This window comes from Noviherbaspirillum sp. FW303-A3, from assembly GCF_058788695.1.
Genome location: NZ_JBYTAZ010000001.1, coordinates 1,244,279 through 1,359,621, shown reverse-complemented (window position 1 = coordinate 1,359,621; position 115,343 = coordinate 1,244,279). Strand labels below are relative to the sequence as shown.

General features: G+C 61.0%; 101 protein-coding genes and 2 tRNA genes (2 of these 103 running past the window's edge). 64 read left to right on the top strand and 39 right to left on the bottom strand.

The features are described from left to right. The 5 genes from AC3WOY_RS06630 to maiA form a co-directional block, all read left to right on the top strand. Positions 1-464: the end of an ABC transporter permease subunit gene (locus AC3WOY_RS06630; protein WP_492421974.1), read on the top strand. It extends 757 nt beyond the left edge of the window; only the last 464 of its 1,221 coding nucleotides appear in the window; its start codon lies off the left edge, out of view; its stop codon occupies positions 462-464. A 9-nt stretch (positions 465-473) separates the two neighbouring features. Further along, the gene (locus AC3WOY_RS06625) at positions 474-1,244 is read left to right on the top strand and encodes an ABC transporter ATP-binding protein (RefSeq protein WP_492421972.1); all 771 of its coding nucleotides are present in this window, start codon (positions 474-476) and stop codon (positions 1,242-1,244) included. Next, positions 1,244-1,969, top strand: coding sequence for an ABC transporter ATP-binding protein (locus tag AC3WOY_RS06620; protein WP_492421970.1), 726 nt, complete (start codon positions 1,244-1,246; stop codon positions 1,967-1,969). The genes AC3WOY_RS06625 and AC3WOY_RS06620 overlap by 1 nt, the downstream gene beginning before the upstream one ends. A 134-nt stretch (positions 1,970-2,103) precedes the next feature. Then, complete coding sequence (locus tag AC3WOY_RS06615) at positions 2,104-2,799, top strand: fumarylacetoacetate hydrolase family protein (protein WP_492421968.1); 696 nt, start codon at positions 2,104-2,106, stop codon at positions 2,797-2,799. Between the two features lie 27 nt (positions 2,800-2,826). Beyond that, on the top strand, positions 2,827-3,483 hold the full coding sequence (gene maiA, locus AC3WOY_RS06610) for a maleylacetoacetate isomerase (protein WP_492421966.1): 657 nt from the start codon (positions 2,827-2,829) through the stop codon (positions 3,481-3,483). Positions 3,484-3,530: 47 nt separating this feature from the next. Here maiA and AC3WOY_RS06605 read toward each other — a convergent pair whose 3' ends face one another. The 5 genes from AC3WOY_RS06605 to AC3WOY_RS06585 all read right to left on the bottom strand — a co-directional run bounded on the left by AC3WOY_RS06605 (position 3,531) and on the right by AC3WOY_RS06585 (position 6,058). Beyond that, positions 3,531-4,382 carry a fumarylacetoacetate hydrolase family protein gene (locus AC3WOY_RS06605; protein ID WP_492421964.1) on the bottom strand — a complete coding sequence of 284 codons (852 nt, stop codon included), beginning with the start codon at positions 4,380-4,382 and terminating at the stop codon, positions 3,531-3,533. Between the two features lie 90 nt (positions 4,383-4,472). Next, a complete protein-coding gene (locus AC3WOY_RS06600) occupies positions 4,473-4,775 on the bottom strand; it encodes a hypothetical protein (RefSeq protein ID WP_492421962.1) in 303 nt (100 codons plus the stop codon). 443 nt (positions 4,776-5,218) lie between these two features. Continuing rightward, entirely contained in the window at positions 5,219-5,392 is a 174-nt protein-coding gene (locus AC3WOY_RS06595; RefSeq protein ID WP_492421960.1) for a hypothetical protein, read from the bottom strand. Between the two features lie 105 nt (positions 5,393-5,497). Next, positions 5,498-5,869, bottom strand: a complete 372-nt coding sequence (locus tag AC3WOY_RS06590; RefSeq protein ID WP_492421958.1) for a hypothetical protein — start codon at positions 5,867-5,869, stop codon at positions 5,498-5,500. A gap of 114 nt (positions 5,870-5,983) precedes the next feature. Then, a tRNA-Arg gene (locus tag AC3WOY_RS06585) sits at positions 5,984-6,058 on the bottom strand. Positions 6,059-6,210: 152 nt separating this feature from the next. Between AC3WOY_RS06585 and AC3WOY_RS06580 the strand changes: the two genes are divergently transcribed. Continuing rightward, the gene (locus tag AC3WOY_RS06580) at positions 6,211-8,112 is read left to right on the top strand and encodes an ATP-binding cassette domain-containing protein (protein WP_492421956.1); all 1,902 of its coding nucleotides are present in this window, start codon (positions 6,211-6,213) and stop codon (positions 8,110-8,112) included. Positions 8,113-8,119: 7 nt separating this feature from the next. Here the strand turns inward: AC3WOY_RS06580 and AC3WOY_RS06575 are convergent, their stop codons facing one another. Together AC3WOY_RS06575 and murJ are read right to left on the bottom strand one after the other, a co-directional pair. Further along, on the bottom strand, positions 8,120-8,959 hold the full coding sequence (locus AC3WOY_RS06575; protein WP_492421954.1) for a SirB1 family protein: 840 nt from the start codon (positions 8,957-8,959) through the stop codon (positions 8,120-8,122). 84 nt (positions 8,960-9,043) lie between these two features. Continuing rightward, positions 9,044-10,594, bottom strand: a complete 1,551-nt coding sequence (murJ, locus tag AC3WOY_RS06570; protein WP_492421952.1) for a murein biosynthesis integral membrane protein MurJ — start codon at positions 10,592-10,594, stop codon at positions 9,044-9,046. Positions 10,595-10,810: 216 nt separating this feature from the next. Here murJ and rpsT point away from each other — a divergent pair, with 216 nt between their 5' ends. Beyond that, the gene (rpsT, locus tag AC3WOY_RS06565; protein ID WP_420476642.1) at positions 10,811-11,077 is read left to right on the top strand and encodes a 30S ribosomal protein S20; all 267 of its coding nucleotides are present in this window, start codon (positions 10,811-10,813) and stop codon (positions 11,075-11,077) included. A 106-nt stretch (positions 11,078-11,183) separates the two neighbouring features. Here rpsT and AC3WOY_RS06560 read toward each other — a convergent pair whose 3' ends face one another. Next, a complete protein-coding gene (locus AC3WOY_RS06560) occupies positions 11,184-11,627 on the bottom strand; it encodes a DUF192 domain-containing protein (protein WP_492421950.1) in 444 nt (147 codons plus the stop codon). Between the two features lie 85 nt (positions 11,628-11,712). Further along, on the bottom strand, positions 11,713-11,904 hold the full coding sequence (locus tag AC3WOY_RS06555; RefSeq protein WP_492421948.1) for a hypothetical protein: 192 nt from the start codon (positions 11,902-11,904) through the stop codon (positions 11,713-11,715). Between the two features lie 217 nt (positions 11,905-12,121). Between AC3WOY_RS06555 and AC3WOY_RS06550 the strand changes: the two genes are divergently transcribed. Both AC3WOY_RS06550 and AC3WOY_RS06545 read left to right on the top strand, forming a co-directional pair. After that, positions 12,122-13,303, top strand: a complete 1,182-nt coding sequence (locus tag AC3WOY_RS06550; protein ID WP_492421946.1) for a tetratricopeptide repeat protein — start codon at positions 12,122-12,124, stop codon at positions 13,301-13,303. Next, complete coding sequence (locus AC3WOY_RS06545; protein ID WP_492421944.1) at positions 13,300-14,427, top strand: HupE/UreJ family protein; 1,128 nt, start codon at positions 13,300-13,302, stop codon at positions 14,425-14,427. Before AC3WOY_RS06550 ends, AC3WOY_RS06545 begins: the two co-directional genes overlap by 4 nt. On the opposite strand, the gene AC3WOY_RS06540 is transcribed toward AC3WOY_RS06545, so the two are convergent. Then, on the bottom strand, positions 14,424-14,981 hold the full coding sequence (locus AC3WOY_RS06540; RefSeq protein WP_492421942.1) for a pseudouridine synthase: 558 nt from the start codon (positions 14,979-14,981) through the stop codon (positions 14,424-14,426). The genes AC3WOY_RS06545 and AC3WOY_RS06540 overlap by 4 nt on opposite strands. A gap of 319 nt (positions 14,982-15,300) precedes the next feature. On the opposite strand from AC3WOY_RS06540, the gene icd reads away from it, so the two are divergent. Beyond that, positions 15,301-16,554, top strand: a complete 1,254-nt coding sequence (gene icd / locus AC3WOY_RS06535; protein WP_492421940.1) for an NADP-dependent isocitrate dehydrogenase — start codon at positions 15,301-15,303, stop codon at positions 16,552-16,554. A gap of 61 nt (positions 16,555-16,615) precedes the next feature. Here icd and AC3WOY_RS06530 read toward each other — a convergent pair whose 3' ends face one another. From AC3WOY_RS06530 to cspE, 3 genes are all read right to left on the bottom strand, one after another. Continuing rightward, positions 16,616-17,248, bottom strand: a complete 633-nt coding sequence (locus AC3WOY_RS06530; RefSeq protein ID WP_492421938.1) for a response regulator transcription factor — start codon at positions 17,246-17,248, stop codon at positions 16,616-16,618. A gap of 5 nt (positions 17,249-17,253) precedes the next feature. Next, the gene (locus AC3WOY_RS06525; RefSeq protein WP_492421936.1) at positions 17,254-18,609 is read right to left on the bottom strand and encodes a cache domain-containing protein; all 1,356 of its coding nucleotides are present in this window, start codon (positions 18,607-18,609) and stop codon (positions 17,254-17,256) included. Between the two features lie 178 nt (positions 18,610-18,787). Continuing rightward, positions 18,788-18,991: a transcription antiterminator/RNA stability regulator CspE gene (cspE, locus tag AC3WOY_RS06520; protein WP_088710311.1), complete on the bottom strand. Its 204-nt coding sequence runs from the start codon at positions 18,989-18,991 to the stop codon at positions 18,788-18,790. A gap of 338 nt (positions 18,992-19,329) precedes the next feature. Here cspE and clpS point away from each other — a divergent pair, with 338 nt between their 5' ends. Both clpS and clpA read left to right on the top strand, forming a co-directional pair. Continuing rightward, entirely contained in the window at positions 19,330-19,638 is a 309-nt protein-coding gene (gene clpS, locus AC3WOY_RS06515) for an ATP-dependent Clp protease adapter ClpS (RefSeq protein ID WP_088710310.1), read from the top strand. Then, positions 19,635-21,935: an ATP-dependent Clp protease ATP-binding subunit ClpA gene (clpA, locus tag AC3WOY_RS06510; RefSeq protein WP_492421933.1), complete on the top strand. Its 2,301-nt coding sequence runs from the start codon at positions 19,635-19,637 to the stop codon at positions 21,933-21,935. The genes clpS and clpA overlap by 4 nt, the downstream gene beginning before the upstream one ends. Positions 21,936-21,991: 56 nt before the next feature. Here the strand turns inward: clpA and AC3WOY_RS06505 are convergent, their stop codons facing one another. The 4 genes from AC3WOY_RS06505 to aat form a co-directional block, all read right to left on the bottom strand. Next, positions 21,992-23,035, bottom strand: coding sequence for an aldo/keto reductase (locus AC3WOY_RS06505; RefSeq protein WP_492421931.1), 1,044 nt, complete (start codon positions 23,033-23,035; stop codon positions 21,992-21,994). A gap of 50 nt (positions 23,036-23,085) precedes the next feature. Continuing rightward, positions 23,086-24,129, bottom strand: a complete 1,044-nt coding sequence (locus AC3WOY_RS06500) for a quinone-dependent dihydroorotate dehydrogenase (protein ID WP_492421929.1) — start codon at positions 24,127-24,129, stop codon at positions 23,086-23,088. A gap of 69 nt (positions 24,130-24,198) precedes the next feature. Beyond that, positions 24,199-24,933 carry an arginyltransferase gene (locus AC3WOY_RS06495; protein WP_492421927.1) on the bottom strand — a complete coding sequence of 245 codons (735 nt, stop codon included), beginning with the start codon at positions 24,931-24,933 and terminating at the stop codon, positions 24,199-24,201. A gap of 76 nt (positions 24,934-25,009) precedes the next feature. Next, on the bottom strand, positions 25,010-25,732 hold the full coding sequence (gene aat / locus AC3WOY_RS06490) for a leucyl/phenylalanyl-tRNA--protein transferase (protein ID WP_492421925.1): 723 nt from the start codon (positions 25,730-25,732) through the stop codon (positions 25,010-25,012). A gap of 185 nt (positions 25,733-25,917) precedes the next feature. On the opposite strand from aat, the gene AC3WOY_RS06485 reads away from it, so the two are divergent. From AC3WOY_RS06485 to AC3WOY_RS06370, 24 genes are all read left to right on the top strand, one after another. Next, positions 25,918-27,120, top strand: a complete 1,203-nt coding sequence (locus AC3WOY_RS06485; protein WP_492421923.1) for an ammonium transporter — start codon at positions 25,918-25,920, stop codon at positions 27,118-27,120. A gap of 193 nt (positions 27,121-27,313) precedes the next feature. Continuing rightward, positions 27,314-27,592, top strand: coding sequence for a hypothetical protein (locus AC3WOY_RS06480; protein WP_492421921.1), 279 nt, complete (start codon positions 27,314-27,316; stop codon positions 27,590-27,592). A gap of 424 nt (positions 27,593-28,016) precedes the next feature. Further along, positions 28,017-29,444 carry a tyrosinase family protein gene (locus AC3WOY_RS06475; RefSeq protein ID WP_492421919.1) on the top strand — a complete coding sequence of 476 codons (1,428 nt, stop codon included), beginning with the start codon at positions 28,017-28,019 and terminating at the stop codon, positions 29,442-29,444. Positions 29,445-29,591: 147 nt separating this feature from the next. Next, complete coding sequence (locus tag AC3WOY_RS06470; RefSeq protein WP_492421917.1) at positions 29,592-31,802, top strand: polysaccharide biosynthesis tyrosine autokinase; 2,211 nt, start codon at positions 29,592-29,594, stop codon at positions 31,800-31,802. Between the two features lie 43 nt (positions 31,803-31,845). Further along, positions 31,846-33,294 carry an oligosaccharide flippase family protein gene (locus AC3WOY_RS06465; RefSeq protein WP_492421915.1) on the top strand — a complete coding sequence of 483 codons (1,449 nt, stop codon included), beginning with the start codon at positions 31,846-31,848 and terminating at the stop codon, positions 33,292-33,294. After that, entirely contained in the window at positions 33,291-34,922 is a 1,632-nt protein-coding gene (locus AC3WOY_RS06460) for an asparagine synthase-related protein (protein ID WP_492421913.1), read from the top strand. Before AC3WOY_RS06465 ends, AC3WOY_RS06460 begins: the two co-directional genes overlap by 4 nt. Before the next feature lie 8 nt (positions 34,923-34,930). Next, positions 34,931-35,557, top strand: a complete 627-nt coding sequence (locus AC3WOY_RS06455) for a GNAT family N-acetyltransferase (RefSeq protein WP_492421911.1) — start codon at positions 34,931-34,933, stop codon at positions 35,555-35,557. Between the two features lie 3 nt (positions 35,558-35,560). Beyond that, on the top strand, positions 35,561-36,547 hold the full coding sequence (locus AC3WOY_RS06450; RefSeq protein ID WP_492421909.1) for a GNAT family N-acetyltransferase: 987 nt from the start codon (positions 35,561-35,563) through the stop codon (positions 36,545-36,547). 47 nt (positions 36,548-36,594) lie between these two features. Then, a complete protein-coding gene (locus AC3WOY_RS06445; protein ID WP_492421907.1) occupies positions 36,595-37,584 on the top strand; it encodes a GNAT family N-acetyltransferase in 990 nt (329 codons plus the stop codon). A gap of 44 nt (positions 37,585-37,628) precedes the next feature. Continuing rightward, positions 37,629-39,017 (top strand): polysaccharide deacetylase family protein, encoded by a 1,389-nt coding sequence (locus tag AC3WOY_RS06440; protein WP_492421905.1) that lies wholly within the window; start codon positions 37,629-37,631, stop codon positions 39,015-39,017. A gap of 172 nt (positions 39,018-39,189) precedes the next feature. Next, positions 39,190-40,311, top strand: a complete 1,122-nt coding sequence (locus tag AC3WOY_RS06435; RefSeq protein ID WP_492421903.1) for a hypothetical protein — start codon at positions 39,190-39,192, stop codon at positions 40,309-40,311. Next, positions 40,232-41,341: a glycosyltransferase family 4 protein gene (locus tag AC3WOY_RS06430; protein ID WP_492421901.1), complete on the top strand. Its 1,110-nt coding sequence runs from the start codon at positions 40,232-40,234 to the stop codon at positions 41,339-41,341. The genes AC3WOY_RS06435 and AC3WOY_RS06430 overlap by 80 nt, the downstream gene beginning before the upstream one ends. A gap of 47 nt (positions 41,342-41,388) precedes the next feature. Continuing rightward, a complete protein-coding gene (locus tag AC3WOY_RS06425; protein WP_492421899.1) occupies positions 41,389-42,882 on the top strand; it encodes a hypothetical protein in 1,494 nt (497 codons plus the stop codon). A 216-nt stretch (positions 42,883-43,098) separates the two neighbouring features. Then, a complete protein-coding gene (locus tag AC3WOY_RS06420; protein WP_492421897.1) occupies positions 43,099-44,466 on the top strand; it encodes a UDP-glucose dehydrogenase family protein in 1,368 nt (455 codons plus the stop codon). Continuing rightward, positions 44,463-45,476 (top strand): glycosyltransferase family 2 protein, encoded by a 1,014-nt coding sequence (locus AC3WOY_RS06415; protein ID WP_492421895.1) that lies wholly within the window; start codon positions 44,463-44,465, stop codon positions 45,474-45,476. The genes AC3WOY_RS06420 and AC3WOY_RS06415 overlap by 4 nt, the downstream gene beginning before the upstream one ends. A 307-nt stretch (positions 45,477-45,783) precedes the next feature. Then, a complete protein-coding gene (locus tag AC3WOY_RS06410; protein ID WP_492421893.1) occupies positions 45,784-47,706 on the top strand; it encodes a polysaccharide biosynthesis protein in 1,923 nt (640 codons plus the stop codon). Between the two features lie 59 nt (positions 47,707-47,765). Beyond that, positions 47,766-49,142 carry a nucleotide sugar dehydrogenase gene (locus AC3WOY_RS06405; RefSeq protein WP_492421891.1) on the top strand — a complete coding sequence of 459 codons (1,377 nt, stop codon included), beginning with the start codon at positions 47,766-47,768 and terminating at the stop codon, positions 49,140-49,142. Between the two features lie 31 nt (positions 49,143-49,173). Next, positions 49,174-50,223, top strand: coding sequence for a Gfo/Idh/MocA family protein (locus AC3WOY_RS06400; RefSeq protein ID WP_492421889.1), 1,050 nt, complete (start codon positions 49,174-49,176; stop codon positions 50,221-50,223). A gap of 1 nt (position 50,224) precedes the next feature. Next, positions 50,225-50,845: an acyltransferase gene (locus tag AC3WOY_RS06395; protein WP_492421887.1), complete on the top strand. Its 621-nt coding sequence runs from the start codon at positions 50,225-50,227 to the stop codon at positions 50,843-50,845. 3 nt (positions 50,846-50,848) lie between these two features. Beyond that, positions 50,849-51,952: a DegT/DnrJ/EryC1/StrS family aminotransferase gene (locus tag AC3WOY_RS06390; RefSeq protein WP_492421885.1), complete on the top strand. Its 1,104-nt coding sequence runs from the start codon at positions 50,849-50,851 to the stop codon at positions 51,950-51,952. Then, a complete protein-coding gene (locus AC3WOY_RS06385) occupies positions 51,949-52,719 on the top strand; it encodes a class I SAM-dependent methyltransferase (protein ID WP_492421883.1) in 771 nt (256 codons plus the stop codon). The genes AC3WOY_RS06390 and AC3WOY_RS06385 overlap by 4 nt, the downstream gene beginning before the upstream one ends. 3 nt (positions 52,720-52,722) lie before the next feature. Next, the gene (locus AC3WOY_RS06380) at positions 52,723-53,874 is read left to right on the top strand and encodes a DegT/DnrJ/EryC1/StrS family aminotransferase (protein WP_492421881.1); all 1,152 of its coding nucleotides are present in this window, start codon (positions 52,723-52,725) and stop codon (positions 53,872-53,874) included. Then, a complete protein-coding gene (locus AC3WOY_RS06375) occupies positions 53,874-54,491 on the top strand; it encodes a sugar transferase (protein WP_492421879.1) in 618 nt (205 codons plus the stop codon). Before AC3WOY_RS06380 ends, AC3WOY_RS06375 begins: the two co-directional genes overlap by 1 nt. A 523-nt stretch (positions 54,492-55,014) precedes the next feature. After that, the gene (locus AC3WOY_RS06370; protein ID WP_492421877.1) at positions 55,015-56,391 is read left to right on the top strand and encodes a choice-of-anchor Q domain-containing protein; all 1,377 of its coding nucleotides are present in this window, start codon (positions 55,015-55,017) and stop codon (positions 56,389-56,391) included. Between the two features lie 158 nt (positions 56,392-56,549). On the opposite strand, the gene AC3WOY_RS06365 is transcribed toward AC3WOY_RS06370, so the two are convergent. Beyond that, positions 56,550-57,125, bottom strand: coding sequence for an NUDIX hydrolase (locus tag AC3WOY_RS06365; protein WP_492429213.1), 576 nt, complete (start codon positions 57,123-57,125; stop codon positions 56,550-56,552). A gap of 159 nt (positions 57,126-57,284) precedes the next feature. Between AC3WOY_RS06365 and AC3WOY_RS06360 the strand changes: the two genes are divergently transcribed. From AC3WOY_RS06360 to AC3WOY_RS06305, 12 genes are all read left to right on the top strand, one after another. Continuing rightward, positions 57,285-57,361: transfer RNA gene (locus AC3WOY_RS06360), tRNA-Met, on the top strand. A gap of 154 nt (positions 57,362-57,515) precedes the next feature. Beyond that, positions 57,516-58,454: an SMC-Scp complex subunit ScpB gene (gene scpB, locus AC3WOY_RS06355; protein ID WP_492421875.1), complete on the top strand. Its 939-nt coding sequence runs from the start codon at positions 57,516-57,518 to the stop codon at positions 58,452-58,454. Then, positions 58,432-59,982, top strand: coding sequence for a 23S rRNA pseudouridine(2605) synthase RluB (gene rluB, locus AC3WOY_RS06350; protein WP_492429211.1), 1,551 nt, complete (start codon positions 58,432-58,434; stop codon positions 59,980-59,982). The genes scpB and rluB overlap by 23 nt, the downstream gene beginning before the upstream one ends. 263 nt (positions 59,983-60,245) lie before the next feature. Then, positions 60,246-60,731: a ribosome maturation factor RimP gene (gene rimP / locus AC3WOY_RS06345; protein WP_492421873.1), complete on the top strand. Its 486-nt coding sequence runs from the start codon at positions 60,246-60,248 to the stop codon at positions 60,729-60,731. Beyond that, positions 60,728-62,287 carry a transcription termination factor NusA gene (gene nusA / locus AC3WOY_RS06340; protein WP_492421871.1) on the top strand — a complete coding sequence of 520 codons (1,560 nt, stop codon included), beginning with the start codon at positions 60,728-60,730 and terminating at the stop codon, positions 62,285-62,287. The genes rimP and nusA overlap by 4 nt, the downstream gene beginning before the upstream one ends. A 50-nt stretch (positions 62,288-62,337) precedes the next feature. Next, the gene (infB, locus tag AC3WOY_RS06335; RefSeq protein WP_492421869.1) at positions 62,338-65,163 is read left to right on the top strand and encodes a translation initiation factor IF-2; all 2,826 of its coding nucleotides are present in this window, start codon (positions 62,338-62,340) and stop codon (positions 65,161-65,163) included. Between the two features lie 123 nt (positions 65,164-65,286). After that, positions 65,287-65,673 carry a 30S ribosome-binding factor RbfA gene (rbfA, locus tag AC3WOY_RS06330; protein WP_492421867.1) on the top strand — a complete coding sequence of 129 codons (387 nt, stop codon included), beginning with the start codon at positions 65,287-65,289 and terminating at the stop codon, positions 65,671-65,673. A 40-nt stretch (positions 65,674-65,713) separates the two neighbouring features. Continuing rightward, positions 65,714-66,652, top strand: a complete 939-nt coding sequence (truB, locus tag AC3WOY_RS06325) for a tRNA pseudouridine(55) synthase TruB (RefSeq protein WP_492421865.1) — start codon at positions 65,714-65,716, stop codon at positions 66,650-66,652. A 117-nt stretch (positions 66,653-66,769) separates the two neighbouring features. Further along, positions 66,770-68,605, top strand: a complete 1,836-nt coding sequence (gene typA, locus AC3WOY_RS06320; RefSeq protein ID WP_492421863.1) for a translational GTPase TypA — start codon at positions 66,770-66,772, stop codon at positions 68,603-68,605. Between the two features lie 85 nt (positions 68,606-68,690). After that, positions 68,691-69,602, top strand: coding sequence for a DMT family transporter (locus AC3WOY_RS06315; protein ID WP_492421861.1), 912 nt, complete (start codon positions 68,691-68,693; stop codon positions 69,600-69,602). A gap of 40 nt (positions 69,603-69,642) precedes the next feature. Then, positions 69,643-70,653: a tRNA dihydrouridine(20/20a) synthase DusA gene (dusA, locus tag AC3WOY_RS06310; protein ID WP_492421859.1), complete on the top strand. Its 1,011-nt coding sequence runs from the start codon at positions 69,643-69,645 to the stop codon at positions 70,651-70,653. A gap of 114 nt (positions 70,654-70,767) precedes the next feature. Then, on the top strand, positions 70,768-71,634 hold the full coding sequence (locus AC3WOY_RS06305; protein ID WP_492421857.1) for an SDR family oxidoreductase: 867 nt from the start codon (positions 70,768-70,770) through the stop codon (positions 71,632-71,634). Here the strand turns inward: AC3WOY_RS06305 and AC3WOY_RS06300 are convergent, their stop codons facing one another. Continuing rightward, entirely contained in the window at positions 71,635-72,585 is a 951-nt protein-coding gene (locus tag AC3WOY_RS06300; RefSeq protein WP_492421855.1) for a sigma-54 interaction domain-containing protein, read from the bottom strand. It abuts the gene before it with no gap. 435 nt (positions 72,586-73,020) lie between these two features. Beyond that, a complete protein-coding gene (locus AC3WOY_RS06295) occupies positions 73,021-73,446 on the bottom strand; it encodes a hypothetical protein (protein WP_492421853.1) in 426 nt (141 codons plus the stop codon). A gap of 357 nt (positions 73,447-73,803) precedes the next feature. On the opposite strand from AC3WOY_RS06295, the gene AC3WOY_RS06290 reads away from it, so the two are divergent. Then, a complete protein-coding gene (locus tag AC3WOY_RS06290; RefSeq protein WP_492421851.1) occupies positions 73,804-75,207 on the top strand; it encodes a sigma-54-dependent transcriptional regulator in 1,404 nt (467 codons plus the stop codon). Positions 75,208-75,225: 18 nt separating this feature from the next. Here AC3WOY_RS06290 and AC3WOY_RS06285 read toward each other — a convergent pair whose 3' ends face one another. Further along, a complete protein-coding gene (locus tag AC3WOY_RS06285) occupies positions 75,226-77,934 on the bottom strand; it encodes a hybrid sensor histidine kinase/response regulator (protein WP_492421849.1) in 2,709 nt (902 codons plus the stop codon). 303 nt (positions 77,935-78,237) lie between these two features. After that, positions 78,238-79,143 carry a UTP--glucose-1-phosphate uridylyltransferase GalU gene (galU, locus tag AC3WOY_RS06280; RefSeq protein WP_492421847.1) on the bottom strand — a complete coding sequence of 302 codons (906 nt, stop codon included), beginning with the start codon at positions 79,141-79,143 and terminating at the stop codon, positions 78,238-78,240. Positions 79,144-79,545: 402 nt separating this feature from the next. Here galU and AC3WOY_RS06275 point away from each other — a divergent pair, with 402 nt between their 5' ends. From AC3WOY_RS06275 to AC3WOY_RS06255, 5 genes are all read left to right on the top strand, one after another. Next, the gene (locus AC3WOY_RS06275; RefSeq protein WP_492421845.1) at positions 79,546-82,143 is read left to right on the top strand and encodes an FAD-dependent oxidoreductase; all 2,598 of its coding nucleotides are present in this window, start codon (positions 79,546-79,548) and stop codon (positions 82,141-82,143) included. A gap of 68 nt (positions 82,144-82,211) precedes the next feature. Next, positions 82,212-82,763 carry a PRC-barrel domain-containing protein gene (locus AC3WOY_RS06270; RefSeq protein ID WP_492421843.1) on the top strand — a complete coding sequence of 184 codons (552 nt, stop codon included), beginning with the start codon at positions 82,212-82,214 and terminating at the stop codon, positions 82,761-82,763. Positions 82,764-82,773: 10 nt separating this feature from the next. Then, on the top strand, positions 82,774-83,136 hold the full coding sequence (locus tag AC3WOY_RS06265; RefSeq protein ID WP_492421841.1) for a PRC-barrel domain-containing protein: 363 nt from the start codon (positions 82,774-82,776) through the stop codon (positions 83,134-83,136). A 29-nt stretch (positions 83,137-83,165) separates the two neighbouring features. Further along, the gene (locus tag AC3WOY_RS06260; RefSeq protein WP_492421839.1) at positions 83,166-83,657 is read left to right on the top strand and encodes a DUF421 domain-containing protein; all 492 of its coding nucleotides are present in this window, start codon (positions 83,166-83,168) and stop codon (positions 83,655-83,657) included. Positions 83,658-83,777: 120 nt separating this feature from the next. Continuing rightward, positions 83,778-85,742 (top strand): lamin tail domain-containing protein, encoded by a 1,965-nt coding sequence (locus AC3WOY_RS06255; protein ID WP_492421837.1) that lies wholly within the window; start codon positions 83,778-83,780, stop codon positions 85,740-85,742. Here the strand turns inward: AC3WOY_RS06255 and AC3WOY_RS06250 are convergent, their stop codons facing one another. From AC3WOY_RS06250 to AC3WOY_RS06225, 6 genes are all read right to left on the bottom strand, one after another. Further along, the gene (locus tag AC3WOY_RS06250; RefSeq protein WP_492421835.1) at positions 85,743-86,378 is read right to left on the bottom strand and encodes a Ku protein; all 636 of its coding nucleotides are present in this window, start codon (positions 86,376-86,378) and stop codon (positions 85,743-85,745) included. It lies immediately after the preceding gene. Positions 86,379-86,493: 115 nt separating this feature from the next. Continuing rightward, positions 86,494-87,081: a hemerythrin domain-containing protein gene (locus tag AC3WOY_RS06245; protein WP_492421833.1), complete on the bottom strand. Its 588-nt coding sequence runs from the start codon at positions 87,079-87,081 to the stop codon at positions 86,494-86,496. A 248-nt stretch (positions 87,082-87,329) separates the two neighbouring features. Continuing rightward, positions 87,330-88,436, bottom strand: coding sequence for a lipopolysaccharide heptosyltransferase II (gene waaF / locus AC3WOY_RS06240; RefSeq protein WP_492421831.1), 1,107 nt, complete (start codon positions 88,434-88,436; stop codon positions 87,330-87,332). Continuing rightward, the gene (locus AC3WOY_RS06235; RefSeq protein WP_492421829.1) at positions 88,433-89,026 is read right to left on the bottom strand and encodes a D-glycero-alpha-D-manno-heptose-1,7-bisphosphate 7-phosphatase; all 594 of its coding nucleotides are present in this window, start codon (positions 89,024-89,026) and stop codon (positions 88,433-88,435) included. Before AC3WOY_RS06235 ends, waaF begins: the two co-directional genes overlap by 4 nt. Before the next feature lie 24 nt (positions 89,027-89,050). Beyond that, entirely contained in the window at positions 89,051-89,815 is a 765-nt protein-coding gene (locus AC3WOY_RS06230; protein ID WP_492421827.1) for an SDR family oxidoreductase, read from the bottom strand. A 120-nt stretch (positions 89,816-89,935) separates the two neighbouring features. Next, positions 89,936-91,222, bottom strand: coding sequence for a glycosyltransferase family 4 protein (locus AC3WOY_RS06225; protein ID WP_492421825.1), 1,287 nt, complete (start codon positions 91,220-91,222; stop codon positions 89,936-89,938). 364 nt (positions 91,223-91,586) lie between these two features. Here AC3WOY_RS06225 and AC3WOY_RS06220 point away from each other — a divergent pair, with 364 nt between their 5' ends. The 6 genes from AC3WOY_RS06220 to fghA all read left to right on the top strand — a co-directional run bounded on the left by AC3WOY_RS06220 (position 91,587) and on the right by fghA (position 96,286). Further along, the gene (locus AC3WOY_RS06220; protein ID WP_492421823.1) at positions 91,587-92,087 is read left to right on the top strand and encodes an outer membrane lipoprotein; all 501 of its coding nucleotides are present in this window, start codon (positions 91,587-91,589) and stop codon (positions 92,085-92,087) included. An 80-nt stretch (positions 92,088-92,167) separates the two neighbouring features. Continuing rightward, positions 92,168-92,977, top strand: a complete 810-nt coding sequence (locus AC3WOY_RS06215; protein WP_492421821.1) for a mechanosensitive ion channel family protein — start codon at positions 92,168-92,170, stop codon at positions 92,975-92,977. 165 nt (positions 92,978-93,142) lie between these two features. Further along, positions 93,143-93,964: a hypothetical protein gene (locus tag AC3WOY_RS06210; protein ID WP_492421819.1), complete on the top strand. Its 822-nt coding sequence runs from the start codon at positions 93,143-93,145 to the stop codon at positions 93,962-93,964. Between the two features lie 8 nt (positions 93,965-93,972). Further along, complete coding sequence (locus AC3WOY_RS06205) at positions 93,973-94,275, top strand: PRC-barrel domain-containing protein (protein ID WP_492421817.1); 303 nt, start codon at positions 93,973-93,975, stop codon at positions 94,273-94,275. A gap of 50 nt (positions 94,276-94,325) precedes the next feature. After that, on the top strand, positions 94,326-95,435 hold the full coding sequence (locus AC3WOY_RS06200) for an S-(hydroxymethyl)glutathione dehydrogenase/class III alcohol dehydrogenase (RefSeq protein WP_492421815.1): 1,110 nt from the start codon (positions 94,326-94,328) through the stop codon (positions 95,433-95,435). Then, on the top strand, positions 95,432-96,286 hold the full coding sequence (gene fghA, locus AC3WOY_RS06195) for an S-formylglutathione hydrolase (protein ID WP_492421813.1): 855 nt from the start codon (positions 95,432-95,434) through the stop codon (positions 96,284-96,286). The genes AC3WOY_RS06200 and fghA overlap by 4 nt, the downstream gene beginning before the upstream one ends. Before the next feature lie 238 nt (positions 96,287-96,524). Here fghA and AC3WOY_RS06190 read toward each other — a convergent pair whose 3' ends face one another. From AC3WOY_RS06190 to AC3WOY_RS06140, 11 genes are all read right to left on the bottom strand, one after another. Next, on the bottom strand, positions 96,525-96,827 hold the full coding sequence (locus AC3WOY_RS06190; RefSeq protein ID WP_492421811.1) for a hypothetical protein: 303 nt from the start codon (positions 96,825-96,827) through the stop codon (positions 96,525-96,527). 233 nt (positions 96,828-97,060) lie between these two features. Beyond that, the gene (gene rpoD / locus AC3WOY_RS06185; RefSeq protein ID WP_492421809.1) at positions 97,061-99,565 is read right to left on the bottom strand and encodes an RNA polymerase sigma factor RpoD; all 2,505 of its coding nucleotides are present in this window, start codon (positions 99,563-99,565) and stop codon (positions 97,061-97,063) included. Positions 99,566-99,913: 348 nt separating this feature from the next. After that, entirely contained in the window at positions 99,914-101,350 is a 1,437-nt protein-coding gene (locus tag AC3WOY_RS06180; protein WP_492421807.1) for an aldehyde dehydrogenase (NADP(+)), read from the bottom strand. A 22-nt stretch (positions 101,351-101,372) separates the two neighbouring features. Further along, complete coding sequence (gudD, locus tag AC3WOY_RS06175; protein WP_492421805.1) at positions 101,373-102,713, bottom strand: glucarate dehydratase; 1,341 nt, start codon at positions 102,711-102,713, stop codon at positions 101,373-101,375. Between the two features lie 64 nt (positions 102,714-102,777). After that, positions 102,778-103,740 (bottom strand): Bug family tripartite tricarboxylate transporter substrate binding protein, encoded by a 963-nt coding sequence (locus AC3WOY_RS06170; protein WP_492421803.1) that lies wholly within the window; start codon positions 103,738-103,740, stop codon positions 102,778-102,780. 28 nt (positions 103,741-103,768) lie between these two features. Beyond that, the gene (gene kdgD / locus AC3WOY_RS06165; RefSeq protein WP_492421801.1) at positions 103,769-104,680 is read right to left on the bottom strand and encodes a 5-dehydro-4-deoxyglucarate dehydratase; all 912 of its coding nucleotides are present in this window, start codon (positions 104,678-104,680) and stop codon (positions 103,769-103,771) included. Positions 104,681-104,830: 150 nt separating this feature from the next. Further along, on the bottom strand, positions 104,831-105,898 hold the full coding sequence (locus AC3WOY_RS06160) for a LacI family DNA-binding transcriptional regulator (RefSeq protein WP_492421799.1): 1,068 nt from the start codon (positions 105,896-105,898) through the stop codon (positions 104,831-104,833). A 45-nt stretch (positions 105,899-105,943) separates the two neighbouring features. Further along, a complete protein-coding gene (locus tag AC3WOY_RS06155; protein WP_492421797.1) occupies positions 105,944-106,441 on the bottom strand; it encodes a hypothetical protein in 498 nt (165 codons plus the stop codon). 24 nt (positions 106,442-106,465) lie between these two features. Further along, positions 106,466-107,413 (bottom strand): glycosyltransferase family 4 protein, encoded by a 948-nt coding sequence (locus tag AC3WOY_RS06150; protein ID WP_492421795.1) that lies wholly within the window; start codon positions 107,411-107,413, stop codon positions 106,466-106,468. Between the two features lie 252 nt (positions 107,414-107,665). Then, on the bottom strand, positions 107,666-108,784 hold the full coding sequence (locus AC3WOY_RS06145) for a glycosyltransferase family 2 protein (protein ID WP_492421793.1): 1,119 nt from the start codon (positions 108,782-108,784) through the stop codon (positions 107,666-107,668). A gap of 100 nt (positions 108,785-108,884) precedes the next feature. Then, entirely contained in the window at positions 108,885-110,684 is a 1,800-nt protein-coding gene (locus AC3WOY_RS06140) for an ABCB family ABC transporter ATP-binding protein/permease (protein WP_492421791.1), read from the bottom strand. A 394-nt stretch (positions 110,685-111,078) separates the two neighbouring features. On the opposite strand from AC3WOY_RS06140, the gene AC3WOY_RS06135 reads away from it, so the two are divergent. From AC3WOY_RS06135 to AC3WOY_RS06120, 4 genes are all read left to right on the top strand, one after another. Then, entirely contained in the window at positions 111,079-112,146 is a 1,068-nt protein-coding gene (locus AC3WOY_RS06135; RefSeq protein WP_492421789.1) for an Hsp20 family protein, read from the top strand. Positions 112,147-112,213: 67 nt separating this feature from the next. Beyond that, complete coding sequence (locus AC3WOY_RS06130) at positions 112,214-113,479, top strand: cation:proton antiporter (protein WP_492429209.1); 1,266 nt, start codon at positions 112,214-112,216, stop codon at positions 113,477-113,479. Between the two features lie 10 nt (positions 113,480-113,489). Further along, the gene (locus AC3WOY_RS06125) at positions 113,490-113,768 is read left to right on the top strand and encodes a PQ-loop domain-containing transporter (protein ID WP_492421787.1); all 279 of its coding nucleotides are present in this window, start codon (positions 113,490-113,492) and stop codon (positions 113,766-113,768) included. A 191-nt stretch (positions 113,769-113,959) separates the two neighbouring features. After that, a protein-coding gene (locus tag AC3WOY_RS06120; protein ID WP_492421785.1) for a carbamoyltransferase family protein crosses the window boundary here: on the top strand, positions 113,960-115,343 show its 5' portion. 335 nt of this gene lie beyond the right edge of the window; only the first 1,384 of its 1,719 coding nucleotides appear in the window; the start codon lies at positions 113,960-113,962; its stop codon lies beyond the right edge, outside the window.

Sequence of the window (115,343 nt, the reverse complement as noted above, 5' to 3'; positions counted from 1 at the left end):
AAGACGAAATCGCTGCCAAGGCAATGGGCATCAACACCCGCAACATCAAGCTGCTCGCCTTCGCCATGGGCGCCTCCTTCGGCGGCATTTCCGGCGCAATGTTCGCTTCCTTCCAAGGCTTCATCTCGCCGGAATCGTTCTCGCTGATGGAATCGATCGCCGTGCTCGCGATGGTGGTGCTCGGCGGCATCGGCCACATTCCGGGTGTCGTGCTGGGTGGCGTCATTCTCGCTGCGCTGCCGGAAGTCCTGCGCCACGTCGTTGAACCGCTGCAGCGCAAGCTGTTCGGTGCCGTGCTGATCGACGCAGAAGTCCTGCGCCAGCTGCTGTACGGCCTGGCCATGGTCGTGATCATGCTGTACCGCCCGGCCGGACTGTGGCCGTCGCCGCAGCACGAAGACCGCATGGACGCCAATGCCAAGAAGCGTCACGACGAAAAAGAACCGGCGGCGCTGGCTGCATAAGGAACTTTCATGAGCGAACAAACCATTCTGAATATCGCAGGTGTCAACAAGCGCTTCGGCGGCCTGCAGGCGCTGTCGGACGTCAACGTCAAGATCATGCGCGGCCAGATTTACGGCCTGATCGGTCCGAACGGTGCCGGCAAGACAACGTTCTTCAATGTGATCACCGGCCTGTACCAACCGGACACCGGCAGCTTCGAACTGGCGGGCAAGCCGTATTCGCCGTCCGCGCCGCACGAAGTGGCCAAGGCCGGTATCGCGCGTACCTTCCAGAACATCCGCCTGTTTGGCGAGATGTCCGCCCTGGAAAACGTGATGGTCGGCCGTCACGTGCGTACCAAGCAGGGCGTGCTGGGCGCCGTGCTGCATCACAAGGCCGCACGCGAGGAGGAAGCATCGATCCGCCGTCGCGCCATGGAGCTGCTGGATTTCGTCGGCATTGCGCAATTCGCAAACCGCACCTCCAGGCATCTCTCCTACGGCGACCAGCGTCGCCTGGAGATTGCACGCGCACTGGCAACTGAACCGCAACTGCTGGCACTGGACGAACCGGCCGCCGGCATGAACGCGACCGAGAAGCTCGCGCTGCGCGAACTGCTGGTCAAGATCAAGGCGGAAGGCAAGACGATCCTGCTGATCGAACACGATGTGAAACTGGTGATGGGACTCTGCGACCGCCTCACGGTTCTGGACTACGGCAAACCGATTGCGGAAGGCGCACCGGCCGAGGTGCAAAAGAACCCGGCTGTGATCGAGGCATACTTGGGAGGGTCTCACTAATGAGCGAAAACATTCTGAAGATCAGCGGCCTGAAGATCGCCTACGGCGGCATCCAGGCAGTCAAGGGCGTCGATCTTGAAGTCAACAAGGGCGAGCTCGTCACGCTGATCGGCGCCAATGGCGCAGGCAAGACCACGACGCTCAAGGCCATCACCAACACGCTGCCGGGCTGCAAGGTCGAAGGACAGATCCATTACTCCGGCAGCCAGATCCAGGGCACCAAGTCGTTCGAACTGGTGAAGAACAAGCTGGCGATGGTGCCGGAAGGCCGCGGCGTGTTCACCCGCATGACCATCCTGGAAAACCTGATGATGGGCGCCTACATCCGCAACGACAAGGATGGCATCCAGGCCGACATCGACAAGTGGTTCGGCGTGTTCCCACGCCTGAAGGAACGTTCCGCACAGCTCGCCGGCACGCTGTCGGGCGGTGAGCAGCAGATGCTGGCGATGGCACGCGCATTGATGAGCCATCCGAAGCTGTTGCTGCTGGATGAGCCGTCGATGGGCCTGTCGCCGATCATGGTCGAGAAGATCTTCGAAGTGGTGCGCAACGTGTCGGCCCAGGGCGTGACCATCCTGCTCGTCGAGCAGAATGCGAAGCTGGCACTGCAGGCGGCGCACCGCGGCTACGTGATGGACTCCGGCCTCATCACCATGACCGGCAACGCCAAGGACATGCTCGACGATCCGAAGGTGCGCGAGGCTTACCTCGGCGAAGGCTGATGTAAAGCATCGCATCCGCGTCATCGAAACCGCCTTGCTCGATTGTTCGACAAGGCGGTTTTTCTTTGCGCCTGCCAGCTCCCGGCGCGCGTGTTTTAGCGATGGCATAATCAGGAAATAACAAGGAGCCCATCATGCAATTTGTCATTCCCCAACCAACTGTTGCTGCCGTTCCCGTTGCCGGCAGCGATGCCGTTTTTCCGGTCCATCGTATCTACTGCGTCGGGCGTAATTATGTCGAGCATGCAAAGGAAATGGGCGGTACCGGAAGGGAGGCGCCGTTCTTCTTCATGAAGCCTGCCGACGCCGTACTTCCGATTCCGCACGGTTCGGTCGGTGAGATGCCCTATCCGCCGATGACCGGCGACCTGCACCATGAAATCGAACTGGTTGTCGCCATCGGCAAGGGCGGCAAGAATATCGCGGCAGCGGACGCATTGCAGCACATCTGGGGTTATGCAGTCGGCCTCGACATGACGCGCCGCGACCTTCAGGGTGAAGCGAAGAAGCTGGGACGCCCGTGGTGTACCGGCAAGGGTTTCGATTTCTCCGCGCCCATCGCGCCGATCCATCCCGTTTCCGAAACCGGGCATTTCACAAAGGGCGAAATCCGCCTGGACGTGAACGGCGCAGGCCGCCAGAAGAGCGACGTCGAAAAACTGATCTGGAACGTGGCCGAGACGATCGAGCACCTGTCGAAGTTCTACGCGCTGCGTCCCGGCGACCTCATCTTCACCGGCACGCCGGAAGGCGTCGCGGCGGTGAAGCAGGGCGACCTCCTCGAAGGCGCGATTGCAGGCCTGGGCGAACTGAAGGTCAGGATCGTTTAAGTCATATAACAGGCCAGGAGCAATGGCATGAAACTGTACAGCTACTTCCGCAGTTCCGCGTCCTACCGCGTGCGTATTGCCCTGAACCTGAAGGGACTGCCTTATGAGGTGGTCCCTGTCCACCTGCTGCGCAACGGCGGTGAACAGTTCAGCCCGGAGTACCGGAAACTGAATCCGGACGCGCTGGTACCGGCGCTGGTGGACGAAGTCGACGGCGAGGAGAGGGCGCTCACACAATCGCTTGCCATCATCGAGTATCTCGACGAGACGCATCCGTCGCCGCCGCTGCTGCCGCAAGACCCGCTCGACCGCGCGCATGTGCGTGGCATCGCACTCTCGATCGCCTGCGACATCCATCCGATCAACAATCTCCGCGTGCTGCGCTACCTCGTCCGTAACCTGAAGGTCAGCGAGGACGACAAGAACGCGTGGTACAGGCACTGGTGCGAGCAGGGACTGGCGGCACTGGAAGCGACACTGTCGCGCGACAGTCGCACCGGCCGGTTCTGCTACGGCGACATGCCGACGCTCGCGGATTGTTGCCTTGTCCCGCAGATTGCCAATGCCCAGCGATTGAATTGCGACCTGTCCGCAATGCCGACCGTCATGCGGATCAATGACGCCTGCCTCGCCCTGGAGACGTTTGCGAAGGCGGCGCCGGCGAACCAGCCAGACGCCGAGTAGCTTTCATGGAAAGGACGGCAATGCCCGATGCATGCCGCCCTTGAAGATCATCCCGCCTTGTATGCAATCACGGCCTGGCGCTGCTCGCCGAGGCCATCGATTCCCAGCACAAGTTCATCGCCGCGCTTCAGGAACAGCTGCGGCTTCATGCCCATGCCAACGCCGGGCGGTGTGCCGGTGGTGATGATGTCGCCGGGCATGAGGGTCATGAAGCGGCTGACGTAGCTGACAATCTTCGCGACAGAAAAAATCATGGTCCGTGTATTGCCCGACTGGACGCGCTTGCCGTTCAGGTCGAGCCAGAGTTCCAGTCGTTGCGGATTCGGCACTTCATCGCGCGTCACCAGCCACGGGCCGACGGGGCCGAAGGTATCGCAGCCCTTGCCCTTGTCCCATTGCGATCCGCGCTCCAGCTGGTACTCGCGTTCGGAGACGTCGTTCACGATGCAATAGCCTGCAACATGGGAAAGCGCGTCTTTCTCGCTGACCGAGCGCGCGACGGTCCCGATCACGACACCGAGCTCGACTTCCCAGTCGGTCTTCTTCGAGCCTTTGGGCAGCATGATGTCATCGTTGGGGCCGGACAGGCACGAGGTCGCCTTCATGAACACGATCGGCTCCTTCGGGATCGGCATGCCGGCCTCTGCCGCATGGTCGGAGTAGTTCAAGCCGATACCGATGAACTTCCCCACCCCGCTCACGGGAACACCGCGCCGCGGATTGCCGCGTACGAGGGGCAGTGATTCAGGTTTGATCTTCGCGATCCGGGCCAGCGCCTTGTCGGAAAGCTGCTCGGCCCCGATGTCATCCACCACGCCGGACAGATCGCGCAGCCTGCCCTGTTCGTCGATCAATCCGGGTTTTTCCTTGCCGATGCGGCCGTAGCGCGCCAGTTTCATGCAATCTCCTTGATGGTTTCCGTAGGGAATGGTTTGGAGTTTGCAATATAGGGGCTGCGCGCATGCTTGTCCATGTCGCAGTGAGGCCCCTTACAAGCCTGTGTCGCTGATGCGCTTGGCTTCGGAGAGTTCGTCAAACAGGTGAGCCCGGGCTTCTTTCGTGCAGTCGCTGAATTGCGGATCCTGCATGCGGCGGCATCGCGCAATCGTTGCCCGGAAGACGGCATGAGCCTCTCTTTCCAACGCACGGTATTGTGCGTGCGAGGATGCATCCCTGATCACCTGCATCGTCTCCACATAGGTGTCGCCGGTCCGTTCGACCTGGGCAAGTATGCTGGAAAGGCAAATCGTCCCGAAGGCAAGCGATGCCAGCATTTTCCATAAGCGAATCACGCGATCTCCTCCTGGAGGCGGGAACGGTTATCGGGGGAATCGGGTGCAAAGGAAGGGGCAATGGTCAGCGGAATCGGCCATCACGAACGGCATTCTGGAGCATCGTACTCGCGGGCGCCGGTCTCAGTGTGGACGAGGCGTTGTTACAGCACCAGGAATACCGGCGACACGCCATGCCGGCATGGCGCCTTCCATCGACATGATCACGAACGGGATTTTCATCTTTGACCTCCTTCTGAAAAGCAGACTGGTGACCGCTTTCCAGATCGTTAGGTTGACCCCGGCGCGCAAAGTTTCGGGCTGCGGCTATCCGTTGCCCCGTACACTGCATTGCGTGCCTTGAATTTCGTCAATATGAAAAAACTTATGAAAATCATGTACATGCACTGCATTCGGGACACTTGTCCACAGAGTTGGCCACAGTTTATGTGAGTAACACTGCCCTAACGTGGGTCAGGCGGGATGATGAGCTTGCCGAGCAGGTTGAGACGCTTGGATACTTCGGATACGCCTTCAGGGAAATCCGCCTGCTCGGTTGTCTCCGCAGGCGAGGATTCGATGGGTTCCTCAAGGGATAGGGCAGGGGAGCCTTGCTTCTGGTTTGGTGTCGTCGGCATGTGTAACTCTGTTGAAAGTGAACAGAGTCATATTACTGCCGAGGGGGGCTCATGCCTTGAGCTTGGTCATTGGCTACCAAGAGGCACTGCGGGTTGTAACGAGGTTTAACGACTCCAGACGGTGCCAGTCCAGCCTGGCCCGCCAACTTGCGACTCGGCAGCGTTTCCGGAGCGGAGCCGCTGCCGCGGGCCGTGGCCGTGTGGAGACCGTCGAAAACCCGGGCCGGATTGTATGTGCATGTTGAACGAGGGCGCCGGGGCAATATAGACCGGTGGCGCTGCATACACCTGCGGGACGGTGTACACCGGTGCGGGTGCGGGAACCGCATAGTAAGCGGGAGGCGTGGAGTAGTAAGTGACCGGCCCATGGCTGTATTCCGTCGCGGTTACACGGTATCCCGGTTGCGATTCATACGTCGCGCAACCCGTCAGCAGCATGGCGAGTGTGAGGGCGGATGGTGCAAGCAGTCTGGTCATGATTCGGATTCTCCCACTCCTGATTATAGGAAGCCTGCAGTACCAGCGAGCGAAAGTTACCCGTGGTTACACTTTCATCAGGGGGGAAGGGCGCGGGGGCGAAAGAAGGGGAATTGGTCCCGCCGACAGGAATCGAACCTGTATCTAGCGCTTAGGAGGCACTCGTTCTATCCATTGAACTACGGCGAGACGCTTGACCGGCTGCATGGCAGCCAAGGCAGGATTATAGCCGAGACGGACGCGCCAAATGATCTTTCCGTTATCGCGAGTCGGTACAATGCATGCTTCTTCTCTCATTTCGGCTGTCCGGACCTTCGTCGGCGCCGTCAACGACCTTATCTATGGCAGTCATTTCCCTTACCAATGCCCAGCTCGCTTTTGGGCATGTCGCCCTGCTTGACCATGCAGAATTTTCCCTTGAAGCCAGCGAGCGCGTCGGCCTGATCGGCCGCAACGGCACCGGCAAGTCCTCCCTCCTGAAAATCATCTCCGGTACATCGAAGCTCGATGACGGCCTGCTCGTCATGCAGCAGGGACTCAAGATTGCCTATGTCGAGCAGGAGCCTGCGTTCGAGGAGGGAGCGAGCGTGTTCGACGCCGTCGCGGCGGGGATGGGCGGCACACAACAGCTTCTCGACGAGTACAACGACCTGACGGCCCGGCTCGGCGGCCATGAAGACGACGCACTGATGGAACGGATGCACGCACTGCAGGCGAAACTCGATGCCGCCGACGCGTGGAACCTCGGCAACCGTGTGGAAACCATTCTCGCGCGGCTGAATCTCGACAAGGATGCTGTGATCGGCACACTGTCCGGCGGCACGCAGAAGCGCGTCGCACTTGCGCGTGCACTGGTCGGTGCGCCGGACGTCCTGCTGCTCGACGAGCCGACCAATCACCTCGATTTCAATTCCATCATCTGGCTGGAAGCCTTGCTGCGCGAATACAAGGGCAGCATCCTGTTCATCACGCACGACCGATCCTTCCTCGACAACGTCGCGACCCGCATCGTGGAACTCGATCGCGGCCGGCTGCTCTCCTTCCCCGGGAATTTCAGCACCTACCAGGCGCGCAAGGCCGAGCTGCTGGAAATCGAGGCAGTCGAGAACGCCAAGTTCGACAAGTTCCTCGCGCAGGAGGAGGTGTGGATTCGCAAGGGCGTCGAAGCGCGGCGCACCCGCAACGAGGGGCGCGTGCGCCGTCTCGAGGAATTGCGCGTCAAGCGCAGTGTCCGCCGGGATCAGCAGGGGCAGGTGAGGCTGGATGTGTCGGAGGGAGAACGCTCCGGGAAGATCGTCGCCGAGCTGACCGATATCCATAAAAGTTACGGCGACAAGACCATCGTGCGCGACTTCAGCGCCACCATCCTTCGCGGCGACAAGGTTGGCCTGATCGGCCCGAACGGCGCCGGCAAGACGACGCTGCTCAAGCTGATCCTCGGCGAGGAGGCCCCCGATGCGGGCACGGTGCGGCAGGGAGCGCGGCTGCAGGTTGCCTATTTCGACCAGATGCGCACGCAATTGAACGAAGAGGCCAGCCTCGCGGACACCATTTCGCCGGGCAGCGACTGGGTTGAAATCAATGGCCAACGCAAGCATGTGATGAGCTATCTCGGCGATTTCCTCTTCGCGCCGGAACGCGCGCGCTCGCCGGTCAAGTCGCTCTCCGGCGGCGAGCGCAACAGGCTGCTCCTCGCGCGCCTGTTCGCCCGTCCGGCCAATGCCCTCGTGCTGGACGAACCGACCAACGACCTCGACATCGACACGCTCGAACTGCTCGAAGAATTGCTGGAGGACTACAGCGGGACGGTGTTCCTTGTCAGTCACGACCGCATGTTCCTCGACAACGTGGTCACGCAAGTCATCGTCGCCGAAGGCGATGGCCTGTGGCGCGAATATGTCGGCGGCTATACCGACTGGGAGCGTGTGCGCGCAGCAAGCCAGCAGGGCGTACCGGCAAAGCAGGCGGCCAAACCGGACAGCAAGCCTGCCGACAAGCCCGCCGCGCAGAAATCAAAGAAACTGAGCTACAAGGAGCAGCGCGAACTGGAAACGCTGCCGGGCCTGATCGCCGCCCTCGAGGTAGAGCAGAAAACCATATCGGAGCAGCTTGCCGATCCGGAACTGTACCGCCAGCGGCCGGACGAGGTGCAAAAGCTCAACGCGCGCTTTGCCGAAATCGACGAGCTGCTGATGGAAAACCTCGAAAAATGGGAAGCGATCGAAGCGAAGGCGAAAGGCTGAGCCGGTTTCAGTTCATGCGGCGGCAGGCTTCGCGCAGTTCGGGAAGCTTGCCGCGCAGTACGTCCGCATCCGGCGCATAGGGGCGCTCTTCGAGGTAGGCCTCAAGGTCGGCCAGCGCCGCCTGCGGGCATTCCAGGTTCGCATAGGCGAGACCGCGGTCGCGCCGTTCGGTAATCTCGTCGGGAAGCAGGATGAGCAGGCGCTGCTGCACACCCAGCACCCGTTGCCAGCGCATGTGCTCGACGAACAGGGCTTTCAGGTTGCGCAGCATGCGCACGAGGATTTCCCGCGGATGCGCGGCATGCAGGTAGTAGGACAGCGGAATCGCGCCCGGATAACTGTGTTGCTCGAAGTAGGGTTCGAGCCGCTCCTCGAGTTCTTCTCGCGACAGGCTCACGCCATTGAACGGGTCCAGCACGATATCGCCCGACTGGATCGACAGCTTCATCAGGAAATGGCCGGGGAAGGAAATACCCTTCACATCCAGTCCGATCTGTTGCGCCAGCTCCATGTACAGGACAGCGAGCGAAATCGGAATGCCGCGCCGTGTGGTGATAACGCGGTGCAGGTAGCTGTTGTCCGGGTCGTAATAGTCGTTCACGTTCCCGGCGAAGCCGAGTTCGCGATAGAAAAAGTGATTGAGCATGCGCAGCTTCTGCACGCTGGAGGCATCGGGGGCGAGGCGTCGCTGGAGCCTTGCCGCCAGCATGTCAACTTCCGCTTGCGTGGCCGCCAGGTCGAGTTGCGGATCGACGTCCTGTGCGATGGCGAGCGCCGCTTCGAAGAGTGGAATGGATTCGTCCTCCTGCACGAGCGACGCGAAGTAATCGAGGGATTTGATCACCATACAATGACCATCATAAACCATGCCGCAGCCAATAAAAGGGCGGCACGGCAAAGCAGGGGATAAATTTGGCCGCCGGGAACTTCCTCAGGCCTCGACCCGCTTGAAGTCGCGGAAGCGGAATCCCATCGCAATCAGGGCGCCGAAATAGGTGATTCCGCAGGCAAACATGACAAGTGTCAGCGCGCCGACCCGTTGGAGCGGCCGGTCCTGCATGGCGATCCAGTCGAAATGTCCCGCCGTCCAGAGCGCGACGCCGGCAAGCAGGAATAGCGCCCCGGTCAGTTTCACCAGGAAAAGCCCCCATCCGGGGAGGGCTTCATAGATGCCCTTGCGGCGCAGGCCCCAGTACAGGAAAGCGGCATTCAGGCAGGCGCCGACGCCCACCGACAGTGCCAGCCCTGCATGGGCGATCCAGGGGACGAACAGCAGGTTCATCAATTGCGTCGCGATCAGCACGCCGATGCCGATCTTGACCGGTGTGCGGATGTCCTGCTTGGCGTAGAAGCCGGGAGCCAGGATCTTGACGACAATCAGGCCGATCAGGCCCACACCGTAAGCGATCAGCGCGCGCCCGGTCATGGTGACCGCCTGCGGGTCGAACTTGCCGTAATGAAAGAGCGTGGTAGTGAGTGGCACGGACAAGGTCAGCAGCCCGACCGCCGAAGGCAGGGCGAGCAGGAAGGTCAGCCGCAGGCCCCAGTCGAGCAGGGAGGCGTATTCGGTGTGGTTGCCTTCGGAGTGCGCCTTGGCCAGGCTGGGTAGAAGAATGGTGCCCAGAGCGACGCCCAGCAAGGCGGTCGGGAATTCCATCAGGCGATCGGCATAGGAGAGCCACGAAACGCTGCCGTTTTCCAGCCGGGAGGCAATATTGGTGTTGATGATGACGCTGATCTGCGCGACCGACACGGCGAGGATGGCGGGTACCATCTGCTTCAGGACGCGACGGACGCCGGCGTCGGACAGCGCGGCCTTCACATTGATGCCCACGCGCGGCAGCATGCCGATCTTGCGCAGTGCCGGAACCTGGATCGCAACCTGCAGGACGCCGCCCACCACGACCGCCAGTGCCAGCGCATAGACCGGCTGCTCCATGTGCGGCGCAACCAGCAGCGATGCCGCGATGAAGGAGAGGTTGAGCAGGACCGGTGTGAATGCCGGAACCCGGAACTGGCGCCAGGTATTCAGGATGCCGCCGGCTAGCGCGACGAAGGCCATGAACCCGATGTACGGAAACATGATGCGCGTCATGACGACCGAGGACGCAAACGCCTCCGGGTCGGATTTCAGGCCGGTGGCGATGAAATAGACGATAATCGGTGCCCCAGCGATACCGAGCAGGCAGGTCAGGACCAGCGCCCAGACCAGTACGGTCGCCACATGGTCGGCGAGGTCCTTGGTGGCGGCCTCTCCCTTCTGGTTCTTGTATTCCGCAAGGATCGGCACGAACGCCTGCGAAAATGCCCCCTCGGCGAACAGCCGGCGCAACAGGTTGGGGATGCGAAAGGCGACGAAAAAGGCGTCGGTGTAGGCGGAGGCGCCGAAGGCGCGGGCAATCAGCAGCTCGCGCAGCAGCCCGGTTATCCGCGACAGCATGGTCATGCCGGAGACGGTTGCCAGCGTTTTGTGGAGTTTCATGGGCCGCAATTATAGCCGCTCGCCATCCCGCAGCCGGGCGACATCGGCGCTCCTTTGCGCCGGCGCAGTGAGGGCAGGGCGGGCATTTCGGGCAAAAATGCGCCAAACCGCTGAATCCATTGCCCATTTCCCAAAAAGGACGTTATAATCCTCAGCTTTACAGAATTTCGTATCGCATCCCGCGAACGCAGCCCGATTTCGAATTAGGAAATATACATGGCAAATACCGCACAGGCGCGCAAGCGTGCTCGTCAAGCAGTCAAGCAAAACGCTCACAACTCCAGCCAGCGTTCCACGCTGCGCACGGCGATCAAGGCCGTCCGCAAGGCGATCGGTGCAGGCGACAAGGCAGCAGCCGCGCAAGTATTCCAGGCTTCCGTTTCGACGATCGACCGTATCGCCGACAAGAAGATCATCCACAAGAACAAGGCAGCTCGCCACAAGAGCCGCCTGGCCGCTGCCCTGAAGGCACTCGCAGCCTAAGTTCGAGTGTGGCCGCCGCGTCAGGCGCGGTGGCAGCAAGGAACAAAAAAACCCGCGAAGCTTCGGCTTCGCGGGTTTTTGTCGTTTCTGCGGTTTTGCAGTCGCCTTAGCGCGGCAAGCCCTCGATGGTCGCGCCCGGCTTGATGTTCTTCTGCCGGAACCACCCCAGGTTCATTTCCAGCGCGTAGTGGACCGGCTTCTTCGCGCAATGCGAGGTCGTCGTCTGCGGCTGCATGTCTTCAATGTTGATAATCTTTCCATGCTCGTCGAGGAAGGCGACGGACAAGGGAATGAGTGTGTTCTTCATCCACATGCACACGGAGGCCGGTGCGTGAAACAGAAAGACCATGCCTTCGTTCGCTCCCATCTTCTCCCGGTGCATCAAGCCTTGCTGCCTCTCGGCGTCGGTGGTGGCAACCTCGGCCCGGATCACATGCATGCCTGCAGTCAGTGAAACAACGGGAAACTTCATGGGCTGCTGGGCGGCGGCAAGCGGACTGGCGATTGCCAGCAGCATGGCGATCGACGAAATCAGGGGGCGAACGGTCATGGGTGTGTTGAAAAGCTATTGAAGGGGAGAGCATAAAACAAGAAAGGCAGGACGCGCCTGCCTTTCTTGCAATACATTGCGCCGGTTATTTGGCGGCAGCAGCCTTCTTGGCCTTCTTGGCTTTCTTCATCTTCTTGGCCTTGGGGGCCGGGGCATCAGCAGAAGCAGCCGGAGCGGCGGCCGGTGTTGCCGGCGTAGCCGGAGCAGCAGCGTGGCTGGCAGCGAAGGAGGCGGAGGCGAACAAACCAGCAACGAGAGCAGCAATCAGTTTCTTCATTTTTTATCCTTCATGTTCGATGTTGTAGAAAACCATGATTCTTGCGAATCAATGTGTTTAACGATCCACTTCGGGAATGGTTGACAGGCGAGTTCGAAAGGGATGTCTGCCCAGTTCCGAGGAGGGCGGGGCGCAAAAATTGCCGAGCCGTCAATGGAGTTGTTATGATCCAGACTTTTGCGCGGCCCCAAGCCGGCAATTGCTACCCCGGACCTCCATGAATCCACGCTTTTTCGCAGCGCTACTGGCGCTGTCGTCCTGGACGACGCTCGCCGATGCCGTCCCTTATCTGCCCAAATCGGACGCGCAAGTACTGGAACGGCTGCCATTCAAGCCCAATGATCCGGTCGCGCGTGAACTCTCGCAACTTCGCGCGGCCCTGCGCCGCGACCCGCGCAACCTCGAGGCTGCGGTAGCCCTCGCCAATCGATACTACGGGATGGTGGGCGAAGAGGGGGATCCGCGCTATCTCGGCTACGCGCAGGCTGCGTTGGCGCCTTGGTGGGACTTGCCGGCGCCGCCGGTCTCCGTGCAAGTGCTGCGGGCCAGCATCCGCCAGTTCCGCCATGACTTTGCGGGAGCGGTCGATGACCTCGGCCAGGCGCTGGAGCGCGACCCGCGCAACGTTCGTGCGCTCGCTTTGCGCGCGATCATCCACATCGTCCAGGCTCGCTATCCGCAGGCGCGCATCGACTGCCAGGCACTGCGCCGGGTCGGTAGTCCGCTGGTCGGCTTTGGCTGCGAGTCGATGGTGGACGGCTTGACCGGCAAGGCAGTGCCGGCCTATGCGGCGTTGAGTGCGGCTGTGGCAAGGAGCGTCGATATTGCGCCGCAAGACATGCTGTGGCTTCAGATTCGCCTTGCCGAGCTGGCGCAACGCCAGGGACGTGACGACCTGGCGGAATCCCACTTCCGGCAGGCGATGGAGCTGGGCATCCCCGATACCTTCCTGCTCGCTGCGTATTCCGACCTCTTGCTCGACAAGAAACGGTATGCGGAAGTCGTCACGCTTCTCAAGGACAAGGCCCGCTCCGACGTGCTGTTGCTGCGTCTTGTATTTGCCGAGCGGGCACTCGGCTTGCCGACCGCAAAGGAGCGCGAGACAGCCCTCGCGGCCCGTTACGCGGCGTCGCAACTGCGCGGTGAAACCGTCCACCAGCAGGAAGAGGCGCGATTCGAGCTCGAGATCAGGAACAATGTGAAGAAGGCGCTGGCGCTTGCCCAGGAAAACTGGAAAGTGCAGCGCGAGCCGAGGGATGCCCGGATCTATCTTGAGGCAGCCCTTGCCGCGAAAGATGCCGCAGCGGCGCAACCGGTGCTGCAATGGCTGGAGGAAAGCGGAATTGAAGATGCGTATCTGGGCGATCTGGGGCGCCAGCTGAAGGGAATGCGCAAATGATCGCGCGCCTGCTCCTGCAGATCGCATTCTTGTTGCTTGCCTTGCCCGCACAGGCGCACAAGCCGAGCGACAGTTACCTTGTGCTTTCAGTGGATGGCGCTGCGGTCAGTGGGCAATGGGACATCGCCCTGCGCGACCTGGATTTTGCCATCGGCCTTGATGCCAATGGTGACGCCGAGATCACCTGGGGAGAAGTGCGGGCCAGGCATGCCGACATTGCAGCCTATGCCTTGCCGCGGCTGGCCATTTCTGCAGCCGGAAAGCCATGCCCGGCGAGGGTGACCGGACATCTGATCGACGACCATACCGACGGTGCGTACGCAGTCCTTCGCTTCCATGCGGACTGCAGCGAAGCATCCGGCAACCTGCAGGTGCGCTACGGATTGTTTTTCGATCTCGACCCGCAGCACAAGGGACTGCTGCGCCTGGAATACCAGGGAAGCTCCAGCACCGCCATCTTCAGCCCGGAGAAGGCTGCCCAGGATTTCAGCCTCACCGCGCCGAGCAAATGGGCGCAGTTTGCAGACTACCTGCAAGAGGGTATCTGGCATATCTGGATCGGTTTCGACCACATCCTTTTCCTGCTGGCCCTGCTGCTGCCTGCGGTTGTGCTGCGCGCCCGCTACGGCTGGCAGGCAGTGGATGCCTTCCGCCCGGCGTTCTGGAACGTGTTCAAGATCGTCACGTCATTTACCGTCGCCCACTCGATTACCTTGTCGCTGGCGACGCTCGGCCTCATCAGCCTGCCGTCACGGCTGGTTGAATCGGTCATCGCCGCTTCGGTTGTCATCGCCGCGCTGAACAATGTCTTCCCGATCTTCAGCGAGCGCCGGTGGGCGATGGCGTTTGCATTTGGACTCGTTCACGGCTTCGGCTTTGCCAGCGTTCTGGCCGACCTCGGATTGCCTTCGGATGCGCTGATCCTTGCGCTGGTCGGTTTCAATGTCGGTGTCGAGCTCGGACAACTGGCGATCGTGGCCGTGTTCCTGCCGCTGGCCTATGCCCTGCGCCGCACGGTGTTCTACCGGCGGCTGGTGCTTCTTGGCGGCTCCTCGCTGATTGCGCTGCTGGCGGGTGTCTGGTTTGTCGAGCGGGTATTCGACCTGAAGTTGCTGCCGTTCTAATCCAGTTCCAAGGGCGAGACTTCGCGCGTCTCGCCCGGCCACACAGGATGCGTGGCCAGCGAGAACGGCCCGATCGCAATCCGCACCAGCCGAAGCGTCGGCAGCCCTACCGCCGCAGTCATGCGACGAACCTGCCGGTTCTTCCCCTCCGATAGGGTAATCGCCAGCCAGCTTGTCGGCTTGTTCTCACGATGACGGATCGGAGGATCACGCTCCCATAGCCAGTCCGGTGTTTCGATCTCGCTGACCTTGCACCTTTGTGTCACGAAGTCGCCCAGGTCCAGCGGCGCAGCCAGCCGCTCGAGCGTCGCGGCATCCGGTGCTCCTTCTACCTGCACGATGTACGTCTTGGGCTGCTTGCTGTCCGGATGGCTGATGCGATGCTGCAATTTCCCGTCGTCGGTGAGCAGCACCAGGCCTTCGCTGTCGGCGTCCAGCCGGCCGGCGGGGTAGATGCCGGGGATGCCGACATAGTCTGCAAGTGTCTGCCGCGCGGGATGAGGCGAGAACTGGCACATCACCTGGAACGGCTTGTTGAACAGAAAAAGCGCCATGCAATCTCGCAAAGGGTAATCGGGGTCAAGGAGGCCGTATTTTACGCTTTGAATGTGCCGGAATTTGGAGCTAATCTGGTAGGCGTCGCAGCTGGACCCTCCCATCGTATTGTCGAACGCGTTTCCGCTTGCCTGGAAGCGTGTTGACGTTTTTGCACGAATGTTGACGAAAGTAAAAACTATGGCATCCAGTAAAATACTAGTGCATAATACGAAATGTGGTCTTATGTCTTATATAAGACCGGTGCTTCGCTTTAAAACAAAAATTTAAAGTCAGGAACGGTCTTCCCTTTTCCTCCCCAACCCCCCGGAGCCTACGATGTATCAACATATCAAAGTGCCTGCCGACGGCAAAAAAATTACTGTCAATGCCGATTTCTCCCTGAACGTTCCCGACAATCCGATCATTCCCTACCTGGAAGGTGACGGCACGGGCGTGGACATCTCCCCGGTGATGATCAAGGTTGTTGACGCTGCCGTCGCCAAGGCATACGGCGGTAAGCGCAAGATCAGCTGGATGGAAATTTTCGCAGGCGAAAAGTCGACCAAGGTCTACGGCCCGGATGTGTGGCTGCCGGAAGAGACCCTGCAGGTACTGAAGGACTATGTTGTTTCGATCAAGGGCCCGCTGACGACCCCGGTCGGCGGCGGCATCCGTTCGCTGAACGTCGCGCTGCGCCAGGAACTCGACCTGTACGTCTGCCTGCGCCCCGTGCGTTACTTCAAGGGCGTGCCTTCGCCGGTGCGTGAGCCGGAAAAGACCGACATGGTCATCTTCCGTGAAAACTCCGAAGACATCTATGCCGGTATCGAATGGCAGGAAGGCTCCGACGGCGCCAAGAAGATCATCGATTTCCTGATCAAGGAAATGGGCGTCAAGAAGATCCGCTTCCCGGGCACTTCCGGTATCGGCGTCAAGCCGGTGTCGCGCGAAGGCACCGAGCGCCTGGTGCGCAAGGCGATCCAGTACGCGATCGACAACGACAAGCCGTCCGTGACCATCGTCCACAAGGGCAACATCATGAAGTACACCGAAGGTGGCTTCCGTGACTGGGCCTACGCGCTGGCACAAAAGGAATTCGGCGCCGAGCTGATCGACGGCGGCCCGTGGTGCAAGTTCAAGAATCCGAAGACCGGCAAGGAAATCACGGTCAAGGATTCGATCGCTGACGCGTTCCTGCAGCAGATCCTGCTGCGTCCGGCAGAGTACAGCGTGATCGCCACGCTGAACCTGAACGGCGACTACATCTCCGACGCGCTGGCTGCGCAGGTCGGCGGTATCGGTATCGCTCCGGGCGCCAACCTGTCCGACTCCGTCGCGATGTTCGAAGCCACCCACGGCACCGCACCGAAGTATGCAGGCAAGGACTACGTGAACCCGGGTTCGCTGATCCTGTCCGCTGAAATGATGCTGCGCCACATGGGCTGGGTTGAAGCGGCTGACCTGCTCATCACCTCGATGGAGAAGTCGATCACCTCGAAGAAGGTGACCTACGACTTCGCTCGCCTGATGGACGGTGCAACGCAAGTCTCCTGCTCCGGCTTCGGCGAAGTGATGATCTCGAACATGTAATTCGAGCAGGGCAAGACAAGAAAGGCCGGACAATGTCCGGCCTTTCTTTATGGTGCGACGCTTACTTGATCTGCGTCTGCTCGAGTGCGAAACGGATCAGGTCTGCCTGCCCTTCGATGCCGAGCTTGCGCTTGATGTTAAGACGATGGGTCTCCACGGTACGCACGCTCAGGTTCATCTCGCGCGCAATGTGTTTGTTCGACTTGCCCGTCGCGATGCATTGCAGGACTTCGCGTTCGCGCGGCGTCAGCAGCATGGCGGGAGGCATGGGGCGGGAAAGCTGCTTGGCCAGGCCGGCGCTGTAGTAAATGCCGCCGGACATGACCGTGTCGATCGCCGTGATGATATCGAGGGCCGGCGCGTCCTTCAGCACGTAGCCGCGGGCGCCTGCCTGGATCGCCTGCATCACGTACTCTGCCTTGTCATGCATGCTGAGCATGAGCACCGCGATTTCGGGAAACAAGGTATTGAATCGTCCGGTCAGTTCGATGCCGTTCATTCCACCCGCAAGATTGATGTCCATCAGCACCAGGTCGACGTTCTGCTTGCCGGCCTGCTCCAATGCTTCGGTGGCATTGCCGGCCTCGGCGACGACCGTGAAGTGCGGAATGGTTTCAAGTCGTGCGCGCAACCCGTCCCGCACAAGGGGATGGTCGTCGATCAGGAGGATGTGGACAAAGGGCTGGGTAAGCATAGCGTTCAGGAACGAGGTAGGGTTGCTGTGACTTGCGTGCCCTCGGTGGATGAGAGCAGTTCGAGTTTGCCGCCGATGGCGTTGACGCGTTCGTGCATGTTGCGAAGTCCGATGCCTCGCTTTGGATGCTGGGATATGCCTGCAACGTCGAAACCGATCCCGTTGTCCGACACGACCAGCTTTACGTCCGTCTTGTCGCCTGTGAGGCGCACGACCACATTCGAGGCGTTTGCATGGCGCTTGATGTTGGTAAGTGTCTCTTGCGCAATTCTGAAAAATACGGTGTTCGCCACGTCGGTCAAGCCGTCTATCGCGCCGTCGGTCTCGAACTTTGTGGCGATGCCGGTGTTCTCGCAAAATTCGCGTGTCAGGTGGTCAAGTGCCGCCGCGAGGCCGAGGTCATCGAGAAGGGCAGGGCGAAGGTCGTGCGAGATGCGCCTGACTTCACCCAGGACATCGTTGAGCTGGTTTGCCGCCCGGTCGAACGATGCGCGCGCGACTTCAGGCTTGTTCGATTGGGCAAGGAGTTTGGCAATGCCGGATTCAACCTGCAGCTTGATCGACACCAGCCACTGGCTGATGCCGTCGTGCAAGTCGCGCGACAGGCGGGCGCGTTCTTCTTCCTGGGAGCGCACGACGCGCTGGGCCAGCGCACGCAGCTTGGCGTCGGCCACCCGGTATTCGCTGATATTGAGTGCTAGGCCGGAGAGTGCGATGACCAGGACGCTGGCGATCGCGATACCGGCGATCCACAGCATCGTGTTACGGATATTTCCCGAGATTTGCGTGTCTATCTTCGCCAGCGCTGCATCCACGTCGTCGAGATAGATGCCGGTACCCAGCATCCAGCCCCAGCGATCCATCTGGATGACGTAGCCCAGTTTGGGGGCAACCTTGCCGGAGGATGGTTTCTCCCAGAGGTAGCGGACGTAGCCGCCGCCCGCCTTTGCCTGTGCGATAAGGCGCTGGATCGTCGGGCTGCCCTTGGTGTCGCGCAGCTCCCATAGGTCGCGGCCGACGAGTTGCGGCTGGCGAGGGTGCATCAGGTTCCTGCCCTCGAGGTTATACAGGAAGAAATAGCCGTCGTCGCCGTAATCAAGTTTGGCGAGAATGGCCTTGGCCTCATTTTTTGTCGCTTCGTCATCGCGGCCGGAATCGTAAAGATGCGCGATCGATCGCTCGGCCAGGGAAACGTAGTGCTTGAGTTCAGCTTCCTTGCTTGCGAGATAGGCGGCTTCGACGGATGCGCGCTGTTGCTGCGCGAGGATGGTTGCCTGGTACTGCACTGCGAATGCAATCGCGATCAGCGCCACGATGAGGGGCGCAATCGCAAGGACGATAATCTTTTGCCGGAGTTTCATTGGGCGTTACTTTACAGCTATTTCTACAACTGGCGGCCAAGAGCTTGTACGGAAGCAGTCGCCAAGGTGTAAATACTACCTGCTTGCAAAGGACGCCTGAAGCTTTGCAGATGATGAGCGCGGGCGAAAAAAAACCCCGCTCTGCGGGGTTTTCCGTGCTCTTGCCAATCGCGGGTGATTAGGCGCCCTGGATATTGGAAGCTTGCTTGCCTTTCGGGCCTTGCGTGACTTCGAACTGAACCTTTTGACCTTCTTTGAGAGTCTTGAAGCCGTTCATCTGGATTGCGGAAAAGTGGGCGAACAAATCTTCACCGCCGTCATCCGGAGTGATGAATCCGAAGCCTTTCGAATCGTTGAACCACTTGACGGTACCTGTTGCCATAAAAGCGTCTTTCATTAATGACTAATCACACGAGCCGTAAAAGCAAGAAGCCTCGCGACACGCTGCCCCCTCTTTATAACTTGCTCACTTCTGTATTGACAATACCATAACGCCTGTGTTGTCAATCGATACCATTGTTCCTTCAAAAATTATAAAAGTCAAGGCAGTGTCAAGGCGTTTTTTGACATATTACAAGGAATTTGCACATGAATACGCCTTGATTTCGCGCTTTTCAGCATCATCTGCGCTTTGAGCAGAAAAGGGCTAATATCAATATACAGACGGAATATCCTTTTCTTTCGTGCACCGCGCGAAGTTGAACGCTTTAGAATAGACGAATGGCAACTCAGCACGATAACGGTACGGTACTTGCTAGACAAGAGCAGAAGCTCAAGCCTCCGCCGATGTACCAGGTCCTGCTTTTAAACGATGACTACACGCCGATGGAGTTTGTCGTAGCGATCATTCAGGAGTACTTCAACAAGGATCGGGAGACCGCGACGCAGATCATGCTCAAGGTACACCGTGACGGTAAAGGAATGTGTGGAGTCTATCCAAAAGACATAGCGTCCACTAAAGTAGAATTAGTTTTAACCCACGCTCGAAAAGCAGGGCATCCCTTGCAATGCGTGATGGAGGAAGCATGATTGCGCAGGAACTGGAAGTAAGTTTGCACATGGCGTTCGTCGAGGCTCGCCAGGCCCGCCATGAGTTCATCACAGTGGAGCACCTGCTGCTTGCGCTGCTCGACAATCCGTCGGCGGCCGAGGTGCTGCGTGCATGTGCAGTCAATATAGAAGACCTGCGCAAGACGCTGACCAATTTCATTAACGACAACACGCCGACCGTGCCGGGTACGAGCGAAGTGGACACGCAGCCGACGCTCGGCTTCCAGCGCGTGATCCAGCGCGCGATCATGCACGTGCAGTCCGCATCCAACGGCAAGAAGGAGGTCACCGGCGCGAACGTGCTGGTGGCGATCTTCGGTGAAAAAGATTCCCATGCCGTGTATTACTTGCACCAGCAAGGTGTGACGCGCCTCGATGTGGTGAATTTCATTTCCCACGGCGTGCGCAAGGACCAGCAGGCGGATCCGCAGAAAGCGCCGGAAGGCAGCGAGGAAGCCCAGGCCGAAGGCCAGCAGAAGGAAAGCCCGCTCGACCAGTTCACCCAGAACCTGAACAAGCTGGCTGCCGAAGGCAAGATCGATCCGCTGATCGGCCGCGAATCCGAAGTGGAGCGCGTCATCCAGACGCTGTGCCGCCGCCGCAAGAACAACCCGCTGCTCGTCGGCGAAGCTGGTGTTGGTAAAACCGCAATAGCGGAAGGCCTCGCATGGCGTGTTACCCAGGGCGACGTGCCCGAAGTGCTGCAGAACGCGGTGGTGTATTCGCTCGACATGGGCGCACTGCTCGCGGGCACCAAGTATCGCGGCGATTTCGAGCAGCGCCTGAAGGCGGTGCTGAAGCAGTTGCGCGACAACCCGCACGGCATCCTGTTCATTGACGAGATCCACACCATCATCGGAGCAGGTTCCGCCTCCGGCGGCACGCTCGATGCGTCCAACCTGCTGAAGCCGGCGCTGTCCTCCGGCCAGCTCAAGTGCATCGGCGCGACCACGTACACGGAATTCCGCGGTGTGTTCGAGAAGGATCATGCGCTGTCCCGTCGCTTCCAGAAGATCGATGTGACCGAGCCGACCGTCGAGCAGACCGTGCAGATCCTGCGTGGCCTGAAGTCGCGCTTCGAGGAGCATCACGGCGTGAAGTATTCTGCTTCCGCTCTGACCTCCGCGGCGGAACTGGCCGCACGCTTCATCAACGACCGTCACCTGCCTGACAAGGCGATCGACGTGATCGACGAAGCAGGCGCGGCGCAGCGCATCCTGCCGAAGTCGAAGCAGAAGAAGACCATCGGCAAGTCCGAGATCGAGGACATCATCTCGAAGATCGCGCGCATTCCTCCGCAGACGGTCAACCAGGACGATCGCACCAAGCTGCAGACAATCGACCGCGACCTGAAGAACGTGGTGTTCGGCCAGGACCCGGCAATCGAAGCACTCGGTTCCGCGATCAAGATGGCGCGTGCCGGCCTGGGCAAGATGGACAAGCCGATCGGCTCCTTCCTGTTCTCCGGTCCGACGGGTGTCGGCAAGACCGAAGTCGCGAAGCAGCTGGCCTTTATCCTCGGCATCGAGCTGATCCGCTTCGACATGTCCGAATACATGGAGCGTCATGCGGTCTCTCGCCTGATTGGCGCGCCTCCGGGCTACGTCGGTTTCGACCAGGGTGGCTTGCTGACCGAGGCGATCACCAAGAAGCCGCATGCGGTGCTGCTGCTCGACGAGATCGAGAAGGCGCACCCGGATATATTCAATATCCTGCTGCAGGTGATGGACCACGGCACGCTGACCGACAACAATGGCCGCAAGGCAGACTTCCGCAACGTGATCATCATCATGACCACGAACGCGGGCGCCGAAAGCCTGCAGAAGCGTTCGATCGGCTTTACCGAGAAGAAGGAAGCGGGCGACGAGATGGCGGACATCAAGCGCATGTTCACGCCGGAGTTCCGCAACCGTCTCGACGGCATCATCAGCTTCAAGGCGCTCGACGAAGACATCATCCTGCGCGTGGTGGACAAGTTCCTCATGCAGCTGGAAGAGCAGCTCCACGAGAAGAAGGTGGATGCCGTCTTCACCGAGAACCTGCGCAAGTTCCTCGGCAAGAAGGGTTTCGACCCGCTCATGGGCGCGCGTCCGATGTCCCGCCTGATCCAGGACTTGATCCGCAAGGCGCTGGCCGACGAACTGCTGTTCGGCCGCCTCGTTTCCGGCGGCAAGGTGACGGTGGACCTCGACGAGAACGAGCAGATCAAGCTCGACTTCGCCGAAGGCGATGCGCCGCCGCCGTCCGCGCCGGAAGAGACGCTGGAAGTCGAATAAGCGTTAGCGCCGCAATCAGGAGCCCGAACCCATGCAAGTGGGTTCGGGCTTTTTCTTTATTGCGCGGGATTGGTGAGTTCGCGATGGATGGCGTTGATGCCTTCGATGACCTGCTCGGGAAGTTTGATCGATAGTGCGTCGATGTCTTCCTGCAGTTGCGGCATGGTGGTGGCGCCAATGATGGTCGATGCGACGAACCAGCGTGAATAGCACCATGCAAGGGCGAGCTGCGCCGGCGTCATGCCGTTCGCGCGTGCGAGCGAGGCATAACGTTTCGCCGCTTCCGCAACCGAGGGCCGAAGATAGCGCGGGCTCCAGTTGGGCGGGAAAATGGTCAACCGTCCATGTGCCTTCGGGTTGTCGAGGTATTTGGCGGTGAGCTGGCCGAAAGCGAGCGGACTGTAGGCGAGCAGGCCGACATTCTCGCGGAAGCAGGTCTCGTCCAGTCCGTTCTCGAAGCTGCGGTTGACCAGGTTGTACGCGTTCTGGATCGACACGATGCGCGGCAGTCCGCGCGTCTCAGCCTGCTTGATGAATTCGCCTACGCCCCAAGGCGTCTCGTTCGATACGCCCACGTGCCGGATCTTGCCGGCCTTGATGAGGCCATCAAGCGCGGCCAGCGTGTCTTCGATCGCGATGCAGGCGCGCTCCTTCTGCGGATCGAAGGAGAGCTGGCCGAAGATCGGTGCATTGCGGCTGGGCCAGTGCAGCTGGTAGAGGTCGATGTAATCGGTCTGCAGGCGCTTGAGGCTGTTGTCGACTGCAGCCCGCAGGTTATTCGCGTCGAAATCGCCTTGCCCGTTGCGTATCCACGTCATTCCGCGAGAGGGACCGGCCGCCTTCGTGGCGAGGACGACCTGACTGCGCTTTCCCGATTTCTTCAGCCAGCTGCCGATGGTCGCCTCGGTGCGCCCCGTCGTTTCCGCACGGGGCATGACGGGATACATCTCCGCCGTGTCGATGAAGTTGATGCCGCGCTCGAGCGCGTAGTCGAGCTGGTTGTGCGCCTCGGCTTCGGAGTTCTGTTCTCCGAATGTCATGGTGCCGAGGCAGATCCTGGAAACGCTGAGGCCGCTGTTGCCTAGGGTGATTTTTTCCATGGTGGTCTGTCATTGGCGTTCCGCCACAATTGGCGGAACATGACAGAACTTTAACGGGATTTGCGCAGGGCTGCTGCGCACTCCTTCACGAGGGCGGGGCCGCGATAAATCAAGCCGGTGTACAGCTGGACCAACGATGCGCCGGCGGAAATCTTGGCCTGGGCGTTGTCCCCCGAGAGGATACCGCCGACACCGATGATGGGCAGCGCATCGCCCAGTTCGGCCTTCAACGCGCGGATCACGGTGTTGGACATCTCGAAGACCGGCGCGCCCGACAGGCCGCCGGTTTCTTCCGCGTGCGGCAGGCCTTTCACCGCGTCGCGGGTGATCGTGGTGTTGGTGGCGATCACGGCGTCCATCTTGTGCTGGAGAAGGGCTGCGGCAATCGATTTCACCTGGTCGCCATCCACGTCGGGTGCGATCTTCAGCGCGATCGGTACATAGCGCTTGTGCTTGTCGGCAAGGCGTTGCTGTGCGTCCTTCAATTGCGCGAGCAGCGCGTCGAGTTCGGAGCCGCCCTGCAGTTGGCGCAGGTTCTTGGTGTTCGGCGAGGAAATATTGACCGTGACGTAGCTGGCGTAGGGATAGACCTTTTCCAGGCAATGCAAGTAGTCGTCGGCGGCGCGCTCGATCGGCGTATCGGCATTCTTGCCGATGTTCAGGCCGAGTACGCCTTCTTTGTTCTGGAAGAACTTCGATGCCTGCACATTCGCGACGAAGGCATCGACGCCGCCGTTGTTGAAGCCCATGCGGTTGATCACGGCATCGGCTTGCGGCAGGCGGAAGATGCGCGGCTTCGGGTTGCCGGGTTGCGCGCGCGGCGTCACGGTGCCGACTTCGATGAAGCCGAAGCCCAGCGCGGCCAGTCCGTCGATGTAGGCACCGTCCTTGTCGAGGCCGGCGGCCAGGCCGACGGGGTTGGGAAAGGTGATGCCCATGACCGTGCGAGGGTCGGGCGCGGGCTTGCCGACCAGCGCGGTCAGTCCGCAGGCAGCGGCATTCTTCAGGGCTGGCAGGGTGAGGTTGTGCGCAGTTTCCGGGTCGAGCGAGAACAGCAGGGGGCGTGTAAGGGCGTAGAGCAGTTTGTCGGACATGAGGAGCAACGGAAGCGGCGCGCGTTGGAAAGGCGCTATTTTACTATTGCCGGCAGGTAAAGCCGGAAATCAGCTTTCCGGTTGCCACGCTTGCCAACGGCCGCGCTGCAGCGCTTCGAGCGGCTGGAAGTTCACCTTGTAGGCCATCTTGCGACTGTCGCGGATCCAGTAGCCGAGGTACACGTAGGGCATGTTCAGGCGCCTGGCCTGTTCGATCTGCCAGAGCACGTTGTAGGTGCCGTAGGAGGCGCTTTCTACATCGGGATCGTAAAACGTGTACACCGACGACAACCCGTCGTTCAGCACGTCGATGATGCTCACCATGCGTAGCGTGCCGTCCGGGTCGCGGAATTCGACGAGGCGGGTGTTGACCTTGCTCTGGAGCAGGAACTGCGCGTACTGGTCCCGGCTGTCCTGGTCCATGCCGCCGCCCGCGTGGCGCGCAGCCTGGTAGCGGAGGTAAAGCTCATAATGTTCCGGCACGAAGGACAGCGTTGTCACCCAGGTCGCCATCGCTTCATGTCGTTTCCAGGCGCGGCGCTGGCTGCGGTTCGGCGCGAAATCCTCGACCTTCACGCGGACCGGAACGCAGGCGTTGCAGCCGTCGCAGTACGGACGGTAGGTGAAGATGCCGCTGCGCCGGAAGCCGTTCTTGACCAGTTCGGAATAGACGTCGGCGTTGATCAGGTTGGACGGTGTGGCCACCTGGGAGCGCGCCTGCCGTCCGTCCAGGTAGCTGCAAGGGTAGGGGGCAGTCGCATAAAACTGCAGCGTTGCAAAAGGCAGGTCTTTTAGGTGCGTCATATGCGTGAAGCCTGACTACGATATTCGTAATTTACACTGTTAGCGCCGCCGGTGCGCAAGGCTTTTGCAGGTTCGGTCAAAACGGGTTTTCCGGGCTCCACGCCTCGATGGCGGGAAGCGCGGTTGCCTGTCGCAAATGCCTGACGAAATCCGTTCGCGGGATCGGCACCGCGCCGAGCGATGCGAGGTGTGAGGTCTCCTGCTGGCAGTCGATCAGCTCCACGCCGTTTGTCCGGAGAAAGTGGACCAGCCAGGCAAGAGCGATCTTCGACGCATCCGTCACGCGTGCAAACATCGACTCGCCATAGAACATCCTGCCGATGCAGACCCCATACGCGCCCCCGACAAGCTGCCCGTCCAGCCACACCTCCGACGAATGCGCATAGCCCTGCCGGTGCAGCCCGACATAGCCGCGGACGATGTCTTCCGAAATCCAGGTCCCCGCACCATCCCTGCGCGGCGCGGCGCAGGCAAGCATCACCTGTTCGAAGGCCGAGTCGAAACGGATTTCCCATCTGCGGTCGGTCGCCATGCTCCGTTGGACTTTCTTCAATGTTTTTTTCAGACTGTGCGAGATGGCGAGGCGTTCAGTAAACAACACCATGCGCGGATCGGTGCTCCACCACAGGATCGGCTGCCCTTCCGAAAACCAAGGGAAGATGCCGTGGCGGTAGGCCTCCAGCAATCGGGCCGGCGACAGGTCGGCACCTGCGGCCAGCAGTCCAGGCGCGCCATCCTCTTCCGTCAACGCGTAGCTCACGTCTGGAAAAGGCGAGTCCGTCTCCAGCCATGGGATCATTGGCGCTCCCCAAACTGGGCTGCAAAAACGCACTGCAGCGGTGCAATCTTAATGCGGTGAAGTGTTGTCAAAATAATTTCCACTTGTAAATCAAATAGTTGCTTGTTTGCACCAAAATGGAATAGATTTTGCTTCATTCGTGAGCATTAAACCAATCTTGCACACTAACAGGGAGAGTGTTTTTCATGGATGCGCTTAAAAACGGTGCCGATGCATTATTTGTCCTGCTCGGCGCCATCATGATTCTTGCCATGCACGCCGGGTTCGCGTTTCTCGAGCTTGGCACCGTACGCAAAAAGAACCAGGTCAATGCCTTGGTCAAAATCTTAGTCGATTTTGCCGTTTCGACGATTGCCTATTTCTTTGTCGGCTACAGCATTGCCTACGGCGTCGACTTTTTCTCCGACGCCACGACCCTGGCGCAGAAGAACGGCTACGAGCTGGTCAAGTTCTTCTTCCTGCTGACATTTGCCGCGGCGATTCCTGCCATCATCTCGGGCGGCATCGCCGAGCGGGCGCGCTTCTATCCGCAATTGGCTGCAACGGCGCTGCTGGTGGGCCTGGTCTATCCCTTCTTTGAAGGCATCGTGTGGAACCAGAAGTTCGGCATCCAGGCCTGGCTGAAGGCGGCGTTCTCGGAAGAATTCCACGACTTTGCCGGCTCGGTGGTGGTGCATGCAGTCGGCGGCTGGGCCGCCTTGCCGGCGGTGCTGCTGCTCGGCGCGCGCCGCGGGCGCTACTCGAAGGACGGTGCCATTGCTGCGCATCCGCCTTCAAATATTCCCTTCCTCGCCCTTGGTGCGTGGATCCTGACCGTCGGCTGGTTCGGCTTCAATGTCATGAGCGCGCAGGCGCTCGACAAGATGAACGGCCTGGTCGCGCTCAACTCGCTGATGGCCATGGTCGGCGGCACGCTGGTGGCCGTCATGCTCGGCAAGAACGACCCCGGCTTTGCCTACAACGGCCCGCTCGCGGGGCTGGTGGCGGTGTGTGCCGGCTCCGACCTGATGCATCCGCTTGGCGCGCTGATCACCGGCGGCATTGCGGGCGCGATCTTCGTGTGGATGTTCACGCTCACGCAGAACAAGTGGAAGATCGATGATGTGCTTGGCGTGTGGCCGTTGCATGGACTGTGCGGTGCCTGGGGTGGTATTGCCGCGGGCATCTTCGGCTTGAAGGCGCTGGGAGGCATTGGCGGCGTATCGTTCATGTCGCAACTGGCCGGTACGGTCATGGGCGTCGTGATCGCCGGACTTGGCGGCCTGGCCATCTACGGACTGCTGAAGAAGATGTTCGGACTGCGTCTCGATCCGGAACAGGAATTCGATGGTGCGGACCTTTCCATTCACCGCATCAGCGCGACCGCGGAGCGGGAAACAAGCTGGTGATTTTCGGCACGACGGGGCGCCACACGGTGCCTCGTTGTTTCAGCAACCCAATTTCTTGATCAAGAAATTGAATGACTTCGTTCAGAGTGGCCGGCTATTCATCAATTTTTCAATCGATGCGCATCTTTGCTTCACGCTGGTATACGGTAGGAAGACGCTGGTATTGAGCTGGCGTTTTCAAAAGGAGTCGATCATGATCAAGAAACCTCTGGTTGTGTTGTGCGCCGTTCCGCTGGTAACCCTGTCCTCAATGGCTTTTGCCTTGACCCCTTCAAGTATCGAAGGCGCATTTGCACTGGTCAAGACTGGGGATGTGAAATATATCTCCAGCGTTGTTTTGTCGAAGCTGCCCAAGGCCGCAGTTGATTTGGCCCCTGAGGGCTTCGTCAAATACAACGCATTGCGAATCAAGAACAACCACAATAATGGTATCGGGGGCGGGGTCGGAGGCGGACGCGGCCATAAATGCTGACGAAGCGATTCTCCATCCTGCAACGCAAGATGGGCGGTAGATGCCGTGCGGGAGCCGGACACATATCGCACCCGGCTCCTTCCTTAACGAGCGTCCCTTGCTCGATCATGTTCCGGCCAGCATGCCACGCTTGTCCCAGGTTCGCATTCTCATCGCACGACGACGCGTGCGGATAACCTTTCTGCGTGCATCGCCGTACGACCGCCGGAAAAGCAGCGGACGCATCCGTTCTGCATTCATCGGAAACGGCGATATATCGAGCGCCATCGACGCCCAGCCAATCGAAACTTCCTACTTATCTTCCCCGGTGTCCCTCCTATATTGAAACTTCGGTGCAGTGTTGTGTTTGCTGCGATTCGCCTCTTGAGGGGAAGTACCGGCATGGAGAAGTTACGCAACGGGCCGGTTGATCATGGAGATATATATGCATCGAAGTTTCACGCGCAGGACATTTCTCAAAGGATCTATTTCAGGTGCGGCATTGGCCTCGCTACCCGGTGGTTTGGCATGGGCACAGACCGCATTGAACAGGCCGGAGTGGCATGATTTCAAGCTGACAAGCGACTACGCTTCCTTTATCGATGCCATTCGTACGATGCGTGCGAATACAAATGCATCGGACCGCACGAGCTGGGCCTATTGGTCCAATATCCACGGCACTTCCTGCCCGCATTCGAAACCGTATTTCCTCGCGTGGCATCGAGGCTATCTGCATCTGTTTCAGGAGACCCTGCGCACGGTGTCGGGGAACAATCAGTTGATGGTGCCGTACTGGGACTATTACAAGAATCCGGTGCTGCCGCCGGAATTTTCCGATCCTGCTTCCGGCAATCCGCTATACGTCTCGGGGCGCGTCAACACCAATGTCCGGTCTGGATTGAGCCTGACGCCGTTCTCATCGACCTACAAGAATTTCCAACGGGGCACGACCAACTCCTTTGAAACGTCCATTGAATACAAGCCGCACGGCTCCTTCCATAACCTCATCGGCGGCGTGATGTCCACGATGAGTGCGCCGACCGATCCAATCTTCTGGCTGCATCACGGCATGATCGACAAACTATGGGCGTCCTGGGTAGCGGCGGGCGCAGGAAGAACCATGCCTCCCTTAACCGATCCCTACTGGTCGGGCACACTATCCTTTGGTTCCCAACTGTCCATGCCGCGCAGCCATACCTACGACACGACCAGCCAGTTGAACTATACGTACGCTGACCTTGCTTTGCCGACGTCATTGCCGCCGGCTGCGCAAATCATGCCAAGAATCGTGCGTGTGCAGGCGACCGTTGGGACGCTGGGGAATGGTGCCGGCGGGCTGCGCGTGGGCGACTTCGCGATAGCGCCGCCGGGCGATCTCGGGGGAAACCGCCGGTCGATCGGTGGCGCACGCAACGTGCGGCTCAATGAGAATTCAGTTTCAACTGCCATTGCCGTCGGAGCAAGCGATGTCGAAGTGCTGGAGCTGACCTTGGGCGAAGGGGCGCAGCGCCAGGGCGCAAGCCGTTCGCCGGCTTCCTATCGATCCGTGCAGATTACGCTCAACGATGTGCATACCCTTCCAGCGGGAGCGGGCGGCGGCTACTACTATGACGTCTACCTCCTGCCGTCAAACCGCGGCCCTGAGGATCAGTATCTGCTGGGAAGCTTCGGACCATTCGAGGTGGAGGCCGCGCATCACAATGGCGGCAGTGTCAGCTTTGCGGCGACGCAGGTGCTGCAACGCTTCGAGTCCCGCGGGCGCGTCCAGCTGCGGGTTGGATTTGTCAGGGTGAATGGGGCAAGTTATCCGCGCGGCGATGTTATCACCATCGGGACGGTTCGCGCCGAGCTGTCGCAGGACCCGGTGGAGTAAGTCTGACGAAAGCATGGGATGCGGCGCGCGCCGCATCCCGTTTATCGGACTCTTCAAGAGCCTGTTCAGCGAGTCCTCGTTGCATGCTTTGATCAAGTAGGTGCAGGGTAGTCCATCTCTTCCATTTACTTCACATCCTAATCAGTTATGCAGAACCTTCCGCATGTACAGTCGTTTCCAGTTTCGCACCGACTGGCGCAAGGTGCAGCTCCCGATCTTCGTAAATATCTTGGATCCATTGTCGACAGAAAATGGCTCGTCGCCGGCATCGCAATCGCTGTGACGATACTCGGGAGCGGTTACGCTTTTCTCGCCACGCCTGTCTACGAGTCGAATCTCCTGGTCCAGGTGGAAGACGCTTCCGGCACGCAGTTTGGCCCTTTCGCATCGTCAATGGACGGACAGGACTCGCGTGTTAACGCGTCATCCAGAGAGATGGAAATCCTGCGCTCGCGGCTCGTCGTCTCGTCCGCCGTCGACAAGTCCCGGCTGTTCATTGATGTTGCGCCAAACTACTTCCCAGTCATTGGAAAGCTCATCGCGCGGTTCAACGACGACGTGTCAGACCCGGGTTTCGCCGGAAGGGGCGGATATGTATGGGGCAAGGAGGATGCTGCCGTTTCGGAATTCAAGGTGCCTGGTGGCCTTGAAGGATTCCCCTTCATCCTGACCGTGGAGCCCGGCGGCAGGTACACGCTTGTCCAGGAAGACGAGGGCATCCGGACGAACGGCAAGATTGGCGAGCTCCTCACCTTCAGGCATGGAAAAGGCGAGGGGGAATTGATGGTGGCGTCCATCGAGGCGAAACCGGGGGCGCAGTTTACATTGACCCGCTATGGGCGGGGAGAAGTCGTGCGCCGCTTGCAGGAGGCCTTGCAGGTCAGCGAAAAGGGCAAGCAATCGGGCATCATCAGCGTCACCTTGGAAGGAACCGACCCCGTGCAGGTGGCGGAGGTGCTGTCGACCATTGGCAGCGGCTACCTGCAGCAGAATGAGGACAGGAAATCCCAGATTGCGGAACGCCAGCTTGCCTTCCTGAACAAGCAGTTGCCGATGCTGCGGCAGGAGCTGGAGCGGTCAGAAGCGAGCTATAACGATCTGCGAAACAAGCGCGGCACTGTCGACCTTGGAGAAGAGGCAAGGAACGTCCTTGCGCAGGCAGTCGACACGCAAAAGAAAATGGCGGAGCTCAGGCAAAAGAAGGAAGACCTGCTGGTGCGCTTCCAGGAAGGCCATCCCGCGATGGTTTCCATCAACCAGCAGATGGCATCCTTGAGCCGCGATCTTGCTGGTTCCGAAAGCCGGATCAAAAAACTTCCTGCGGTGGAGCAGGATGTGGTGCGCGTTGCGAGGGATGTCCAGGTCAGCAAGGATGTTTACGCGGCCGTGTTGACAACAGCGCATCAGCTCCGGTTGATTACCGCCAGCAAGGCGCCCAACGTGCGCTTGCTGGATGAGCCGGTGGTGTCCTACCGTGAAGTCAAGCCACGCCGCAGTTTCCTGGTCGTCCTTTCCGTCGTGGCCGGCCTGATATTGGGAAGTATCGTCGCTGCGTTCAAAAAGGGCTTGCGCGGCAAGGTCGATTATCCGCAGGAGGTGGAAGAGTCCCTTGGCATTCCCGTTTCAGCAACCATCCCGTTCAGCGCATGGCCGAAGGGCGCCCCCCAGGATTCGGAGAAGCTGCTGCTTGAGCGGGAGCCGTATGACCAGGCCGTCGAGGGATTGCGCGGCCTGCGCAGACTGATCCGGGACGCGATGCCGGGTGCGCAGAATAACGTGGTCGTGATCACCGGGCCGACTCCCGGTGTCGGCAAATCGTTTGTGTCGGCGAACCTTGCCGCCCTGCTGGCATCGGTCGGCACCAGGATCCTTCTGATCGACGCGGACATGCGTACCGGGCACTTGCACCGGTACTTCGGACAGGAGCGGCATAACGGCCTGTCCGACGTCCTCAGCGGCAAGGCGAGCTACGCGTCGGCGATCCGCCGAGGCGTGGCAGGGAACGTCGATTTCATGCCCGCCGGGAGCGCCACATCAAAGTCTTCCGAACTGCTGGAGCAACCCGAATTTACCCATTTGCTCCAGATGCTCTCGGTCCGATATGACATTGTCCTGATCGATACTCCGCCCGTCATTGGATTGGCCGATGCACTCACCATTGTGGCTCAGGCAGGCATGGTCTTCAACATTGCCCGGGCGCGGATAACGACGATGGAAGAGATCGAAGAGGCAAACAAGCGGCTGAATCAGGGCGGCCGGAAAATTACGGGAACGATCTTCAATGGCCTGAAACCCGGCATCGCCAGCCATCGGTATGGCGTACGCAGCGGGAAATACGGTTATGCGGGGGATGAATGATGCCCCGTTCCCGCCGATGTATTTCCCGCAGGTGAGCAGGCGCATGACAGGACTGCATTCGATTATCCGGCGCGCGCTACCTGGCAATACCTTTGCGCGCCGGGTCGTTGTGCTTGCTGGCGGAAATGTCTTCGCACAAGCGATCACTGTTGCGGTTGCGCCGATCCTGACGCGCCTCTATAGCGCGCAAGACTTCGGCCTGCTCGCGGTGTTCGTGACCCTGCTGTCCCTGGTTTCCGTCGTGGGCGCCTTGCGGTATGAGCAGGCAATTCCGATGCCGGAGGATGACCGGCAGGCGGCAGCCCTGCTGGTGCTGAGCCTGGTTGTCCTGTGCGTGATCACCGGATTGGCTGCGATTCCGCTCATGTTTTGGCGGGAAGAGATCGCAAACTTCGTCAGGACGCCTGGGCTGTCCGCCTACATGTGCCTCGTGCCTGCAGGGGCGTTCCTCGCCGGCGTGTACGGCATGCTTAACCGCTGGGCCCTGCGGCGGAAGGCATTTACCCCGCTTTCAAGCACCCGCATGAGCCAGTCCTTCTTCACAGCGGCTATTCAGCTTGCTGGCGTAAAACTGGGTGCGTTTGCACTGATACTTGGACAGGTCGCCGGCCAGAGCTGCGGATCGGTGTCGTTGTTCTTCCGTGTGCTGCGCAAGGACTGGGCCTTGATCCGAAGTGTCCGCGCGCGGGAGGTGGCCGATGCGGCGCTCATCTATCGGAAGTATCCGCTGTATTCCACCTGGACCGCTATCTGCAACACCATCGGGGCCCAACTTCCCTCGGTCATGTTTGCCGCCTTCTTCGGTCCGGCTGCGGCGGGTATCTACCTGTTGGCGAACCGCGTGCTTTCCACACCCATGCAACTGATCGGCCAGGCGATCGGCAATGTTTTTCTCGCTGATGCTCCTGCCGTAATGCGCGAAGGACGCCTCGGTCCGGTGGTCGCCAATGTACATGCGCGACTGGCACATATCGGCATGCCGCCGACGCTCATTCTGCTGGTCGCGGGGCCGGACATCTTCGCGCTCGTGTTCGGCGACGCATGGCGGCAGGCAGGTGTCTTTGCGCAGTGGCTCGCTCCATGGCTTTACCTGGTATTCATCACATCACCGATGACCTCCATCTTCCTGGTGCTCGAACGGCAGGTATCGGCAATGGCATTCCAGGTGATCCTGCTGTCCGTGCGCGCGGCTGCCATTGCGGCGGGAGGCTGGATGGGGGACCTGATGGCAGCTGTCGCCTTCTTTGCCTGCGGAAGCGCAGTCTGTTGGCTGGCGAACCTTGCCTGGATGCTTCGCTGCACCGGCAATGGTTGGGCAAGGATTGTCCGGCCTGTGATCGCGGCGCTTGCGTGGGCGGTCGTGCTGGCGTCGCCGCTTATTCTCGGCACGATGATGCATATCGACAGGACGATGTGGCTGCTTTCGTTTGCAGCAGTTTTCCTGCTTGTCCTGAGCAGGTATGCCTGGCTAATGAAGGAGGCATGGTCATGAGTAAAGTGACCGTGCATCTGTCCAGTCCCGCGTGGCACAGTTCCGCCGGAACCGGAATGAACATGCGGGGGACTGTGTTCCATGGCGACGGACCGTCGCTGACGACGGAACAGGTGGGGGAACGTCTTGAGGCAGCGGTGAATGACCTGCATGCCTGTTCGCAAGCGATGTGCTGCCTTGAGGGTTTTTTTGCACTTGTCCGCGTGGCGAAGGGACAGGTTTTTGCCGCCGTCGATCATCTTCGCAGTATTCCATTGTTCTATGGAGTGCGGACCGGCAACGTCTATGTCAGCGACAATGCCGAATGGGTGAGGCATGCAATCGGAAACAAGGAAATGGATCCGGTCGCTTGCGACGAATTCAGGCTGACCGGATATGTCACCGGAAACCAGACGCTGTATCCGGACGTCAAGGAGCTGCAGGCGGGAGAACTGCTGCGGGTCGATACGACAAGGGGGCAGCCCGTCGTGGAGACGGCACGCTATTTTCTTTTTGACCATTTGGTGCCGGACAGGTCAGACAGCGCATTGTTGAGTGCCGCGCTGGACGAGCGCATGCGTGCTGCCGTCCACCGGCTCGCAGCGTGGGCGGGAGGGCGGCAAATTGCGATTCCACTGAGTGGCGGTTATGACTCACGCCTTGTCGCCACGCTCCTTTGCCGCATCCGTTACCCGAACCTGCTGGCATTCACCTACGGCGAGGCCGGCAACAAGGAAGCGGAATACAGCCGCCAGGTGGCGCAGACGCTGGGTCTGAAGTGGCATTTCGTCGAATACACGAGGACGGGATGGCGCGCGGCATGGAACAGCGTGGAGCGCCGACGCTACCAGGATTTTGCATCCGGCTGTTGCAGTCTCGCCCACGTGCAGGACTGGCTTGCGGTTCGATCCATGCGCGACGAGGGTGTTCTCGAGCGTGGATGCATTTTCGTCCCGGGACACACTTGCTTTCGTCAAAACACAGGCATCACGGCGAGCGACAACATGTCGTCGCCGCCCGATCTCTCGCTTCTGATCGACAGGATCCGAGACAGGCATTACGTGCGTTCGGTCGGCAGGCGAGGCCCTGCGAGCCATTCGCCCGTCTGGCGGGAGCGCATCCGTGACATCGCGGGGATAAACGGGATCGATAGCTGGGACGCGCTGGCGAGCACGTACGAACGTTGGGAATGGCAGGAACGACAGGCAAAGTTCATCTGCAATTCGATCCGCGTCTATGAATTTTTCGGCTATGACTGGTGGTTGCCGTTATGGGACAAGGGGCTGGTGAACTTCGCCATGAACGTGCCGCTGCCTCTCCGCCAAGGGCGTCGCTGGTACAACGACTATGTACGTGAGTTGTACGCCACCCACACCGGCGTGGCGGCTGCGCAGACGCTGCGTAACGCGGAGGATGCCGGTCCGGCCGGTACGCAGGTTCGCAAGCTGCTGTCAGGCATGCCGCGCCCCATCCAGGCGTGGGTGAAGATGATGCGCAATGCCATCCGAAACCGGCGAACGCCCAATGCCTTCATTGTCAGCCATATGCCTGCGGACGAGGTCAGGTGCCTGATGCGCGAAGGCTACCGCCTCGATGGCATGCTGGTCCACGAGTTCCTTAACGCCCGGCGCGAGGACTTTTCCACATGAATGACAACATGCCAGACAACGTTACGCCGGCAAGTGCCACTCTGTCGCGAATCGCACATCGCCTGCACACGACGCGCGCAGTCTCGGCTGCATTGTTCCGCAATGCATTGTGTACGCGCAGGTTGCGCACGTTTCCTGAGGCCCGGTTCGGGCCATTTCGCATCGAGCCGCTAGCTGCCGGCACGTTTGTCGCCATGACCCGCCTTCACGAGCGGTTGAACGGCCGGCCGATCTCTCCGGACAAATTGCTGCTGCTCGCCTTCTGGGGGGAGAAATTGTCCCTGGTAGTACGAAATGACGCCAGCGGTGCAGTCGTGGGGCTTGCCTATTACTACTTCAATGCGCGGGATCGCGCCGAGCAGACGATCCATGTCGGTTACAGCGGTGTTGTCCAGGATGTGCGCGGATGCGGCCTCGGCACCTTCTTGCGCCGCCATGCGCTCGCCAATTTTGCCGCGTGCGGGCTCGGTGGCGTGTCTTCCCGCATCAGCGTATCCAACGGCGCCTCGCTGCGCGTAAACGAAAAGCTCGGCTTCGTCATCATCGAGACCTACTTTGATGACGACCGCAAGGAATTGCGTCACTACATGGTCTGCAACCTGAACGAGTTTCGCAACTGCACGATCCAGGATTGAACGATGAATGCAAAAGATATCTACAGGCAGTTTGCCGAAGAAGAGGAATCTGTACCCATCTTTTCACAGCCATGGTGGCTGGACGCGACGGCCGGTGAGGATGGCTGGGGCGTCGCCCTTGCTATGCGGGATGCACGGGTGGTCGCAGCCATGCCGTACTCCCGGATGAGGCGCTACGGCATGGCAGTCATCGGACAGCCCCAGCTTACGCAGAAGCTGGGGCCATGGCTGCGTCCGTTTCCAGGGCGGAACGCGTTGCGGCTCGCCTACGAGAAGGACTTAATGCAGGAATTGATCGACAAGCTGCCGCCGTTCGACCATTTCGCCCAGAACTGGCATTACGCATGCAGCAACTGGCTGCCGTTTTCCTGGAACGGCTTTAGCCAGACGACGCGCTACACCTATGTGCTGAGCGATCTTTCCAACGTCGACAAGTTGTGGGCGGATTTTGAGAACAGCACCCGCGCCGAATGCAAGAAGGCGGCTAACCGTTATCGTCTGGTCGTTCGGGATGACTTGCCTCTCGACGACTTTCTCGCGCTGAACCGGATGAGCTTCAGCCGGCAGGGCAAGGATCCGCCGTACACCGACGATTTTGTGCGGCGGCTGGATGAGGCCTGCGTCCGGCGCGGATGCCGGAAGTACTTCATTGCCATCGACGAGGATGGGCGGCATCACGCGGGAAACTACATCGTCTGGGACCGGAACAGCTCTTATGGGCTCATGAATGGCGCGGACCCGTGCTTCCGGAACACGGGCGGCGCGACGCTGTGCATGTGGACGGCAATCCAGTTCGCTGCGACGGTGACGCGCAAGTTCGACTTCGCGGGCTCCATCATTGAACCTGTAGAACGATTCTTCCGCGGATTCGGGCCGACACAGCTGCCGTATTTTTCGATCAGCAAGACGCCGTCCCGGTTGCTCCAGGTACGGCAGGGCTGGCATGCGGTCAAGCAGCAACTGGAGTTTGCGCGGGGCTTGACGCAATAGATGCCGGGTTGGGCGTGGACATTAAAACAAAGACAGAACGGAACAGGATGATGGATACGAAAACCCTATATCGGGAATTCTGCACAAAGGAACCGTCAATCCCGATATTTTCCCGGGACTGGTGGCTCGATGCCGTTGCCGGAGTGGACGGATGGGATGTGGCACTGGTTGTGAAGGACTCCACCGTACTGGCATCCATGCCCTATGTCAGGCAGAGGCGTTTTGGAATGACCGTCCTGACGCAGCCGCCTCTCACGCAAAAACTCGGCCCTTGGATACGCCAGACCCCAGGCAAGGTTTCGACGCGGCTTGCGCACGAGAAGGAAATGATGCATTCACTGATCGAGCAGTTGCCGCCCTTTGATCACTTTTCGCAAAACTGGCATTACGCCTACACCAATTGGCTGCCTTTCTCATGGAGCGGCTTCAGCCAGACTACACGGTACACCTATGTCCTGGACGACCTGGTGCATACCAAGCAGATCTGGAAAATGCTCGAATGCAATATCCGTAACCACTGCAAAAAAGCGGTGGGTCGCTTTGGACTGGAGGTGCGCGACGACCTTCCGCTTTCGGATTTCCTCTATCTGAACCGCGCGACCTTCCAGCGGCAGGGCATGAGCGTACCCTACGAGGATTCTCTCGTAGCACGCATCGACAAGGCATGCGGTGAGCGGTCGTGCCGGAAATACTTCGTCGCAGTCGACCGGGATGGCCGGAATCATGCAGGACTTTACGTGGTATGGGATGACGATACTGCATACGGACTGATGGCGGGAGCCGAGCCGACGCTGAGAAGCAGCGGTGCGAACAGCCTCTGCCACTGGGAGGCGATCAAACATGTCGCCACACTCGCGCAGCGGTTCGATTTCTCCGGCTCGATGCTGGAGCCGGTGGAGCGCTTCTTCCGTCATTTCGGCGCCACGCAAATCCCGTACTTCAATATCACCAAGACCCCGTCGCGCCTGCTGCGGTTGCGACGCAGCGTGCTGTCCATCATGCAATCGGGTTCAAGCGTACGGCGTGCGGGAACCTGATCCAGGGAGCCGATAATGTTACTCACGAATGGCAATGGAATCCGATGCTGCTGAAACTGATATTCCCTGACAACTGCAGGGCGGAGCGAAAGTGGATCGCCGACGTCGTGATGCGTGAATTTCTCGGGCTGTCCGTTGAAACTGTGTTCACGGATACGCAAGATGCGGTCATTAGTGCCGGCAACCGGGAACTCACACTGCCGGATGTTTTCTTCCGATCCTGCGCAACCCAATGGCTGGGCCCATTCGATTACATCCGATCCGGACTGCAGAGCTGGAATGCCGCTGCGACGGGGTTAGACGCGGAGTTGCTGGAGCGGAGTGTGCCGGTGCTGTTCGGGACCGGCGGCTTTACCCTCGATGATGGCGGAAACGGCGCGCTTGGCATGGATATTTTTGGCGCCGCATTTTTCATGCTTTCGCGATACGAGGAAGCGGTAAGCCGGGAGCGTGACGACCATGGTCGCTTCCCGGCGGCGGCATCCGTTGCGTTCCGCTGCGGTTTCCTGCATCGCCCACTGGTGGACGAGTACGTCGAAATTCTCTGGGCCGCGGTGCACAAGCTATGGCCGAGGCTGAAACGCAAGCCGCGCCAGTTCCGCATGTACGTATCCTGCGATGTTGACCATCCGTACCATCCGGGTGCCGGATCGTTTGCCCGCACAGTCAGGCGGGTGGTTGGAGAACTGGTGCGCACCAATGACCTGGCGCGCGCCGCAAACGCACTGAAGAACTACCGCGCCCTGCAAACCGGCAACTGGACCAACGACCCGTACTACTACACTGTCGACTGGATGATGGACGTCAACGAACGGGCCGGCAACCGCGTTTCGTTCTACTTTATTCCTGAAATCACAGATCGCCGCCACGACGATACATGTCCCATCAATGACGAGGCAGTGCTGGCCATGATGAAGCGCATTGCGTTCCGCGGGCATGAGATCGGCCTTCATCCCGGCTATAACACGCATGAGTCGCGCACCGGTGTCAGCTCCGGAAAAAAGCGGCTCCAGTCCATCCTCGATCGGTGGTATCTCGGGCAGGACGTGCTTGGCGGGCGCCATCATTACCTGCGTTGGTCGACGCGTACCCCGGCAATCTGGGATGCGGCGGCACTGGAGTATGACAGCACATTGAGTTATGCCGAGCACGCTGGCTTCCGATGCGGTACCTGCCATGAGTACCCCATGTACGACCTGCATTCCCGGGTACCCCTTAAGGTCAGGCAACGGCCGCTGGTATGCATGGAAGCCTCCGTGCTGCGCCACATGGGTTATGGGGTCGGGGAGCAGGCGCTCGCCAAGATGATGAAGCTCAAGGCGGCTACGATGCGCATGCGGGGCAATTTCACCTTGCTGTGGCATAACTCCGCATTCGATTCTCCCGAAGAGCGCGATATGTACTGCCAGATCATCCAGAGTCATAGCGTTTGAGGATGGCCATGGCAACCGGTCAAGCAACGGAGGAGCGATGACAAGTCTGAAACTGCGGGAGTTCACCGTGGGCGACTGGTCCTTCCTGATCCTGTTCCCGGGATTCTTCTTCTATCAGTCCGCCATCGGCACTGGGGCGGTGCCTGCTGTCCTTGGCGGCTATTTTTCACCGATGTCCATCCTGCTCCTTCCTGTTCTCGCCCTCATGTTCCTGCTGCGGGCGCTGGGACAGGCGCATTTCCTCAATCGCGTCGATCTTTTTTTTGGCGGCTTCCTTCTTTACTTCTTCCTTGTGGTCGCCCTCAACTTCGGGCTTGGCGCGCCCGCGGTCGTCGTCAAACACCATCTCGTCGCACTGCTGCACTTTGTCGTGGTATTCCTCGCTTTCCGGCTCACGCGTTTCGACGACCCCGGATTTCGCCGCGCGGTCCTGCTCACCGTGGTGGCGATGAGTCTCATTATTTTTTCCATGTCGGTGGACGGCACGTTTTATCTCCGTCTGCAGGGCGATGCGTCCAGTGAAGATGCGGTCGCCACATATCAGGGATTCGCGCGCTCCTTTCTGCTCGGGTTCCTCGTTCCGGCAGCCTATCTGAAGAAGATGCCGCACAGGCTGCTCTTGTATTTCCTGTGCATCCCCGCATTTTTCATCAATGGGGCGCGCAGTGAACTGGCGGTCGCTTTAGCCACCGCAGGCTTGATCGAAGGCATTCATTCCCGGCATCGCGGGTTCTGGATCGCAGGAAGCGCAATCGCCGGCGCGGGTTTATACCTGTTCTTTGCTGAAATCGTTTCCCTGTTTCCCGGCAACCGCACGGGGCAATTGCTAGACCTGTCCGGCGCCTCATCCTGGGAGGCGCGAAGCAGGTTGTTCTTCTATGCCGTCGATACCGTCCTCGATCACCCTGTATTCGGCAGTTACGGAAGCTATCTTCGCATTCTGAACAATAGCGGTTCCTACGCGCACAACATCCTTTCCGCGTGGGTTGATCTCGGCCTGTTCGGCTTCCTATACCTCCTTGCGATGATTGTCCTTCCCACGGTGCTCCTGGGGCGCGATCTGCTCTCGCACGGCCGCCGCGAGAAGCCGGGCGAACTGATTTTCGCCTTCATCATGCTGTTCGTCACTGTGCTGATGCTGTTCATTTCCAAAAGCTTCACTTATATGGTCATTGCGGGAGCGATGGGAGTCTTAGCCAATTACAGGAGCAAGCATGTGCAGCTGCAAGGTCGTCCATCTTACATCGGTTCATCCGCGCTACGACACACGGATCTTCGTCAAGCAGTGCCGTAGCCTGGCGCGCCACGGCTACGATGTCAGCCTCGTGGTGGCGGACGGAAAGGGAAACGAGGAGCGCGATGGCGTCTCCATCCTGGATGTCGGTCGTGCCGAAGGGCGGGTGGCTCGCATGATCAAGACCACCGCGCGCGTTTTTGAAAAGGGAGTTGCCCTCCATGCGGACGCATACCACTTGCATGATCCGGAGCTGTTGCCCATTGGACTGCGCCTGAAACGCATGGGCAAGACGGTCATCTTCGACTCGCATGAAGACGTGCCTGCCCAGATTCGAAGCAAACCCTATCTGGGGCCGGTTTCGCTGCGCTTGCTTTCGGCCGCCGCAGGGTTCTTCATGCGCCATGCCTGCCGGCGGATGGACGGCATCATTGCCGCGACGCCGACCATTCGGGACAAGTTCCTGCCGATTAATGAATGCACAGTCGACGTCAACAATTACCCCGTCCCCGACGAGCTATTCGCTGCAACGGATTGGGCCGACAAGCAACTGGAAGTGTGTTACGTGGGCGACATTACTGCCGGGCGCGGAATTCGCGAAATCGTTCGGGCCTGTGAATTCGTCGAGACGCCGGTTCGCCTGACGATCGGCGGCGCCTTTTCCGATGTCGGCCTGGAGACCGAGGTCCGCTCGTATACCGGCTGGGGCCGCGTCAACATGCTCGGCTACCTGCCGCGCAACCGGGTGCGGGAAGTGCTCAATCGCTCCATGGCCGGACTGGTAACGCTGCATCCGCAGGACAACTACCTCGACGCGCTGCCGGTGAAGATGTTTGAGTACATGGCGGCCGGCATTCCGGTGATCGCGTCCGATTTCCCCTTGTGGCGCAAGATCATAGAGGGCGCCCGCTGCGGCATGTGCGTCGATCCGGAAGACCCGGTCGCCATCGCCCGGGCCATCGATTACCTTGTAACTCATCCCGATGAGGCGCGTGCAATGAGCGCGAACGGACGGCAGGCAGTGCTAACTCGGTACAACTGGGGGAGCGAGGAAGAGAAGCTGCAACGGTTTTATTCAGCACTTACTTGACCGCATTCGTGAGGCATTGCGCCGTGGACAAGCGGTGGGAGGATGTCATGCCGAAGAAGTATCTTGCGATGCTGCTGTTGGCCGGTTTCATGAGTGCGCCTTCGGCAGCGGGAATGCTACGGGATGCCGTTGCCTGCGGTGGCACGGTAGAGGCGCAGGTCTGGTCGCTATGGGACCGCGACTTGCACGAGCATCTCGGAAAGAATGTAATCGCGCGGCGGCTTATCCGCGATGGCGAAGGAAATGCGCTCTACGATTTCCAGACCTACACCCACAATTTGGCCGCCATGGCGCGGCGTTGCGGCCGCACTGACCGGTTGCGCCAGATAAGCCAGCTTGTTTCCCAGGCCTACGAGGGGCTCGAACCGGGCGGCGTCTTTTCTTCGGGACGCCGCTGGACGTGCCGCAGCGGCAGCCTCTGCGAGGGAGGCTCGAAGTACGCAGGTAACGAGGTGCAGTTGTACAGTGTGCAGTTCCTTGGACTTGCGGCCTCCTTGGCGAACGCGATTGCTTTGTCCGGAAAATCCATGACGGAGGACGATAAGCGCTTCGTCTCCCATACCGTGCAGATCGCCGCCGAACATCTGAAGCGTTGGGGCGGGATACGCGAGATCGAGAAGCTGCGGCGCGCAGCCTCGGCAAAGCCGCAAGATGTCAGCGGCTCCTCGTCCTCCCTGTTATTCACGGACAAGCCGCTCTGGATGATCAGCATCTACGCGGAACTGGCGGGTGCCGCTGGCACCGGCACGGCTTCACGTGACCGGGAAGCGTTGGTGGAACTCACCCCGCACATCCAGGCCCTCATGGAATTTTTTCTATCCCGCGTTTCCCTGGAACGGGTCAATAGCCACCGGACGGGCAATGTCATGATGGCAGACCTGGACAAGGGCTATTGGCGACTTTATCCCGACAACAGGTATGCCGGATATGCAGAACCGCAAGCGCCGGTGAACTGCAAGGGGGGACGCGGGTCCGGAGAAGTGGAGGTGATTGTCTCTCCGGAGAATGTGCCAAAGCGCAGCGACACCGGATGGGATCTCAGTCACGCGCGCAGGCTCGTGCCGGCGCTCGATGCGCTTGAGCGCAACCAGTCCGCCATGAAACGCATTTATTCGCTTCGGGAAAGCCAGTGGATGCCGGCATCGTTGCCCGCAGCATTTGCCAACGGACTCGTGGAACGTGTCTGGAACGGTGACGAACGTCGTCCCTTGTTTTCCAACTACATGAGCGGCGCCAATGGCTGGTTCCGGGTAGCGTACGGCGTGGAACGGGGGAAGTGTCGGGAGGGATATGCGCCCTATGGCATGACAGGCGCCTTCCTGAGCGGCGGATATGCTGCATGGTCCCGCTATCAGCCGTTGCTGGGACGACTTGCCGAGAACCTGTACCTCATGGCGGAGCGGCATGATGAAAAGGATGCCGCTTTCATTCAAGAGCACTACCCGGACCTGCTGCCGTCTGCATCAGGCACCAAGGCGCGCCTCTACCGGTTGATGTTCCTGCCCGCGCTTGTCGGCGTTCGGTCCGAACGGCGCGAATAGTCGTTCGGCTTCCCATCGTCCATGCGCCGCGGCGCATATCTATCAAAAAAGCACTCCGCAACCGCCATTTATCGGCTCGCCGGATCGAAATTTCATACTTATTTTCCTGCTGCACGCCGTATACATTGAGCTGGGTGCTATGAACAGCGCGGCACGCCCCTTCGCCGGAGGAGTGCGTCACGCGCCCGATGCTTTGTATTCCAAGGGAGCGATTTCTTGAAGATCACGATCATTGGCATTGGTTACGTCGGCCTCGTTACCGGGGCGTGCCTGGCGGATTTCGGCAACCGTGTTTTCTTCCTGGACGTAGACGAGGACAAGGTCGCGCGCCTTAATCGCGGCGAAGTGCCGATTTATGAACCCGGATTGAAAGACCTCATCGCAAGAAACCGGGCCGCGGGACGAATCGTCTTTTCCAACGACGCCGCGGCCGCCGTTTCGCACGGCGACGTCCTGTTCATTGCAGTGGGAACTCCGGCCGGACCTGACGGCGCGGCGGACCTGCAGTATGTGTTTGCCGCAGCAGAGGCAATCGGACGCCACATGGATAGCTTCAAGGCAATTGTCACGAAATCGACGGTTCCGGTCGGTACGGCGGACAATGTCACTGCTATTGTCGCGGCGGCTCTTCGCGAGCGTGACTTCACGGAGGCCATGGAAATGTTCTCCGTCGTGTCAAATCCGGAATTCCTCAAAGAGGGGGCTGCGGTCAATGACTTCCTCCGCCCGGACCGCATCATCATCGGTGCGCGGCAGGACGCCACAGGCTGGCGCGCTTTCGCCATGGTCAAGGCGCTTTATGAGCCGATGATGCGAAACCACGACCGGCTCCTGCAAATGGACGTAAAAAGCGCGGAGTTCTCAAAATATGCCGCGAACGCCATGCTCGCGACCCGCATTTCCTTCATGAACGAACTAGCCAACCTTGCTGAAGAGGTGGGCGCCGACATCGACGAGGTTCGACGCGGCATCGGTTCCGACCCCCGTATTGGCCATAGTTTCCTCTATGCCGGCACCGGCTACGGCGGATCCTGCTTTCCGAAGGACGTTCAATCCCTACTGAAGACTGCCGAGTGCAGGGGGAAAGCCCTCCGACTCCTGCAGGCAGTCCATGATGTCAATGCGGAACAGCGCGACGTTCTCGTCCGGAAGATCGTCCGCAAGTTCGGCGCCGATCTGTCCGGACGCAGCTTTGCAATCTGGGGCCTGGCATTCAAGCCGAACACCAACGATGTGCGCGAAGCGCCAAGCATTTCGGTGATTTCGTCCTTGCTGGAACGAGGCGCGTCCGTCAAGGCCTACGATCCGATCGCTACCCGCGAGGCGGCCATGGCCCTGAAACTCGCCGTGTCCGCAGAGCATTTCGAGCGGGTGACGTTCTACGATGACCAGCTCGCCGTCATCGGGGACTGTGACGCGCTGGTCATTGTCACGGAGTGGAAGGCCTTCTGGCGTCCGGACTTTTCCGCCATGCGGTCTTCGCTGAAGACGCCGCTCATCTTCGATGGACGGAATATTTACGAGCCTTCGCTGATGCAAGAGAACGGCTTCCAGTACTACGGTATTGGCCGGGGTTGCCGATGAAGGTGACCGTCATTTCGCCTTGCCGCAATGAGGCCGAATACATCGATCAGTTCCTGCAGTCTGTTATCGAACAGGACTGCACGAAACTCGACCTGGAAATTCTTATCGCCGACGGCCTGAGCGACGATGGCACGCTTGACAAGCTGGCGCGGTGGTCGGCGGCGCATCCACAGATCAGGGTGATCCATAACCCGCAGCGGATCGTTTCCACCGGACTCAACTTGGCGATTGCAGCGGCATCGGGCGAAATCATTGTCCGGATGGACATCCATACCTCGTATGCGCGCGATTATGTGCGGCGAAGTGTCGAGTCCTTGCAGGCATCCGGGGCGCAGTGCGTCGGAGGTCCTTGGGTGGCCGAAGGCACGACTTCTTGCCAGCGAGCGATTGCCGCAGCATTCCAAAGCCGTTTCGGTTCAGGGGGAGCCTTGTCAAGGCGCAGGGAGTATAACGGACCTGTCGATACCGTTTATCTTGGCGCGTGGCGAAAGTCTGATCTGGAGCGTCTTGGCGGCTTCGACGAAGATCTGGTGCGCAACCAGGACGATGAGCTGTGCCTGCGAATCCGACGTTCCGGAGGCGCCGTTTGGCAAAGCGCCTCCATCCGTTCCGTCTATACTCCACGCGCCTCGCTTGCCGCGCTTGCGAGGCAGTTCCATCAATACGGTTACTGGAAGGCTCTGGTGCTCAAGAAGCATCGCATTCCTGCATCTCCTCGCCATATTGCCCCCTTTTGCTTCATGTCAGGACTGTTCCTGCTCCTGCTTGCCGCGCCATGGGTGTCGGCAGCGGGATGGCTGCTGGCAGCGGCCATCGGTTTGTATCTACTTGCGGCGCTTTCTTGCGCATTCGGAGTGCGGAGAAGCCTTGCCAGGCCACCAGTCATGCTGACGGCGGCCGCGCTCTTCGTCATGCATCTCGGCTACGGCACCGGATTCGCAAGGGGGCTGGTGGATTTCATCCTTTTCAGCAGAACCCCCGACCGTGCAATGAAGGCACTGACGCGGTAGCTGCATCGGGAGTCATGCGGCTTCATCGATATTGTCAATTGATGAGGACGGAATGCGGCGCCTTTGATCAATTTTTCATACTTAATTTTCAAGGGATAGTGCGTACATTGGTTATCAGGCTGTCGAAAAACGTGGCGAGCGAACCGGACAGGGGATGGGGTGGGCTTCTTGGCCAGCCTGTCGGACCAGCCATGAAGGACGCAACGCAACGCGACGTACAGCGGATTGACTCATTCTTTGCAAGATCATGCTCATGTCCTTACAACGTTCCATGACTGCTGCACGGATCAGCTCAAGCCTGGTCCATATGACCTTGCTGAACAAAATCTGCCTGATGGTGGCAATCGACATCGTCGCCCTGGCCGCATGTTTTTATCTGGCAGCCCTGGTGGCCGAAGGAGATTTCGGCCGCGTGCGACGTTACGGGTTGCCGCCGGTCGTGCTTGCCGTGTCGGCCGCGGTGGCAGCATTCTGCGTCACCGGCCTGTATGGCGCGGTCACGCGCTTTATTGATCAACGCATCCTGTCGGCAGCGACGATTGGCCTGGCCGTCGCCGCACTGATGTCGCTCGTGCTGGCCGAGCTGGTCAATTACCACAACCTTCCGCGCAGCGTCTTGATGGTCTATTGGCTTGCTGCTCTAGGGTATATGCTCGCATCGCGCCTTGTAGCGCGCTTGCTGATCCGGCACCTGAATCCATACTGTCGGCGCGAACAAGGGTGCAGGGTCGCTATCTATGGCGCAGGCGAGGCGGGCGCGAAGCTAGGCGCGGCAATGCGCATGAGCCTGCAGTACCGTGCCGTGTGCTTTTTCGATGATGACGAATCGCTTGCCCGGCGGACGGTGGGCGGCGCCAAGGTATATCCCGCGCGGGAAATTGCCGCCGTGTGCGTGGCGCGAGGGGTGGGCCTGATTGTCATTGCCGTACCGTCGGCCACGCCAGAGCAGCGGCGGGAGATGATGTACCGCGCGCGCATCAGCGGCGTGGAAGTGAAGACCATGTACGGACTGATGGAGCTCGGCGACGAGAACATCACCACCCGTTCCATTCGGGAAATCAAGATCGAGGACTTGCTCGGGCGCGAGCCGATCCGTCCGGAGTTCGAGCTTTTTGCCAGATGCGTAAGGCGACAAAACGTCCTCGTCACCGGTGCCGGCGGCACGATCGGGAGCGAACTCTGCCGCCAGATCATGACGCTGCAACCCAAGTCACTGCATGTGCTCGACCATGCCGAGCACGCGCTTTACAACATCGAGCAGGAGTTGCGCTCGTGTTTCCCGGATGTCCCGCTTGAGGCGCACCTCGGCACCGTGTGCGATGAGGAATTTACGGGCAGAGTCGTCGGCAGCCATGCAATCGACACCATCTACCATGCCGCAGCCTACAAGCATGTTCCGCTGGTCGAATCAAACATGGCCCAGGGCGTGCGCAACAACGTCCTGGGCGCGCAAAGCGTGGCAAACGTGGCCGCCCGATTCCGTGTCAAGACATGTGTGCTGGTCTCCACCGACAAGGCGGTTCGACCGACCAGCATGATGGGGGCCAGCAAGCGGATTGCAGAGCTTATCTTCCAGGCGGCCGCTTCCAATGAAAAGACCGCGACGAAATTCAGCATCGTCCGCTTCGGCAACGTGCTTGGTTCCTCGGGATCTGTTGTGCCGCTATTTCGCAAGCAGATCGAGGAGGGTGGCCCGGTCACGATCACCCATCCCGAGGTCGTGCGCTATTTCATGTCCGTTTCCGAGGCGGCGCAACTTGTGATGCAAGCTGGCGCCATGGCCAGGGGCGGCGATGTCTTCGTCATGGATATGGGCAGGCCGGTGAAGATCGTTGACCTTGCCCGGACCATGATCGCCATGTACGGCTATACAGAGAAGAGCAGCGCGAATCCCGAAGGCGATATCGAGATTGCGTACGTCGGACTTCGCCCGGCTGAAAAACTGTACGAGGAAATGTTTGCGGGGAATGATGCCATTCCGAGCCTGCACCCGCGGATCATGACGACGACCGAGTATATGGTGGAACCGGCCCTGCTGGCGCAACAGCTTGCGTATCTCATGGTCGCGTGCTCGACCAATGACTGCGCCATGATCCAGCACATGGTCCAGAAGATGGTCCATGAGTACATCCCGTACCGGTCGCTGGATGCCGGCCCCCAGACAGAACGTTTCATCCCGCTCAACGTGGGAACAATTTCCGGGAGAACGATTGCCTCTACAAGTGGTTGATTTTCCCGGCCATGCTTTCGTTTAAACCAGCCAACCGTATCCATCCAGCGAGGATATTTATGCATGCGCTTCAGGCTTCTTCCGCGGTCATCAGCCACCTTCCGATCAGCGACATCGATTTCCACGCTACCGCCCTCGAACGTCTGACAAGAAAGATCGAGGATAGAAGCGCGGTAATCGGCATCGTCGGCCTGGGATATGTCGGCCTTCCGCTGACATTGCGCTACTCCGGGGTGGACTTCCGCGTCCTCGGTTTCGACATCGATCCAGAAAAGGTAGAAAAACTGAATGCCGGGCGCAGCTACATTGAACATATCTCCCCCCATATGGTCGCCAAGGCGCGCAATGCGGGATTCGCGGCGACAAGCGACTTTTCGCGGATTGACGAAGCCGACGCGGTCATCATTTGCGTGCCGACGCCGCTCAATGCATCGCGCGAGCCAGACCTGAGCTACGTTCTGAACACCGCAGACATGCTGTTGCCGCACTTGCGGCGCGGCCAGATCGTGTCGCTGGAAAGCACGACATATCCCGGCACCACCGAAGAGGAATTGAAGCCGCGGCTGGAATCGCGCGGATTTTCCGTTGGTGACGACATTTTCCTGGTCTTCTCCCCCGAAAGGGAGGATCCCGGCAATCCCCACTACGACACGCGTTCGATACCGAAGGTGGTGGGCGGCAGTACGCCGTCCTGCCAGGCGGCCGGCATCGCGCTTTATGGGGCAGCGGTGGACCAGGTGGTTCCGGTAAGTTCGACGCGGGCAGCGGAGCTGACGAAGCTGCTGGAAAACATCCATCGTGCGGTCAATATCGGCCTTGTCAACGAGATGAAGATCATCGCTGACAAGATGAACATCGACATCCACGAAGTCATCGGCGCCGCATCCACCAAGCCGTTCGGCTTTACACCCTTCTATCCGGGACCGGGGCTGGGGGGGCATTGCATTCCCGTCGATCCGTTCTATCTTACTTGGAAAGCGAGGCAATACGGCCTGCATACGCGCTTTATCGAGCTGGCGGGCGAGATCAACAACGACATGCCGCGATGGGTCGTGGACAAGGTGGCGGCAGCCCTCAACGAACGCGGCCGCGCCGTCAAGGACAGCAAGATTCTCGTGCTGGGTGTCGCCTACAAAAAGAACGTCGACGACATGCGTGAATCCCCGGCAGTCAAGCTCATGGAGCTGTTGCGGGAGAAGGGGGCGGTCATTGCCTATTCCGATCCCCACGTTCCCGTGTTCCCCAAGCTGCGGGAACACCGCTTCAACCTGAGCAGCATTGCGCTCACGCCGGAGTCAATCGCCGGCTTCGATCTGGTCTTGCTGGCGACCGACCACAGCGCCTTCAATTACGGAATGATTGAACGCTATGCGCGGCTCATCGTTGACACCCGGGGCGTTTATACCGAACGCCGCGCAAATGTTGTCAAGTCGTGAGGAAAGGAGAAGGATAACAATGATCGCTCCAATGAGGTCCTTATCCGACCGCAAGATCCGGTTTGCCCTGGTCGGCTGCGGACGCATCGCCGGCAACCATTTCGAGGCGATCAAGGTGCATTCCGACCGTTGCGAATTGGTGGGCGTATGCGATATCGAATCCCTGGCGCTCGAGCGCGCGGCAGACATGACCGGTGCCAAGCCATACTCCAGTCTTTCCGACTTGCTGCTGGAGGCGCGGACCGATGCCGTAATCCTTACCACGCCTTCCGGATTGCATTCCAAGCAGGCGATCGAAGTAGCGCACGCGGGGCGTCACGTCATCACGGAGAAGCCGATGGCCACGCGCTGGGAGGATGGAAAGCGCATGGTTGCCGCCTGCGACGAAGCGCGAGTCCAGCTGTTCGTGGTCAAGCAGAACAGGAGAAACGCGACCCTTCGTGCGCTCAAGCGAGCGATCGACGAGAAGCGATTTGGTCGCATTTACATGGTAAATGTCAACGTTTTCTGGACTCGTCCGCAGGAGTATTACGACAGCGCGCGGTGGCGCGGGACATGGGAGTACGACGGCGGCGCCTTCATGAACCAGGCCAGCCACTATATCGACCTGCTCGACTGGCTCATCGGGCCAGTCGAAAGCCTGCAGGCCTACACAGCCACGCTACAGCGCAACATCGAGGTCGAAGACACCGGAGTGATGAACGTACGCTGGCGCAACGGAGCATTGGGCTCGGTCAATGTCACGATGCTTGCCTATCCGAAGAATTTTGAAGGCAGCATCACGATATTGGGCGAGCACGGCACCGTTCGCATCGGGGGCGTCGCCCTCAATGAAATCCAGCATTGGGATTTTGCCGAACGAGACCAGTTGGACGAAACGATCAGGGATGCGAGCTACCAGACCAACTCTGTCTATGGTTTCGGTCACGCGCTGTATTACGAGAACGTGATTCAGTCACTCTATGGCGAGGCTGATCCCGAGACGGACGGACGAGAAGGCCTCAAGTCGCTGGAAGTCCTGATCGCGGCCTATCACTCTGCCCGCGACGGGAAGCGCGTGGCCCTCCCGATGGAGTACTAGCATGGGTGTCTTCATCGATCCCAGGGCGGTTGTCGACGATGGCGCAGTCATCGGCGACGGCACGCGCATCTGGCATTTTTCGCACGTGAGCGCGGGCGCGCGCATCGGATCGGATTCGTCCCTCGGGCAAAACGTTTTTGTCGCCAATGATGTCGTGATCGGCAACAACGTCAGGATCCAGAACAACGTGTCCATCTACGACGCGGTCATGCTCGAGGATGACGTGTTCTGCGGGCCGAGCATGGTATTCACCAATGTGCGCAATCCACGCGCCGAAGTGGCGCGCAAGAACGAATACCGCAAGACTGTCGTGCGGCGCGGCGCAACCCTCGGGGCCAACTGCACGATTGTTTGCGGTCACGTCATAGGCAGCTACGCCTTCATCGCTGCGGGTGCGGTGGTGACGGGCGACGTTCCCGACTTTGCTTTGATGGCAGGCGTGCCGGCGCGGCATATCGGTTGGATGAGCCGGCATGGCGAACGTCTGGACCTGCCTTTGCGCGGAAACGGGCGGACAATCTGTCCCGGCAATGGAGACAGGTATCGATTAGCCGACGGAATGTGCCGCCTTGAACCGGCTCCTCAGGAAATCGTTCAATCACTTACTGAAAACGCAGGATAGCGCATGGAATTTATCGACCTCAAGGAACAATACAAGGCGCTTCAGGAAGACATCGACCGGCGCATCCAGGCAGTCCTGGCGCACGGGCAGTACATCCTCGGGCCGGAGGTGGCTGAACTGGAAGAGGCATTGGCGGCTTACACCGGCGCGCGGCACTGCATTACGGTTGCCTCTGGGACAGAGGCGATCCTGATTTCCCTGATGGCGATCGGATTGCAGCCCGGCGACGAAGTCATCACCTCGCCTTTCTCCTTCATTTCCGTGGCTGAAATGGTCGGGCTGCTCGGCGGCGTTCCTGTCTTTGCGGATATCGAGCCTGACACCTGCAACATTGATCCCGGTTGCATTGAAGCGAAGATCACATCCCGGACCCGTGCAATCATTCCAGTATCGCTGTATGGACAGCCGGCAGACATGGATGCAATTAATTCGATTGCTGAGCGGCACGGCCTGATTGTCATCGAAGACGCGGCGCAGAGCTTCGGCGCGTCATACCGCGGCGTAAAGAGCTGCAATCTCTCGCCCATCGCATGCACCAGCTTCTTTCCGAGCAAGCCGTTGGGCTGTTACGGGGATGGCGGAGCGGTATTTACAAACGACGACACATGGGCCCGGGTGATGCGGGAGATCCGCACGCATGGACAGGAGCGACGCTACGTCCATTCACGGATCGGCGTGGGAGGCCGGATGGATACGCTCCAGTGCGCGGTCGTCCTTGCCAAGCTCCCTCATTTCGACAGCGAAATCCAGGAGCGTATGCGCTTGGGAAACCTGTACAACGCGCTGTTCGAAGGCCAGGTGGAGAGCGTGCGGCAACGGACCGACTGCAACAGCGTGTTTGCGCAATATACGGTAATGATTGCTGATCGTGACGGCATGCAGCATGCCCTGAAGCAGAAGGGAATTCCGACCGCTGTTCACTATCCGGTGCTGATACCGGATCAGCCCGGCTATGCACACTTCGGTCCATTCGGCGAGTATCCTGTTGCCGCCGCCATGACGGGCAGGGTGATGAGCCTTCCCATGGGGCCTTATCTCGGCGAAGAAAATGTCCGCCGCGTGGTTGAAGCCGTGCTTGAGAATTCCTGCGGAAAGCTGGCTGCATGAGCAAGGGATTGCCAGAGACGGAACAGGCTGCCGAGCGGAGAAATGTCGAACTCGGGGAGATCGCCGCTCGCTACTCGTTGCGGCAAACGCAGGTGCCGGCCGGTCAGTATTCATGGCTGAATCCCGGAATGTACCTGCCCGCGCTGGAGAAGGAAAAGGCGCTGCTCGAGTTGTTCCGGCGGGTCGGCTTGCGCCGGCTTGAAGAATTGACCCTTCTGGAGGTGGGATGCGGCAGCGGCGGCAATCTCTTGCGGTTCATCCAGTGGGGGTTCGATCCGGCCAACCTGGTCGGCAATGAACTGCTCGACGCCCGCCTGGTCCAGGCGCGCAAGCGCCTTCCTCTTGCTACGCGGATGGTTGCAGGGGACGCCTCGACGCTTGATTGCGGACGCTTTGACATCGTCTACCAGTCGACAGTGTTTTCCTCCATCCTGGATCTCGATCTGCAGGAGCGCCTCGCGGCGCGCATGTGGGAAATGACCCGCCCTGGGGGCGCAATACTCTGGTATGACTTCTGTTACGACAATCCCAGGAACGCGGATGTGCGTGGTGTTCCTCCGCAGCGCATCCGCGAACTCTTTCCGGAGGCAGAACCCCAGCTTCAGCGCATTACCGTGGCGCCGCCTCTGGCGCGCTGGATATCGCGCGTGACGACGCGTGCCTATCCCGTCCTGGGTGCGCTTCCTTTCCTGTGCACGCATGTCTTGTGCTGGATTCCCAAACCTGCGCGGCACGGCGCCGCCGGCGAGTTTTGTCAAAAAGGTTAGCTCATGTCTCAATTCTTGCCGTATGCCCTCCCCGAAATCGGTGTAGAGGAAATCAATGCAGTCAATGAGTGCCTTCGTTCCGGATGGATTACGACCGGACCGAAGGCAAAAGAATTCGAGACAGAGTTCGCGCGGTATCTAGGCGGCGATGTCGAGGCAGTGGCAGTCAACTCCGCCACCGCAGGATTGCATCTTGCACTGGAGGCGCTCGGGATCGGTCCGGGGGACGAGGTCATCGTTCCCACGCTCACATTTACCGCGACGGCTGAAGTAGTCCGGTATCTCGGTGCCGAGCCCGTGCTGGTGGACGTCGAACCCGTGACGCTGAATATCAGCGTGGATGCGATACGCGCGGCGATAACGCCGCGCACCCGTGCTGTGGTTCCTGTGCATTACGGCGGTTTGGCGTGCGACATGGACGCGGTGATCGCCTGCGCGCGCAGGCACAAGCTATACGTCGTCGAGGATGCCGCGCACGCATTCCCTACCCGCTACAAGGGGAAACTGGTTGGCACGCTTGCAAGCGACGCCACGGTATTCAGTTTTTACGCGAACAAGACCATGACGACAGGGGAGGGCGGCATGGTGATTGCGCGCGACCATGATGTCATGGCGCGTATCAGGACGATGCGCATCCACGGCATCAACCGCGACGTGTTCGACAGGTTCGTATCGACTCGGCCGAGCTGGTTCTACGAAGTGGTCGCGCCGGGGTTCAAGTACAACTTGACCGACATTGCGGCGGCGCTGGGCATCGAGCAACTCAGGAAGATCGACCGCTTTCTCGAAAGGCGGGAGCATCTCGCGCGTCGCTATTTCGACGGACTGGCCAATCTGGCGCTGGAACTGCCGGCACTGCCCGGTCCAGGCAGCGCCCATGCCTGGCACCTGTTCGTCGTGCGCTTGTCCGATGATGCGTGCATCGGGAGAGATGACCTCATACAGGCCCTCGCCGACAAAGGCATTGGCACCAGCGTCCACTACATTCCACTGCATCGACAGCCATACTGGCGCCAGCGCTACCGCCTCGACCCGAACCAGTTCCCGGTTGCCGAGGATGCTTACCGTCGCGTGGTCAGTCTCCCCCTTTATACGCGCATGACGGATGATGATCAGAGGCGAGTGATACGCACTCTAAGGGAATTGCTGGGGTGATGAAGCGCGTGTTCGATTTTTCGGCGTCGATCATCGGTCTCATCTTCCTGGCGCCTTTGTTCGTTGTCATTGCGCTCCTGATCAAATGCGATTCATCGGGGCCGGTGTTTTTTCACCAGGAGAGGATAGGGCGGCATGGCGTGCCCTTCCGGATACTCAAGTTCAGGTCGATGCGCATCGACGTGGACTCGCGCAGGCAAATCACGGTCGGGCAGGATCCGAGGATCACACGCGTGGGCAATGTACTGCGTCGCTACAAACTGGATGAGTTGCCGCAGCTGGTGAACGTTGTCCGAGGAGAAATGAGCCTGGTTGGGCCTCGTCCCGAAGTCCCGTGCTATGTCGCGGCTTATCCCGAGGATGTTCGCCGCATCGTCCTTTCCGTCGCCCCGGGAATTACCGATTGGGCATCGATCTACTTCAGGGATGAAAGCGAAATTCTCGCCCGAGCCGGGAACCCTGAAGCAGCGTACCTTAACGACGTGCTTCCGGTAAAGCTCGGGTATTACGTTCGGTATGCGCGCGAACGTTCTTTCGTGACGGACATGAAAATCATTATCCTGACAATCGCAGCAATCTGCGGACTAGGTCATCGCATCTCCCGTCCGGAACGCTGACACGGCATCTTAATTCTCGGATGAATTGCAGAGGAATCTGCATCGCAGAAACCTCGTCCGAAGCCTCCTTGGGGCGGAGGTGGGAGGCGCATTTCACGCGGGTATAGACAAGCAAACCGACACAAACCCTGCCGCATTTCACGCCGGATCTCCGCGCGTTTCTCTCCTAAAAAAGAATTTTTACCCATTTTTTTGTGACGGGTAGCGCCGACATGCGTGTGTTGCCGCACGACATGTCCGCGCAATTTTTCTTTGATTTTTCCCCGATTCGAGTCGCTTTTGTGCGAGCAAGTCCCAGCGCACTTCCTTTCTACGCTCGTGTGTCTGCTTGGCGCCGACACTTTCCTCCGCGAATTTCTTTACCGCATGAAACATTCCTCTGGGAACTTATTCCTTGAGGCAACAGTCTTTCCCATCGGTACTAGCGTAATTAAGCGTTTGCCGGGAGGAGGCCGCGCTATATGCCTCGCTCCCTTTCGCCTGGCGTGGTTACTCCACCAGACTTTTTTCCTAGGAGCTTCACTTGAAATACAAGACTTCTTATCCTTCTCTTCTGTTGACGTCGTTGATTCTCGCTGCATGCGGCGGCGGCAGCGGTGACGAATCCGTTACACAGGCCACGAGTGCAAACGCGCAAGGCGCATCGATGGCCCAGATGGAGCAATCTGTTGCCGTTGCTGGAGCCGACCATGTTGATGCGGTGGATGTGAAATCGGATGCCGATCTTCCGCCGGAACTTACCCTCGATGTTGCACCCGACACCAGCGCAGTCGATATGACCGATGCTGCCGTCGCCAATGCAGGGAGTATTGCAACGGAACCGGCCGCGCCCGTCGCTCAGACGACGACACTGATGGGAACGACCACGACCTCGCTCTACCATCTGTACGTGTCTCCGACAGGTTCCGATTCGAACACCGGCACAAAGACCTCGCCGTTCAAGACGATTCTCAAGGCATCGAAGGTCGCTAAACCCGGTACGACAGTCCACGTCGCGCCTGGCACGTACGCTGGCGGTTTCCAGACGACGGCGAACGGAACGGCCTCCGCGCGCATCCGTTATGTATCCGATACCAAATGGGGCGCGAAGATCGTTCCCGCCTCCGGTTCGACTGCAGGTACCGGTTGGAGCAACCGCGGCAATTATGTCGACATCGTTGGTTTCGACATCAGTGCCAAGGGCAACACTACCTGGCGCAACGGCTTGGTGGGCACCGGTTCTTATATCACCCTGCAGGGAAACCACGTGCATGACATCGCGACCAGCGGCACATGCGATAGCCAGGGCGGTTCGGGCATCAACACGCACAACTACTACGGCGGGTACCATATCGACGTTCTTGAGAACGTGGTTCATCACATCGGCATCACCGGTTGCAAGTACATCCAGGGCATTTACACAAGCACATCCGGCAAGGTAAAGAACAACCTCATCCATTCCATCGGCAACTGGGGTATTCACTTGTGGCATGACGCCCGCAACCTTGACATCGCCAACAATACGATCGTCAAGAGCGGCGGTGGCATCACTGTCGGCGGCGGCGGCTACTACCGGCTCTCTGCGCCTGCCGACTACGTCAATGTCTCGAACAACATCGTTTATGGCAACGACAAGGGCATCTGGCAGCAAGGCGATAACGGCACGCACAACACCTACACGAACAATCTCTCGTACAACAACGCGAGGGCAAACTTCAGCGTCGGTACCAGTGCGATCAGTGGTTCGGTCAGCGCCGACCCGCAGTTTATCGACTATGCTGCGGGCAATTATCAATTGAAGAGCGCTTCGCCCGCAGTCAATCGCGGTGGCACGAAGTACGCGCCGGCCACCGACCTGCTCGGCACCGCGCGTCCCCAAGGTTCCGGCATTGACATCGGCACTTACGAATACAAGTATTGATCAGCACTCAGCCGAGAGCGTGCGTGTCCGCATCCAAATAGACACGCACGCGCATCGTGCCATCGCATTTTTATATGCTTGAACCGCCGCGCCCTTTTTGGGGCGGCGGTTTTTTTCATTGGTGAAGCCGTGTCTGGATAGCGCTTTCCTGCAATGACCTATTTGTCTCGCCGCATCGGCGTTCGCAGGTCGCGGGTGTGCAGGCCTTGATGGCCGTCGATTGCCTTGTCGCGCGCCAGGTCGGAAAAGAAGCAGCGCAACGTATGCTCAACAGTGGGAAACGCGATTTCGGACCAAGGGATTTCATCTTCTGAAAAAAGGCTCACCTCAAGGCTCTCGGTTCCTGCCGCGTAATCAAGGTCGAGCAATGTGGCTCGATAGAACAGATGCACCTGATGCACATGGGGGACATTGAGCAGCGCGAACAGTTCGTGCAACTCGATCCGGGCACCCGCCTCTTCGAAAGTCTCGCGCAATGCCGCTTCCGCCGTCGTTTCCTCGTTTTCCATGAAGCCCGCGGGTAAGGTCCAGTAGCCGTAACGCGGTTCGATGGCGCGCTTGCAAAGCAGTACCTGCGTCAGCCCATCCTGCTCCCATACCGGAATCGAGCCAATTACCATTTTCGGATTCTGGTAATGAATCGTCCCGCAATGCGTACACACGAAGCGCGCCCGGTTGTCGTCTGGCGGGACTTGCAGGGAAACCGGGTGTGCGCATTCGGAGCAGAATTTCATACTGGGTCGTGCAGATAAATGAGAATGTGTCAACCGCGCCAAACCAGCACGAGTTCTATTCAGTTGGGTAAATGACCATTGCAAGTGTATCACCGCGTTAAAGTATTGCGATTGCATTTGCGTTACTGGTAGATGCACGATATAATTCATCTCTTCAGACGCGGGGTGGAGCAGTCTGGCAGCTCGTCGGGCTCATAACCCGAAGGTCGCAGGTTCAAATCCTGCCCCCGCAACCAAGTCTTATGTCTTATCAATTCCCGCCTAAATCAGACCTCCAATAAATCAGGCGTCGGAAATAGCATCACCAGGTTCTCTGATCAAGCAGCATCCAGAATGCCTGCCGTTGACGATAACTTCTGCACTTTGCTAGTAGAAAACAAGACGCAAAAAATGAACACTATTGAGGCGAAGAAAGTCCTCGAAACCGCGTTGCTTTGCGCCCATGAGCCGCTGTCGATCAACGACATGAAGAAGCTCTACGCGGAAAATGACGAAGCCGACGAAGAAGTCGGTGCCGATACGATCAAATCGATGCTGGAAGAGTTGCGCAACGATTGGGCCGACAAGGGCATCGAGATCGTGAGCCTGTCGACCGGATGGCGCTTCCAGAGTCGGCCGGAAATGAAGAAATACCTGGAGCGCCTCAATCCGGAAAAGCCGCCCAAATATACGCGCGCAACACTCGAAACGCTCGCCATCATCGCTTATCGCCAGCCGGTCACGCGCGGCGATATTGAGGAAATTCGCGGCGTCACCGTCAACTCGCAGACGATCAAGATGCTCGAGGATCGGGGCTGGATCGAGGCAATCGGCCATCGCGATGTGCCTGGCCGGCCAGCCTTGTTTGCCACGACCAGGCAATTCCTCGACGACCTCGGACTGACATCGCTCGAACAGCTGCCGCCGCTGCAGGATGTGTCCAAAGAAGGGGCGCCGGGCGGCATGCTGCCTGAGTTGCAGGCGCTGGGCGGCGAGATGCAGGCAAGCCTGGACCAGGCGGCAATGGATTTTTCCGCCGCCGAGCAGCCTGCCGAAGAGCAGTTGCTACTTGTCGATGCGCAGGCATTGCCCGAGGAGGGGGAGGCGGCAGCGGAGATGCTTGCGGAAAGCGCGGCAGTGGCCTCCGGGAGCAACAATTTTGTAGAAATCACGCAGAACGCCGGTGACGAATCCGGGTCTGAACCGAACACCGGGACTGAAGAACCCGTTTCCACCGACGCTGAACTGGCCCATGCCGATAACGCCGCCCCCGCGGATGACGAGCAGAAAAATGCGGTGCCAAGCCAGCATAATCAAGAATCCGATGATGAATCTGCCCAACCACAATGATTCCCACGTGGTCACAGCCACCGAATCTACAAGCCGCGCCGAATCCGAAGACAAGCAGGCGCAGCCTCACGGCGAAGCATCCGCAGGCGATGGCCAGGCCGAGCAAGGCAAGAAGAAGCCGGCCAAGCGCGGCGTGCGCGGCCCTCGCAGTCTGCGGCGCACGCGTGCGCCGCGTGAGGAAGGCGGCAATGACGAGGTGAAGGCGGCAACTGTACCTGCAGAGGGAGTTGATGCCCAGCCGGTCGGAGGTGTCGTGGCAGAGCCGGAGAGGGCGCAGCGCGGCAACGCACGCAAGCGCGACGAGCGCCAGAAAGGCAAGCCGGCACAGAAAGGGCGTGGCAAGCCGGCAGGCGGAGCCTCGAAGCAGAAGCCTGGCGCAAAATCCAGTGATGCGGACGATGTGTTTTCGTTCGTTACATCCGAGGCATATGATGCCTCCGGTGACGATGACGGACGCCGCAACGGACGGCATGGGCCGCAAAAAGCGGTTCGCCGGGACCTGACCGCGGAAGATGACGCGCCGAAGCTGCACAAGGTGCTCGCCGACGCCGGCCTCGGTTCGCGCCGCGACATGGAAGAACTCATCATTGCCGGCCGCGTGTCCGTCAACGGCGAGCCTGCCCATATAGGGCAGCGTATTCTCCCGACTGACCAGGTGCGCATCAACGGCAAACTGATCCAGCGCAAGATCTCCAAGCGTCCTCCGCGCGTGCTTGTCTATCACAAGCCTGCCGGTGAGATCGTCAGTCACAGCGACCCTGAAGGCCGTCCATCCGTGTTCGACCGCCTGCCGACCATGAAGGCTGGCAAATGGCTGGCAGTGGGCCGGCTCGACTTCAATACCGAAGGCCTGCTGTTGTTCACGACGTCGGGTGACCTTGCGAATCGCCTGATGCACCCGCGTTACGGTATCGAGCGCGAGTATGCGGTTCGCACCCTGGGTGAGCTTGAAGAAGGTATGCGCCAGAAGCTGCTGGGCGGCGTCGAGCTGGAAGATGGCGTGGCACAGTTCTCGAAAATCGCGGATGGCGGCGGCGAAGGTGTCAATCGCTGGTATCGCGTCACCATCGGCGAAGGTCGCAATCGCGAAGTGCGCCGCATGTTCGAAGCCGTAGGCCTGACAGTCTCGCGCCTCATCCGCACCCGTTACGGTGCCTTGACCTTGCCGAGCAATCTGAAGCGCGGCCGCTGGGAAGAGCTCGAAGAGCATGCTGTCCGCGACCTGATGGCGATGAGCGGACTCGAAAAGCCTGCTGCCCAGGCAAAGGGGCGCGGTGAGCGGCAAGGTGGTGATCGCAACGGTAACGTGTTCGAAAAATCGCCTCAGGGCCAGAAGCGCGGCCAGGCACGCGGAAGCAATGGCGCTCGCGGTCAGGGGCAGGGACAAGGCCAGCAGCGGGGGCGGCAGCCGGATCCGCTGCAGACCGCCTTGGGCTTTCCTGATATCGGACACGGCCGTCGTGGCGGAAGTCAGATGCGGGGTGGCGTTGGCATGCAAGGAATGGCGCGCAGGCGTACTCGTGGCTGAGGCTGGGTATATCATCAAGAATTTCCATTGAGAAATATATCGGCCTCTGGTTTTGCCGTTGGGGCCGCGTTTTCATTGCGGTGCGCCAAATAATTGTTTATAATTAGTGAGTTAACAAAGGTCGGCCTGCGACCGGGGAGCATTCAGGGATCACCTGAGTTGGCGCGGGGGCGATAAAAAAGAGATGGGCAGATGCCCATTTTTTTTTTCTTGAACGCTTTGTGTGCAAGCACAGCCTGCCTGGACCGTTACGGAGAATAGTTTTGCGGTTGCTGGATCTGATTGAAAAAACCGTCGTTGGCATGGGTTACGAGCTTGTCGATTTCGAGCAGGCGGCCCATGGTTTGCTGCGCGTGTACATCGACTTCCCGCCGGAAGATGCGGACAAGGGAAATATCACGGTGGAAGACTGCGAGAAGGTAAGCCACCAGCTGTCGCACGTGCTGACGGTGGAGAACGCGAATTACGAGCGTCTCGAAATTTCGTCGCCCGGTCTCGATCGTCCGCTGAAGAAGCACTCGGACTATGTACGCTTCGCGGGGCACGAGGCCGTGGTGAAGCTGCGCATGCCGATGCCGGGCGCGGCCAACCGCAAGTCCTTCCAGGGCATCCTGCATGCACCGGAAGGCGAAACGCTCAAGCTGGAATTTGAAGGAAAAGATGGGCCGGCGATGCTGGATTTCACGCTCGCCGATGTGGACAAGGCACGCCTGGTGCCGAAAGTGGACTTTAGGAGTCGCAAAGCATGAGTCGCGAAGTATTGTTGTTGGTCGATGCGCTGGCACGAGAAAAAAACGTCGATAAAGAAATCGTCTTCGGAGCGCTCGAGCACGCGCTCGCGCAAGCAACCAAGAAACGCTACGAGGGCGAGGTGGACATCCGCGTGTCCATCGACCGCGAGACCGGCGAGTTCGAATCCTTCCGCCGCTGGCATGTGGTGCCGGATGAGGCCGGCCTGCAGTTGCCTGATCAGGAAGTGCTGCTGTTCGAAGCGAAAGAACAGATTTCGGATATCGAGGTCGACGACTATATTGAAGAACCGATCGAATCGGTTGAATTCGGCCGCCGCTTCGCACAGGACACCAAGCAGGTTGTGCTGCAGCGTATCCGCGACGCCGAGCGCGAGCAGATCCTCGCCGACTTCCTGGCTCGCGGCGACGCACTGGTTACCGGCACTATCAAGCGCATGGAGCGCGGCGATGCGATCGTCGAATCCGGCAAGATCGAAGCACGCCTGCCGCGCGACCAGATGATCCCGAAGGAAAACCTGCGCATTGGCGACCGCGTCCGCGCATTCATCCTTCGTATCGACCGCAATGCCCGCGGCCCGCAGGTGATCCTGTCGCGCACTGCGCCAGAGTTCATCATGAAACTGTTCGAACTCGAAGTGCCTGAAATCGAGCAAGGCCTGCTGGAGATCAAATCCGCCGCCCGCGACCCGGGCGTGCGCGCGAAGATTGCTGTCTTTACCAGCGACAAGCGCATCGATCCTATCGGCACCTGCGTCGGCATGCGCGGCTCGCGCGTGCAGGCCGTGACGGCAGAACTCGGCGGCGAACGCGTCGACATCGTGCTGTGGTCGGAAGATCCGGCACAGTTCGTCATCGGTGCGCTGGCTCCGGCGAACGTGACCTCGATCGTCGTGGATGAGGAAAAGCATGCGATGGACGTCGTCGTGGACGAGGAAAATCTCGCCATCGCCATCGGTCGCGGCGGTCAGAACGTGCGTCTCGCATCCGAGCTGACCGGCTGGCAGATCAACATCATGACGGCTGAAGAATCCGCCGATAAATCTGCTGCTGAAAGCGCCGCCATCCGCGCGTTGTTCATGGAAAAGCTGGATGTGGACGAAGAGGTTGCTGCGATCCTGGTCGACGAGGGTTTCTCGAGCCTCGAAGAAATTGCCTACGTGCCGATCACCGAGATGCTCGACATCGAAGCATTCGATGAGGAAACCGTGAACGAACTGCGCAACCGCGCCCGTGACGCCCTCGTGACCGAAGCGATTGCTTCCGAGGAAGGCCTGGAAGGCATGGAAGATACGCTGGTGAATCTCGACGGTATCGACCGCATTATCGCAGGCAAACTCGGACTGGCCGGCATCAAGACGCTGGATGCGTTTGCCGGACTGGCCTATGACGAATTCGGATCGATCCTGGCGTTGCCGATCGAGCGCGCGCGTCAACTGATCGAAAACGAATTTGAAGATGTGACCGATGATGAAATGCGGCTCATCGACGCCAAGTACGACGACCGGGCACGGGCGTTGCAAGCGAAAGCGCGAGAACTGGTCGAGGCGAAGTAAGCCGGACTGCCCCAACATCATCTGCCATGCCACATAGAAAAGAGGACTGAATGGCGAGTACCAACGTAGCCCAATTTGCCACCGAACTGAAAATGCCCGCGGACTTGCTGCTGACGCAATTGCGCGCTGCGGGCGTTGAGAAGAGTTCGGCGTCCGACCCCTTGTCGAAAGAAGACAAGGACAAGCTGTTGAACCATCTGCGCCGCTCCCATGGCGCCTCGCCGGAAGGCGAGAAGCGCAAGATCACGCTGACCCGCAAGGAAACCACCGAGATCAAGCAGGCGGATGCGACCGGCAAGTCCCGCACCATCCAGGTGGAAGTGCGCAAGAAGCGTACGTTCATCAAGCGCGATGAGCCGGTGGTTGAAGAAGCCGCGCCGGCCGTGGCGCCTGCCGCTCCCGTGATCGACGAGGCCGAAGTCGCCCGCCGTGCGGAAGAAGCTCGTCGCCAGGCCGAGTTGATCGCGCGCCAGGAAGCGGAACTGCGTGAAAAGCAGGAGCGTCTTGCCAAGCTGGAAGCGGAAAAGGAAGCCCAGGCCAAGGCCATGCGTGAAGCGGCCGAGGAAGCCGAGCGCCGCGCCGCTGCCAATGCAGCCGCCGCGAAGGCCGAGCAGAACCAGAAGGAAATGACCGCCGCCGAAGAGGCCAAGCGCGTTGCCGACGAAGAAGTCCGCAAGAAGGCTGCAGAACAGGAAGCCAAGGAAGCGGCCGAACGTGCCGCAGCGACCGAGCGCGCCCGCAAGGCCGTTGCCGACGAAGTTGCCCAGATCAAGGCGATGATGAACGCTCCGCGCAAGGTGATGAAGGCGCCCGAGCCTGCACCCGCGCCCGTTGCCAAGGCGGCCGAAGGCACGCTGCACAAGCCGGCGGACAAGAAAGTCGCCGAGAAGAAAGATGACAAGAAGCCGGCGGTTGGCGACAAGAAGTCGATCAAGTCGGCGAACGTCTCCTCCACGTGGCAGGATGACGCGGCCAAGAAGCGCGGCGGCATCAAGACCCGCGGGAATGGCGCAGCCGCCCCGGCCGGTCGCGACGGCTGGCGCAGCGGCCCGAAGGGCCGCCGCTCGCATGGCCACGACGACCAGCGCGAATCCAACTTCCAGGTGCCGACCGAAGCCGTCGTCAAGGAAGTGCACGTGCCGGAAACCATCACCGTGGCCGAGTTGGCGCACAAGATGGCGGTGAAGGCATCGGAAGTCATCAAGCACATGATGAAGCTGGGCCAGATGGTCACCATCAACCAGGTGCTCGACCAAGAAACGGCCATGATCCTCGTCGAGGAAATGGGTCACAAGGCATTTGCCGCCAAGCTCGACGATCCGGAAGCCATGCTGGAAGAAACCGGCACGCATGCAGATGCAGAACTGCTCCCGCGCGCACCGGTCGTGACCGTCATGGGCCACGTCGACCACGGCAAGACATCGCTGCTGGACTACATCCGCCGCGCCAAGGTGGCGGCTGGTGAAGCGGGCGGCATTACGCAGCATATCGGCGCCTATCACGTCGAAACGCCGCGCGGCATCATCACCTTCCTCGATACTCCGGGCCACGAAGCGTTTACCGCCATGCGTGCACGCGGTGCGAAGGCAACCGACCTCGTTATCCTGGTGGTGGCGGCCGACGACGGCGTGATGCCGCAGACCAAGGAAGCAATTGCCCACGCGAAAGCGGCAGGTGTGCCGATCGTCGTGGCGATCAACAAGATTGACAAGCAAGGCGCCAATACCGACCGCGTCACGCAGGAGCTGATCGCGGAAGGCGTGGTGCCGGAAGCCTACGGCGGCGAAGCGCCGTTCTGCCCGGTGTCGGCAAAGACCGGCCAGGGCATCGACGACCTGCTGGAAAACGTATTGCTGCAAGCCGAAGTGCTGGAACTGAAGGCACCGGTCGATGCGCACGCCAAGGGCCTCGTGATCGAAGCCAAGCTGGACAAGGGCCGGGGTCCGGTCGCGACGGTGCTGGTTCAGGCCGGTACGCTCAAGCGCGGCGATGTGGTGCTGGCAGGTTCGTCCTATGGCCGCGTGCGTGCCATGCTGGACGAGAACGGCAAGAACGTCGCAGAAGCGGGGCCGTCCATTCCGGTGGAAATCCAGGGCCTGACCGAAGTGCCGGGTGCCGGTGAGGAAGTCATGGTCATGGCGGACGAACGCAAGGCGCGTGAAATCGCATTGTTCCGCCAAGGCAAGTTCCGCGACGTGAAGCTGGCCAAGCAGCAGGCCGCGAAGCTGGAGAACATGTTCGAGCAGATGGCCGAGGGCGAGGTGAAGAACCTCCCGCTGATCGTCAAGGCCGACGTGCAGGGTTCCCAGGAAGCACTGGTGCACGCCATGCAGAAGCTGTCGACCGACGAAGTACGCGTGCAGATCGTGCATGCCGCAGTCGGCGGCATCAGCGAATCCGACGTCAACCTCGCAGTCGCTTCGAAGGCCGTCATCATCGGCTTCAACACCCGGGCGGACGCTTCGGCACGCAAGCTGGCAGAAGCCAGCGGCATCGACATCCGTTACTACAACATCATTTACGATGCGGTGGACGAGATCAAGGCTGCGATGTCCGGCATGCTGGCGCCCGAAAAGCGCGAAGCAACGCTCGGCCTGGTCGAGATCCGCCAGGTGTTCCATGTCAGCAAGGTGGGTTCGATTGCCGGCTGCTACGTGCTCGACGGTCTCGTCAAGCGCGGCGCATCGGTTCGCCTCCTGCGTGCCAACGTGGTGATCTGGACCGGCGAACTCGATTCGCTCAAGCGCTTCAAGGATGACGTGAAGGAAGTAAAGGCCGGCTTCGAGTGCGGTCTGTCGCTGAAGAACTTCAACGACATCAAGGAAGGCGACCAGCTCGAGATCTTCGAAGTCCAGGAGGTTGCTCGTACCTTGTAATGCCGGCTAAGTCTTGCCGGTTGCGTAGCCCGGATGGAGCGCAGCACGATCCGGGATGGTGGATCATCTCCCGGATTCCGGCTGTGCCTCCATCCGGGCTACGACGTTTAAGGGCGCATCATCATGGCTAAACACAGTAAATCCATTCCCGGCCGCGGCGTACGCGTGGCCGATCAGATCCAGCGTGACCTGGCAGAAATCATTGCCTACGAACTGAAGGATCCGCGCGTCGGCATGATCACGATCACCGAAGTGCAGCTCACCCCGGACTACGCGCATGCGAAGGTGTTTTTCACCACGCTCGTCGACAATGACGAGGCCATGCAAAACACGTTGTCCGGGCTGCGCAAGGCGGCAGGTTTCATCCGTGGCCAGCTGGGCCGGCGGCTGACGATCCACACCATCCCCGAACTGCACTTCGTGCATGACATTTCCACCGCCCGCGGCATGGAATTGTCGAAGCTGATCGACGAAGCCAACGCAACACGTGCCAAGGACGCCGAAGGCTGATGTCGTCGGTGCCTGACGGCGCAATTTTCGAATTCCCACCATGGCGCAACACCCGCCCAAGAAACCGCGCGTGCCTGTCGATGGCGTCTTGCTGCTCGACAAGGCAGCTGGATCGTCCAGCAACGACGTCCTGATCAAGGCGAAACGCCTGCTCAATGCACAAAAGGCCGGCCATACCGGAACGCTCGATCCGTTCGCGACCGGACTGCTGCCGCTCTGCTTCGGAGAGGCAACCAAGTTCTCGCAGGATTTGCTGGAGGCGGACAAGACCTACGAGACCGTCGTGCATCTCGGTGTGTCGACCAATACCGGCGATACGGAAGGAGAGGTGCTGCAGCGTCTGGAGGTGAATGTCACGCGTGAGCAGATCGATGCGGTGGTTGCGAAATTCCGTGGCGAGATCGACCAGGTGCCCCCGATGTACTCGGCCCTCAAGCGCGACGGCAAGCCGCTGTACGAGTACGCGCGCGCAGGCGTGGTGCTTGAGCGCGAGGCCCGGCGCGTGGTCATCCATGCGCTCGACGTGCTCGATTACCAGGCGCCGTATTTGCGGCTGCGCGTCACCTGCAGCAAGGGCACATACATCCGCGTCCTGGGCGAGGATATCGGGAGCGCGCTCGGGTGCGGCGCACATTTGCAAGCCCTGCGGCGCACGCAGGTCGGTGCGCTGACGCTAGACAACGCTATTACCCTGGACGCATTGGCCGCAGTACCGGATGCCGAGCGTGAGCGAAAGCTTTCGCCCGTCGATGCCTTGCTGTCAACTTTTCCGCAGGTCCGGCTCCCGGAAGCGTTCGCCAAGCGATTCTTGCATGGCCAGCGCATCGCCCTCGGCAAGGAAGGCTTGCCATATCCCCAATACCAGGGGCGTACGCGGGTGTACTCTGCGGAGAGTGAGCGGCTGCTAGGCACCGCACAACTCATGGAATACGGCATTCTCGCCCCCGAACGGCTCATCGCCGAACGCAGCAATGCCTGATTTTTTCACTGTCCTGCGCGCAACTCATTGAAATTCCAGCGATTTCAATAGTTCTTGCGTCGCAACATGCTATACTAGTCGGTTCTCCCGAATCCCGCATTCAAGCACTGGACCACCATGTCAAATACCAAGCGCGCTCTGCGCAACATCGCCATCATTGCTCACGTTGACCACGGCAAGACGACCCTCGTCGACCAGCTGCTGCGTCAGTCCGGCACCTTCCGTGAAAACCAGCAGATCGACACGCGGGTGATGGACTCCAACGACCTCGAAAAGGAACGCGGCATCACGATTCTCGCGAAGAACTGCGCGGTCGAGTATGAAGGCACCCACATCAACATCGTCGATACCCCCGGCCACGCCGACTTTGGCGGCGAGGTGGAGCGCGTGCTGTCGATGGTGGACTCGGTGCTGCTGCTGGTCGATGCCGTCGAAGGCCCGATGCCGCAGACCCGTTTCGTGACACGCAAGGCGCTTGCTCTTGGCCTGAAGCCGATCGTCGTGGTCAACAAGATCGACCGTCCGGGCGCGCGTCCTGACTGGGTGATCAATGCGACGTTCGAACTGTTCGACAAGCTGGGCGCGACTGAAGAGCAGCTCGACTTCCCGGTCGTCTATGCATCCGCGCTGAACGGCTACGCCAGCCTCGACCCGACCATGCGCGAAGGCACGATGAAGCCGTTGTTCGACGCCGTGCTGGAACACGTCCCGGTCCGTGACGACGATCCGGACGGCCCGCTGCAATTGCAGATTTCCTCGCTCGATTATTCCTCCTACGTCGGCAAGATCGGCATCGGCCGTATCAAGCGCGGCCGCGCGAAGGCGCTGCAGGATGTGATCGTGCTGAACGGCCCGGATTCCACCCCGATCAAGGCGCGCATCAACCAGGTGCTGAAGTTCAAGGGCCTGGAGCGCCAGCTTGTCGATGAAGCCCAGGCTGGCGACATCGTGCTGATCAACGGTATCGAAGAAGTCGGCATCGGCAGCACACTCTGCGCCGTGGATACGCCGGATGCGCTCCCGATGCTGAAGGTGGATGAGCCGACCCTGACCATGAATTTCCTGGTCAACAATTCTCCGCTGGCCGGCCGCGAAGGCAAGTTCGTGACCAGCCGCCAGATCCGTGACCGCCTGGATCGTGAACTGAAGTCCAACGTCGCGCTGCGCGTGACCGATACCGGCGACGACACGACGTTCGAAGTTTCCGGTCGCGGTGAATTGCACCTCACCATCCTGCTGGAAAACATGCGCCGCGAAGGCTACGAGCTGGCGGTGTCCCGTCCGCGTGTCGTGTTCAAGGACATCGATGGCGTGAAGTGCGAGCCGTATGAACTTCTGACCGTCGACGTCGAGGATGCGCACCAGGGTGGCGTGATGGAAGAGCTCGGTCGCCGCCGTGGCGACCTGCAGAACATGGAGCCGGACGGCAAGGGACGCGTGCGTCTCGAGTACCGTATCCCGGCGCGTGGCCTGATCGGCTTCCAGTCCGAATTCATGACGCTCACGCGCGGTACTGGCTTGATGAGTCACATTTTCGACGAATATTCGCCGGTCGACATGACCAAGCCTGAACTGGCTGGCCGTCGCAACGGCGTGCTGATTTCGCAGGATGACGGCGCTGCCGTTGCCTACGCACTGTGGAAACTGCAGGACCGCGGCCGCATGTTCGTGAGCCACAACGATCCGGTGTATGAAGGCATGATCATCGGCATCCATTCGCGCGACAACGACCTCGTGGTCAACCCGATCAAGGGCAAGCAGTTGACCAACGTGCGCGCGTCCGGCACGGATGAAGCCGTCCGTCTCGTGCCGCCGATCCAGCTGACGCTGGAATACGCGGTGGAATTCATCGAGGACGACGAACTGGTCGAGATCACGCCGAAGAGCATCCGCCTGCGCAAGCGTTTCCTGAAGGAGCATGAGCGCAAGCGGGCATCGCGCGAAGCTGCATAAATCGAGCGCCGGGTACAAGATCCGGCTGCTTCAACCGGCCCGGCCGCCCGCAAGGGCCGCCGGGCTGATTTTTTCCGGGTTGCTTATGTCACGTATGACATCGCATCAGCGGGCGATCCTGCTGATGATCATCGCTCCCACGCTGTGGAGCATTGCGGGGGTGCTGACGCGCCACCTCGAGTCCGCGCAAGGTTTCGAGGTAACGTTCTGGCGCAGCCTGTTTTCCGGTATCTTTGTTGCCGGCGCACTGCTTTATCAGCAGGGATTGCGTGGAGCGACGCGTACCGTGCGTTCGCTCGGCGGTCTTGGCGTGCTGAGTGGCCTGATGTGGAGCGTGATGTTTGTCTGCTTCATGGTGGCGCTGACGCGTACGACGGTCGCCAATACCCTGATCGTGATGAGCGTGTCGCCGCTGCTGACCGCATTCCTTGCCTGGCTGATCCTGAAGGAACGCGTTGCGCCGCGCACCTGGCTGGCGATTGCCGCGGCCTTCGTCGGCATCTCGTGGATGTTCGTCAACAGCATGAGCGAAGTCGGCGGCAAACACCTGGTCGGAATGATGATCGCCAGCGCCGTTCCGGTCGCCGCCGCCGTCAATCTCATTGCCATCAAGCGGGCAGGACACGGTGTGGATCTGATTCCGGCGATTCTCCTGGGCAGCGTGTTTTCCGCGGGGCTCATGCTGGGCGTGGCCTCGCCGTTCCAGACTTCGCTGCACGACATCGCCATCCTGGCGACGCTCGGCTTCTTCCAGCTCGGGTTGCCCTGCATGCTGATGGTGAAGGCGATGAAACATCTCTCGGCGCCGGAAGTTTCCCTGCTGTCGTTGCTGGAAGTGCTGCTCGGACCATTGTGGGCATGGCTGGGCGCAGGAGAGGTGCCGGCGCAGGAAACATTGATCGGCGGTGCGGTCGTCATGGCGGCGCTGGTGTTCAATGAGCTTGCGCCGACGGGATCGAAAGGAACCCCGGTTGCCGCGAGACAGCAGCAACCCTGATTACCCGAGTGCATCGCTGTCGTTACAATAGAAACCAATCATGACCAAGCCTGCCGTACTGCCTTCGCGCCGCCTTTCCGTTGCACCCATGATGGACTGGACGGACCGTCACTGTCGCGTGTTTCACCGGCAGATCACGCGCCATACCTGGCTGTATACCGAGATGGTGACCACCGGCGCGTTGGTCTACGGCGATGTGGCCAGGCATCTCGATTTCAGCGAAACGGAGCATCCTGTCGCCTTGCAGCTCGGCGGCAGCGAACCCGCAGACCTGGCGAAAAGCGCGAAGCTCGGGGAGCAGTGGGGCTACGATGAAATCAACCTCAACTGCGGCTGCCCGTCGGAACGCGTGCAGAAGGGTGCGTTCGGCGCTTGCCTGATGAACGAGCCGCAACTCGTGGCCGATTGCGTGAAGGCGATGCGCGATGCCGTGTCCATCGACGTGACGGTCAAGCATCGCATCGGCATCGACCATATCGAGACCTATGACTTCGTGCGCGATTTCGTCGGCAAGATTGCCGAGGCGGGCTGCAACACTTTCATCGTGCATGCGCGCAATGCCATCCTGAAGGGATTGAGTCCGAAGGAGAACCGCGAGATTCCACCGCTGAAACCGGAATACGCGTACCAGTTGAAGCGCGATTTTCCACAACTCGAAATCCTCATCAACGGCGGCATCAAGACGCTGGAGGAAATCGACTTGCACCTGCAGCATGTCGATGGCGTGATGCTCGGGCGCGAGGCCTATCACAACCCCTACCTGATGGCGTCCTTCGATGCCCGCTATTACGGCGACGATGCGGCGCCAAAGACCCGTGCCCAAGTCATCGAGGCGATGGTTCCCTATATCCGGGACCAGCTTGCGCGTTACGGCAACAACGGCGCCGGACTCAGGCTTAACAGCATTACCCGCCACATGCTCGGCCTCATGGCAGGCCTCCCCGGTGCGCGCGGATTTCGTCAGACCTTGTCGGATTCGAAGAAGCTTGCTTCCGGCGATCCCGCCTTGCTGCTGGAAGCACTGGCGCGCATGCAGCCAATCGCCGCCTGACTCTTTTCTCCCGTGCCAGGCATTTGGCACGGAACCTGCTCGATCCTGCGCAATTCCATGCCGCTCTTCCGGCAGGTTGTTTCCATTTCCATCCTTCATCTACGGAGATCGACAATGGCAAGCGAGGACGCGAAACCATCCATTCCCGCGCAGCACCAGGATCACCAGCCCGGCTCGGAAACGGCGATGACGCCGAAGCCGAAGGCCGAGATGCAGGATTACAAAGGCAGCGGAAAACTCAAGGGCAAGGTCGCGCTCATCACAGGCGGCGACAGCGGCATCGGTCGCGCGGTCGCGATTGCCTTCGCCAAGGAAGGGGCGAACGTGGTCGTCGCCTATCTCGATGAGCATGAGGATGCCAAAGAGACCCAACGCCACGTCGAAGCAGCAGGAAGGGACTGCGTGACGATTGCCGGCGATATCGGCGACGCGTCCTTCTGCGCGAAGATGATCGATACCGCGATAACGAAATTCGGCCGGCTCGATATCCTGGTCAACAATGCCGCGCAACAATATCCGCAGCAGAGCATCGAGGACATCACGGAAGAGCAGTTGTTGAAAACCTTCCGCACCAACATCTTCTCGATGTTCTTCACCGTAAAGGCGGCACTGCCGCACCTGAAGCCCGGTGCGCGCATCATCAACACCACCTCGGTCACTGCGTATCGCGGCAGTTCGCACCTGCTCGACTACTCTTCCACCAAGGGCGCGATCGTCGCATTCACGCGCTCGCTGTCCCAGCAGCTCATCGAGAAAGGCATTCTCGTCAACGCCGTGGCGCCCGGTCCGGTATGGACGCCGCTCATCCCGGCGAGCTTCAGCGAGAAGGAAGTCGAAGGATTCGGCGAAAAATCACCGCTGGGCAGGGCGGGGCAGCCGGACGAGATTGCTCCGTCCTATGTCTTCCTCGCTTCGGACGACGCGTCCTTCATGTCCGGACAGGTGCTGCATCCGAACGGCGGCGAGGTCATCAATACATGATCAGTATTCCTTGAGACGGTTGTAGAGGGTCTTGAGGCTGATGCCGAGCGCCTCCGCCGTGAGGCGCTTGTTGCCGCTGTAGTGCTTCAGCGTGGCGAGGATGATTTCCTTCTGCGCGTCCGCGAGCGGCGTGCCGACGAAGAAGTTGAGATAGCCTTCGTGCAAGGTCGGCTTCTTTGCCGCGAGGTCGGAGATGCATTCCTCGACGTTGAGCGTGTCGGTGGCGAGGATGAAGGCGCGCTGCACGACGTTCTTGAGTTCGCGCACATTGCCCGGCCAGGAATAGGAACGGATGACGTCGAGCGAATTGCGCGAGAACACCTTCTGCTTTCCTTCCTTTTCGTTCAGCGCCTGCAGGAAATGCAGCGCGAGCATTTCGATGTCGCTGCCGCGCTCGCGCAAGGGCGGAACGCGCACCGGGAAAACGGCGAGCCTGTACATGAGGTCTTCGCGCAGGTTGCCCTGCTTCACCGCCGTATCGAGGTCGCGATTGGTCGCCGCCACCAGGCGCACATCGACCTTCACCTCCTCGTCGCCGCCCACGCGCAGGAAGGTTCCCGCTTCCAGGACGCGCAACAGCTTCACTTGCATGTCGATCGGCATCTCGGTGATTTCATCGAGGAACAGCGTGCCACGCGATGCGTGCTCGAAATAGCCGATATGTTGACGGGAGGCGCCGGTGAAGCTGCCTTTCTCATGGCCGAAGAGTGCGGCCTCGATGAGATGTGCAGGAATGGCGCCGCAGTTGACGGCGACAAAGGTTTCATCGCGTCGCCTGCTTGCATGATGGATCGCATTGGCGATCAATTCCTTGCCTGTCCCGCTCTCGCCCACCAGCAGCACCGTGGCGTCGGTCGATGCGACTCTTTCCACTTGCTGGCACAGCTGCTCCATGACGGGCGAAGAGCCGTACACGATGCCGGAATGCTTGAACGAATTGTCGAGAGTCATAGGGATTCCAGGCGTTGACCGGACATGCAAAGTCGGCGTCCGGTGTGCGTTCACGATTGTTGCACCAATGCCTGAGGCTTCTCTTGCGCTAATTCAGTTCCATTGCGCAAAGAGCTTTTCTGCATGCGGACGACCGGGGAGCGTACAAGTCAACAATACACGATAACGCCATATGCGTGTTCGCACGAAGACCGATCTTCCCCTGTGAATTCAGGTGCGGAACAGAGTGTCTGCGCGGCATGCGGAGCGATGTAATGCTTACGCCGCGCCTGTAAGTTTTACGCTGAAAGGTTTCTTCAAGAATCTTCATCGACGCATCGGCGAGTAGACGCCATCATGCATGTCACTGGCACGGAAGCTGCGTCGCGCTAAAGGCCGACTTTGCGAAAAAGTTAAGAACTTATCGCAAATGAACTGGTCAAGAACGAGACACCGTTAACTTTTCGTGAAAGGAACAAGAATGAATGCACTCAAGACCACATCCAAAATCTTGTTGGTTGTTGCCGCACTCAGTCTGACGGCCGTCGGTTGTGAACGTCGCGCTGGTGACCAGAGTTCAGGCGCAAGCGGCTCTCCGGGCAGCTCCAGTTCCTCGGGTGGATCTGGCGCAATGGGCGGTTCGTCGGGCGCCTCCGGCACATCGGGCGGAAGCTCGGGTTCGGGCTCCGGCTCCGGTTCGAAATAAAAATCCCCGCAGTGCGTTCGCCGGTTCCGGAGCGAATGCTCCGGCGGTGAGTGCCCGCAAGCGAACGCCGATGCGAGTGAGAGACGCCGGCCCCGCCCATTTCCGGCGCCCTCGCGAAATGTATCGTCGAACCCGAAGGAAGTTGCGTAGTCCAAAATCAGGCGGGCGACGAGCATTGCTCGTTATTTCCAATCAGATCAGGACGACGCAGGAGCGGGTATCGGATGCAGGAAACATTTGTACCAGCCGCACTCCAAACCGCTGCATCCTTGCGTCGTCAACATCGACAACATCATCGTCCGCTGTTCTTGGTCAAAAGGCGCTCAGGCGTCAGACTGGACAATAGCGGCATGGGACATATGCTGAGATAGTCTGGCTCCGGAACAACGGCATCCCGATGTAGCAGTCAACCTCAAGATACTTTTCCCCAAGACAGGCACGCATGCACTGCCGAGCAGGTGCAGGCGTTCATGCGCGGTATCCCAATACCCGCGTACAAGATTTCGCTGGACAACATAGAGAGAGCAGTTCATATGCCGCATGTATTGATCGTTGACGATGACGTCAACACGCGAGAAGCGCTTGTTGAAATCACGGCTGCCGAAGGATTCTCTACGGCTGTGGCAGGGAGCATCAAGGACGCGCAGGTGCAGATCATGCGCCAGCGTCCGGATGTCGTGCTGATCGACCTGAAGTTGCCGGATGGTAGCGGAATGGATCTCTTCAACGACATCGAATCCCGCGCGACAACCGAGATCGTGCTCATCACCGGACACGCCAGTGTGGAGACTGCGGTGGAGGCTTTGCGTCTCGGCGCGGCCGATTACCTGACCAAGCCGATCAATTTCCGGCGGCTCAAGGCCTTGCTTTCCCGCATACCGCGTACCGTGGATCTGAAGGAAGAAATCGGCGTGCTGCGCAGCGAGTTGCGCAGGCTCGGGCACTTCGGCCAGATGCTCGGTGCAGCGCCGGCCATGCAGAAACTCTACAACCACATTGCGCGTGTGGCGCCGACGGAGGCAACGGTCCTTCTCCTGGGAGAAAGCGGTACCGGGAAGGAACTCGCGGCGCAAACCATTCATGAGTTGAGCCTGCGCCAGAAACATCCCTTCCTGCCGGTCAATTGCGGCGCGATTTCGCCGCAACTGATCGAGAGCGAAATCTTCGGTCATGAAAAAGGAAGCTTCACCGGCGCGGACCGCCAGCACAAGGGTTACTTCGAACGCGCCAACGGCGGCACGCTCTTCCTCGACGAAATCACCGAAATGCCGATCGAGCTGCAGGTCAAGCTCCTGCGCGTACTGGAAACCGGCTCCTTCATGCGCATCGGCAGCAACCAGGAAATCGAAACCGATGTGCGCGTGGTCGCGGCCAGCAACCGCGATCCCGAACAGGCGGTGTCGGAAGGAAAGCTGCGGCTCGACCTGTATCACCGGTTGAATGTTTTCCCGCTGAAAATTCCGCCGCTCCGCGAGCGCGGCGGCGACATCGAACTGCTGGCGGAGAATTTTCTCGAGCAGCTCAATGCTTCGCATGGCACCAGCAAGGTGCTGTCGTCCGACGGACTTGCCTGCCTGAGCAACTACCATTGGCCGGGCAATGTGCGTGAATTGCGCAACTATATCCAGCGCGCATTCATTCTGTCGGATCACACCATCGATGCCGCGGCGCTCGCCCCCGTCATCACGACGCAGTCGCCCGTCGGACTGACGCTGGCGATTCCCGTCGGCACCTCGCTTGCGGATGTGGATCGCAAGCTGATCTATGCAACCCTGGAGCTGTGCGGCGGCGTGAAGAAGCGTGCAGCCGATATCCTCGGCATCAGCCTGAAGACGCTGTACAACCGGCTGGAAGAGTACGGTCCTTACGAGGGCGGCATGCAGAAGAAGGACGATGCTTCTTCCATGCACGGAAGCAGCAGCGATTCCTATCATTGAGGATGATGATCCGGGAATTCATTCCCGGATTGCCATCGTGTCGATCACCACAATCAGTTCTTCCGGCGCGACCGGCTTCGTGACATGCATCTGGAAGCCGGCCGTCAACGCACGGATCCTGTCCTCGCGCTGTGCGAATGCCGTCAGTGCCAGCGCCGGCATGCGGTGCAGCGGGATACTGCCGTCACGCGCCTTCCAGCTCCGCAGGCGGCGCAGGGCAGAGTAGCCGTCCTCGCCGGGCATCGCGATGTCGCATACCAGCAGATCGGGCAGGCCGTCGGCCTGGCACTTGTCCAGGAGGGCAACCGCATCGGACGACGAGGAGGCGGCGACGACATTTGCTCCCGCGCCGGTCAGGACCATGGTGAGAGACTCGCGCGCTTCCTCCTGGTCGTCCACGAGGAGGATTTTCAGGCCGTCGAGCGAGGGCAGCGGCACGCCTGTGCTGCCGACATCGGAGGGGCCGACGGTGAGGTACTTGTCCGAGCGCGCGCGCAACGGGAACGTCACGGAAAAAGTAGAACCCTTGCCTTCGCCCGGGCTTTCGGCCTTCACGCGGCCGCCGTGCAGTTCGATCAGGTGGCGGACCAGGAACAGGCCGAGACCGAGTCCGCTGTGGTCGCGTGTGCTGGAGGTGTCTTCCTGGCTGAATCGGTTGAACAGGTGGGGCAGGAAATCGGGTGAAATGCCGACGCCGTCGTCGCGGATGGTGGCCAGGATATCCCTGTCGTTGCAGGAGGCGTTGAGCCAGACGTTGCCCCCTTCCGGCGTGAACTTGATGGCGTTGGAGAGCAGGTTCCAGAATATCTGCTGCACACGGTCGGCGTCGCCTTCCACCTGTTCGCTGGTGATGCGGTAGGTGCAGGTGATGCTGATGCGCTTGGCCGCTGCGAGGGCGCGCACGCTCTCCACCGCGGCCTGCAGTGCCGGAAGCAGCGCGAGGGGTTGCTTCACCAGGCGCAGCTTGCCGCTCATCATGCGTGTGACATCGAGCAGGTCTTCGATCAGGCGCACCTGCTGTCCGACGCCGGTCTTGATACCCTGCAGCGCGCGTTGTGCCAGCGGCGCCGAGGTCGCATCCTTGACATAGTTTTCCAGCACATGCGCCCAGCTCTGGATGCCGTTCAGCGGTGCGCGCAATTCATGCGAGACGATGGCAAGGAATTCGTCGCGGGCGCGCGCCGCGGTTTCCGCCTGGATGCGCGCGGTTCGCTCCCGGGAAAGGAGTTCGTCGCGCTCCTTTTCCATGCGGGCGCGCTCGGTGACATCGTAGGCGATGCCCACGACCGACTCGATGTTCCCGTAGGAGTCGATCTCGGGGATCACCCGTCCGGAAAAATAGCGCATCTGGCCATCGATGATGTGGTCGAAATCGAGACGCTGGTCGACGCCGGTGGTGAAGGCGGCCTGGGCAGCATCGTCCCACGCGCGCACCACGCTGCGCGGCATGCCCAGCTCGGCCTTGGTCTTGCCCAGCACCGCCGGGGCTTTCAGTCCGGTCAGGCGTTCGATGGCCGGATTCGCATAGAGATGGCGCATGTTGCGGTCGATGCGCGAAATGATGTCCGGCGAATTCTCGACCAGCGTCTTGAATTCCCTTTCCCTGCGCTGCAATTGTTCCTCGGTGACGCGCAGCCGGGTGGTGTCCGTGATGGCGATGACCAGGCCACGCACCCGGCCCTGGGCGTCGGAATCGGGCACATACATCATGTGCAGCGTGCGCTCTGACCTCCCGGGCTCCGGGAGATTGATCTCGTGTTCCTGCGGCTGACCCTGGAGTGCCGCATCAATGTACTGGCGGATCGCGGCGAAGGTTTCCTCTCCCATGACTTCGGAAAGCCGCTTGCCGATCGCCATATGCGTGGCGACTGCGTGGCGGTCGGCAAATGTCTTGTTGACGAAGACGAGACGATAATCGCGGTCGCATTTTGCAAGCAGTACCGGGAGCGCGTCCGCCAGCAGCCGAAGCTGCCGTTCCTGCTTGCGCGATTCGTGCTCCGCATTCCGGCGCTCGGTGATATCCATGATCATTGCCGAAAAGCCGCACACGTCATTGTTTGCGCCGAAGTCGGGCGTATAGGTCACGAACATGCGACGCCGGCCGATCTTGTTGGTCACCGAGACTTCGTATACGACCTGCTCCCCATTCAGCGCACGGCGTACGTGCGGCTCGATATGAGCGTAGTCCAGGCCGACGACCTCCTCCACGCGCCGTCCGATGATGTCTTCCCGCGGCAGCCCGAACCAGCGTTCATAGGTCGCGTTGACAAAGCGGTAGCGTTCGTCGGCGCCGACATAGGAAATCAGGACGGGAGCGTTGTCGGTGATCAGGCGGAGATACTGGTCTTGCTGGCGGAGTGCGGCGGTGATGTTCTTGCGCGCGTCTGTATCGCGCACAACAACCAGCACGCTGTCCGTGGCGTCAGGGTCGAGGTACCGTGACAGCGTGATCTCGGCGTGCAGGGGGCTGCCGTCCGGCAGCGTCAATGTCTGTTCGAACACGGCGGGACAGCTGCGGCAGGCATCGCCGGCCGGCAGCACGTCGTCGATTGCAAGGCCGGTCAGTTGATCCGGAGCGGGGTAGCCGAGCAGGCCGGCTGCCGCGCGGTTGGCGCCGGCGATCCGGCCGTCCCGCACGAGGAGAACGCCGTCGGCGCAGCGTTCAACGAGGTAGAGGTAGCGTTCTACATCCGGACTGGATCTGTCGTTTGTTGAAATGATAGGCATTGCATCAATCCGCGCGCTCGGGGCCATGGGCGTTGGTAAATGATCTTTTCCCCGTATGGGCAATACCTGATGATTCGATGCCGACATGATGAAACCGACTCCTCGTACCGGATTTCCTGCTCACTGTGTCCCAAGAAAAAATGCGGCGCGATATCCGGATTCGCGTATCCGCCGCATGGATTTTATCGCCGGCGTATCCGCTTTCGTTTCGGCAAACGCAGGAACGGCGGCGGCAGCATTTGATATACGACAAGAGCATGGAAACATCATGTTTGATTGTGATGCCGGCCGCGCCGTGCTGTGTCATGCGCTCAGGTTGCCGATGTTCTGCTTGACGCCTTCGATCTTCAGCGTGGACAGGAAACTGCCGAACTCCTCTGCGACGGCCGGATGGCGCAGGGCGTAGACGACTACCGCTTCCAGGTATCCGATCTTCGACCCGCAATCGTAGCGGCGGCCCTTGAACTCATAAGCCAGGACAGGATGTTCGGCGAGCATCGCGGCAATCGCATCGGTGAGCTGGATCTCGCCGCCGGTGCCAGGCGTCACGCGCTCCAGATAATCGAAGATTTCCGGCGTGAAGACATAGCGTCCCACCACACCCAGGGTGGAGGGCGCATTCTCGGGCGCCGGTTTCTCGACGATGTCGCCGACGCGGTGGATGCGCACGCCCATCGATTGCGGACGCACGATGCCGTACTGCTGCGTCTGTTCGAGCGGCACGTTCTGGACGCCGACGACGGAACTCGCATGCTGGCCATGCAGGTCGATCATCTGCTTGAGGACAGGCACGTCGGCATCGATCAGGTCATCCGCCAGCACGACGGCAAAGGGTTCGTTGCCGACCAGGGGCCGCGCACACAGCACCGCATGTCCAAGGCCGAGCGCCTCGCTCTGACGCACGTAGGAATAGTGGAGGTTTTGCGGCAGCAGGCTCTGTATCTCTTTCAGCAGCTTGACCTTGCCATGCGAGGCCAGTTCGGACTCCAGTTCGTAGGCCTTGTCGAAGTGGTCTTCAATGGAACGCTTGCCGCGTCCCGTCACGAAAATCATTTCGGTAATGCCTGCCGCCGCTGCTTCTTCCACGGCGTACTGGATCAGCGGCTTGTCCACAATCGGCAGCATTTCTTTCGGCGATGCTTTCGTGACGGGCAGGAAACGGGTGCCCAAACCTGCGACGGGAAATACTGCTTTACGGATCTTGGTCATTGTCGTCTCTCTTAGTGCCATGGTTGAACATTCCGGACGCCGCGCACGGGTAACGATTACACCGGTTTGCCGTTTTTACATGTATGAGAACGGCGGCAACTGCTGCAACTTTCCATTGATGAACGGCATGTCGCGCGCTGCAGGTGCGCCTCGTCGGCGGCAAGGAGTCGAGCAAGCAGGAAGCGTACCGAGGCATCCCGGCAACGATGGGGGAAAAGAGTTGATCGGCATCATGCGGCAGGGCCACATGCAGCTTGCGCCGCCTCAGGGTCACGGCATGGCTTGCTTCGTATAGTCAGTGCGCTTCCCGCATGATAGAAGCAGAGAAAAGGCGTCGGCACAGGACTTGCGTCCGCAACGCATTTTTGATCATCCAAAAAGCCGTCCAGGCGAGGAGATAGAATGGCTTCAGCAATCATTGTGTTTTCACATCTGCGTTGGGAATTTGTTTTCCAGCGGCCGCAGCATCTGATGACCCGTCTTGCCGCCCGCCATCCCATCGTGTTTGTCGAAGAGCCGGTGCACGATGAGGAGCGAACCTTCCTTCACACTTACTCTCCCTCGCCGGGCATCCTCGTCTGCCGGCCGCACACCCCGGTAAGCCAGCACGGATTCCACGACGACCACCTGCCGCACCTGCAGAAGCTGATGCGGCAGGTGGTGCGGGATTACGACGACCACATCGCATGGTTCTACACGCCCATGGCGCTGCCGCTGCTGCAGGAGCTGCATCCGCGCCTGGTCGTCTACGACTGCATGGACGAGCTCGCGTCATTCAAGAACGCGCCGAAGCAACTGCTGCAACGCGAAAGCGCCTTGCTGAAGGTGGCCGACATCGTCTTCACGGGCGGCCCCAGCCTGTACCGCGCCAAGCGCGAGCGGCATCCCAACGTGCACTGCTTTCCAAGCAGTGTCGATGCCAGCCATTTCGTGCAGTCGCTGGACCGCGCCAATTCGCATCCGGCGCACAAGGACATTCCGGGGCCGCGCCTCGGCTATTACGGCGTGATCGACGAACGCCTCGACACGGATCTGATCGCAAGGCTGGCCGACGCGCATGCCCAATGGCAAATCGTATTGGTCGGGCCGGTCGTCAAGATCGATCCCGCCGAATTGCCGCGCCGCGAGAACATTCATTACCTCGGGCAGCACCCTTACCAGGCCTTGCCGCAATTCCTGGCGGGATGGGATGTGTGCCTGCTGCCGTTCGCCTTGAACGAATCGACGCGCTTCATCAGCCCGACCAAGACGCTGGAATACATGGCGGCCGAATTGCCCATCGTCAGCACGCCGGTGGCGGACGTCGCCGACGTCTATGGAGGCATTGTCTCGATCGCGGAGGATGCACGGACATTCATCGCGGCCTGCGAGGCGGCCCTGCTGGCTTCGCCGCAGGCGCATGCCGAGAAGATAGAGAAAATGCGCAAGGTACTCGCCGCGACCTCATGGGATGCGACGGTCGAGAAGATGTGCGCGCTCCTGGCGACTACGCCGCGCCGTGTCGCCCGGCAGGACTGGAACGGCGTTGAACAGGCCGATCCCGCCGCCGGCATCAATCTCCTGCGGCAGCACGAATTTCCCCGCTTTGCAAAGACAGCGATCATTGGCGCCGGGCCGACCGGACTTTCCGCAGCCTACCATCTCGGCCATGATGCGCTTCTCCTGGAACGACATTCGATGGTGGGCGGATGGTGCCGCTCGATCAAGGACAACGGCTTCACCTTCGACCATGCCGGCCACATCATGTTTTCAACCGATCCCTATGTGCTGGAGCTGTATGAGCTCCTGCTCGGATCGAATATGCACTGGCAGAATCGCGAGGCATGGGTGTATAGCAAGAACGTCCATACCCGCTATCCGTTTCAGGGCGCGCTGCACGGACTCCCGGCCGATGTGATCAAGGAATGCATCATGGGTGCGATCGAGGCACGTTTCGGCAGTGCCGGCAAGACCGCGCCGACGGTGGCCCGTGCGAACGATTGCTGCGCGGATGGGGGTGTGTCACTGCCGGGGGCGAAGGTGGCGGCGCTCGAAAAGCGGGGGCCGGCCAACTTCGAGGAATTCATCTACCAGGTGTGGGGGGCGGGGATCGCCAGGCATTTTGCCATTCCCTACAACCGCAAGCTGTGGGCCGTGCCGCTGACGGAAATGGAAACCTCCTGGCTGGGCGGCCGGGTGCCGTTGCCCGACCTGGAGGAAATCATCGACGGCGCCCTGCAGCCGGTGGGCAAGCCGATGGGGCCGAACGCCCGTTTCGGCTATCCCCTGCGCGGCGGCTTCCAGGCGCTGGTATCGGGATTCGTCCCGCATATCAAGGGCACGATCGAACTCAATGCCGATGTCGCGCATCTCTCGCCGCGCCAGCGCACGATCACCCTGCGCGACGGCCGCCGCTACCAGTACGACAACCTGATCAGCACGATGCCGCTGCCGGAGCTGGTCAGGATCATCGGCGAGGAAGCGCCGGAAGAGGTACGGCAGGCGGCAAGCGGCCTCAAGCATATCTCCGTGCGCTGCGTGAACCTTGGCGTGGCGCGCGAGAACATCACCGACAAGCACTGGATCTACTATCCGGAAGACACCATCTTCCATCGCATCTTCGTGCAGGGAAATGCGAGTCCCGAGTGCAATCCGCCTGGCGGCTTCGGCATCACTTGCGAGATCACTTACTCGCCCACATGGAAGCCCTTGCCGGTGAGCGGCCAGGCCTTGATCGACCGCTGCATCCAGGATTGCATCAAGGTCGGCATGTTCCGCGAAGACGACAAGATCATTGCCGCCAACGAGATCGACATGCCGTACGCCTACGTTGTGTACGACCACGCCCGCGCGCGCAATGTCGAAACCATCAAATCCTGGCTGGCCATGCACGACATCATCCTCGCCGGACGCTACAGCGAATGGGAGTATTACAACTCCGACCATGCCTTCATTGCAGGAAAGAAGGCGGCCGAGACCGTGCGGTGGATGGAGGAGAAGCGCGCGGTGGCGGTAGAGTAGACCGCGTGCATCTTGGCATGCCCCTTGCTCGTTCCCAATGGACGACACCGCCGAGCAAGAGGGTATGCATGAAAACACTCCCTGCCATTATTTTGCCTGTCGCCCTCGCGGTGACATTCCACGTGCAGGCGCAAACGGCGCCTCCCACCGGGGCCGCTGCCTCTGCGCCGGCCGCTACGCCGCTGCAGCACACGCTGTACCGCGGATCCAGGATCATCGGCACCAACGTGCGCGATGCGAAAGACAGGAAGATCGGACAGATCAAGGATCTCATCCTCGATGGCGGGCGCGGGGAAGTGGCGTACGCAGTGGTCAACTTCGGCGGCGTGATGGGCGTCGGCAAGAAATTCCATGCGATTCCCTGGCAGGCATTGCAACCCAGCGACGACGGCAACTATTACATCCTGCATGCAGACCGGGAGACGATCAACCAGGCGCCGGGCTTCGACAAGGCAAGGTGGCCGGACATGACCGACAGGAAATGGAATGCCGAAATCGACCGCTACTGGAGCCGCATGGTCGGTCGCGGCAATGCCGGCGACAGGAACATGTCGTCCGGCAGTCCCGCGGCCAACCCGCTGGGGACGGGCAGCGGCGCGTCGGGAAACGGCGGACGGTAGGAGAAGCATCATGGCGAACATCATCGGCGAGAAACCCGATCTTTCAGGCCCCGGCCCGGACGTGATGGCCGTGGACACGCTGGAAGGATGCGCGGTTATCAACCGTGCCGGCGAGGACCTGGGGGAAATCCAGGACATCATGATCGACGTGCGCAGCGGCCGCGTCGCCTATGCTGTCCTTTCGTTCGGCGGCGTGCTGGGCATCGGCAACAAGCTCTTCGCTATCCCGTGGGATTCCCTGACGCTTGATGCGGAGCGACGATGCTTCGTCCTCGATATCGCCCGCGAACGCCTGGAGCATTCACCGGGTTTCGACAAGTCCCATTGGCCATCGATGCCGGGCCCCGGATGGACGCAGACGGAGCGGAGGTAAGGCGCGGCAGAACAATTTAAAGGGTTCACATGCTGTCGGTCGATTGGGAAGAAATGTTCAGCCTTAGCCTGCCGCTGGCGGAAATCGTCATCCGCGGCTCGGCCATGTACTGGTTCCTGTTCGTTGTGTTCCGCTTCGTCATACGGCGCGACATCGGCGCGGTCGGCATCGCCGATGTGCTGGTCCTGGTCATCGTCGCCGATGCCGCGCAGAATGCCATGTCCGGCGAATACACCAGCATCACGGACGGGATGGTGCTGGTCGCCACGCTGATTGCATGGAACGTCCTGCTGGACTGGGTGAGTTTTCGCTTTCCGCTGTTCCGGCGTTTTGCGGAACCGGCGCCCATCAGGCTCATCTGGAAAGGCCGCATGCTCGCCCGTAACATGCGGCGCGAGCTGATCACGGACGAAGAGCTGTGGAGCAAGTTGCGCCAGGCCGGGATCGAGTCGCTCGAGGAGGTGAAGGAAGCCTATATCGAGTCGGACGGGCAGATCAGCATCATCAAGAAGAGCGCCTGATATCGTTCGGGGCAAGCTGCATTGCCGGTCTGTCATGGACCGGCATTTTTATTTCTGCCCGATAAAACTTTCCATCCGCCATGTTGTCTTCAGGAATGACTCATCATTCCGGATAACAATATGAATGGAAAACAAGGCGTACTGCGCGCCCTGCAATGGAAGCGTGTCGCGGCAGCAGTCGCGCTTGCCGTTGGCATAACGTCATGCGGTGGCGGTGGCGATGGCACTAACCAGGGAGCATCCTCAGGTATTCCGGACACGGGCAACGCATCACTGCCGTCGGCACCGGTTCTGCCGCTCAATACGACACCCGCGCCGGCCTATGCGCCAGTGACGAGCGAGAACGGCAGCCTGCTCATTTCCGAAGTGTCCACGAGCTATTACAGCAACGATATTGCCTGGCTGGAGGTGGTCAATACATCAATGCAGCCCATGCCGTTGTCCCGTTACGTCCTGCGCAGCTCCCACATCGATGCATCCACGGGCATCAGCAGCCATGCGCCCATGGAGTTTGCCCTGCCCGACGTGACGCTGGCGCCCGGCGCCTATCTTGTCATTGGAAGCAGGACCTCGGACGACCTCGAGGACTCCGCGCAGATGGTCTATGTGAAGAACGGTTCGGCGCGTCCGTTCTGGAATGCCAATGGCTCGGCCGAACTGGTGCGCGACGGAGCGACCACGGACTTTGTCCGCTTCGGCACTTCGACCACGGAACCGTCGTCCGGTAATTCCTGGAGCGGCGCGAGCGTGCCGGCCTTGCCTTCCGGGCCGGAAGAACACGGCAAGGCCATCGTGCGGCTGGCCACGCGCGGCATCGCGGATACCAATAGCGCGGCCGACTGGTCGCTGGTGAACTTCGCCACGCCTGCCGGGATGAATGACATCGCCCCCGGAGTGATCGACTCGGACCGCGACGGCATCCCGGACAGCGCCAAGGTGGCCGGCGGCACTTACGCCGGTCTGGATCTCCATGCCATGGGCGCGCGCGCCGGGCGCCGCGACATCTTCCTGGAGATCGATTACATGGACGGCACCGACGTGGCGACCCGGCCGCGGCGCGAAGCCTTGCAGAAGATGGAAAAGGCATTTGCCGACAAGGGCATCGCCATGCACATGGATACCGGCAGCCTGCATGCGAAGGATTTCGATCCGGCGGCCTTCAATCTTGGCGGCGGAAACAGCGTACCGTTCTCGCCCTGCATCGAGCTCGACACGTCAGCCGAGGGCGCCGGCGCGCGTGCCGGTTGCGCTTCCTTCCAAGCCTACAAGAATCATCACATGGATCTCCGGCGCAAGCTGCTGTTCCACTATGCGTTGTTTGCGAACTCGCAAAATATCGACGGCAGCGCGGGGCCGTCCGGCATTTCGGAAATGTCCGGCAACGACCTGATCGTCACGCTCGGCGGCTACGACTTCCAGGCGGATACCGACATGGGCGTGAACATGCTCGTCAACATGCAGGCCAGCACGCTGATGCATGAGTTCGGCCACAATCTCGGCTTGCGCCACGGCGGCAACGAGGACGTCAATTACAAGCCCAACCATTACAGCGTGATGAACTACATGTACCAGTTCGCGGGCTTGAGTGCCACGCCGGACAGTGCGCATGCTGCCGACCGCTACTATCTTGCCAACGGTCTCAAGGGCATCACCTACTGCGGACTGGTCGAGAACTCCCCTTGCAGCGATGCCTTTCTGATGAGCTATTCGGATGGACGCGGGGCGCCGCTTGACGAGACACGGCTGTCGGAAGCGGTCAATATCGGGCGGGGCAGCGCCGGCGGGGCGTATGCGGACTGGGACAACAATGGCATCTGGACGAGCGGGACGTTTGGCAAGAACATCAATCCGCTGGGCGGCTTCGGCAGGACGGTGCTGACGGATTACGACGAGTGGAACAACCTGCAGATCGTTTTCTCGCGCGGCTTTTCCGGGAGCAGTTCAGGAAAGTCGTTGTTGACCGCCGCCGCGACACCGTCCCTGGTCAATGCAATGAATCACCGGCACCCCTTCGCCACGATCAAGGAAGCGGCACTGCCGCCGGTCTTGCACCAGATGATACGGAACATGCCCCGCGGCCGGTAGTCAGTACCTCTGGCGCCGCGCAAACACCCGCCTGTAGCGGCGCGGCATCTGCGCCTGCCGCAGGGCATGGCCGTCGGAAGGATGCATCCTGCGGCCCAGCACACTGGCGAGATAATCGTCGTCGATCAGTTCATCCTCGTCCAGCAGGCCTTCGAGTTCTTCGACGATGATGCGCTCGCTTTTCTTTGCTTTCATCTTGTTCTCCTCCAGGCCTGTGCCGGCCGGATGGAATATGTTCTGGTAATCCCCCGCGTGCAAAGGCGGGGCAAGCATCGCCATCTGCCGGGCGGCCGCAAGGTCGAGAGATTCTTCTTCCGGCAGGCCGGGGGATGCGTACATGTCGTGTCCGTGGGACCAGCGCAGGGTGTTGAGGACCAGCGACTGGCCTTGCGGGACGACCGCCGCCAGGTGCTGGCGCGACTGGATCACGACATAGGCGATGCCGATCTTCCCAGAGTGCCGCAGCGTTTCGCGCAGCAGCGCGTAGACCTTCTCCCCGCCGGGTGCGGGCGCGAGGTAATAGGGCGTCTCGAAATAGTCGGAGGGGATTTCCTGTGCTTCGACGAATGCCAGGATATCCACGGCATGGGTCGATCTTGCATGTATGCGGTGCAGTTCCTTGTCGGGCAAGTTCACGAATCGCCTTTCTTCATTGTATGAGGCGCCGGGAGGCCTCCGGCGGCGGTCCCGGCGCCGGAGGCCTTAGGCACCGTGGAGGAATAAGTTGCACAACTTATCCCTGCTCGGCGCCTTAGTGGACGCGGCGCTTCGACGTAGGTCCGTCCGGATCCTCGTCGTCCTCGTCGTCGGACGGGACGCCGAGTTCGTCACGCAGCTCGAGCTTGCGTTCGCTGATTTCCTGACCCAGCTCTTCGAGGTCGAGGTCCGCCTTCTTGATCTTCGGGAAGAGCTCCTTTTCTTCCTCCTGGATGTGGTGCTTCACATACTCGCCGAGCACCGTGAACTTGGCGTCGTACAGGTCGTCGCCGGGCTGCATGGCGGCCAGCTCCGTGATCAGCTGCTTGGCGGACGCATGTTCGACTTCCGCTTCGTCGAGCAGGTCCATGTCGTCGATCGCATCGCGCGCGGCGGGGTAGAAGATTTCCTCTTCCACCTGGGCGTGGATGGTCAGTTCGGCGCAAGCGGTCTCGACGAGGATCTGCTTGGCTTCGTCATCGGTTTCTTCGTCTTCCTTCATCCGTTCGAACTCGTCGAACAGTTCGATCACCTTCTTGTGATCATCGGCAAGAATATGCAGTGCATCATCTTCCGATCCTTTGGAAGACGGACGGCGCGATGCGGTTTTGCTGCTGCTCTTGGAAGGTGCGTTACGTGGCATGTCGGACTCCTTTGGTTGGCTGCCTTTCAGGTAGCGTGGGTGAGCGTACCGCGGTAAATCGCAAGCTCTGTGCCATGGCCGCCAGCCGGCGGCATCGCCCCGCCACACGACGGAATCCGGCGCCGAAACCTCAGTTCGCGCCGAAAAACGTCAACATCGTGGATCTGTCCCCCATCCGGCGGCATTTTCGGTCCTTCCGTTTTTTCATGACGATGTAAAAATTGCAGCGGGAAATGTTCAGGAGACGTTCAGGCGGGCAGGGGCGGCATGCGGACTTCTGCCTGCGATGCGTGTCCGCGCAGCAGCTCGATCGTCGCCTGAACGGTTTCGGCCGGTGCGACGCCGCTCAGGCAAAGGTTGTGACCCTGCGGGCAGACGCTCTTGTAGCAGTAGCGGCAAGGCACGTCGCGGAACAGTACACGGCTTGGCACTTTCCACGGCGTATGCTGGGGATTGGTGAGCGCATACAGGTCGACCACCGGCGTGCCGACGGCGGCGGCGATATGCGCGGGTCCCGTGTTGTTGGACACAAGTACCGGCGCCAGTGCGATCAGCGCCGTCAGCTGACCAAGGTCGAGCTGTCCGGCCAGCGAAAGCGTGCCGGGCAGTCCGGTACGGATTTCGTCGATGAGCGGTGCTTCATCCACGCTTCCGGTAAAGACCAGCGGGCAATCGAGGGATGCGCGCAAGGTACGCGCCACTTCGCGCCAGTGTTGCGGCGGGTAGCGGCGCGAAGCGGCTGTGGCGCCGGGATGCATGGCGATCCATGTGCCGGCGGGATCGATTCCCGACGATTGCAGCCGGTCGATGGTCCATGCAGTCGCCGCCGAGGGAACGCGCAGCGACATCCTCTCGTCGTCTGCCTGCGCGCCGATGGCAGCGACAAGATCGAGCTGGCGGCGCACTTCGTGGCGCACATGCTCCTGTGGTTCGGTTTCCCGCACCCAATCGGTCAGCAGGCGGTAAGGATTCTCGCGGCAATGGGCGAGGCGGAGCGGGATGCCGGCGAGGTAGCAGAGCATTGCCGCAGGCAGGGGATTCTGGCTGTATACCGTAAAAATGACGGCGGCATCGAAGCGGCGCCGGGCAAGCATGCCGATCATGTCCGCATCCGACTGGCGATCAATTCCGGCGCTGCTTTTCATCCATGGGGCGGCATACGCGATCGCATCGTCGATCTCGGGGATGAAGCGCGACACGGCCTCGCCGCCGGGCGAGGTGAGCAGTGTGATGCCGCCGCCGGGAATCGATTGCTTCAGCGCGCGGATCGCGGGCGTAGTCATCAGCACGTCGCCCATGTAATCGAGGCGTATGCAGAGGATCCGTTTCGCCTGCTGCCAGGAACCGATGATCATGAGCCTGCCATTCCGCTGATGCCGCCGGGACGCATGGCATCCGCTTCGGAAATCATTTGCGCGGCGGCGTACAGGTCAGGCGCGGTCAGGTGCGGTGTGCGCAGGGACGAGAGCTTCCATTCGGTCTCGTTGCCGTTATCGATCAGCACCGTCCTGCATCCCGCGCGCCGCCCGGCTTCGACGTCGTGCAGGATGTCGCCGATCATCCACGATTGCGCAAGCGCGATGCCGTGCTCGTACGCGGCGCGAAGCAGCATGCCCGGCATCGGCTTGCGGCAGGTGCAGGGAATCGCATAGCGGCCGATCACACCGTCGGGACTGTGCGGGCAGTAATAGAAACCGTCCAGCGTCACGCCGTACTGCGCGAGCCTTTCCGCAAGGCGGTGTTCCACCGGGCCGAGCGCCGCCTCCGTAAACAGGCCCCTGGCGACACCCGGCTGGTTGGTGACCACGAAGAGCGCGTAACCCAATTGCCTGAGCAGTTGCAGACCCTGGCCAGCGTGCCACGTCAGCTCGATCAGTGCCGGGTTGACGTTGTAGGGCACGTTTTCAACCAGTGTGCCGTCCTTGTCGAGAAAAATTGCGCGCATGTCGTAGCCGGGTCTTTGGGCATCTCAGGGCCAGGACGTCTCCTGCATCGGCAGTACCATGATTTCCGGGATCACGGTCTGTTCCGGAAGCAGCAGCACCGACTTCACGGCGACCGCTACATTGACCGGATCCTGCAGCGTCGCGGTGTCGATGTCGGGGAAACGGTCGAGCAGGAAGGGCGTGCGCATGCCGCCGGCGAGCACGGCGGTCACCTTGATCTTCTTCGGCCGCAGCTCTGCATGCAGCGCGTGCGACAGGCCGAGCAGGCCCCACTTGCTGGCGTGGTAGGCGGAGGCATTGGGCCATGCGCGCTTGGCTGCGGTGGAGGCAATGTTGACGATGTGTCCGCCGTCCTTCATGTGCCGCGCTGCATACTTCGACAGCAGGAAGGGACCATAGAGGTTGGTGCGGATCACGCGGTCCCAGTCGCCGTAGGACAGCTCGTCGATCGACTGGGTGACATCCGTGCCGGCATTGTTGAGCAGCACGTCGATGCGGCCGAAGCGGCTCACCGTTTCATCGATGGCGCGCTCGGCGGCGACCGGATCGCCGACATTGAAGCCGATCGCATGCGTCTTGCCCGCGGAGGCTTCGAGCAGCGAGGCCACCGTCTGCGCCTTGTCCAGGTTCAGGTCGCCCACCACGATGTTGGCGCCGCAGCTCGACAGCACATGGCACAGCGCCGCACCCAGGCCGCTGGCTCCGCCGGTGACGAGGATGGTCTTGCCGGAAAACAGTTCGGCTTCCGCCGGGTTCGGTACATAACTGGATACGCTTGTCTTGTTCAATTCCCTCTCCACAGGTTTTCAGTGATGGCGATATGCCGATACAGCCAGCGTAGGCCTGCGGCATGCCGTGCTCCTTGACAAAAACGGCATTCGCAGCCGAAAGTCGCGGCGCTGCGCAGTTCAGCTGCGCAAGCTCATCTCTCCCGAAGCGGCCAGCGGCTGCATTGCATAGCTGGTGGCCGGTTCGAGCACGCTTTCGTATACCGCCGCGACGTGGGTGGCGACATTGCGCCAGGTAAAGTGCTGGTAGGCGCGTCGCATGCCCGCCCATCCCATGCGCTGGGCGATGTGGGGATGCCGGTGCAGCCAGATGAGCTTTTCCGCAAGCGATTCCGGATCGTTGGGCGGAACCAGGCAGCCTGTTTCGCCATCGACGACCGTGGTCTTGATGCCGCCGACGGCGGTACCCACGACAGGCGTGCCGCAGGCCATGGCTTCCACCGGGGTGATGCCGAAGGGCTCATACCACGGCGTGGTAACGAAGACATTGGCGGCGCTGTAGTAATAGCGGAGCTGCTCGCGCCTGCGCTGGCCGGTGAAGGTGACCGCGTCTTCCACGTTCAGCGACTGCGCAAGCGCCATCAGGCGGCCGAGCTCGGGCGTGGCGATCGGGTCCGGCTGTTCCGCATTGCCGCCGACCACCAGGAGGCGAGCGCGGACCTGGTACTGGTGCTTGAGGATGGCGATCGCGCGGATGACGTTGTCGACGCCCTTGCGCGGCACCATGCGTCCCAGCTGCAGCACGATGAACTCGTCGTGGCCGAGACCGAGCTGCTGGCGCGCATCCAGCGACACCGGCCAGAATTCATCAGGATCGAATCCGCACGGCACGATATCGATGCGATCGGTCGGCGCGCCGTACAGCTGCTCCATGTCAGCCTGGTCCTGCGGGCATTCCGCGATGATGCGGTCCGCTTCCTGCATCAAACGTTCCTCGATGGCGAAGCGGATATCGGGGAAGGCGTCGGCCTCCTTCTGGTTCAGGCGCCGTACGCGGCCCAGCGCATGGAATGTCATGACGAAGGGAACGCCCAGCGTCTTCCTCACCTGCCGCGCCACCATGCCCGACATGAAAAAGTTGGCATGCATCAGGTCATAGGGAAGCTTTTGCCGTCGTGCAAAGCGGATCACGAAGCGGCCGAACTGTTCCATGAAAGGCAGCATCGCTTCCTTGGGCACGAAGTGCGTCGGGCCGGCGGGCACATGGACGACCCGCACGCCGGGAATCCAGTCGACGACCTGTTCCTGGAATTCCGAGTCGCGCCTGGTAAAGATGTCGATCAGGTAGCCGAGGCGCGCCAGTTGCTTGGCGAGCTGAGCAACATACACATTCTGTCCACCGCTATCCGTGCTGCCGATCAGGGCAAGGGGGGATGCATGTTCGCTGATAAGGGCAATTTTTCGCATGATTGTCTGGTTTCTTCGAATGGTGGGCGTGCTGCGATGCCCACTAAGCAAACCATGTACCTAGTCGTTGATTTATTGGCATCCCGCGACCTTTTCATATCCGGGTTTGATATGGCGCAGAAAAAGACACCGAGCAGGCAAGTAACAAATACAGCCGCATGTAAAAACTGCGCCGGCGCGTTGGGATAAGCGCCAAGCCGGCGATCGGAAGGAATGCGTGGCGGCTTTGGCTTCCTTGAGGAAAGAGTGTCGACTCTGGCACGGGAACTGCATCCCTTGCCTCACGGAGCTACGCTTGTTCGCTCTCTTTCCGGATGGCGACATGCGTGGGAAGAACAACGCTCAATCGAATAAGGAGATGAATATGTGGACTGACAAGATCAAGCTGACTGCCATCGGGGCATCGGTCATCACGCTTGCTGCCTGCGGCAGCTCGCCGAACCAGACTTCGTCCGCCGGATCCTATCCGGTCACCACGACGTCGACCGCCAGCACCATTCCCACCACCACGACCAGCAGCGCAACCGGCTACGGCGTGGTGCAGGCAATCGACGTCATCCCGCGCGAACAGGCGGCGGGCATCGGCCTCGGCACGGTGGCGGGCGCTGTCGTGGGCGGCGTGCTCGGCAACCAGGTCGGCAGCGGTACCGGACGCAAGGCAGCAACGGTAGCCGGCGCGGTCGGCGGCGGCATGGTGGGGCACCAGATGGAGCAGAACGCTGCCAATTCCGGACAGGTCTACCGCGTCGCGGTGCGCATGGACAACGGCGCGGTGCAGACCCTCGCACAGGAAGTGGCGCCGGGCGTTCAGGTGGGCGACAGGGTGCGTCTCGACAACGGCGTCATCGTGGAACGTTTCCGCTGATCGTTGATTTCATCGACAGTTTCGGGCGACGTGAAGTGCAGGCGTAGACGCCTGCACTTTGCATTTCTGGAGGAGGGGGATTGGACGCCAACGAGTGGAGGAAATTACTGGAAGGTGCGTGGCCCTGGCTGCGCATCCTGGTCATCCTGGTGCTTGCATGGGCATCGCTGTGGATGATCCGGCGCGTGCTGCGCGTCCTCAAGACGCACATCATCAGCCGCACCGACGAGTACCGCGATTCGCGGCGTATCGAGACCTTGATGAATGTCTTCCGCTACACGGCCAACATCGTCATCGTCGGCGTCGCCATCATGGCCATTCTCGGCACGGTCGGCATTTCCATCGCGCCCCTCCTCGCAACCGCCGGCGTGGCCGGCATCGCCATCGGCTTTGGGGCGCAAAGCCTGGTCAAGGATTTCTTCACCGGGCTGTTCCTGCTGATCGAAGGCCAGGTGAGCGAGGGCGACAACATCGAGGCCGCCGGAAAGAGCGGCTACGTCGAGCGCGTGACGCTGCGCCACATCCGCATCCGCGATTACGACGGCAGCGTGCACTTCATTCCGAACAGCATGATCACCACCGTCACCAACCGCAGCCGTGACTATGCCTTCGCGGTGGTGGACCTCAATGTGCCGCGCAAGGAAGACCTGAACCGTGTGTTCCGCTTGATGGAGGATGTAGTGCGCGACATGCGCGCCGATCCCGCCATCGGATCGCTGATCCTCGACGATGTCGATATGGGCGGCGTGGAGAAGGTGGAGGACGCCGCCGTGGGATTGCGTTGCCGGATCAAGGTCCTGCCTGCCAAGCAATGGCGCGTGCGCCGCGAGTTTCTGCGCCGCATGAAGGCAGCGATGGACACCGTGGAAGAAGTCCAGTCCGCCGCCTGACCGGATTTTTTACCATCCCGTTTGCAATCTTTACGCATGCATTTTCTGCACGAGGTGCCATCGCGCATCTGACCATGCGGGCATGGATGTTGCGTTTCGTCTAAATGAAGCACAGAACGGCAAGCGGCCCGTTCCATCGAATGGATGGTGACAGGAGTAAAGAATATGGCGATCAATGACACGCAAACCGCCCGCGGCAATACGCTGCGGCATGACGAGGCCGTCAATTACAACCTGCGCCGGCAGGTCTTCCCGGCGATCCGCTGGGGCGCCATCCTCGCCGGTGTCGCTGTGGGTATATCGGTCCAGCTTGCGCTGACGCTGCTGGGTATCGCTACCGGCCTGTCCACTGCCGATGTGACGCAGGGCGAGGGCGTGGGGACCGGTCCGCTCGTCTGGGCCGGCTTCAGCATGTTGATCGCCGCCTTCGTCGGCGGCTATGTGGCCGCGCGCATGTCCGGGCTCAAGCGCAAGGCGGACGGTATATTGCATGGGGCGGTGTCGTGGGCCGTGACGACCATCATTTTCGCCGTACTGGCGACGTCGGTGGGCGGTTCGATGATGAGCGGCGTGTTCAACAACATGAGCCAGCTGGCGCAGGCGGGCATCCGGGGCGGCGGCTCTTCGCCTATCGCAGCCGTCATGCAATCGCAGGGAGCGAGGCTCGATGCGGCATCGATGCAGCAGTTCCAGCAGCACCTGCAGGCGGGACAGCGCGAACCGGCGATCCAGCTGCTGGTGAGCAAGCTCGGTGTCGACCAGACGCGGGCGGCGGCCATTACCGACCAGGCGCTGATCATCACGGGTTCGCCGCAGTCGGCGTCCCCGCAAGGCAGGCAGACAACCGAGAACGCGGTCCAGCGTGCAGGAACGGCGGCATGGGTGGTCTTTCTTGCCGTGGCGCTGGCACTGGCCATCGGTATCGGCGGCGGCGCGCTCGGCGCGGCCGGTTCGCGTCGTGTGAGCTGGTCTTCGCCTCAAGCTTAGGCAGAATCATGCAACGAACCCTGGGCGGCAGCCGCACCCGGACCGGCAGACTGAAGGCCGGTCCGCCGCGTTTTGCACGGCTGTCCGCGAACGATTCCAGCACGGCCGACCTGCTCTACGGTTGCCCGGTTGTCACCGCGCACGGCGAAAGGATCGGCACCGTCGATCACCTGATGGTGGATATCCTGACGCACCAGTTGCGTTATGTGGTGCTGGCGCGCAAGCGCAACGAGGCGCTGGTATCCATTCCCTGGCATGCGTTGTACTTCGACGCGGCGCAAGGACGGCTGGTGTTCTATACCTTGTACTAGCCCTCCTGCCTGCTAACCTAAGGAAAAACTCGCCGATCCAGGGGAAACGCATGAAAACCAAAGCCGCCGTTGCATGGAAGTCCGGAAGCCCGCTGAGCATCGAAGAGGTCGACCTTGAAGGTCCGCGCGCGGGTGAAGTGCTGATCGAAGTCAAGGCAACCGGCATCTGCCATACCGATTACTACACGCTGTCCGGCGCCGATCCGGAAGGCTTGTTTCCGGCCATCCTCGGCCATGAGGGGGCCGGTGTCGTGGTCGAGGCAGGCGCGGGTGTCAGCAGCGTGGCCGTCGGTGACCACGTGATCCCGCTGTACACACCCGAATGCCGCCAGTGCAAGTTCTGCCTGTCGCGCAAGACCAACCTGTGCCAGGCGATCCGGACGACGCAAGGCAAGGGCCTGATGCCCGATGCGACCTCACGCTTTTCCATCGATGGCAAACCCATCCTCCACTACATGGGCACGTCGACGTTTTCCAACTACATCGTGGTGCCGGAGATCGCGGTGGCCAAGGTGCGCGAGGACGCACCGTTCGACAAGATCTGCTACATCGGCTGCGGCGTGACGACCGGCATCGGCGCGGTGGTGTTCACGGCAAAGGCCGAGGCGGGCGCGAACGTGGTCGTCTTCGGCTTGGGCGGCATTGGCCTCAACGTGATCCAGGGCGCGCGGATGGTGGGCGCGGACAAGATCATCGGCGTCGATCTCAATCCTGCGCGCGAAGCCATGGCGCGCAAGTTCGGCATGACGCATTTCATCAATCCGAAGGAAGTCGACAATGTGGTCGACCACATCATCCAGCTGACCGGCGGCGGAGCCGATTATTCCTTCGAATGCATCGGCAGCACGCAGGTGATGCGGCAGGCGCTCGAGTGCTGCCACAAGGGCTGGGGCCAGTCGATCATCATCGGCGTGGCCGAGGCTGGCGCCGAGATCAGCACGCGGCCGTTCCAGCTCGTTACCGGCAGGGTGTGGAAGGGCTCGGCCTTCGGCGGGGCACGCGGCCGCACCGACGTCCCGAAGATTGTCGACTGGTACATGGACGGCAAGATCAATATCGATGACCTCATCACGCACAAGCTGACGCTCGACCGGATCAACGACGGGTTCGATCTCATGAAGCGTGGCGAATCCATCCGCTCTGTCGTGATGTACGAATGAGCGCGCCCGAACTCCTGGGCGAACACCGCTGCTTCGGCGGCCGGCAGCGTTTCTACAGGCATGCGTCGCAGGTCATCGGTTTGCCGATGCGGTTTTCGGTGTACCTGCCGCCGCAGGTGGAAGAGGGGAGGCAGTGCGCGGCGCTATTCTTCCTGGCCGGCCTCACCTGTACGGAAGAGACCTTCATGATCAAGGCAGGGGCGCAGCGCTACGCGGCGCGTGAAGGGCTTGTTCTGGTTACGCCCGATACCAGCCCGCGCGGCGCGAATATTCCAGGGGAGGCGGACGACTGGGACTTCGGCGTCGGCGCCGGTTTCTATCTCGATGCGACGCAGGCGCCGTGGACGACACATTACCGGATGGAGCGTTACATCACCGGCGAGCTGTTGCCGCTTGCTGCCGGCCTCTTCAATCTCGACCGCGGGCGCATCGGCCTGATGGGGCATTCCATGGGAGGGCACGGTGCCCTGGTGCTCGCGCTGCGCCATCCGGGCATGTTCAGGTCGGTCTCCGCGCTGGCGCCGATCGCGGCGCCAGCGCAATGCCCATGGGGGCGCAAGGCTTTCCAGGGGTATCTCGGGGCGGATGAGGAAGCATGGCGAGGGTACGATGCGACAGCGCTGATGCATGCACAGGCGAATGTGCCTTATCCGGACGGCATACTCATCGACCAGGGATTGAACGATCAATTCCTCGCGACGCAGCTGCATCCGCATCTGTTCGAGGCGGCATGCGAAGCTGTCGGGCAGCCGTTGTCGCTGAGGCGGCATCCTGGTTATGACCATGGGTACTACTTCATATCCACGTTCATCGAGGATCATCTGCGTCATCATGCAGGGTGCATGACATGAGGTGGGGAGGGCTAGGGACTCAGGAGTTGCAAGTGTAGGTGTCGGTATTTTTTTCTTTTCTTCGGTGCCCCTTTTGGGTAGTCACTCCGTGGGTGCTAGCCGGGGCCAGTCCCGGCTAGCATCTACGGAGAGCCCAACGCATCGGGTCACCGAAGAAAAGTACGAAATCCTTGTGCCAAACAACATTTTCCCTCCCCCAGCAAGGGGGAGGGATCCTGACGGACGGCAGTGATGACGATCAGAAGTTGATGTTGTTGTTGGCGCTCTGGGTCGGGTTCACGGTCGAGGTGATGCCGCTGGCGAACGCAACGTTGTTGCCGTTGTTGTTCTGCACGTTCTGCGACTGGCCGATCATTTGCGAGGCATCGAACGAGAACTTGGACTCCGGTGCGTAGGACGTCGGCATGCCCCAGCTCGGTGCGCAATAGGACGGGGTCCAGCAGGCCGGTGCGCCCTTGTAGTAGCCGCCGCGCACGGAAGCCATGGCAGCACGGTCGAGGTCGGAAGCGATGGCGAGGTCTTTGATCATCAGGGTGGACATGGATAAATCTCCTTGGGTTGGTTTGGGTTGGAAGAGCATTTCGTTGCGCTCGACAGACCTATTGCGAGAGGTGTGCCAGCGCGTGCGAATGCCTCGCGGAGATGCGTCAACTCGTTGATTAAAAAGGAGAATGCAAGAAGGATAAGACGGCGTTCGCCGTCTTCGCCGTGGGCGGGGAGATGGATCGGGCCCGACACTTCATCGCGAAGTGCCGGGTTGGGAACAACAGGAGATCAGTGTTCTTCGAGGAAGGCGCGCAGCTTGTCGGCGCGCGAAGGGTGGCGCAGCTTCGCCATGGCCTTCATCTCGATCTGGCGGATGCGTTCGCGCGTGACTTCGAGTTGCTTGCCGACTTCTTCCAGCGTGTGGTCGCTGACGGCGTCGAGGCCGAAGCGCATGCGCAATACCTTTTGTTCCTTCGGCGACAAGTCTTCCAGCACCTCGGAAATGGCACGTTGCATCCCGGCACGCATTGCCGCCGCTTCCGGCGACAGGGTCGTGTCGTCGCTGATGAAATCGCCCAGCATCGCATCGCCGTCTTCACCCGCCGGCGCATCGAGCGATGCGGGTTCCTTGGCGATCTTCAGGACTTCTTCCACCTTCTGCGTCGACAGTCCGAGCTTTTCCGCCAGGGTCGCCACATCCGGTTCTTCTCCGGTGGAAGCGATGGTCTGGCGAATGATGCGGTTCATCTTGTTGATGGTTTCGATCATGTGCACCGGCACGCGGATCGTGCGCGCCTGGTCGGCAATCGCGCGCGAGATCGCTTGCCGCACCCACCACGTTGCATAGGTCGAGAACTTGAAGCCGCGGCGGTATTCGTATTTGTCCACCGCGCGCAGGAGGCCGATGTTGCCTTCCTGGATCAGGTCCAGGAATTGCAATCCGCGATTGACATATTTTTTCGCGATGGAAATCACCAGGCGCAGGTTCGCTTGCGTCAGGTCGCGCTTGGCATTCATGGCACGGCGTTCGCCGGCGAGCAGGCGGCGGTCGACCTTGCGCAGTTCCGGCAGCGGCAGGCCGGCGCGCGTTTCCAGTTCGGCCAGCTTGACCTGCCATTCGCGGATCGCCGGCATGCGGCGGGCGAGTGTCGCGCTGTAGGGATAGTTGCAATCGACTTCGCGCTGCACCCATGCGAGATCGGTCTGGTTGTCCGGGAAGGCGGCGAGGAAGCGGTCGCGCGGCATGCCGCACTGGTCGACCATGATCGCGGCAATCTTCTTTTCGATGGCGCGGACCTCGTCCATCTGGCCGCGCACCACGGCGCACAGCTTGTCCGCCGTTTTCACGCTAAAGCGGATGCCGAGCAGCGTCTGCGTGACGGCCTGTTGCGCAGCACGGTAGCTATCGCCATGCAGGCCTTTCGCGTCATTGCGCATGATGTCCGCTTGCTCGGCGATCAACGCGAATTTCGCCAGTGCGAGCGTACGAAGCCGCTCAAGCTGTTCAGCGGAAACGCCTCCCTCGTCCGGGGTTGGCGCGGCGTCATCGTCGTCTTCCAGATCGTCTTCGTCATCGTCGCCGTCCGCCTGGGCGGCGGCGGGAACGGCTTCTTCCAGTTCGCTCAGTCCATCGACGATTTCATCGACGGAAGTCTTTCCGCTTTCAATGTTCGCGGCAAATGCAAGGAGGGCGTCGATGGCCGCCGGGCTGGCGGAAATCGCGCCGATCATTTCGCGCTGGCCATCCTCGATGCGTTTCGCAATCTCGATCTCGCCTTCGCGCGTCAGGAGTTCGGTGCCTGCCATTTCGCGCATGTACATGCGCACCGGGTCCGTGCTGCGGCCGTAGTCGCCGTCGTCGGCCAGCAGGGTGGTGGCGGCGACCGTTTCCACGTCTTCATCGCTGGCGGCGGTGGCGACACGGTCGGACAGAAGCAGCATCGCATCGTCAGGCGCCTGGTCGTAGACCGCAATACCCATCTCATCGATGGCGCTCAGGATGACTGCGATCGCGTCCTGGTCGACGGCATCGTCCGTCAACTGGTCGTGGATTTCGGTACGGGTCAGGTAACCGCGTTCCTTGCCGAGCTTGATGAGCGCGGCAAGTTGCCGGCGGCGCTTTTCCACTGATTCCCGGCTTTCCCTGGAGACGGTCGATTTCCCGCTCGATACGCGCATTTCCGCGCGTTCGGCAGCGTTCCATTCCGCAACCTCGTCGTTCTCCAATACGGGAGAGGATGGCTTGCGGCCCGGGCGTTTCATCGCCTGCGGTGCTTCCGGCATGTCAACTGCTACTGCTACTGGAGCGGCAACCCGCACAGTAACCGGCACTTTTTCAGGCTGGATGGCCGGCGCGGCGGCGGCCGGGGCTGCCGGTTTCGACAGCACGCGGACTTTTCTCGCAGGCGGTGCGCTTGCGGTTTCCGCGCTGGGCGGCGCCACGCTTGCGGTGCTTGCCTCTTTCGCCGGTTCCGCCGTTACCAGGCGCGACCGCTTCTTGACAATGATCGGGGCAGGCGATGCCGGGACCTGGGCTGGCGCGTCGAAGGCTTCGACATCGGGCTCAGGCGGGATACTTTGCGTATCCGGATGGATTTCCGCATCCGGATGGACTTCCGGCTGTGGCGGTGTTTGCACAGCCAGACGGGAGCGGCGCCGGGTCACCACGGGAATCGCGGGACGCGCGGCTTCCGGGTGGAACGGCAGGTTCGGTTCGAACTGTTCGGTAGCGGAGTCGGCTGCGGCCCGCGGGGCGCGCACCGACAATGTCAATGTCTTCGAAGTTTTGTTCATGGAGCAATCATCACGTCAGCCGGATCAACCCTTGCGCGCACGCGAGGGGAAAAGCAATCGGGATTCCGGAAAACGGCGATACGCATCCCTTCGGCAGGCCGGATTGGCTTACCGGAAGTGGAAACAAATGCTGGAAGGTGCGTATTCGGCTGGAAGGAAACTCGTACTGCGAGACGGCAAAAGGATCGGCATTATAGCGAATAACGCGGCGGCACATCAATGAACGCGTGACGCAATTGACATTGCGCAGATGCGCTGCCGCGCGGGTTGACGGCAAGCGGAAGATTGGGGTATGTGCGATGCTGCCGGCCGCGCGGAATGCCGGGGCGCGGCAGCGGTTTCATTCGATCAGCAGGGCACGCCGGCGCGCGCGACCAGCCACGCGGGAGGATCCTGCAGCGCGACCGGCCGCAGGAAGCGGTGCATGGCCATCAAACCAACGGAAGTGGTTTGCGGCGCGGTTGACGCCGGCCACGGGCCGCCGTGGTGCTGTGCGCGGGTCACTGCAACACCCGTCGGCACGCCTGCGAACAGGACGCGGCCCCCGATACGCATTGCAGAACGCACAATGGTGTGCGAATCGCGGTCATCCGCTTCCGCGCCCCATACCGTCACGGTCAGGCTTCCTCCTACTGCCTGCAGTGCCTGTTGCAATTCCTGCAGGGAGCCCGCCTTCATCACAATGCACGACGGACCGAAAATTTCGTGCCGGAGTTCAGGATGGCCGATGAAATCCTGTACATCGACTTCGACCAGGTTGGGAGCGGGATGCTTGCCCGTATCCTGCACGCCGGTCGTGAGCCGCTTCGCTGCCGCATGCGACACCAGCTGCGCAACGCCATCGTCGAACGCCTTGCGGATGGCCGGCGTCAGCATTCCGTGCGGCGCCTGCGCATCCATTTCCTGCGCGAGCTGTTGCACGAAGCGGTCGGTTGCCTCTCCTTGCAGCGTGAGCAGAACGCCGGGACTCGTGCAGAACTGGCCGCAGCCGAGCGCAATCGACGCGGCGAGCGTCTTTGCAAGTTCCTGGCCTTTTTCTCGCACGGCGACCGGTAGTGCAACGATTGGATTGATCGAGCCGAGTTCGCCAAAGAACGGAATGGGATTCTCTCGGCCCTGGATTTCCTTCTGCAGCGCCGTGCCGCCGGCAAGCGAGCCGGTGAAGGCAACGGCTGCAATCGATGGATGGCGTACCAGCCGGATGCCGACTTCCTTCGATGCGCCTTCCACCATCTCCAGCACGCCTTGCGGTATGCCTGCGGCATCGACGGCGGTGCTGGCCATGGCGAACACGGCATGCGACAGGCGAGGGTGGGCAGGGTGGGCCTTGACCACGACCGGGCAGCCCGCAGCGAGCGCCGAGGCGGTATCGCCGCCGAGCACCGAGAACGCCAACGGGAAATTGCTCGCCGCGAACATGGCTACCGGGCCGAGCGGAACGTTCACGCGCAGCAGGTGCGGATGTCCCGCGGGCGGCGCACCCGGGACCGCCGGTTCGTCGATCATCTGGAAGGCTTCACCCGCATCGACGGCGTCGGCGAAGGCACGCAACTGGAACGCGGTGCGGTCGAGTTCGCCGTTCAGCCTGACAGCGCCGAGCGATGTTTCTTCATTGGCAAGCGCGACGAGCTGTTCGCGTTCGGCTTCCAGTCCGTCGGCGAGCCGGCGCAGGAATCCGCTCCTGACGGCCGCTTCCGACGCGGCCCACGCATCGGCGGCCGCTGCAGCCCTGGCGACAGCGCCGTCGATCTCGGCGCTGCTCGATTCATGAATAGTCTGTGACATGGTGTCCGGTGGTAACAAGGTTTCAGGGACGCACGAGGCAGGGCTTCTTGTGGTCGAACTTCCAGCCGGGAATCAGGAATTGCATTGCGACCGCATCGTCGCGCGCACCCAGGCCCATGTTGAGATAGAGCTGGTGTGCCGCCTCGAGTTGCGCCATGTCGATCTCGATGCCGAGGCCGGGCTTCTTCGGCACGTCGACCATGCCGCCCTTGATCTGCAACGGTTCCTTCGTCAGGCGCTGGCCGTCCTGCCAGATCCAGTGCGTGTCGATGGCGGTGATCTTGCCCGGCGCCGCTGCTGCGACATGCGTGAACATCGCCAGCGAAATGTCGAAGTGGTTGTTGGAATGCGAACCCCAGGTGAGTCCCCATTCGTGACACATCTGCGCCACGCGCACGGAGCCCTGCATGGTCCAGAAGTGCGGGTCGGCGAGCGGGATATCGACCGATTGCAGCTGGATCGCATGGCCCATTTCGCGCCAGTCGGTGGCGATCATGTTGGTCGCCGTCGGCAGGCCGGTAGCCCGGCGGAACTCGGCCATTACTTCGCGGCCGGAATAGCCGTTCTCGGCGCCGCAGGGATCTTCCGCGTAGGCGAGCACGTTGTGCTTGTCGCGGCAGAGGCGGATCGCATCCTTGAGCAGCCAGCCGCCGTTCGGGTCGAGGGTGATGCGTGCCTTCGGGAAGCGTTCCGCCAGCGCAGTGACGGCGGCGATTTCTTCCTCGCCGCGCAGTACGCCGCCCTTGAGCTTGAAGTCATTGAAACCGTAGCGTTCGTAGGCGGCCTCGGCGAGGCGCACGATGCTTTCCGGCGACATGGCCTTTTCGTGGCGCAGGCGGAACCAGGCGTTGTCCGCATCCGGTTCGCTCGCGTAGGGCAGGTCGGTCACCTTGCGGTCGCCGACGTAGAACAGGTAGCCGAGCATTTCCACCTGGTCGCGCTGCTGGCCTTCACCAAGCAGGGCGGCGACCGGCACTTCCAGGAACTGGCCCAGCAGGTCCAGCATCGCCGCTTCCAGCGCCGTCACCGCATGGATGGTGATGCGCAGGTCGAAAGTCTGCAGGCCGCGGCCGCCCGCATCCCGGTCGTTGAAGGCCTTGCGGACCGTATTGAGGACATGGTGGTAGTTGCCGATGGGCTGGCCGACGACCAGCGGACGCGCGTCTTCCAGCGTCTGGCGGATCTTGTCTCCGCCCGGCACTTCCCCCACGCCGGTGTTGCCCGAGGAATCGGTGAGCAGGACGATGTTGCGGGTGAAGCAGGGGCCGTGCGCGCCGCTCAGGTTGAGCAGCATGCTGTCGCGCCCGGCGACGGGAATGACGCGCAATTCGGTAATGACGGGCGCGGAGGAGTGTGCAGACATGATGGAATCCAGGATGTGGGTGATTCGGGGAGGCGAACCGGTCAGGCCCGGTTCGCGAGCGGGATCAGTCGAGTTCGATCTTGCCGACTTCGATCACCTGCTTCCAGCGCGCGAGTTCCTGCGCCTGGAACCGGGCGAACTCGTCCGGCGTGTTGGCGACGATTTCAAAGCCTTGCGAGGTAAGGCGGCGCTTGGTTTCGGGATCGTTCAGCGCGCCGGTGATGGCGCCGAGCAGCTTGGTCTTCACGTCGGGCGGCAAGCCCTTCGGCGCGGCGACGCCCTGCCAGGAATAGACGTCCACGTTCTTCACACCGGCTTCGGACAGCGTCGGCACGTTCGGCAGCAGCGCGGAACGCTTGTCGCCGGTGATCGCCAGCGCCTTCAGCTTGCCGGCGGCGATGTGGCCGGCGACGACGTTGATGTTCTGGAAGGAGACGTCCGCGTGGCCGCCGAGCAGGTCGTTGATCGCCGGTGCGCCGCCCTTGTACGGAACGTGGATGCCGCTGGTGCCGGTCTGCTGCCAGAACAGGGCTGCGGTCAGGTGGTCGGACGAACCTGCGCCGGAGGTCGCGAAGGTGACCTTGTCCGGATTCTTCTTCAGGTGGACGATGAAGTCCTGCAGGTTGTTCGAGGGGAAGGCCGGCGTGGCGACCAGCACGTTCGGCGCGCGCACGGCCACCGTCAGCAGGTCGAAATCCTTCGAGGGATCGTAGGCGAGCTTCTTCTGCAACACCGGGTTGACGGCATACACGCCGATCGACGCCACCATGAAGGTATAGCCGTCAGCCGGCGCGTTCTTCACGAAGCCCGCGCCGATGGCACCGGTCGCGCCCGGCTTGTTTTCCACGACCAGCGGCTGGCCGAGGGTCTGGTGCATCTTCGGGCCGAGCGCGCGGGCGATGGAGTCGGTCGAGCCGCCGGGCGGGAAGGGGACGACGGCGACGATCGGCTTTTCCGGATAACCGGCAGCGTAGGCGTTGGCGAGGAGCGCGGCGCCGACGGCGAGCGCGGAAATCAGTTTTTTCATGGATATCTCCTGTGGACTCTCGTTGGATTTACTGCGGGCCGAGTCGTGCCATGAGGGCACGCAAGGCTTCTACTTCAGTTGGCTTGAGATCGGACAGCGGCGGACGCACCGGGCCGGCGCTGTGACCGATGATGGTTGCGCCTGCCTTCACGATGCTCACGGCGTAGCCGGGGCAGCGGTTGCGGATTTCCAGGTAAGGCAGGAAGAAGTCCTTGATCAGCCGGTTGGTCGTCTGGGTGTCGCCGGCGGCGTGGGCGTTGTAGAACTCGATCGCCGTGCGCGGGATGAAGTTGAACACCGCGGAGGAGTAAACCGGCACGCCCATCGCCTTGTAGGCGCCGGCGAACACTTCGGCCGTCGGCAGGCCGCCGAGGTAGGCGAAACGGTCGCCGAGCTTCGTGCGGATCGCCACCATGGATTCGATATCGCCGATGCCGTCCTTGAAGCCGACGAGATTCGGGCAGCGGTCAGCGAGTATCTGCAGCGACTCCGGCGTCAGGCGGCAGGCGCCGCGGTTGTAGACGATGACGCCGAACTTCACGCTGCGGCACACCGCTTCGATGTGGGCCACCAGGCCTTCCTGCGACGCTTCCGTCAGGTAGTGCGGCAGCAGCAGGATGCCTTGCGCGCCCTGGCGCTCCGCTTCCTGCGCGTACTTGATGGCCAGCGTGGTGCCGCCGCCCGCGCCGGCGATGATCGGCATGCGGCCGCGGCAGGTCTCGATCGCGGTGCGGATGACCTGGCTGTACTCGGCCGGTTCCAGCGAGAAGAACTCGCCCGTGCCGCCGGCCGCGAAGAGTGCGGATGCGCCGTAAGGCATCAGCCACTCCAGGCGCTCCACATACGGCCCGGGATTGAAGTTCAGCTGTGCGTCGAAGTCGGTCAGTGGGAACGACAGCAGGCCGCTCTCGAGGACAAGTTTCAGCTCATTCGGATTCATCGGCTTACCTTTGGAAAATGTTGCGGGGGAGTTCCTGCCATCCCGCTGGTGAAATCAGGTTTCTTGCATCAAATGGTACCGCTACCAAAACAAATGGTAGCGGTACCAAATTTGAATGTCAAACTGTTTTTGGGGAAAGAAAAGGAGTGGTCAGGCGCTGGCGCGTTCGACGATGGTGAAGCCGACGTCGTGGATGGGCGAGGCCACCGGACGCCCTTCGGCACGGTCGATGATGAACTGGGCGGCAGTGCGTCCGATTGCCGTGCCGTCGATGCGCACCGTCGTCAGCGCCGGGTGCAGGTCCTTGGCAAAGGCGAGGTCGCCGAAACCGATCACGGCCACCTGGTCCGGCACGCGCAGGCCCTTGGCCTGGGCTTCCGTCAGCACACCGAGGGCAAGCAGGTCGGAACTGCAGAAGACGGCGTCGATGTCCGGATGACGGGCGAGCAGGTCCGACAGCCCGGCGCGGCCGCTGCCGAGGGTGGTGGGTGCTGGAACGACGAAAGAGGGAATGTCCTGCTTGCCACGTTGACACATGCCGAGCTTGATCGCGGCATGCGCAAAGGCTTTTTGCCGGCGCACCGCGCGTTCATCGTCGCCGCTGATGGTGGCGACACGCTTGCAGCCGCGGGCATGCAAATATTCTGCTACTTCCGCGCCGATCTTCTCGTGCGAAAAACCGACCAGCATGTCGATCGGCGTCGGCGTCAGGTCCCAGGTCTCGACCACGGGAATACCGCTGGCCAGCAGGCGCCGCCGGCCTTCCGCGGAACGCATGATCCCGGTCAGCACCACACCGTCCGGCCGGCGGCCGATGATGGCTTCCAGCAGCGCATCCTCGCGCGAATCCTGGTAGCCGCTCTGGCCGAGCATGAGCTGGTAGCCACGCTGGGCGAGCGATTCCGTGAGCGATTGCACCGTTTCGAGGAAGACCGGTCCGGCGATGGTCGGCACGACGGCGGCAACCAGCTTGCTCTTGTTGGAGGCGAGTCCGCCGGCGAGCATGTTGGGGACGTAGCCGGTCCGCTCGACGGCGTCACGGACGCGCTGCAGGACTTCCGGGGAAACGGCATTCGGGGTGTTCAGCGCGCGGGAGGCAGTGATGGGGGCGACGCCTGCCAGTTTGGCGACGTCGCGCAGGGTAATGCCGCCGGCGCCGCGGCGGCCCTTCTTTTCGCGGGGGGATGCGGTTTCAACAACGGATGCTTTTTCAGTCATGCCGCGATTTTATCACCGCATAAATGGTACCGATACCATCAAGAGCTATTTCCGAGGCAGGAAAAGTCCCTTGCCGCGCTCCTGCACGATCCCTGCCTTGGCGACCGCGCGCAGGCACATCGCCACCGTCCCCGCGAAGGCTTCGTCATACCAGGGATTGGCGCCGCTCACCGCCACAGTAATGCCATCCACAATCGCGCTGCCCCAAAGCACGGTATCCCCCGGTGCGAGCAGATACGGCCGCAATTCCTGCACGAGATGGCTATCCATCCCCGTGCGCCATGCCACGCGCGCCTTGGCGCGCGCGAAGCCGGCATAGTCCGCGTCCCACTTCGACCGGTCGCCGACGGAATATTCGTAAAGGATCGCGTCTTCGAAGGACGACTCGGCGGGCCCGCGCAACGGGTCCATGACCACGATGACCAGGAAGCCGCTTTCGCCGACTTCCTTCAATTTCATTGCTTCATGGATCATCGGCAGGGCGAAGCCGACGGCTTTCTCGGCGGCGTGGCGGTCGATCAGATAGCTGCCAGCTTGCGACATGTGCGTTCTCCTCCAAGCAATCAATCATTGAGTGACAAAGCGGAAAGTCTTGTCCCAATCGTCCGCAAAGCGTTCGATGCCGAATCGCTCCAGGGCATCACGCCGCGCGCCTTCGCCCAGCCGGCGTGCGTGCTCCCGGTCCTTGACCAGTTCCTGCATGCGCGCGATGAGCGTCTCTACATTGGTATCGATGTAGCCGGATTCGCCGTTGCGGATGACCGTCGACATCTCGGTGGTCGCCAGCGCGACGATGGGCATGCCGATCATCATCGCCTCGATGACGGCCAGGCCAAGGCTGGTGTAGCGGATCGGATTGAAGAAGAAACGGTACGGGGCGGAGAACTCCGGCAGCTTCGCATGCTCGACCTCGCCCAGTCCGCCGGCCTCCTGCGCGCCCATGCCGGCCAGGTCGAGCGGAACCGAGCGTCGCACATGCTCGAAGATGTCGCCGCCCAGCCGGCGTCCGCGCGACCGGATGTTGTTGATCACCACCAGCCCGCGGTCGAGATCGCCGCGCCAGGCAACATCCTTCGGCACCATCACGCCGTGCTCGACCACACGGGTCGGCGTACGGCCGCTGTTCCACATCAGTGCGTTGAAGTGGGTGACGTGCACCAGCAGCACATCCGGGTCGTCGACCGGATGCGGCATGTCGGTCGGATGCTCGCGCGGCGTGTCGTGCTCGATGTAGATCTTCGGCAGGCGCCGCTGCGCCTCGCTCAGGTAGAGGTGCTGGTCCTTCAGGTACTGGTCGTCGTCCTGGAACAGGATGCAGTCAAATTGCATGTCCTTCGCTTCGGACACCGGCAGGTCGATCACATTGCCGCCCCAGGGAATATGGCCGCACCGGCCGCCGTAGCCGGGCGGGCGGTCCGGCTTAGACAGCACGTAGAAATCGTGCGGCGCCTGGGTCAGGTAATACAGGTAACTTCCGTGCGTGTGCCAGGTGAGGATCTTCAGCCGGTTGTTCATGTTTTTCCGTGGCGGGTGCATTGTCATTGTCAGAGGCGGCACATGTTCGAAGGCGAGCGTTGCCGCCTGAATTTGTTCATCATCTCCGCCTTCGCGGGGACGACGGGGAAAATGCATCTCCGGTTCAACAGCCATGCCCGCAATTGTCAGAACGTACCTGCGTATAGCGCACAGCTCCGACACGCCTCCGGCGGTGTCGACGAATCGAGCTGCTCGCGGAAAGCGGTGTATTCCTGTACTGCGGCAGGGACGTCATAAGAGCGCGGCACGGAACTTGACGGCTCCGACCATGCGCCAGAAGACGGCAAGCGGCGGGATCAGCGCGGACGTCACGACCATCTCCGCGACATGTCCCGGCGCCTTGGACGTGCGCTTCAGCCTTTGCAGGCAGAAACGTCCGGTCATGTAGAACCACAGCAGGCCGGCGAGCAGCGCGGGTGCGGCAGCGCCGGCGACCGCGGCGGCGACGCAGGCGAGCAGGGCCGCGACCGTGATGTAGAAATCCCAGCGCGGCCTCGAGCGGATCTTGCGCCGGTAAAGCGTTGGGTGCTTCTTGTACAGCAGCGCGTCGAACTGCACCTTCTTCACCTGCTGCAGGCTCACGCCCCAGCCGGCGGGGCGGATCGGGTGCATCATCACCGCCTTCGGTTCGTACACGATGTTGGCCTGGTAATCGAGCAGGCGGAACTGCAGGTCCGAATCCTCGCGCCAGGCAAAGCGGAAACGCTCGTCGAAGCCGCCCAGGTCATCCAGCACCTGCTTGCGGCAGAAACAGTTGGCGGTGACGAACTCGGCGGTTTCCAGTTGCTTGGCATCGAGTTCGTAGTCGGTGGGCGTGTGCGACAGCGGCATGACGATGCGCCCGCTCACCGCATCCACGCCGTCCTCGAAGGCGCGCATGCCATTCTTCAGCCAGTCCGCGCGGGCGATGGTGTCGTCGTCGGTGAAGGCGATGATGCCGCCGCGTGCCGCGCGCCATCCGTGATTGCGCGCCGCCGCCGGGCCATGCGGGCCCATGGATGGAATGTAGGTGATGCGCGGACCCTGTCCGGCGGTATGCGCCGCCCATCCGGCCACGACTTCGCGCGTGTCGTCGTCCGGGCCGTCATCCACCACGATGATCTCGAAGCGCGCCGGATCGAATCGTTGCAGCACCAGGCTGGCGAGGCAGCGGTTGAGCAATTGCGGGCGGCCGCGCGTGGGGACGACCACGGTGACCGCGACTTCCACCTCGCCTGGCCGCGCAAACGATCCTTCGGTGCGGCGCAAGGGCGTCGGCGTCGCGCCGGTGCGGGGACGGGTTTTCAAACGGGCCGAAGAATCGGCGTGCGTGCTTCTCCGGTCACGGTCGAATGCAAGAATTTTCGTCATGGATACAGCCCTGGATAGCGTGACGACTGATCACAAATATTGTCATTGGTTGGCACCGAGCCGATGCAATTCCCGTTCCATCGATCTTTGTTGAGGGCGCTCAAGCCATGGAATGCATCTCCCTTTCCATCTTCTCGCTGTCGTCCGCGCGCTGCTGCAATTGCCACAGCCGGGCGTACATGCCGCCCTGCAGCAGCAAGCGTGCATGCGTGCCGCGTTCGACGACCCGTCCGCGTTCGAGCACGATGATTTCCGTGGCGTCGACCACGGTGGACAGGCGGTGGGCGATGACCAGCGTGGTGCGGTTCTCCGCCAGTTCATCGAGTTCCTCCTGGATGGCTTGTTCCGACGCCGTGTCCAGCGCCGACGTTGCTTCGTCGAAGATCAGCAACGGCGGATTCTTCAGGATGGCGCGCGCCAGTGCGATGCGCTGTTTCTCTCCACCCGACAGTTTCACGCCGCGTTCGCCCACCGGCGTCTCGTATTTCTGCGGCAGGGAGTCGATCAGGTCGTGGATGTGCGCGGCCTTCGCGGCGGCAATGATCTGCTCCATGGTCGCGCCTTCGCGGCCGTAGCCGATGTTGTAGGCGATGGTGTCGTTGAAGAGCAGGGTTTCCTGCGGCACCACGCCGATCGCTTCGCGCAGGCTCTTGGCGCTGACCTTGCGCACGTCCTGGCCGTCGATGCTGACGCTGCCGGAACCGACATCGTAGAAGCGCAGCAACAGCCTGGCGAGCGTGGATTTTCCCGAGCCGCTGCCGCCCACGATGGCAACCCTGCCGCCGGGCGGGATGCGGAAACTGACGTTGTGGAGGATAGGGCGTTCCGGCTCGTAGGCGAAATTGATGCTTTCGAACGCCACTTCGCCGCGCGTCACTTTCAGTGCGGGCATGCCCGGCGGATCGTGGATCTCCGGTTTTTCCCTGAGCAACTGGAACAGCTTCTCCGCATTGACCAGCGCATCCTTCGCTTCCCGGTAGACGAAGCCGAGCGCATTGAGGGGAAGACAGATCTGGATGACATAGGCGTTGATCAGGATGAGGTCGCCGACCGTCATCTCGCGCGACATGACTCCCTTGCCCGCAAGCAGCATGACCGATGCAACGCCGAGCGCAATGACGGCACTCTGGCCGACATGCAGGATGAAGAGCGCCTTCTGGTTGGCGACCACCGCTTCCGCCCAGTTGCCCATGATGCCCTGGAAGCGCCGCGCTTCTTCCTTTTCGTTGGTGAAGTATTTCACCGTGTCGTAGTTGATCAGGCTGTCGGCCAGCAGGCTCTTGGCGTTCGAGTCCAGCTTGTTCACGCGCCGCTGGAAAATCGTGCGCCGCGCGGTGAATACCAGGGTGAAGCCGCAGTACAGCACGAAGGTCACGCCCAGGATGGCGGTGTACCAGTCGCTGTAGCGGGCGGTCATGATAGCGATCACCATGGTGATTTCGAGCAGTGTCGGCACGATGGTGAACAGGCCCACGCTCAGCAGGAAGGCGATGCCGGACGTGCCGCGGTCGATGTCGGGCAGCAGGCCGCCGATACGGCGCTGCGCATGGAAGCGCGCGCTCAGTTCATGCAGGTGGCCGAATACCTTCAGCGCATAGGTGGCGACCGTATGCTGCGTCACCCGGGAGAAGGCGAGATCGCGCAGCTCGTTGAACAGCGTGCTCGCAAAGCGCAGCGCCGCGTAGCCGGCCAGCAGGATGACCGGCAGCGCCAGCACCTGTTCGGGCCGCGACAACTCATCCACGATGCGCTTGAGGACGAGCGGCACCGAAACGACCGCGAGTTTGGCCAGCACCAGGAAAACCAGTGCCGCGGCAATCCGCCTGCGAAACTGCGATACGACCGTCCAGAGGTCGCGCATGACCTGCGTATCGCTGTGTGCATGTTCAGTAGTCGACATCTCGATAAGAATCCTTGGGATGAGAGCAATGCCTCGCTGTAAGCTTTACAAGCGACTGCTGCAAAAACTGCTGCCTGTCTCCGTGGAAACGAAAGCGGCGCGTTGAATCCTTGTGCTTTGCTGCCTATGCTGAACAAGCGTTTGCACGCACTGTCCAGTGGTATGGAACTTGCACCCATGCCACTGCCACCCTTCGTTTCTTGCAGCGCCCCAGTCACCAGGAAACGCTGCGAGGACTTCATTAGCACTATTTATTCCACGACACCCGTCACAATGACCGCCATCAATTCTTCCCATGCGGACGATGACATGGCGGAAAGAAGCGCTCTCCTTCGCACCGCAGCCGGGCTTGCGGCAGGGAGAGTGTCGTGGAACGGAAGAAAGGAGATTCACGATGGCAAGGATTGAGCAATCGATCGAGATCAACGTTCCGGTCAGCACCGCCTACCGTCAGCTGACGCAGTTCGAGCAATATCCGCGGTTCATGGAGGATGTGGAAGAGGTGCGCCAGGTCGACGACACGCATCTCCACTGGCACACCAAGGCAGGGAATCTGGACATGGAATGGGATGCGGAGATAACGCAACAAGTTCCGGACCGCTGCATCGCCTGGCGCAACCTGAACGGGCCGCGCTATGAAGGAAAGATCGAGCTGCGGCCGACCGAGTCGGACCGCACGGAAGTGAAGCTGACCATGGAATGTGATCCCAGGCAACAGATCCTGGTGCAGCACGGCGACGCACAGAAGGTCATCGCGGAGCGTACCGAGCACGATCTCGCGCGCTTCAAGAAATTCATCGAGAAGCTGGGCAAGGACAGCCACGACTGGCTGGGCAAGATCAAGGACATGGAACCCCTCACGACCGATGCCGGAGCCGCGCGGATGGAGAGCGAGCCCGGAAAAGGCAAGCCGGATGGCTGGCGCAAGGAACGCCAGATGCCGCCTGCGCTCGACGCATGGCAGGCCGCCATGCGGCCCGCATGGATGCCCGAGGCGATGACCGCATGGAGCGATCCGCTGGCGGTGATGCGCCGAATGTCGGAAGACCTCGACCGCATGATCGAGCGCGTCGTCGGCGTGATGACGGCAGGATCACCGCTCAGGCAGTCGCCGGAACAGGCCGCGAAATGGACGCCGCCGGTGGAGGTGGCGCAACGCGACGGCAAGTTCATCGTGTGTGCCGAACTGGCCGGGGTCAAGCGCGAGGATGTGTTGGTGGAAGTGAGCGGCGACCGCTTGACCATCTTGGGCGAGCGGCGGCAGGAACCGCCGCATGGTCCGCAGGAACAGCGGCGCAGCGAGCGTTCGTACGGCCATTTTTACCGCGTGATCAATCTGCCCGCCGGTGCACGGGGCGACGCTGCATCCGCATCGCTGCAGGATGGATTGCTGGAGATTACGGTACCGGTTGCGGAAGGTGGTAAGAACGGACGCCGCATCGAGGTGCAGTCCCGGCGCTAGCAAGCGAGAGCATCAAATCGACACGGTCAACATCTGGTACCTGATTATTGGCGCCCTGCTCCTGCTGATGGGGCTGCTCGGCTCGATCTGGCACAGGCTGCCGCTCAGTCCGGCGATGCTCTACCTGCCCATCGGCTTTGCGCTTGGACCGTCCGGCGCCGGGCTGGTGACGCTCGATCCGCATGAGAATGCCGGACTGCTGACACTGCTGACGGAGATCGCGCTGCTGATCTCGTTGTTCACCGTCGGGCTCAAGTTGCGCGTGCCGCTGTCCGACCGCATCTGGCGCCTGCCCTTGCGCCTCGGCGTTCTCGGCATGCTGGTGACATCGGCGATGGTGGCGGCAGCCGGCGTCTATGTGTTCGGCCTGCCCCTCGGTGTAGCGGTGCTGCTGGGGGCGGTGCTGTCGCCGACGGACCCGGTCCTGGCTTCCGATGTGCAGATCCACGATGTAGGCGACCGCGACCGGTTGCGCTTCAGTCTCAGCGGCGAGGGCGGCCTGAATGACGGGACCGCCTATCCGGTCGTGATGTTCGGGCTGTTCCTGCTGGGTGTGGAGGATGCGAAGGACTATGGTTCGCCCTGGGCGCCGCTGCTGGCGCTGTGGGGCATCCTCGCGGGATTCGGCAGCGGCTTCCTGCTCGCGCGGGGCGTGGTGAGGCTGGCACTGCATTTGCGGCAGCGGTATCACAAGGCGCTCGGCATGGAAGAGTTCCTTACGCTCGGACTCATCGCCGCATCGTACGGCGTGGCCCACATGGTGCATGGCGTCGGCTTCATCGCGGTGTTCGCTGCCGGCGTCGCCATGCGCGGCATCGAACACGAGCGCAGCGGGACGACGCCGCCGGCCGAGGTGATCGGAGCGGTGCCCGCGGGAGATGAGCCGACGGTGGCGACGCACCCGTCAAAGGCGCCTGCCTACATGGCCGAGACCGTCCTCGGATTCAACCAGCAACTCGAACACATCGCCGAATTCGTGATGGTGCTTCTGCTGGGCATCATGCTGTCCGAAGCCGGCTTCAGCGCGGAAGGCGCGCTCGCCGCCGGGCTGCTGTTCCTGCTGGTGCGGCCGGTATCGGTGTTCGTCTCGCTGGCGGGCGAGCGGGCAGGGCGGACGCAGCGGGTACTGATGGGCTGGTTTGGCATCCGCGGCATCGGTTCGCTCTACTACCTGGTGTTCGCCCTGCAGTTCGACTGGGCGATGGATATGAAGGAGCGCGTGGTCTCGATGGTGCTGACCGCGGTCGCGATTTCGGTCCTGCTGCACGGCATTTCCGCCACTCCGCTCATGGCGCAGTACCACAAGCGGCGGCAGCCGCTCGTCGACGAATGAAAGGACAAACATGAATGCCGATATCATCGGCTGGCTCAGTGCCGCAATCCTGGTGATGACGATTTCCCGGCAGGTATATACGCAGTGGCGCGCGCGCAGCGTGGAAGGCGTATCGAAGTGGCTGTTCATCGGGCAGCTGACTGCTTCGCTCGGCTTCACCATCTACAGCTATCTGGTGGAAAACTGGGTATTCGTGTTTGCCAACTTCTTTATCTTCCTCACCGCGGTCGCGGGTGAGTTCGTCTACATGCGCAACAAGCGGCTGGCGCGGCGCGAGACGGGCAGGTAAAAACGCCCGCCTGCATTTTCCTATTTACATACGCGGGTAGAAATTACTTCTACGATCTGCCCTCTGCCGCAGGCGGGAGAGGGCAGATCGTGCAGGTATGCCGCTTGCTTGACAATCAAGCAAGATGCGATGCCCCATGACGCGGCGGCAGGGTCGTGTGCTGGCCGCACAACCGACGACAGGAGGCCGATGTGTATACGCTGGGAATCAATGCTGCCTATCACGACTGTTCCGCCTGTCTCGTCCATGACGGCGTCGTCGTGGCCGCTGCGGAGGAAGAACGTTTCACGCGCATCAAGCATGGCAAGCGGCCTGTACCGTTTTCGACCTGGCAACTGCCCTACCATGCGATCGACACCTGCCTGGCAGAAGCGGGCATCGCCCTGGCCGACGTGCATCACGTCGCCTATTCCTACAACCCGTCGCTGCTCCTCGGCGAGCATAACGGCAACACCGCCATACAACTTCCCCTCGAGCCATCCGCGCATGCTTCGTCCGAATGGACGGCGCCATGGGACCCGCTGTTCCTGTCATATATCGTGAACGCTCCCCGGCAGCTTGCCAGCGGCGCTCCGCATCATTTGCGCAAGCGTTTCCGCAACGTGCGCCATGACGGCCCCTACCGGTGGCATTTCGTCGAACATCATCTCGCGCACGAGGCCAGCGCATTCCTGGCGGCGCCTTTCGACGAGTGCGCCGTCCTCTCCATGGATGGCCGGGGCGAACTGGCGACCACCAGTTACGGCTTCTACCAGGACCGCCGCTACAAACGCATCAAGCAGGTCAACCTGCCGCATTCCCTCGGCCTGCTGTATGAGTCGGTGACCAGCTACCTCGGCTTCCTGCATTCTTCCGACGAATACAAGGTGATGGCGCTCGCCTCCTTCGGCAAGCCTGTCTATGCGCCGCTGCTGCGCGAAGTCGTGCATTACCTCGGCGACGGCAACTATGAAGTGCTGCCGGCCGAGTGGGAGCGCATGTTCGGTCCCGCCCGCGAGCGCGGCAGCGCGTTCACGTCCAGGCACATGGACATCGCTGCCTCGCTGCAGGCGGTGCTGGAAGAAATCGTGCTGCGCATGGCGGACTGGCTGCACGAGCAGACCGGCGCCGACAACCTGGCAATGGCGGGCGGCGTCGCGCTCAACTGCGTGATGAACGCACGGGTCAGGGATCGCGGCCGTTTCAAGCGCGTCTGGGTGCAGCCGGCGGCAGGCGATGCCGGGACGTCGCTGGGAGCGGCGCTCTGGATCGACAGCGCGCAGTGCGGGCCGTCGCAACGGCGCTGGCAGATGGACCATGCCTTCCTCGGCCCCGCTTACGGCGACGATGAGATAGAGGCTTTCCTGCGGCAGGCGAAGCTGCGTTATCGCCGGACGGCGGATTTGCCGGGCGAGGTGGCAGACCTGCTGATGCAGGACAAGGTCATCGGATGGTTCCAGGGGCGCATGGAGTTCGGCCCGCGCGCGCTCGGCGCGCGATCCATCCTCGCATCGCCGCTGGACGCCTCCATGCAGCAGCGGCTGAACCAGATCAAGGACAGGGAAGACTTCCGGCCGGTGGCGCCCGTGGTGCTGG

Bases quoted from the DNA above. Each gene is read 5' to 3' on its own strand.
- AC3WOY_RS06625 (WP_492421972.1), top strand. From the start codon at position 474: ATGAGCGAACAAACCATTCTGAATATCGCAGGTGTCAACAAGCGCTTC.
- AC3WOY_RS06620 (WP_492421970.1), top strand. From the start codon at position 1,244: ATGAGCGAAAACATTCTGAAGATCAGCGGCCTGAAGATCGCCTACGGC.
- AC3WOY_RS06615 (WP_492421968.1), top strand. From the start codon at position 2,104: ATGCAATTTGTCATTCCCCAACCAACTGTTGCTGCCGTTCCCGTTGCC.
- maiA (WP_492421966.1), top strand. From the start codon at position 2,827: ATGAAACTGTACAGCTACTTCCGCAGTTCCGCGTCCTACCGCGTGCGT.
- AC3WOY_RS06605 (WP_492421964.1), bottom strand. From the start codon at position 4,382: ATGAAACTGGCGCGCTACGGCCGCATCGGCAAGGAAAAACCCGGATTG.
- AC3WOY_RS06595 (WP_492421960.1), bottom strand. From the start codon at position 5,392: ATGCCGACGACACCAAACCAGAAGCAAGGCTCCCCTGCCCTATCCCTT.
- AC3WOY_RS06590 (WP_492421958.1), bottom strand. From the start codon at position 5,869: ATGACCAGACTGCTTGCACCATCCGCCCTCACACTCGCCATGCTGCTG.
- AC3WOY_RS06580 (WP_492421956.1), top strand. From the start codon at position 6,211: ATGGCAGTCATTTCCCTTACCAATGCCCAGCTCGCTTTTGGGCATGTC.
- AC3WOY_RS06575 (WP_492421954.1), bottom strand. From the start codon at position 8,959: ATGGTGATCAAATCCCTCGATTACTTCGCGTCGCTCGTGCAGGAGGAC.
- murJ (WP_492421952.1), bottom strand. From the start codon at position 10,594: ATGAAACTCCACAAAACGCTGGCAACCGTCTCCGGCATGACCATGCTG.
- rpsT (WP_420476642.1), top strand. From the start codon at position 10,811: ATGGCAAATACCGCACAGGCGCGCAAGCGTGCTCGTCAAGCAGTCAAG.
- AC3WOY_RS06560 (WP_492421950.1), bottom strand. From the start codon at position 11,627: ATGACCGTTCGCCCCCTGATTTCGTCGATCGCCATGCTGCTGGCAATC.
- AC3WOY_RS06555 (WP_492421948.1), bottom strand. From the start codon at position 11,904: ATGAAGAAACTGATTGCTGCTCTCGTTGCTGGTTTGTTCGCCTCCGCC.
- AC3WOY_RS06550 (WP_492421946.1), top strand. From the start codon at position 12,122: ATGAATCCACGCTTTTTCGCAGCGCTACTGGCGCTGTCGTCCTGGACG.
- AC3WOY_RS06545 (WP_492421944.1), top strand. From the start codon at position 13,300: ATGATCGCGCGCCTGCTCCTGCAGATCGCATTCTTGTTGCTTGCCTTG.
- AC3WOY_RS06540 (WP_492421942.1), bottom strand. From the start codon at position 14,981: ATGGCGCTTTTTCTGTTCAACAAGCCGTTCCAGGTGATGTGCCAGTTC.
- icd (WP_492421940.1), top strand. From the start codon at position 15,301: ATGTATCAACATATCAAAGTGCCTGCCGACGGCAAAAAAATTACTGTC.
- AC3WOY_RS06530 (WP_492421938.1), bottom strand. From the start codon at position 17,248: ATGCTTACCCAGCCCTTTGTCCACATCCTCCTGATCGACGACCATCCC.
- AC3WOY_RS06525 (WP_492421936.1), bottom strand. From the start codon at position 18,609: ATGAAACTCCGGCAAAAGATTATCGTCCTTGCGATTGCGCCCCTCATC.
- cspE (WP_088710311.1), bottom strand. From the start codon at position 18,991: ATGGCAACAGGTACCGTCAAGTGGTTCAACGATTCGAAAGGCTTCGGA.
- clpS (WP_088710310.1), top strand. From the start codon at position 19,330: ATGGCAACTCAGCACGATAACGGTACGGTACTTGCTAGACAAGAGCAG.
- clpA (WP_492421933.1), top strand. From the start codon at position 19,635: ATGATTGCGCAGGAACTGGAAGTAAGTTTGCACATGGCGTTCGTCGAG.
- AC3WOY_RS06505 (WP_492421931.1), bottom strand. From the start codon at position 23,035: ATGGAAAAAATCACCCTAGGCAACAGCGGCCTCAGCGTTTCCAGGATC.
- AC3WOY_RS06500 (WP_492421929.1), bottom strand. From the start codon at position 24,129: ATGTCCGACAAACTGCTCTACGCCCTTACACGCCCCCTGCTGTTCTCG.
- AC3WOY_RS06495 (WP_492421927.1), bottom strand. From the start codon at position 24,933: ATGACGCACCTAAAAGACCTGCCTTTTGCAACGCTGCAGTTTTATGCG.
- aat (WP_492421925.1), bottom strand. From the start codon at position 25,732: ATGATCCCATGGCTGGAGACGGACTCGCCTTTTCCAGACGTGAGCTAC.
- AC3WOY_RS06485 (WP_492421923.1), top strand. From the start codon at position 25,918: ATGGATGCGCTTAAAAACGGTGCCGATGCATTATTTGTCCTGCTCGGC.
- AC3WOY_RS06480 (WP_492421921.1), top strand. From the start codon at position 27,314: ATGATCAAGAAACCTCTGGTTGTGTTGTGCGCCGTTCCGCTGGTAACC.
- AC3WOY_RS06475 (WP_492421919.1), top strand. From the start codon at position 28,017: ATGCATCGAAGTTTCACGCGCAGGACATTTCTCAAAGGATCTATTTCA.
- AC3WOY_RS06470 (WP_492421917.1), top strand. From the start codon at position 29,592: ATGCAGAACCTTCCGCATGTACAGTCGTTTCCAGTTTCGCACCGACTG.
- AC3WOY_RS06465 (WP_492421915.1), top strand. From the start codon at position 31,846: ATGACAGGACTGCATTCGATTATCCGGCGCGCGCTACCTGGCAATACC.
- AC3WOY_RS06460 (WP_492421913.1), top strand. From the start codon at position 33,291: ATGAGTAAAGTGACCGTGCATCTGTCCAGTCCCGCGTGGCACAGTTCC.
- AC3WOY_RS06455 (WP_492421911.1), top strand. From the start codon at position 34,931: ATGCCAGACAACGTTACGCCGGCAAGTGCCACTCTGTCGCGAATCGCA.
- AC3WOY_RS06450 (WP_492421909.1), top strand. From the start codon at position 35,561: ATGAATGCAAAAGATATCTACAGGCAGTTTGCCGAAGAAGAGGAATCT.
- AC3WOY_RS06445 (WP_492421907.1), top strand. From the start codon at position 36,595: ATGATGGATACGAAAACCCTATATCGGGAATTCTGCACAAAGGAACCG.
- AC3WOY_RS06440 (WP_492421905.1), top strand. From the start codon at position 37,629: ATGCTGCTGAAACTGATATTCCCTGACAACTGCAGGGCGGAGCGAAAG.
- AC3WOY_RS06435 (WP_492421903.1), top strand. From the start codon at position 39,190: ATGTCCATCCTGCTCCTTCCTGTTCTCGCCCTCATGTTCCTGCTGCGG.
- AC3WOY_RS06430 (WP_492421901.1), top strand. From the start codon at position 40,232: ATGTGCAGCTGCAAGGTCGTCCATCTTACATCGGTTCATCCGCGCTAC.
- AC3WOY_RS06425 (WP_492421899.1), top strand. From the start codon at position 41,389: ATGCCGAAGAAGTATCTTGCGATGCTGCTGTTGGCCGGTTTCATGAGT.
- AC3WOY_RS06415 (WP_492421895.1), top strand. From the start codon at position 44,463: ATGAAGGTGACCGTCATTTCGCCTTGCCGCAATGAGGCCGAATACATC.
- AC3WOY_RS06410 (WP_492421893.1), top strand. From the start codon at position 45,784: ATGACCTTGCTGAACAAAATCTGCCTGATGGTGGCAATCGACATCGTC.
- AC3WOY_RS06405 (WP_492421891.1), top strand. From the start codon at position 47,766: ATGCATGCGCTTCAGGCTTCTTCCGCGGTCATCAGCCACCTTCCGATC.
- AC3WOY_RS06400 (WP_492421889.1), top strand. From the start codon at position 49,174: ATGAGGTCCTTATCCGACCGCAAGATCCGGTTTGCCCTGGTCGGCTGC.
- AC3WOY_RS06395 (WP_492421887.1), top strand. From the start codon at position 50,225: ATGGGTGTCTTCATCGATCCCAGGGCGGTTGTCGACGATGGCGCAGTC.
- AC3WOY_RS06390 (WP_492421885.1), top strand. From the start codon at position 50,849: ATGGAATTTATCGACCTCAAGGAACAATACAAGGCGCTTCAGGAAGAC.
- AC3WOY_RS06385 (WP_492421883.1), top strand. From the start codon at position 51,949: ATGAGCAAGGGATTGCCAGAGACGGAACAGGCTGCCGAGCGGAGAAAT.
- AC3WOY_RS06380 (WP_492421881.1), top strand. From the start codon at position 52,723: ATGTCTCAATTCTTGCCGTATGCCCTCCCCGAAATCGGTGTAGAGGAA.
- AC3WOY_RS06375 (WP_492421879.1), top strand. From the start codon at position 53,874: ATGAAGCGCGTGTTCGATTTTTCGGCGTCGATCATCGGTCTCATCTTC.
- AC3WOY_RS06365 (WP_492429213.1), bottom strand. From the start codon at position 57,125: ATGAAATTCTGCTCCGAATGCGCACACCCGGTTTCCCTGCAAGTCCCG.
- scpB (WP_492421875.1), top strand. From the start codon at position 57,516: ATGAACACTATTGAGGCGAAGAAAGTCCTCGAAACCGCGTTGCTTTGC.
- rluB (WP_492429211.1), top strand. From the start codon at position 58,432: ATGAATCTGCCCAACCACAATGATTCCCACGTGGTCACAGCCACCGAA.
- nusA (WP_492421871.1), top strand. From the start codon at position 60,728: ATGAGTCGCGAAGTATTGTTGTTGGTCGATGCGCTGGCACGAGAAAAA.
- infB (WP_492421869.1), top strand. From the start codon at position 62,338: ATGGCGAGTACCAACGTAGCCCAATTTGCCACCGAACTGAAAATGCCC.
- rbfA (WP_492421867.1), top strand. From the start codon at position 65,287: ATGGCTAAACACAGTAAATCCATTCCCGGCCGCGGCGTACGCGTGGCC.
- truB (WP_492421865.1), top strand. From the start codon at position 65,714: ATGGCGCAACACCCGCCCAAGAAACCGCGCGTGCCTGTCGATGGCGTC.
- typA (WP_492421863.1), top strand. From the start codon at position 66,770: ATGTCAAATACCAAGCGCGCTCTGCGCAACATCGCCATCATTGCTCAC.
- AC3WOY_RS06315 (WP_492421861.1), top strand. From the start codon at position 68,691: ATGTCACGTATGACATCGCATCAGCGGGCGATCCTGCTGATGATCATC.
- dusA (WP_492421859.1), top strand. From the start codon at position 69,643: ATGACCAAGCCTGCCGTACTGCCTTCGCGCCGCCTTTCCGTTGCACCC.
- AC3WOY_RS06305 (WP_492421857.1), top strand. From the start codon at position 70,768: ATGGCAAGCGAGGACGCGAAACCATCCATTCCCGCGCAGCACCAGGAT.
- AC3WOY_RS06300 (WP_492421855.1), bottom strand. From the start codon at position 72,585: ATGACTCTCGACAATTCGTTCAAGCATTCCGGCATCGTGTACGGCTCT.
- AC3WOY_RS06295 (WP_492421853.1), bottom strand. From the start codon at position 73,446: ATGCTCGTCGCCCGCCTGATTTTGGACTACGCAACTTCCTTCGGGTTC.
- AC3WOY_RS06290 (WP_492421851.1), top strand. From the start codon at position 73,804: ATGCCGCATGTATTGATCGTTGACGATGACGTCAACACGCGAGAAGCG.
- AC3WOY_RS06285 (WP_492421849.1), bottom strand. From the start codon at position 77,934: ATGCCTATCATTTCAACAAACGACAGATCCAGTCCGGATGTAGAACGC.
- galU (WP_492421847.1), bottom strand. From the start codon at position 79,143: ATGACCAAGATCCGTAAAGCAGTATTTCCCGTCGCAGGTTTGGGCACC.
- AC3WOY_RS06275 (WP_492421845.1), top strand. From the start codon at position 79,546: ATGGCTTCAGCAATCATTGTGTTTTCACATCTGCGTTGGGAATTTGTT.
- AC3WOY_RS06270 (WP_492421843.1), top strand. From the start codon at position 82,212: ATGAAAACACTCCCTGCCATTATTTTGCCTGTCGCCCTCGCGGTGACA.
- AC3WOY_RS06265 (WP_492421841.1), top strand. From the start codon at position 82,774: ATGGCGAACATCATCGGCGAGAAACCCGATCTTTCAGGCCCCGGCCCG.
- AC3WOY_RS06260 (WP_492421839.1), top strand. From the start codon at position 83,166: ATGCTGTCGGTCGATTGGGAAGAAATGTTCAGCCTTAGCCTGCCGCTG.
- AC3WOY_RS06255 (WP_492421837.1), top strand. From the start codon at position 83,778: ATGAATGGAAAACAAGGCGTACTGCGCGCCCTGCAATGGAAGCGTGTC.
- AC3WOY_RS06245 (WP_492421833.1), bottom strand. From the start codon at position 87,081: ATGCCACGTAACGCACCTTCCAAGAGCAGCAGCAAAACCGCATCGCGC.
- waaF (WP_492421831.1), bottom strand. From the start codon at position 88,436: ATGATCATCGGTTCCTGGCAGCAGGCGAAACGGATCCTCTGCATACGC.
- AC3WOY_RS06235 (WP_492421829.1), bottom strand. From the start codon at position 89,026: ATGCGCGCAATTTTTCTCGACAAGGACGGCACACTGGTTGAAAACGTG.
- AC3WOY_RS06225 (WP_492421825.1), bottom strand. From the start codon at position 91,222: ATGCGAAAAATTGCCCTTATCAGCGAACATGCATCCCCCCTTGCCCTG.
- AC3WOY_RS06220 (WP_492421823.1), top strand. From the start codon at position 91,587: ATGTGGACTGACAAGATCAAGCTGACTGCCATCGGGGCATCGGTCATC.
- AC3WOY_RS06210 (WP_492421819.1), top strand. From the start codon at position 93,143: ATGGCGATCAATGACACGCAAACCGCCCGCGGCAATACGCTGCGGCAT.
- AC3WOY_RS06205 (WP_492421817.1), top strand. From the start codon at position 93,973: ATGCAACGAACCCTGGGCGGCAGCCGCACCCGGACCGGCAGACTGAAG.
- AC3WOY_RS06200 (WP_492421815.1), top strand. From the start codon at position 94,326: ATGAAAACCAAAGCCGCCGTTGCATGGAAGTCCGGAAGCCCGCTGAGC.
- fghA (WP_492421813.1), top strand. From the start codon at position 95,432: ATGAGCGCGCCCGAACTCCTGGGCGAACACCGCTGCTTCGGCGGCCGG.
- AC3WOY_RS06190 (WP_492421811.1), bottom strand. From the start codon at position 96,827: ATGTCCACCCTGATGATCAAAGACCTCGCCATCGCTTCCGACCTCGAC.
- rpoD (WP_492421809.1), bottom strand. From the start codon at position 99,565: ATGAACAAAACTTCGAAGACATTGACATTGTCGGTGCGCGCCCCGCGG.
- AC3WOY_RS06180 (WP_492421807.1), bottom strand. From the start codon at position 101,350: ATGTCACAGACTATTCATGAATCGAGCAGCGCCGAGATCGACGGCGCT.
- gudD (WP_492421805.1), bottom strand. From the start codon at position 102,713: ATGTCTGCACACTCCTCCGCGCCCGTCATTACCGAATTGCGCGTCATT.
- AC3WOY_RS06170 (WP_492421803.1), bottom strand. From the start codon at position 103,740: ATGAAAAAACTGATTTCCGCGCTCGCCGTCGGCGCCGCGCTCCTCGCC.
- kdgD (WP_492421801.1), bottom strand. From the start codon at position 104,680: ATGAATCCGAATGAGCTGAAACTTGTCCTCGAGAGCGGCCTGCTGTCG.
- AC3WOY_RS06160 (WP_492421799.1), bottom strand. From the start codon at position 105,898: ATGACTGAAAAAGCATCCGTTGTTGAAACCGCATCCCCCCGCGAAAAG.
- AC3WOY_RS06155 (WP_492421797.1), bottom strand. From the start codon at position 106,441: ATGTCGCAAGCTGGCAGCTATCTGATCGACCGCCACGCCGCCGAGAAA.
- AC3WOY_RS06150 (WP_492421795.1), bottom strand. From the start codon at position 107,413: ATGAACAACCGGCTGAAGATCCTCACCTGGCACACGCACGGAAGTTAC.
- AC3WOY_RS06145 (WP_492421793.1), bottom strand. From the start codon at position 108,784: ATGACGAAAATTCTTGCATTCGACCGTGACCGGAGAAGCACGCACGCC.
- AC3WOY_RS06140 (WP_492421791.1), bottom strand. From the start codon at position 110,684: ATGTCGACTACTGAACATGCACACAGCGATACGCAGGTCATGCGCGAC.
- AC3WOY_RS06135 (WP_492421789.1), top strand. From the start codon at position 111,079: ATGGCAAGGATTGAGCAATCGATCGAGATCAACGTTCCGGTCAGCACC.
- AC3WOY_RS06130 (WP_492429209.1), top strand. From the start codon at position 112,214: ATGGGGCTGCTCGGCTCGATCTGGCACAGGCTGCCGCTCAGTCCGGCG.
- AC3WOY_RS06125 (WP_492421787.1), top strand. From the start codon at position 113,490: ATGAATGCCGATATCATCGGCTGGCTCAGTGCCGCAATCCTGGTGATG.